General features: G+C 44.8%; 105 protein-coding genes, 6 pseudogenes and 1 riboswitch (2 of these 112 running past the window's edge). Of the genes and pseudogenes, 23 read left to right on the top strand and 88 right to left on the bottom strand.

Annotated elements, in window-relative coordinates:
* Positions 1-1,542, top strand: partial view of a M3 family metallopeptidase gene (locus K0H59_RS07345; RefSeq protein ID WP_220055109.1) — the 3' portion only. Its footprint begins 609 nt before the window's first position; the window shows 1,542 of its 2,151 coding nt (coding positions 610-2,151); its start codon lies beyond the left edge, outside the window; the stop codon is at positions 1,540-1,542.
* Positions 1,543-1,657: 115 nt separating this feature from the next.
* On the opposite strand, the gene K0H59_RS07340 is transcribed toward K0H59_RS07345, so the two are convergent.
* From K0H59_RS07340 to K0H59_RS07330, 3 genes are all read right to left on the bottom strand, one after another.
* On the bottom strand, positions 1,658-3,226 hold the full coding sequence (locus K0H59_RS07340) for a Na+/H+ antiporter NhaC family protein (RefSeq protein WP_220055108.1): 1,569 nt from the start codon (positions 3,224-3,226) through the stop codon (positions 1,658-1,660).
* Between the two features lie 79 nt (positions 3,227-3,305).
* Positions 3,306-3,502: riboswitch (Lysine riboswitch) on the bottom strand.
* 95 nt (positions 3,503-3,597) lie between these two features.
* Complete coding sequence (locus tag K0H59_RS07335; RefSeq protein WP_086904463.1) at positions 3,598-4,524, bottom strand: electron transfer flavoprotein subunit alpha/FixB family protein; 927 nt, start codon at positions 4,522-4,524, stop codon at positions 3,598-3,600.
* On the bottom strand, positions 4,525-5,274 hold the full coding sequence (locus K0H59_RS07330) for an electron transfer flavoprotein subunit beta/FixA family protein (RefSeq protein ID WP_011716473.1): 750 nt from the start codon (positions 5,272-5,274) through the stop codon (positions 4,525-4,527). It abuts the gene before it with no gap.
* A 310-nt stretch (positions 5,275-5,584) separates the two neighbouring features.
* Here K0H59_RS07330 and K0H59_RS07325 point away from each other — a divergent pair, with 310 nt between their 5' ends.
* From K0H59_RS07325 to K0H59_RS07270, 12 genes are all read left to right on the top strand, one after another.
* Positions 5,585-5,977, top strand: a complete 393-nt coding sequence (locus tag K0H59_RS07325; RefSeq protein ID WP_220055107.1) for an H-NS family nucleoid-associated regulatory protein — start codon at positions 5,585-5,587, stop codon at positions 5,975-5,977.
* Between the two features lie 199 nt (positions 5,978-6,176).
* Entirely contained in the window at positions 6,177-9,251 is a 3,075-nt protein-coding gene (locus K0H59_RS07320) for an amidohydrolase family protein (protein ID WP_220055106.1), read from the top strand.
* The gene (locus K0H59_RS07315) at positions 9,251-10,540 is read left to right on the top strand and encodes an amidohydrolase (RefSeq protein WP_220055105.1); all 1,290 of its coding nucleotides are present in this window, start codon (positions 9,251-9,253) and stop codon (positions 10,538-10,540) included. The genes K0H59_RS07320 and K0H59_RS07315 overlap by 1 nt, the downstream gene beginning before the upstream one ends.
* A gap of 77 nt (positions 10,541-10,617) precedes the next feature.
* Positions 10,618-10,998: an Rcs stress response system protein RcsF gene (gene rcsF, locus K0H59_RS07310; protein ID WP_011622132.1), complete on the top strand. Its 381-nt coding sequence runs from the start codon at positions 10,618-10,620 to the stop codon at positions 10,996-10,998.
* A gap of 94 nt (positions 10,999-11,092) precedes the next feature.
* Positions 11,093-11,827, top strand: a complete 735-nt coding sequence (gene tsaA, locus K0H59_RS07305; protein WP_220055104.1) for a tRNA (N6-threonylcarbamoyladenosine(37)-N6)-methyltransferase TrmO — start codon at positions 11,093-11,095, stop codon at positions 11,825-11,827.
* Positions 11,828-12,457: a DapH/DapD/GlmU-related protein gene (locus tag K0H59_RS07300; protein ID WP_220055103.1), complete on the top strand. Its 630-nt coding sequence runs from the start codon at positions 11,828-11,830 to the stop codon at positions 12,455-12,457.
* A gap of 169 nt (positions 12,458-12,626) precedes the next feature.
* Entirely contained in the window at positions 12,627-14,339 is a 1,713-nt protein-coding gene (locus tag K0H59_RS07295; RefSeq protein ID WP_220055102.1) for a proline--tRNA ligase, read from the top strand.
* Positions 14,340-14,601: 262 nt separating this feature from the next.
* A complete protein-coding gene (locus tag K0H59_RS07290) occupies positions 14,602-15,726 on the top strand; it encodes a patatin-like phospholipase family protein (RefSeq protein WP_220055101.1) in 1,125 nt (374 codons plus the stop codon).
* Between the two features lie 271 nt (positions 15,727-15,997).
* Positions 15,998-16,234, top strand: coding sequence for a hypothetical protein (locus tag K0H59_RS07285; RefSeq protein ID WP_220055100.1), 237 nt, complete (start codon positions 15,998-16,000; stop codon positions 16,232-16,234).
* Positions 16,235-16,381: 147 nt separating this feature from the next.
* On the top strand, positions 16,382-17,092 hold the full coding sequence (locus tag K0H59_RS07280) for a YjbF family lipoprotein (RefSeq protein ID WP_220055099.1): 711 nt from the start codon (positions 16,382-16,384) through the stop codon (positions 17,090-17,092).
* Positions 17,093-17,102: 10 nt separating this feature from the next.
* Complete coding sequence (locus K0H59_RS07275) at positions 17,103-17,888, top strand: capsule biosynthesis GfcC family protein (RefSeq protein ID WP_220055098.1); 786 nt, start codon at positions 17,103-17,105, stop codon at positions 17,886-17,888.
* Entirely contained in the window at positions 17,888-20,260 is a 2,373-nt protein-coding gene (locus tag K0H59_RS07270; protein ID WP_220055097.1) for a YjbH domain-containing protein, read from the top strand. Before K0H59_RS07275 ends, K0H59_RS07270 begins: the two co-directional genes overlap by 1 nt.
* A gap of 25 nt (positions 20,261-20,285) precedes the next feature.
* Here K0H59_RS07270 and rfbC (K0H59_RS07265) read toward each other — a convergent pair.
* The 3 genes and pseudogenes from rfbC (K0H59_RS07265) to K0H59_RS07255 form a co-directional block, all read right to left on the bottom strand.
* Positions 20,286-20,827 (bottom strand): annotated as a pseudogene (rfbC, locus tag K0H59_RS07265) (dTDP-4-dehydrorhamnose 3,5-epimerase).
* A pseudogene (gene rfbA, locus K0H59_RS07260) lies at positions 20,814-21,700 on the bottom strand (glucose-1-phosphate thymidylyltransferase RfbA). Before rfbA (K0H59_RS07260) ends, rfbC (K0H59_RS07265) begins: the two co-directional pseudogenes overlap by 14 nt.
* 120 nt (positions 21,701-21,820) lie before the next feature.
* Complete coding sequence (locus tag K0H59_RS07255; RefSeq protein ID WP_220055096.1) at positions 21,821-23,182, bottom strand: sensor histidine kinase; 1,362 nt, start codon at positions 23,180-23,182, stop codon at positions 21,821-21,823.
* A 310-nt stretch (positions 23,183-23,492) separates the two neighbouring features.
* On the opposite strand from K0H59_RS07255, the gene K0H59_RS07250 reads away from it, so the two are divergent.
* Entirely contained in the window at positions 23,493-23,999 is a 507-nt protein-coding gene (locus tag K0H59_RS07250; RefSeq protein ID WP_258405900.1) for a copper resistance protein NlpE, read from the top strand.
* 429 nt (positions 24,000-24,428) lie between these two features.
* Here the strand turns inward: K0H59_RS07250 and K0H59_RS07245 are convergent, their stop codons facing one another.
* From K0H59_RS07245 to K0H59_RS07220, 6 genes are all read right to left on the bottom strand, one after another.
* Positions 24,429-26,309, bottom strand: coding sequence for an asparagine synthetase B (locus K0H59_RS07245; RefSeq protein ID WP_220055095.1), 1,881 nt, complete (start codon positions 26,307-26,309; stop codon positions 24,429-24,431).
* A 21-nt stretch (positions 26,310-26,330) separates the two neighbouring features.
* Positions 26,331-27,221 (bottom strand): sulfotransferase domain-containing protein, encoded by an 891-nt coding sequence (locus tag K0H59_RS07240; protein ID WP_220055094.1) that lies wholly within the window; start codon positions 27,219-27,221, stop codon positions 26,331-26,333.
* Between the two features lie 2 nt (positions 27,222-27,223).
* Positions 27,224-28,177 carry an AAA family ATPase gene (locus K0H59_RS07235; protein WP_220055093.1) on the bottom strand — a complete coding sequence of 318 codons (954 nt, stop codon included), beginning with the start codon at positions 28,175-28,177 and terminating at the stop codon, positions 27,224-27,226.
* A 38-nt stretch (positions 28,178-28,215) separates the two neighbouring features.
* Entirely contained in the window at positions 28,216-28,488 is a 273-nt protein-coding gene (locus K0H59_RS07230; RefSeq protein WP_220055092.1) for a PqqD family peptide modification chaperone, read from the bottom strand.
* A 20-nt stretch (positions 28,489-28,508) separates the two neighbouring features.
* Positions 28,509-28,661 carry a hypothetical protein gene (locus tag K0H59_RS07225; protein WP_220055091.1) on the bottom strand — a complete coding sequence of 51 codons (153 nt, stop codon included), beginning with the start codon at positions 28,659-28,661 and terminating at the stop codon, positions 28,509-28,511.
* A gap of 277 nt (positions 28,662-28,938) precedes the next feature.
* Positions 28,939-30,609: an ABC transporter ATP-binding protein gene (locus K0H59_RS07220; protein WP_220055090.1), complete on the bottom strand. Its 1,671-nt coding sequence runs from the start codon at positions 30,607-30,609 to the stop codon at positions 28,939-28,941.
* Positions 30,610-30,736: 127 nt separating this feature from the next.
* Between K0H59_RS07220 and K0H59_RS07215 the strand changes: the two genes are divergently transcribed.
* On the top strand, positions 30,737-31,654 hold the full coding sequence (locus tag K0H59_RS07215) for a hypothetical protein (RefSeq protein WP_220055089.1): 918 nt from the start codon (positions 30,737-30,739) through the stop codon (positions 31,652-31,654).
* A 15-nt stretch (positions 31,655-31,669) separates the two neighbouring features.
* Here the strand turns inward: K0H59_RS07215 and K0H59_RS07210 are convergent, their stop codons facing one another.
* From K0H59_RS07210 to K0H59_RS07200, 3 genes are read right to left on the bottom strand one after another with little or no spacing between them, the layout of a single operon-like run.
* The gene (locus K0H59_RS07210) at positions 31,670-32,872 is read right to left on the bottom strand and encodes a sugar-transfer associated ATP-grasp domain-containing protein (RefSeq protein WP_220055088.1); all 1,203 of its coding nucleotides are present in this window, start codon (positions 32,870-32,872) and stop codon (positions 31,670-31,672) included.
* Between the two features lie 27 nt (positions 32,873-32,899).
* Positions 32,900-33,313 carry a lasso peptide biosynthesis B2 protein gene (locus tag K0H59_RS07205; RefSeq protein WP_258405917.1) on the bottom strand — a complete coding sequence of 138 codons (414 nt, stop codon included), beginning with the start codon at positions 33,311-33,313 and terminating at the stop codon, positions 32,900-32,902.
* A 56-nt stretch (positions 33,314-33,369) separates the two neighbouring features.
* Complete coding sequence (locus K0H59_RS07200) at positions 33,370-34,527, bottom strand: nucleotidyltransferase family protein (protein ID WP_220055086.1); 1,158 nt, start codon at positions 34,525-34,527, stop codon at positions 33,370-33,372.
* A 206-nt stretch (positions 34,528-34,733) separates the two neighbouring features.
* On the opposite strand from K0H59_RS07200, the pseudogene K0H59_RS07195 reads away from it, so the two are divergent.
* Positions 34,734-35,874 (top strand): annotated as a pseudogene (locus tag K0H59_RS07195) (IS3 family transposase).
* A gap of 42 nt (positions 35,875-35,916) precedes the next feature.
* Here the strand turns inward: K0H59_RS07195 and glmM are convergent.
* Positions 35,917-36,377 (bottom strand): annotated as a pseudogene (gene glmM / locus K0H59_RS21335) (phosphoglucosamine mutase); the annotation flags it as partial.
* Between the two features lie 64 nt (positions 36,378-36,441).
* Here glmM and K0H59_RS07185 point away from each other — a divergent pair.
* Positions 36,442-37,664: pseudogene (locus K0H59_RS07185) on the top strand (ISL3 family transposase).
* Between the two features lie 13 nt (positions 37,665-37,677).
* Here K0H59_RS07185 and K0H59_RS07180 read toward each other — a convergent pair.
* The 18 genes and pseudogenes from K0H59_RS07180 to rfaH form a co-directional block, all read right to left on the bottom strand.
* A pseudogene (locus K0H59_RS07180) lies at positions 37,678-37,788 on the bottom strand (hypothetical protein); the annotation flags it as partial.
* A 101-nt stretch (positions 37,789-37,889) separates the two neighbouring features.
* Complete coding sequence (locus K0H59_RS07175) at positions 37,890-39,830, bottom strand: nucleoside-diphosphate sugar epimerase/dehydratase (protein WP_220055085.1); 1,941 nt, start codon at positions 39,828-39,830, stop codon at positions 37,890-37,892.
* A 506-nt stretch (positions 39,831-40,336) separates the two neighbouring features.
* Positions 40,337-41,503 carry a nucleotide sugar dehydrogenase gene (locus K0H59_RS07170; protein ID WP_220055084.1) on the bottom strand — a complete coding sequence of 389 codons (1,167 nt, stop codon included), beginning with the start codon at positions 41,501-41,503 and terminating at the stop codon, positions 40,337-40,339.
* Positions 41,504-41,535: 32 nt separating this feature from the next.
* Entirely contained in the window at positions 41,536-42,090 is a 555-nt protein-coding gene (locus tag K0H59_RS07165) for a sugar transferase (protein WP_220055083.1), read from the bottom strand.
* 2 nt (positions 42,091-42,092) lie between these two features.
* Positions 42,093-43,004: an NAD(P)-dependent oxidoreductase gene (locus K0H59_RS07160; protein WP_220055082.1), complete on the bottom strand. Its 912-nt coding sequence runs from the start codon at positions 43,002-43,004 to the stop codon at positions 42,093-42,095.
* Positions 43,005-43,010: 6 nt separating this feature from the next.
* On the bottom strand, positions 43,011-44,051 hold the full coding sequence (locus tag K0H59_RS07155; protein WP_220055081.1) for an acyltransferase: 1,041 nt from the start codon (positions 44,049-44,051) through the stop codon (positions 43,011-43,013).
* Entirely contained in the window at positions 44,038-45,174 is a 1,137-nt protein-coding gene (locus tag K0H59_RS07150) for a glycosyltransferase family 4 protein (protein ID WP_220055080.1), read from the bottom strand. Before K0H59_RS07150 ends, K0H59_RS07155 begins: the two co-directional genes overlap by 14 nt.
* The gene (locus K0H59_RS07145) at positions 45,171-46,520 is read right to left on the bottom strand and encodes a hypothetical protein (RefSeq protein WP_220055079.1); all 1,350 of its coding nucleotides are present in this window, start codon (positions 46,518-46,520) and stop codon (positions 45,171-45,173) included. The genes K0H59_RS07150 and K0H59_RS07145 overlap by 4 nt, the downstream gene beginning before the upstream one ends.
* On the bottom strand, positions 46,510-47,094 hold the full coding sequence (locus K0H59_RS07140) for an acyltransferase (protein ID WP_220055078.1): 585 nt from the start codon (positions 47,092-47,094) through the stop codon (positions 46,510-46,512). Before K0H59_RS07140 ends, K0H59_RS07145 begins: the two co-directional genes overlap by 11 nt.
* Entirely contained in the window at positions 47,069-48,358 is a 1,290-nt protein-coding gene (locus tag K0H59_RS07135; protein WP_220055077.1) for an oligosaccharide flippase family protein, read from the bottom strand. The genes K0H59_RS07140 and K0H59_RS07135 overlap by 26 nt, the downstream gene beginning before the upstream one ends.
* Positions 48,348-49,331: a hypothetical protein gene (locus K0H59_RS07130; protein WP_220055076.1), complete on the bottom strand. Its 984-nt coding sequence runs from the start codon at positions 49,329-49,331 to the stop codon at positions 48,348-48,350. The genes K0H59_RS07135 and K0H59_RS07130 overlap by 11 nt, the downstream gene beginning before the upstream one ends.
* A gap of 64 nt (positions 49,332-49,395) precedes the next feature.
* Positions 49,396-50,226, bottom strand: coding sequence for an NAD(P)-dependent oxidoreductase (locus K0H59_RS07125; protein WP_220055075.1), 831 nt, complete (start codon positions 50,224-50,226; stop codon positions 49,396-49,398).
* Positions 50,227-50,232: 6 nt separating this feature from the next.
* Positions 50,233-50,784 (bottom strand): dTDP-4-dehydrorhamnose 3,5-epimerase, encoded by a 552-nt coding sequence (gene rfbC, locus K0H59_RS07120; protein ID WP_220055074.1) that lies wholly within the window; start codon positions 50,782-50,784, stop codon positions 50,233-50,235.
* Between the two features lie 9 nt (positions 50,785-50,793).
* Positions 50,794-51,657 carry a glucose-1-phosphate thymidylyltransferase RfbA gene (gene rfbA, locus K0H59_RS07115; protein WP_220055073.1) on the bottom strand — a complete coding sequence of 288 codons (864 nt, stop codon included), beginning with the start codon at positions 51,655-51,657 and terminating at the stop codon, positions 50,794-50,796.
* An 81-nt stretch (positions 51,658-51,738) separates the two neighbouring features.
* Positions 51,739-52,809, bottom strand: a complete 1,071-nt coding sequence (gene rfbB / locus K0H59_RS07110) for a dTDP-glucose 4,6-dehydratase (protein ID WP_220055072.1) — start codon at positions 52,807-52,809, stop codon at positions 51,739-51,741.
* Between the two features lie 131 nt (positions 52,810-52,940).
* Entirely contained in the window at positions 52,941-53,912 is a 972-nt protein-coding gene (locus K0H59_RS07105; RefSeq protein ID WP_220055071.1) for a Wzz/FepE/Etk N-terminal domain-containing protein, read from the bottom strand.
* A gap of 152 nt (positions 53,913-54,064) precedes the next feature.
* Complete coding sequence (locus K0H59_RS07100; RefSeq protein WP_220055070.1) at positions 54,065-56,554, bottom strand: SLBB domain-containing protein; 2,490 nt, start codon at positions 56,552-56,554, stop codon at positions 54,065-54,067.
* Positions 56,555-57,024: 470 nt separating this feature from the next.
* Entirely contained in the window at positions 57,025-57,525 is a 501-nt protein-coding gene (rfaH, locus tag K0H59_RS07095; RefSeq protein ID WP_220055069.1) for a transcription/translation regulatory transformer protein RfaH, read from the bottom strand.
* A gap of 473 nt (positions 57,526-57,998) precedes the next feature.
* Between rfaH and K0H59_RS07090 the strand changes: the two genes are divergently transcribed.
* The gene (locus K0H59_RS07090; RefSeq protein ID WP_220055068.1) at positions 57,999-59,468 is read left to right on the top strand and encodes a peptide MFS transporter; all 1,470 of its coding nucleotides are present in this window, start codon (positions 57,999-58,001) and stop codon (positions 59,466-59,468) included.
* A gap of 198 nt (positions 59,469-59,666) precedes the next feature.
* On the opposite strand, the gene K0H59_RS07085 is transcribed toward K0H59_RS07090, so the two are convergent.
* Both K0H59_RS07085 and K0H59_RS07080 read right to left on the bottom strand, forming a co-directional pair.
* The gene (locus tag K0H59_RS07085) at positions 59,667-60,770 is read right to left on the bottom strand and encodes a response regulator (RefSeq protein WP_220055067.1); all 1,104 of its coding nucleotides are present in this window, start codon (positions 60,768-60,770) and stop codon (positions 59,667-59,669) included.
* Between the two features lie 121 nt (positions 60,771-60,891).
* Positions 60,892-61,677 (bottom strand): VacJ family lipoprotein, encoded by a 786-nt coding sequence (locus tag K0H59_RS07080; protein WP_220055066.1) that lies wholly within the window; start codon positions 61,675-61,677, stop codon positions 60,892-60,894.
* A 221-nt stretch (positions 61,678-61,898) separates the two neighbouring features.
* Here K0H59_RS07080 and K0H59_RS07075 point away from each other — a divergent pair, with 221 nt between their 5' ends.
* Positions 61,899-63,908, top strand: a complete 2,010-nt coding sequence (locus K0H59_RS07075; protein WP_220055065.1) for a flagellar hook-length control protein FliK — start codon at positions 61,899-61,901, stop codon at positions 63,906-63,908.
* A 12-nt stretch (positions 63,909-63,920) separates the two neighbouring features.
* Positions 63,921-64,232 carry an EscU/YscU/HrcU family type III secretion system export apparatus switch protein gene (locus tag K0H59_RS07070; RefSeq protein WP_374918424.1) on the top strand — a complete coding sequence of 104 codons (312 nt, stop codon included), beginning with the start codon at positions 63,921-63,923 and terminating at the stop codon, positions 64,230-64,232.
* 26 nt (positions 64,233-64,258) lie between these two features.
* On the opposite strand, the gene K0H59_RS07065 is transcribed toward K0H59_RS07070, so the two are convergent.
* From K0H59_RS07065 to K0H59_RS06820, 50 genes are all read right to left on the bottom strand, one after another.
* Positions 64,259-64,657: a DUF2802 domain-containing protein gene (locus K0H59_RS07065; RefSeq protein WP_011622093.1), complete on the bottom strand. Its 399-nt coding sequence runs from the start codon at positions 64,655-64,657 to the stop codon at positions 64,259-64,261.
* Between the two features lie 155 nt (positions 64,658-64,812).
* On the bottom strand, positions 64,813-65,307 hold the full coding sequence (locus tag K0H59_RS07060; protein ID WP_011073088.1) for a chemotaxis protein CheW: 495 nt from the start codon (positions 65,305-65,307) through the stop codon (positions 64,813-64,815).
* Positions 65,308-65,314: 7 nt separating this feature from the next.
* The gene (locus tag K0H59_RS07055; RefSeq protein ID WP_220055064.1) at positions 65,315-66,322 is read right to left on the bottom strand and encodes a chemotaxis protein CheW; all 1,008 of its coding nucleotides are present in this window, start codon (positions 66,320-66,322) and stop codon (positions 65,315-65,317) included.
* A complete protein-coding gene (locus K0H59_RS07050; RefSeq protein ID WP_220055063.1) occupies positions 66,306-67,097 on the bottom strand; it encodes a ParA family protein in 792 nt (263 codons plus the stop codon). The genes K0H59_RS07055 and K0H59_RS07050 overlap by 17 nt, the downstream gene beginning before the upstream one ends.
* Before the next feature lie 64 nt (positions 67,098-67,161).
* Positions 67,162-67,677: a membrane anchored protein in chemotaxis locus gene (locus K0H59_RS07045; RefSeq protein ID WP_220055571.1), complete on the bottom strand. Its 516-nt coding sequence runs from the start codon at positions 67,675-67,677 to the stop codon at positions 67,162-67,164.
* 13 nt (positions 67,678-67,690) lie between these two features.
* Positions 67,691-68,815 (bottom strand): chemotaxis response regulator protein-glutamate methylesterase, encoded by a 1,125-nt coding sequence (locus K0H59_RS07040; protein WP_220055062.1) that lies wholly within the window; start codon positions 68,813-68,815, stop codon positions 67,691-67,693.
* An 18-nt stretch (positions 68,816-68,833) separates the two neighbouring features.
* A complete protein-coding gene (locus K0H59_RS07035; protein WP_220055061.1) occupies positions 68,834-71,104 on the bottom strand; it encodes a chemotaxis protein CheA in 2,271 nt (756 codons plus the stop codon).
* A gap of 15 nt (positions 71,105-71,119) precedes the next feature.
* Positions 71,120-71,857 (bottom strand): protein phosphatase CheZ, encoded by a 738-nt coding sequence (locus K0H59_RS07030; protein WP_220055060.1) that lies wholly within the window; start codon positions 71,855-71,857, stop codon positions 71,120-71,122.
* A 13-nt stretch (positions 71,858-71,870) separates the two neighbouring features.
* The gene (gene cheY / locus K0H59_RS07025) at positions 71,871-72,254 is read right to left on the bottom strand and encodes a chemotaxis response regulator CheY (protein WP_007649667.1); all 384 of its coding nucleotides are present in this window, start codon (positions 72,252-72,254) and stop codon (positions 71,871-71,873) included.
* A 47-nt stretch (positions 72,255-72,301) separates the two neighbouring features.
* Complete coding sequence (locus tag K0H59_RS07020; protein WP_011622086.1) at positions 72,302-73,015, bottom strand: RNA polymerase sigma factor FliA; 714 nt, start codon at positions 73,013-73,015, stop codon at positions 72,302-72,304.
* Positions 73,008-73,889, bottom strand: a complete 882-nt coding sequence (locus K0H59_RS07015) for a MinD/ParA family protein (protein ID WP_011622085.1) — start codon at positions 73,887-73,889, stop codon at positions 73,008-73,010. Before K0H59_RS07015 ends, K0H59_RS07020 begins: the two co-directional genes overlap by 8 nt.
* A gap of 4 nt (positions 73,890-73,893) precedes the next feature.
* Positions 73,894-75,270, bottom strand: a complete 1,377-nt coding sequence (gene flhF, locus K0H59_RS07010; RefSeq protein ID WP_220055059.1) for a flagellar biosynthesis protein FlhF — start codon at positions 75,268-75,270, stop codon at positions 73,894-73,896.
* An 11-nt stretch (positions 75,271-75,281) separates the two neighbouring features.
* Positions 75,282-77,381, bottom strand: a complete 2,100-nt coding sequence (flhA, locus tag K0H59_RS07005; RefSeq protein ID WP_011716429.1) for a flagellar biosynthesis protein FlhA — start codon at positions 77,379-77,381, stop codon at positions 75,282-75,284.
* 107 nt (positions 77,382-77,488) lie between these two features.
* A complete protein-coding gene (flhB, locus tag K0H59_RS07000; RefSeq protein WP_011716428.1) occupies positions 77,489-78,619 on the bottom strand; it encodes a flagellar biosynthesis protein FlhB in 1,131 nt (376 codons plus the stop codon).
* A 17-nt stretch (positions 78,620-78,636) separates the two neighbouring features.
* On the bottom strand, positions 78,637-79,434 hold the full coding sequence (gene fliR, locus K0H59_RS06995; protein WP_220055058.1) for a flagellar biosynthetic protein FliR: 798 nt from the start codon (positions 79,432-79,434) through the stop codon (positions 78,637-78,639).
* A gap of 4 nt (positions 79,435-79,438) precedes the next feature.
* On the bottom strand, positions 79,439-79,708 hold the full coding sequence (gene fliQ / locus K0H59_RS06990; protein WP_011622080.1) for a flagellar biosynthesis protein FliQ: 270 nt from the start codon (positions 79,706-79,708) through the stop codon (positions 79,439-79,441).
* Positions 79,709-79,725: 17 nt separating this feature from the next.
* Positions 79,726-80,472, bottom strand: a complete 747-nt coding sequence (gene fliP / locus K0H59_RS06985) for a flagellar type III secretion system pore protein FliP (RefSeq protein ID WP_011622079.1) — start codon at positions 80,470-80,472, stop codon at positions 79,726-79,728.
* Positions 80,469-80,876: a flagellar biosynthetic protein FliO gene (fliO, locus tag K0H59_RS06980; protein WP_088211987.1), complete on the bottom strand. Its 408-nt coding sequence runs from the start codon at positions 80,874-80,876 to the stop codon at positions 80,469-80,471. Before fliO ends, fliP begins: the two co-directional genes overlap by 4 nt.
* A 33-nt stretch (positions 80,877-80,909) precedes the next feature.
* Complete coding sequence (gene fliN, locus K0H59_RS06975; protein ID WP_011716424.1) at positions 80,910-81,284, bottom strand: flagellar motor switch protein FliN; 375 nt, start codon at positions 81,282-81,284, stop codon at positions 80,910-80,912.
* Positions 81,285-81,296: 12 nt separating this feature from the next.
* Positions 81,297-82,328, bottom strand: a complete 1,032-nt coding sequence (gene fliM / locus K0H59_RS06970; RefSeq protein WP_011716423.1) for a flagellar motor switch protein FliM — start codon at positions 82,326-82,328, stop codon at positions 81,297-81,299.
* 40 nt (positions 82,329-82,368) lie between these two features.
* Positions 82,369-82,893: a flagellar basal body-associated protein FliL gene (gene fliL, locus K0H59_RS06965; protein ID WP_220055057.1), complete on the bottom strand. Its 525-nt coding sequence runs from the start codon at positions 82,891-82,893 to the stop codon at positions 82,369-82,371.
* 82 nt (positions 82,894-82,975) lie between these two features.
* A complete protein-coding gene (locus K0H59_RS06960) occupies positions 82,976-84,823 on the bottom strand; it encodes a flagellar hook-length control protein FliK (protein ID WP_220055056.1) in 1,848 nt (615 codons plus the stop codon).
* A gap of 159 nt (positions 84,824-84,982) precedes the next feature.
* Positions 84,983-85,429, bottom strand: a complete 447-nt coding sequence (fliJ, locus tag K0H59_RS06955; RefSeq protein ID WP_088211990.1) for a flagellar export protein FliJ — start codon at positions 85,427-85,429, stop codon at positions 84,983-84,985.
* 11 nt (positions 85,430-85,440) lie between these two features.
* Entirely contained in the window at positions 85,441-86,778 is a 1,338-nt protein-coding gene (gene fliI / locus K0H59_RS06950; RefSeq protein WP_088211991.1) for a flagellar protein export ATPase FliI, read from the bottom strand.
* Positions 86,747-87,694, bottom strand: a complete 948-nt coding sequence (gene fliH / locus K0H59_RS06945) for a flagellar assembly protein FliH (protein ID WP_220055055.1) — start codon at positions 87,692-87,694, stop codon at positions 86,747-86,749. Before fliH ends, fliI begins: the two co-directional genes overlap by 32 nt.
* Entirely contained in the window at positions 87,681-88,727 is a 1,047-nt protein-coding gene (gene fliG / locus K0H59_RS06940; RefSeq protein WP_088211992.1) for a flagellar motor switch protein FliG, read from the bottom strand. The genes fliH and fliG overlap by 14 nt, the downstream gene beginning before the upstream one ends.
* Positions 88,720-90,405: a flagellar basal-body MS-ring/collar protein FliF gene (gene fliF, locus K0H59_RS06935; RefSeq protein ID WP_220055570.1), complete on the bottom strand. Its 1,686-nt coding sequence runs from the start codon at positions 90,403-90,405 to the stop codon at positions 88,720-88,722. Before fliF ends, fliG begins: the two co-directional genes overlap by 8 nt.
* A 45-nt stretch (positions 90,406-90,450) precedes the next feature.
* Positions 90,451-90,789 carry a flagellar hook-basal body complex protein FliE gene (fliE, locus tag K0H59_RS06930; protein ID WP_011625692.1) on the bottom strand — a complete coding sequence of 113 codons (339 nt, stop codon included), beginning with the start codon at positions 90,787-90,789 and terminating at the stop codon, positions 90,451-90,453.
* A gap of 177 nt (positions 90,790-90,966) precedes the next feature.
* Positions 90,967-92,307: a sigma-54 dependent transcriptional regulator gene (locus K0H59_RS06925; RefSeq protein WP_220055054.1), complete on the bottom strand. Its 1,341-nt coding sequence runs from the start codon at positions 92,305-92,307 to the stop codon at positions 90,967-90,969.
* On the bottom strand, positions 92,300-93,382 hold the full coding sequence (locus tag K0H59_RS06920) for a PAS domain-containing sensor histidine kinase (RefSeq protein WP_220055053.1): 1,083 nt from the start codon (positions 93,380-93,382) through the stop codon (positions 92,300-92,302). Before K0H59_RS06920 ends, K0H59_RS06925 begins: the two co-directional genes overlap by 8 nt.
* A 108-nt stretch (positions 93,383-93,490) precedes the next feature.
* Positions 93,491-94,924, bottom strand: a complete 1,434-nt coding sequence (locus tag K0H59_RS06915) for a sigma-54-dependent Fis family transcriptional regulator (protein ID WP_088211996.1) — start codon at positions 94,922-94,924, stop codon at positions 93,491-93,493.
* 288 nt (positions 94,925-95,212) lie between these two features.
* Positions 95,213-95,623 carry a flagellar export chaperone FliS gene (gene fliS, locus K0H59_RS06910; protein WP_088211997.1) on the bottom strand — a complete coding sequence of 137 codons (411 nt, stop codon included), beginning with the start codon at positions 95,621-95,623 and terminating at the stop codon, positions 95,213-95,215.
* 6 nt (positions 95,624-95,629) lie between these two features.
* Positions 95,630-95,950, bottom strand: coding sequence for a flagella biosynthesis chaperone for FliD, FliT (locus K0H59_RS06905; RefSeq protein ID WP_088211998.1), 321 nt, complete (start codon positions 95,948-95,950; stop codon positions 95,630-95,632).
* Between the two features lie 29 nt (positions 95,951-95,979).
* Positions 95,980-97,350, bottom strand: a complete 1,371-nt coding sequence (fliD, locus tag K0H59_RS06900) for a flagellar filament capping protein FliD (protein WP_220055052.1) — start codon at positions 97,348-97,350, stop codon at positions 95,980-95,982.
* 42 nt (positions 97,351-97,392) lie between these two features.
* Positions 97,393-97,779, bottom strand: coding sequence for a flagellar protein FlaG (locus K0H59_RS06895; RefSeq protein WP_088212000.1), 387 nt, complete (start codon positions 97,777-97,779; stop codon positions 97,393-97,395).
* Positions 97,780-97,910: 131 nt separating this feature from the next.
* Positions 97,911-98,729, bottom strand: a complete 819-nt coding sequence (locus tag K0H59_RS06890) for a flagellin (RefSeq protein ID WP_088212001.1) — start codon at positions 98,727-98,729, stop codon at positions 97,911-97,913.
* Positions 98,730-98,989: 260 nt separating this feature from the next.
* Complete coding sequence (locus K0H59_RS06885) at positions 98,990-99,811, bottom strand: flagellin (RefSeq protein ID WP_088212002.1); 822 nt, start codon at positions 99,809-99,811, stop codon at positions 98,990-98,992.
* Positions 99,812-99,905: 94 nt separating this feature from the next.
* Complete coding sequence (gene flgL, locus K0H59_RS06880; protein ID WP_220055051.1) at positions 99,906-101,117, bottom strand: flagellar hook-associated protein FlgL; 1,212 nt, start codon at positions 101,115-101,117, stop codon at positions 99,906-99,908.
* Between the two features lie 11 nt (positions 101,118-101,128).
* Positions 101,129-103,054, bottom strand: coding sequence for a flagellar hook-associated protein FlgK (gene flgK / locus K0H59_RS06875; protein WP_220055050.1), 1,926 nt, complete (start codon positions 103,052-103,054; stop codon positions 101,129-101,131).
* A 40-nt stretch (positions 103,055-103,094) separates the two neighbouring features.
* A complete protein-coding gene (gene flgJ / locus K0H59_RS06870; protein WP_220055049.1) occupies positions 103,095-104,249 on the bottom strand; it encodes a flagellar assembly peptidoglycan hydrolase FlgJ in 1,155 nt (384 codons plus the stop codon).
* Positions 104,250-104,266: 17 nt separating this feature from the next.
* Positions 104,267-105,358, bottom strand: coding sequence for a flagellar basal body P-ring protein FlgI (locus K0H59_RS06865; protein ID WP_220055048.1), 1,092 nt, complete (start codon positions 105,356-105,358; stop codon positions 104,267-104,269).
* A gap of 11 nt (positions 105,359-105,369) precedes the next feature.
* Positions 105,370-106,044, bottom strand: a complete 675-nt coding sequence (gene flgH, locus K0H59_RS06860) for a flagellar basal body L-ring protein FlgH (RefSeq protein ID WP_088212007.1) — start codon at positions 106,042-106,044, stop codon at positions 105,370-105,372.
* A gap of 12 nt (positions 106,045-106,056) precedes the next feature.
* A complete protein-coding gene (gene flgG, locus K0H59_RS06855; RefSeq protein ID WP_011625678.1) occupies positions 106,057-106,845 on the bottom strand; it encodes a flagellar basal-body rod protein FlgG in 789 nt (262 codons plus the stop codon).
* Between the two features lie 10 nt (positions 106,846-106,855).
* Positions 106,856-107,599, bottom strand: a complete 744-nt coding sequence (gene flgF / locus K0H59_RS06850) for a flagellar basal-body rod protein FlgF (protein ID WP_088212008.1) — start codon at positions 107,597-107,599, stop codon at positions 106,856-106,858.
* Positions 107,600-107,771: 172 nt separating this feature from the next.
* On the bottom strand, positions 107,772-109,133 hold the full coding sequence (flgE, locus tag K0H59_RS06845) for a flagellar hook protein FlgE (protein WP_088212009.1): 1,362 nt from the start codon (positions 109,131-109,133) through the stop codon (positions 107,772-107,774).
* 62 nt (positions 109,134-109,195) lie between these two features.
* The gene (flgD, locus tag K0H59_RS06840; protein WP_088212010.1) at positions 109,196-109,975 is read right to left on the bottom strand and encodes a flagellar hook assembly protein FlgD; all 780 of its coding nucleotides are present in this window, start codon (positions 109,973-109,975) and stop codon (positions 109,196-109,198) included.
* A 24-nt stretch (positions 109,976-109,999) separates the two neighbouring features.
* A complete protein-coding gene (flgC, locus tag K0H59_RS06835) occupies positions 110,000-110,416 on the bottom strand; it encodes a flagellar basal body rod protein FlgC (protein ID WP_011622048.1) in 417 nt (138 codons plus the stop codon).
* Between the two features lie 2 nt (positions 110,417-110,418).
* Positions 110,419-110,823 carry a flagellar basal body rod protein FlgB gene (flgB, locus tag K0H59_RS06830; protein WP_220055047.1) on the bottom strand — a complete coding sequence of 135 codons (405 nt, stop codon included), beginning with the start codon at positions 110,821-110,823 and terminating at the stop codon, positions 110,419-110,421.
* A 144-nt stretch (positions 110,824-110,967) separates the two neighbouring features.
* Positions 110,968-111,807, bottom strand: a complete 840-nt coding sequence (locus K0H59_RS06825) for a protein-glutamate O-methyltransferase CheR (RefSeq protein WP_176399945.1) — start codon at positions 111,805-111,807, stop codon at positions 110,968-110,970.
* A gap of 101 nt (positions 111,808-111,908) precedes the next feature.
* Positions 111,909-112,829 (bottom strand): chemotaxis protein CheV, encoded by a 921-nt coding sequence (locus K0H59_RS06820; protein WP_088212012.1) that lies wholly within the window; start codon positions 112,827-112,829, stop codon positions 111,909-111,911.
* A 204-nt stretch (positions 112,830-113,033) separates the two neighbouring features.
* On the opposite strand from K0H59_RS06820, the gene flgA reads away from it, so the two are divergent.
* The 3 genes from flgA (at position 113,034) to K0H59_RS06805 (ending at position 114,572) form a co-directional block, all read left to right on the top strand.
* Entirely contained in the window at positions 113,034-113,741 is a 708-nt protein-coding gene (gene flgA, locus K0H59_RS06815) for a flagellar basal body P-ring formation chaperone FlgA (RefSeq protein ID WP_220055046.1), read from the top strand.
* A 76-nt stretch (positions 113,742-113,817) separates the two neighbouring features.
* Positions 113,818-114,144, top strand: coding sequence for a flagellar biosynthesis anti-sigma factor FlgM (flgM, locus tag K0H59_RS06810; RefSeq protein WP_220055045.1), 327 nt, complete (start codon positions 113,818-113,820; stop codon positions 114,142-114,144).
* A 2-nt stretch (positions 114,145-114,146) separates the two neighbouring features.
* Positions 114,147-114,572 carry a flagella synthesis protein FlgN gene (locus tag K0H59_RS06805; RefSeq protein WP_088212015.1) on the top strand — a complete coding sequence of 142 codons (426 nt, stop codon included), beginning with the start codon at positions 114,147-114,149 and terminating at the stop codon, positions 114,570-114,572.
* A 122-nt stretch (positions 114,573-114,694) separates the two neighbouring features.
* On the opposite strand, the gene K0H59_RS06800 is transcribed toward K0H59_RS06805, so the two are convergent.
* Positions 114,695-115,144: an LPP20 family lipoprotein gene (locus tag K0H59_RS06800; protein WP_220055044.1), complete on the bottom strand. Its 450-nt coding sequence runs from the start codon at positions 115,142-115,144 to the stop codon at positions 114,695-114,697.
* Positions 115,141-115,343 carry the 3' end of a FlgO family outer membrane protein gene (locus tag K0H59_RS06795; RefSeq protein ID WP_088212103.1) on the bottom strand. 430 nt of this gene lie beyond the right edge of the window, so only the last 203 of its 633 coding nucleotides appear in the window; the start codon falls outside the window, past its right edge; it ends in the stop codon at positions 115,141-115,143. The genes K0H59_RS06800 and K0H59_RS06795 overlap by 4 nt, the downstream gene beginning before the upstream one ends.

The raw sequence follows: 115,343 nt of genomic DNA, 5'->3' as shown, positions 1-115,343 counted from the left end.
AACGAGTTCTCACAACGTTTACTGCGCTTAACCAAAGAAATCGCCATCGTTGTTGATAACAAAGAGCAACTGGCCGGCCTGACTGACAGCGAAGTCACCTCGGCAGCCAACGACGCCAAGGCCGCTGGCCACGAAGGTAAGTACTTAATCAACATCACCAACACCACTCGCCAGCCTGTGCTCGCCTCTCTAGAGAACCGTGAACTGCGCCAACGCATTTGGGAAGCCTCGGCAAACCGTGGCTTAACGGGTGAAAACGAAACCGCATCTTTAGTGTCTCGCTTAGCCCAATTACGAGCCGAGCGTGCCGCCCTCTTAGGTTATGAAAACTGGGCCAGCTACCGCCTCGCGCCACAAATGGCAAAAACGCCTGAAGCGGTATACAGCATGTTTGGTTCTATGGTGCCAGCCGTCGTAGCCAATACCGAGAAAGAAGCGGCCGATATCCAAGCGATGATCGACAAGACTGGCGGCAAGTTTGAACTCGCGCCATGGGACTGGGAATTCTACGCAGAGAAAGTTCGCCAAGAGAAATATGCCCTCGATGCGAGTAGCATTCGTCCTTACTTCGAGTTTAACCGCGTACTCGAAGACGGCGTGTTCTACACCCTCAAAGAACTCTATGGCGTCACCTTAAAGCCACGCCCAGATTTACCCGTGTACCACCCAGATGTGAAAGCCTATGAAATGTTTGATGCCGATGGTTCGAGCATGGCGATTTTCTATGCCGACTACTTTGCCCGAGAAGGCAAACGTGGCGGCGCATGGATGAGCTCGTTCGTGGGTCAATCCTTCCTCGAAGGCACTAAGCCTGTCGTGGTTAACGTGATGAACATTAAGAAGGCGCCAGAGGGACAACCGACCTTCGTCAGCTACAACGAAGTCACCACTATGTTCCACGAAATGGGCCACGGTACCCACGGTATGTTCTCTAAGGTGACTTACCCAAGCTTAGCGGGCACCTCTGTCTCTCGTGACTTTGTGGAATTCCCATCAACCTTCGAAGAAGACTGGGCTGCCCACCCTAAAGTGTTAGCCAACTACGCCAAACACTATGAAACTGGTAAGCCAATTCCCGATGATTTGCTGCAAAAACTGCTCAAATCCGGTAGCTTTAACCAAGGCTTCGATACCTTAGAGTATATGGCTGCGGCGCTCGTCGACATGGAATGGCACTCATTAAGCCCAGATGCTCCACTGCAAGATGTGGCGACATTCGAAGCCAATGCGCTGAAAAAACACGGCTTAAATATCACTGCCGTGCCACCACGTTATAAGTCAACTTACTTTGCCCACGCCTTCCCAGGTGGTTACTCAGCGAGTTACTACGCTTATATGTGGAGTGAGATTTTAGCGGCCGATGCCTACGCTTACGTGCAAACGCAAGGTGGCCTGAACCGTGAAATCGGCATGAAATACCGCAAGACAATTCGCGAAGTGGGCAACAGCATTGCGCCAATGGAAGCCTACAAGAACTTCCGTGGTCAAGAGCCTACCACCGAAGGGTTATTGAACCGCCGTGGACTCAACACCGCCCTGTAATTGGGGATGAGTGATAGATAAAAAATCAGCCAGCGTAATTGCTGGCTGATTTATTTTTAGCGCTCGGTAAATACACAGAGAAGACTCGCGAATAAACCGCTCGCTGAAGTCAGGCTTATTTCGCGTTGCTTTGGGATTTAAACCGTAACCACACAATGCTTAAGACAAACAGCACGCTACAGGTGAGTAGTCCCGCATTCACCGATTCTGTAAAGCCAAGCACCACATAACCTACCATGCTGATCAGCGCCACAATCACAGCGTAAGGCAGCTGAGTCACAACATGGTCGATATGGTGACAGCTCGCGCCAGTTGACGACAAAATCGTGGTATCCGAAATAGGTGAGCAGTGATCACCAAATACTGCGCCCGCCAACACCGAAGCCAGCATTGGTAACATCATGGCTGTGTGGCTGCCCATCGCCATATCGGCGGCAATCGGCAGCATAATACCGAACGTGCCCCAACTGGTGCCGGTAGAAAACGCCGTCAGACCCGCTAACACAAACATCAACGCAGGTAAGAAGGCAAAGGGAATGTTCCCTGTGGCGAGGCTCGCCATAAACTTACCGGTTTCAAGCTGGCCAATCACGCCAGCGATGGTCCATGCAAATAACAGGATATAAATCGCAGGCAGCATAGAGCGAGCACCCTGCACCACGCCTTTAATGACCATCGACTTTTCAACGCCTTGCACTAGGTTAAGCACCAGCGCAACCGCTAAACCAATAAGCGCACCAAAGAATAGTGATGAACTCACATCGGTTTTTTCAAAAGCAGAAATAATATTAAATTCAATGCCTTCTTTCGCTAATACCTGGGCACCACTGTCGATCATAAAATACAGGGTCGCAAATACCAGCACAGTAATAGGTAAGAATAAACCGAGGATTTTACCCGTTTCGGCTTCGGGTAAATCGGCATTCGCTCCAGGCGGTAATCCTTTATTCTCATCATATAAATTACCGCGCTGCGCATTTAATTCATGCTCACGCATAGGGCCAATATCTAAGCCCATAAATACAACACAAAGTAATAATAATAAAGAGAAAATAGCGTAGAAATTCATAGGAATCATTTGAATAAACACACTCAAATGACCAGAATCGGCAAAACCGTGGGCGGTTAATATGCCGCCGATCAGCGCGATAATATAAGCGCCCCAACTGGATACCGGCGAAATAACGCAAACCGGCGCCGCCGTTGAATCTAATAAATAGGCTAACTTAGCGCGGGAAATATAATAACGGTCGGTAACGGGTCTGGCGACGGAACCTACGACTAAGCTATTGAAATAATCGTCAATAAAGACAACACAGCCTAAAAACATGGTCAGCAATTTGGCATCGCGTTTATTGCGAATATGCAGGCGCGCCCAATCGGCAAATGCCCTAGCACTACCACTAACGGTAATTAATGCCGTGATCATCCCTAATACAATTAAAAAGCCGAGAATGTATAAATTCCAAGAATTTACGCCATCTTCTGACCAAAAAAGTCCTTTTACACTGTTAAATAAAAACTCACCGCTGGCCACAGGTGAAAATTGATTGAGTAATAACACCCCAATCACAATACCTAAACCGAGGGAAAGGAGAACGCGGCGAGTGAAAATCGCCAACACAATTGCGACCACAGGCGGCAGCAGAGAAAGTGCCGAATCGGCGTAACTTACTACAGTCATTGATTATTTCTTCGTCAAAATACGAATGGAGGGCGACTGAACTGGTGGGAAAAGGCAATAGATACCCAAGATCACCTGTCCTATCAGTAGCGCTCCATAGTAACTATTCCTAATATCCGTATCAGAAAATACTATGGCAGTGTTGTACCTATTCGGCACAACCCCAGCAGTTGATCGTGATAAATCAAACCACTTCGGCACCAAATCCTTTCGTGAACGATAAACGGAATCACCCTACTGATCACTACTGATATTTGGTGCGCCTCTACTTCTAAGAACGCCCATGCACGGGCGTGAGGCACATAAAAACATAAGCGGCTAAGCAGTTGCCACCGCAAAGCCGCTTACTTTGACTTAGATCACGGATAAAATCAACCTAGAGTTGAAATCAACTCTGGAACGGCGTCGAACAGGTCGGCTTCGAGACCATAATCGGCCACTTGGAAGATTGGCGCTTCAGGATCTTTGTTGATAGCCACAATCACCTTAGCGTCTTTCATCCCTGCTAAATGCTGAATCGCGCCCGAAATCCCCACGGCGATGTAGAGATTTGGCGCCACAATCTTACCGGTTTGACCCACTTGCAGATCGTTAGGCACGAAGCCTGCGTCAACCGCGGCGCGTGAAGCCCCAACCGCGGCACCGAGTTTGTCCGCCAGTTGCTCTAACATACCGAAGTTTTCACCGCTACCCATACCACGGCCACCAGAAACGATAATGCCCGCATTACCTAACTCTGGACGCGCAGAAACAGTCAATGATTGAGACACAAACTGGGTCTTGGCTTCAAACACTTTATCTAAAGTCGTCACGGCAGCACTGTTGCCCTGCGCCGCTGCATCGAAGGCACTGGCACGGACTGTCATTACTTTAATCGCGTCATGACTTTGTACTGTCGCTAAAGCGTTACCTGCGTAAATAGGGCGAACAAAAGTATCACTGCTCACCACGCCAATCACTTCAGAAATTTGCGCAACGTCTAACAAGGCCGCCACACGCGGTAGCGTATCTTTGCCAGCGCTCGATGCTGCAGCCAGGATATGGCTGTAGTTTGGTGCTAAGTCCACCAGCAATTTAGCCACGTTTTCGGCTAAATGCGCTTCATAGGCACTGTTATCGGCAACTAATACTTGAGCGACACCTTGTAGGGCTTGCGCAGCTTGTGCCACGGCGCCACATTGGTGACCCACCACCAATACATGCACATCGTCACCAATGGCACGCGCTGCGGTGACAACCTTTGCGGTATCCAGTTTCAGTGCCGCATTATCGTGTTCTGCTAATACTAAAATGGCCATTTAGATCACCTTCGCTTCATTCTTTAACTTTTCAACCAGCTCAGCTACCGACGCAACCATGATGCCCGCTTTACGTTCGGCAGGTGGCGTCACCTTCACCACAGTTTGATGGGCTTTTAGCGTCACACCTAAATCCGCAACAGTGAGCACATCTAATGGCTTACGTTTAGCTTTCATGATGTTAGGTAATGAGGCGTAACGAGGTTCGTTCAAACGTAAATCGGCTGTCACCACAGCAGGCAGCGGCAGACTTAAGGTTTGCATCCCGCCATCTATCTCGCGAGCCACTTGCACTGAATGACCTTCGACTTTGATTTCAGAAGCAAAAGTGGCTTGTGGCATATCCGTTAATGCCGCAAACATTTGGCCAGTTTGGTTATTATCGCCATCGATAGATTGCTTACCAAACAGCACTAATTGCGCTTGTTCTTTTTCTTGTACGGCTTTGAGTAATTTGGCAATCGATACTGGGGTTAACTCTTCTTCAGTATCAATGTGAATTGCACGGTCAGCACCCAGTGCTAACGCGGTACGCAATTGTTCTTGAACGGCTTTATTGCCGATACTGACGACCACTACTTCAGTAGCACTGCCCGCTTCTTTTAAACGAACCGCTTCTTCTACTGCAATTTCACAAAAAGGGTTCAACGCCATTTTGAGGTTTGCGGTATCAACGCTGGTGTTGTCAGCTTTTACCCTGACCTTCACATTGGCATCAACTACGCGCTTAACAGGCACCAATACTTTCATAGGGTTTCCTTCCTACACTTTCATGTACATGGACAAAACATTGGTCATCACCAATGCAGGATAGAGCCACTTTACGTCCTGTTAACGTTAACGTCAACTAAACTCAAACGCCTGTTTGCATTTTTTAAGACTGTGGTATTGGCCACATTTTTGAACACTTATCTGCCATATTTAAAAAGTTCAAAAATTAAATAATATTTAATTTCTGTTTATTGCATAATTTTATTTGATTCGAGCTATATTACTTTCTATCATTTAGCTGTTGTTCACCATTATCCTGTAATAAAAATAGAGTGGGACGAAAATAGATATGAGCGAATTTTTAGAGATATTAACTCACGGTCGTCGTTTTAAAGCTGCAGTAAAAGATCTCAGCGTTGAAGAACTGCGTGATTTAGCGGCTAAGCTAGATAAAATTTTAGTTGAGCGTGAGTCAATGGCAGCAGAAGAGCAGCAAGCTATTGCTGCACGTAATGCTAAAATCGAAGAAATCCGCCAACAAATGGAAGCAGTTGGTTTATCAATCGACGACTTAGGTGGCGTTGCAGTTAAAACTGCAGGTAAAAAACGCGCTCCACGTCCAGCAAAATACCAAATCGAAGTAAACGGCGAAGTGATCCAGTGGACTGGTCAAGGTCGTATGCCAACGGTATTTAAGAACGAAGTCAATAAAGGCCGTTCTATGGATGATTTCTTAATCTAATCCAATACCGTGCTGGTAATAGCCGCTTGCTATTACCACTGAGTAACATAAAAAAGCTCGCGCCCTGCGAGCTTTTTTATGCCTGAATGCCCCCCCCATTGCATTCAAGTAAATGCTTAAATTGCGTTACAATTCAGCTTTAGTATTTACATCTGCTTTAGGTTACTCTTTATTCCCCCTCCGTCTAAGTGAATAAAAAATGCAGATAAACAATAAGATAATAATAAGCTGCGGCATTATAAGTAGTTTTGTATCCCACAACATTTTTGCCGAGGCCAATCCCATCTCCCCCGTCAATAAGTTAACGGCCTTCACCAATGCTGAATTAATCATAGCGCCAGGGAAGCGACTCACAAATGCCACATTATTAGTTGAAAACAATCGGATCAAAGCCATTATTGAAAAAGGGGATATCCCAGAAGCAGCATTAAAAGTTGATCTCGGTGGTTATACTATCTATCCCGGTTTTATCGATCCCTTTACCGATTATGGTATCGAGTTTGAATATCCCAAATTGGGGCTGACTCGTCCGGTATATGATATTAAGCGTATCGGCGGTAATGCGGAAAATGGCGCAATTCACGCTGAAAAAGAATGGTTTAATTACGTTTACCCAAATAAAGAACGCGCACGTGATTGGATCAATAACGGCTTTACCAGCGTACAAAGCAGTAAACTCGACGGTATTTTCCGCGGTACGGGGGTTAGCCTTTCATTAGCCGATAAAACCGCCAACGAGGTGATTTATCGTGCCCGCAGCCAACCTTTTATGGCCTTCGATAAAGGCACGTCTGAACAAGACTACCCCAATTCTCTGATGGGCAGTATTGCACTTATCAGACAAACCTTTGCCGATGCTAACTGGTATAACCAAAATAAGCACAAATCGGTTAATAGTTCAGTAAATGCTCAAATTGAATTTAATATCGCCTTCGAACGCTTAGATAACTTAGCCGAGAAACAAATCGTCTTTGAAACAAAAAACCTCAACGATTTACTTCGTGCCGCTAACTTGCTCAAAGAACACCAGCAACCAGCCAACTTACTCGCAAGTGGTCAGGAATATGCGCGCATAAATGAATTAAAGGCCCTGCATTATCCCCTGATCCTGCCGCTCAACTATCCGCAGGCACCGGATGTGGGTACCGATGATGCCGACCGTGAAGTTTCCCTTGCAGAACTCAGACAATGGGAACGCGCGCCCACAAACCCAGCTGCAGTGGCTAATGCGGGCATCCCTTTTGCCTTTACTCAATTTGGCATTAAAACCGAGGCGTTTTGGCCTCGCCTACGTCAAGCTATCGCCCAGGGATTGAGTGAGGACAATGCCCTCGCAGCCCTGACGACTCAAGCCGCCGAGATGGCGGGTACGGCTGACTTCGCCGGTAAACTTGCCCCCGGCTATATGGCCGACTTTGTGATTACTAAGGGCAATATTTTTAAGGATGGCCAGATTTATAGCGTCTGGCTGCAGGGCGAAGAACAGTCCATTCGCTCACTCCCACAGGCTAAACTCTTGGGTGACTATCAGCTCGCGCTGAATAATCTCACCTTAGATCTAAATCTTGAAGAAACGGGCAAAGCAGGCAAAAACACCTTCCAAGGTCAGCTGAGCAGTGGCGAGAAGAGTATCCCGCTCTCCAATCTTAAGCTTGAAGACGACGGCCGTGTGAGCTTTAACGCCGATTTAAGCGATGCCGGCATTCATGGCATCAGCCGTTTTACCCTCTGGCTCGCTAAAGATGGTATTCAAGGCCGTATGGTGGACGCCCAAAGTCGCAGCATTAATGTGGCTGGTATTGCTATCGCATCGAGTTTAAATACAAAGCCTGCCGATACGCCCAAAACCGATGCTGCACCGACTTTAGTGAGTCAACTCACCTACCCTAACGTAGCCTATGGTTTGAGCGAGGCGCCCAAAGCCGAGAAACTCCATATTAAAAATGCCACCCTGTGGACCTCAGATAAACAGGGCATTTTAGAACATGCGGATCTGTTAATGGCCAATGGCCGAATTGAAAAAATCGGTCAGCAACTCAGCACGCCTTCGGGTTATCAAGTTCTCGATGCCACGGGTAAGCACTTGACTGCGGGTATCGTCGATGAGCATTCCCATATTGCTATCAATGGTGGCACTAATGAAGGTACAGATGCGGTCACCTCTGAGGTACGGATTGGCGATGTGATCAATCCAGAAGATATCTCCATCTACCGCGCACTCGCGGGCGGCGTCACCAGCGCACAATTACTCCATGGCAGCGCTAACCCGATTGGTGGTCAATCCCAGTTAATAAAAATGAAATGGGGTGAAAGTGCCGAGCAGCTTAAATTTGCCAATGCCCCTGCCAGTATCAAATTCGCCCTTGGCGAAAACGTCAAACAGAGTAACTGGGGTGAAAAGTTTGTTCAGCGCTTCCCACAAACGCGCATGGGCGTAAAAGCTTTATTTGAAGAAACCTTCGATGCTGCAATCGCCTATGAGAAAGCCCTGAAGGACTATGATGACTTACGCAGCAGCGAGAAGAAGAAAACCATTGCACCACGTCCAAGCTATCGCCTACAGGCGGTGGCCGAAGTGTTAAAACAGCAGCGCGATGTGCATATCCACTCCTATGTGCAATCAGAAATCTTAATGTTCCTGCGATTAGCCGAAGCCTATCACTTTAAGGTGCAAACCTTTACCCACGTACTCGAAGGTTACAAGGTTGCCAGTGAACTGGCCGCCCATGGCGCAGGCGCCTCGACCTTTGCCGATTGGTGGGCCTATAAGTTCGAAGTCTATGATGCGATTCCACAAAACGCCTGCCTGATGCAGAAACAGGGCGTGCTCACCAGCATCAACTCTGACGACTACGAAATGCAGCGCAGACTCAACCAAGAAGCGGCGAAGTCAATGATGTATTGCGATATGTCGAAAGAAGATGCCTGGAATATGGTGACCATCAACCCGGCGAAACAACTCAGGGTCGATGAGTATGTTGGCTCACTCACCCCAGGAAAAATGGCCGATATCGTGCTTTGGAACGCCGAGCCGCTGTCGATTTACGCCAAAGTGACCCAGGCTTGGGTCGAAGGCAAACGCTATTTCGATCGCGACCAAGACCAGCTTGCCCAGCAGCAGGTCGTCGCAGAGCGTGCCGCTCTTATCCAAAAAATTCTCAGTAGTGATGATAACGCCAAGGCGGGTGAGAAAGTCACACCGCTTAACGAGCCACAATGGCACTGCGATACCCATTATCAAGCTTGGGGCCAACATCATCAGGGAGCAAAATAATGAAGCACTTACCCACTAGCTTGCTGCTGTCGACACTGGCTATCACGCTGTCAGCGCAGGCACATAATCTCGTCCCTGCGGCCAAACAAACCCAGAGCGTGTTGATTAAAAATGCTACTGTACATACCGTCAGCCAAGGAACATTAACCAATACCGATGTGTTGATTGAGCAAGGTAAAATTAGCGCCATCGGGCCACAGCTAAGCGTCAATGGCGCTGATAGCCAAGCGCAGGTCATCGATGCCACGGGTAAACACTTATACCCCGGCCTTATCGCACTCGATACCAGCCTTGGTTTAGTGGAAATCGAGATGGTGCGCCCAACCGTCGATAATGCAGAAGTCGGTGATTTTAATCCGCAAATTAGCGCGGCAACGGCTTACAACCCGGATTCAGAGTTGCTGCCGACAATTCGCTACAATGGTATCACCCACGCACAAATCGTCCCCAGTGGCGATGGACTCGCGGGCCAATCTGTGGTCGTCGACCTCGATGCTTGGACGATTGAGGACGCCCTGCAACCAAGCGAAGGCCAATTCCATGTTTACTGGCCGCAAATCAAGCGCATGCCAGAAGATGAAAAGGAAAAAGCCAAGGCCATAGAGAAAAATCAGCAGGCCATAGATAAACTGACCACAGCCTTTGAGGATGGCTATCGCTACTTTTTAAGTCATCAGGCAAAGGATTCGGCCAATACAGCCAATTTACGTTGGCAGGCCATGTTGCCCCTGTACCAAGGTAAGGCCACGCTATTTGCCCATGCGGACAGCGTCAGCCAAATTGAGCAAGTCATTGCCCTGACGAAAAAATATCAATTTAAATTGGTGATTGTCGGGGGCTATGATGCCTGGCGATTAGCGTCAAGTCTAAGGGAAGTGAACGCCAGTGTGATTTACCCGCATACCCTGAGTCTGCCCAAACGCAAAGATGAACCTGTGGATTTGCCCTTTAAAATCCCTTCGTTGCTGGCAAGTGCAGGCATTCCCTATGCCCTTGGATTTTCATCGGATTGGAACAGTCGTAACCTCCCCTATGCCGCAGGCTACAGTGCCGCTTACGGCGTCACGCCCGAACAAGCATTAAAATCGGTGACCTTAGATGCCGCAAAACTGCTGGGGCTCACCGATTTAGGGGCCATCGCCGTCGGTTATCAGGGCAGTGTTGTGCTGAGTGACGGGGATATCCTCGACCCTATGAGCAACAAAATTAATGCGATCTGGATTGAAGGACGGCAAATAGATCTGAATAATCGCCACCTGCAGCTTTATCAAAAGTATCTTAAGCGCTAGAATTTGCTCAGATAAATAGCTCGATAACGCGCAGTCCGTTGGACTGCGCCTATTTACCCTTACTCTCAGGTCAAACCATGAAAATCATCCTCTCAAGTGCATTAGTGCTACTGCTTAGCGCCTGTGCCAGCGATTACAGTTTTAACAGCAATTTGGACGGCGAGGCGATTAATGACTACTTCAAGGCAGGAGATGTCACGCTGTTTGAGGGCGATAGTTTGCCTAAAGGCCATTACGAACTAAAAGGTTTGGTACAGGGCGAATCATGCCAAGCCGATGTGAATGCAGTGCCCGCTTCCTTAAGTGAAGCAAGAACCGAGGCCCGCCGCGCGGCGGCCGATAAAGGCGCCAATGGCATCATCATCAAACAATGCGTAATGATGGAAGAAGCGGCCCAAGGCTGCGTCAGCCGCGCACTCTGCGTTGGCCAAGCCATCAAAATGGCCTCTGCCGACTAGTTCAAAGCGTGTATACTGCACGCCAATATTGATGTACTTAGCAACCTAGACCATCGGCGTTTGGGTTGTTGCCCTTGCTTTAGGTATTTTTTGCATGACATTTACCAACCAGATTACCGCTGTCGCCACTTGCCGCACTCCCTATAAACAAAAATTTGGCATTCCACGGCAGCCCGGGTTGGTGGAGGCGCGCGGTTATGTTGAGCTCGAGCCCCATGTCAATCATCTCGATGCCGTGCGCGGTATCGAACAATATTCCCATCTTTGGTTGTTGTTTTGTTTCCATGAGAATCTCGCCCAAGGCTGGAAAACGACCGTACGCCCGCCCCGTTTAGGCGGCAATGAAAAACTCGGCGTATTCGCGACTCGCTCGACCTTTCGTCCGAATGGCATAGGCCAATCCGTGGTCAAACTCCATGGGGTGGTGCAACGTAAAGGCAAAGTGTGTCTTGAGATTTCGGGCATGGATCTTGTCGATGGCACGCCCATTATCGATATTAAGCCCTATATTCCGTTCTCGGATTCAATTGAAGGTGCCGTCGGCGGTATCGCGCAAGAAGCGCCAAAACTTATCCACGTCGTGTTTTCAGAACTCGCAGTAAGCCAGATTGACGCCTACAGTAAACAGGACGCCTATACTGATCTAGCCATACTCATCCACGGCGTGCTGGGACAAGACCCCCGCCCTGCCTATAAAAAAGCCAAGGATGACCCCAAGTTATATCAAGTGGCTTTGTATGATTTAGATATCTTTTGGCGGATGGCGGTCGATAAGGATGAGCGGGAATACATTCAGGTTTTAGAACTCAAACCGGGGAAATGTGGCTAAATGCAGACGCCAATCACAACGGCCTTGCCTGATTATCAAAGCCAACATAAAAAGCGTCTGTCTTGGATGCCTTGGCTGTATTTCTCACTCAAAGAAAAACACTTAGTCTGGGCCAAACCCTGGCAGGATGAAGTGCAAGCCAACCTTTGCGCCCTCGAAACCGTGACCATAGGCGAACACTGTTTTATTGCGCCCGAGGCGCAGTTATTTGCCGAGCCGAATCGCGATATCACAATCGGTAATCGCTGCATGATTGCCGCTGAATGCTTTTTGCATGGTCCTATCACGCTCGGTAACGAAGTTGCCATCAATCACGGTTGCTCCTTCGATGGCGGCCGAGTGGGCATTCAAATAGGTTCCCAAACCCGCATTGCTAACCACGTCACTATCTATGCTTTTAATCATGGCATGGCGCCCGATACGCCCATTTATCAACAAGCCTCCCATTCTAAAGGAGTCGTGATAGGTAAAGATGTGTGGATTGGCGCACAGGCCGGGATAGTCGATGGTGTCACCATTGGCGACCATGCTGTAATTGGCATGGGCTGTATTGTCACTAAAGATGTTCCCGCATGGGCCATCGTCGCGGGCAATCCCGCTCGGGTGATTGGTGACCGGCGGAATAAATAATTCACTTAGCTTTATCTGTATGCATCGCCCTCTGTGGCGACGCGGCACACTTTGTAAATGAAAACGGCCATTTGTCTGCAGCTGATTGAATTTAACCTCAATCCATAGGTGACATCATCGAAGCAGGTGATAAAATGGCGCCCATTCAACTCAAATTTGGACATCGGTAATGCGCGTTAGCAAATACCTACTTTCTACTCAAAAAGAAACACCTGCGAATGCAGAAGTCATCAGCCATCAATTAATGCTACGTGCGGGTATGATCCGCCGTAACGCTTCAGGTCTATACAGCTACTTGCCCACAGGCCTGCGTGTATTGCGTAAAGTCGAAGCCATTGTTCGTGAAGAAATGAACAAAGCGGGCGCGATTGAAATCCTAATGCCTATGGTACAACCGGCTGATTTATGGGTAGAAACGGGTCGCTGGGACAAATTTGGTCCTGAGCTGCTTCGTTTTAAAGACCGCCATAACCGTGACTTCGTACTGGGGCCAACCCACGAAGAAGTGATCACCGACTTAATCCGTAAAGAAGTCAGCTCTTACAAGCAATTACCGCTGAACCTTTACCAAATCCAAACCAAATTCCGTGACGAAGTCCGCCCACGCTTTGGCGTGATGCGTTCGCGCGAATTCCTGATGAAAGATGCTTATTCTTTCCATCTGGACGTGGACACCATGAATGAAACCTATGAGGCCATGTATCAAGCCTATAGCAACATTCTGTCGCGCATGGGCTTAGCCTTCCGCCCTGTTTTAGCAGACACAGGTTCTATCGGTGGCAGCATGTCACACGAGTTCCATGTATTGGCGCAAAGCGGTGAAGACTTAATCGCCTACTCTACAGGCAGCGACTATGCCGCAAACATTGAGAAAGCCGAATCGCCAATGCCAACCGAAGCGCGTGGCGCGGCGACTGAAGAATTACGTTTAGTCGATACCCCAAATGCGAAAACCATTGCCGAGTTAGTTGAGCAATTCGGTTTAGATATCACTAAGACAGTGAAAACCTTGATTGTGAAAGGTGCGACGGAAGAAGCCCCACTGGTTGCGCTGATTGTACGCGGCGACCACGAGCTGAACGAAATCAAGGCAGACAAGCTAGATTTAGTGGCATCACCATTAGAATTTGCCCCAGAAGCCCTGATCCGTGACGCCATTGGCGCAGGTCCTGGCTCATTAGGCCCTGTCGGCCTGAATATGCCTATCATCATCGACCACAGCGTTAGCGTAATGAGCGACTTCGCCGCTGGCGCAAACCTTGATGACAAACACTACTTTGGCATCAACTGGGAGCGCGATCTGCCACTGGCACAAGCAGCCGATATCCGTAACGTGGTTGAAGGCGAGCCAACACCTGATGGTTTAGGCACTTACGCTATGGCGCGTGGTATTGAAGTGGGTCATATCTTCCAACTCGGTACTAACTATTCTAAATCGATGAATGCGACTGTTCTCGATGAGAACGGTAAATCACAAGTGCTGCTGATGGGTTGTTACGGTGTGGGCGTGAGCCGTATCGTGGCGGCTGCCATTGAGCAAAACTTCGATGATCGCGGCATTGTATGGCCAGAAGCGATTGCGCCATTCAGTGTGGGCATTCTGCCAATGAATATGCACAAGTCACACCGCGTGACCGATATCGCCGAGCAGTTATACAAAGACTTAAGTACTGCGGGTATCGATGTGCTGCTGGATGACCGTAAAGAGCGTCCAGGCGTAATGTTCGCCGATATGGAACTGATTGGTATTCCACACACTGTGGTGATAGGCGATCGCAATATCGACGCCGGCGTTTTTGAATACAAAAACCGCCGCACCGGTGAGAAGCAAGACGTTCCATTCGACCAAATCGTCGATTTCTTAAAGAATCTGCAAGCTTAAGCACTGTCTCTTGCACTGCATGCACATTCAGTCAGAGTGAGTTAATGGTTAGCCATTAGCCTCACAATACAGAAACGCACTTAGGTTAAACTTAAGTGCGTTTTTTATTTCCCATCGTTCGATGGCAAACTGAATCACAAACGCTCCCAACTCTTCTCATCAAAAACTAAAGATATGTCATTAAGATAACTGCTCAGACTTGCTTTTTTAGAGTAGGCATTGCTTTAATAAAATCATAATAACAAGTCGTTGAGTCATAAGATTGCCAACATCAACAGCATTAGTTCTCGGAGGCGGTGGTGCTCGGGCCGCCTATCAAGTGGGAGTGCTAAAAGCACTGGTCCAGTTGTATCCCCGCAACCATGGCGTGCCCTTTAAAATCATTTGTGGCACCTCTGCGGGCGCCATTAACGGCACCTCCATCGCCACCCACGCGTCCTGCTTTCACTTAGGCGTTAAAAAACTCGAATGGGTTTGGCGCCATTTTGAAACCAGAAAGGTATATCGCGCCTCGATTCCTAGCGTGTTAAGTCATTTAGCCAAGATGGCACTCAAGGGCCTGCAGGATGATAAGGTGAATACCGACGCGGGCAGCCTGCTTGATAACGAGCCTTTACGGCATTTACTTAATGAACTTATCGATTTTAAGAGAATCGATCGCAATATCCGCAACGGCGCATTGACGGCGCTCAGTGTCGATACCTCTTGCTATAACAACTCGCGTTCGGTGACGTTTTTTCAAGCGGCCAGAGATATTGAGAACTGGACTCGCGCTAGGCGCAGCGGTGAGCGGCGGATGTTAAATACCGAACATCTTTTGGCGAGTTCGGCGATTCCCATGGTATTTCCGTCAATTAAGCTCAATCAAGCTTATTATGGTGATGGCTCAGTCCACCAGCTGGCGCCGCTCTCAAGCCCAATTCATTTAGGCGCCAATAAGCTATTAGTAATCAACCTAGATAGTCCCCATAAGCATTTCCCGATGGAGCTAGAATATCATCCGAAGACAGCGACCATTGCGGGTCATCTGCTGGATACTATCTTTTCCGATACTTTAAATAGCGATCTTGAGCGCTTGGAGCGGATTAATCACACGCTGTCGCTTATTCCCGAAGAGAGTCGTACTCAACTGTCATTACATCCCATACAGACCTTAGTGATAAAACCCAGTGAAGACTTAAGTAAAATCGCCGCCCGTTTCTATGATGATATGCCTTGGGCAATTAAGACCTTACTGGGCTTTATCGGTATCGACAGGCAGTCAGACTCGAGTATTGTGTCCTATCTTTTGTTCGAAAAGTCCTACACCAGCGCCTTGATCGAATTAGGCTATAAAGACGGTATGGCTCAAATGGACGAAATAAAAGCGTTTTTTAATCTGACATGAGGATGGCTTAAGACTTGTTACAAACGGCCAAATAAATCGATTTGAAGCACCATCTTCTGCGTGGTATAAAATAGGAGTCGCCTAAGAGTTATCCCGTGAATGTGGCAAACCCATTCTAAATTAAGGATTATTTGATGGCGAATCGGCAGCAAATCAGTCTAAAGTTTGAATAGCGAAACAGATTTAACATTGATCATTTAAGTTGAATCGCCTATCATGCTGTACTAGATTAGCTAAAAATTAGGTTAATTTTTTCTAAAAGGGAATCACGATGAAAAAAACTTCATTAGCACTTATTGCTGCTATTTCAATGTTAGGTTCAGTTGCTCACGCTGATGATGCAGGCAAAGCTTCTGGCGGTAATGCTGGTGGCGCTGCTGGTGGTATCACTGCAGGCGCTATTGGTGCTGGTGCAGTTGTTACCGGTGTATTAGTTGCATCTAACAGTTCAGATGGTAACCCAGTCACTAGCACTGGTACTAACACTACAACTGGTACTGGTAACTAAGTCATTAACCGGATATTTAAACAACCGCCTGATGGCGGTTGTTTTTTTTCAAGTATTTAAAGGCAATTGCCAACTATTAATGACTTGAAATCACCTCTACATGTCTTTACATTGACAACCAATTATTATTTAAAGTAAGCAATCCGGATGCGTATATACACAAAATTATTTCAGCTAGCGGCGCTCTCAGCTTTTCTTATTGGTGTTTCAGGCTGCAGTCAACGAATTAGTGCACTAAACGATACTATTAAGCTCGCCTTTATCGGTGATGATGATGTCACTCTCAATGCTGAGCAAATAAAAGCCAACCCCTATGCTAGTGTCTATGTAAAAATAGAAGATACCACCCAAGCATTCGTAGTATTAGCTTTTGCTGAGCCCAAAGTGACGCTATCCACGACCAAGCAAAACACCGAAGCTTTAGAACTGAAATGGTTATCTGCGGATAAAGGCATGTTAGTCACAGTTAATGGTCGATTAGTTAAAACTCACAATCTTCTTACTGGTAACTTAGCTGCTGTTGAGAGCATCAAACCTGACCCTCTGTTACTAGGACTGCATTTAGATTCGACGCCAAAAACTTGGACTCGAACGATAGACTGGCAACCCGGTTATCATTATGGCTATGAAGTGACATCCACATTTAATCTAGTCGCTGAAGAAAGTATTCTAATCAACGGAACCCCTACTCAAGCTTTACACTTTAATGAAAGAGTATCTGTAGAAGCACTCGATATTGAATACCAAAATGAGTTTTGGCTAAACCCGCAAAATGGCAACGTGATTAAGAGTCACCAAAAAATCGCACCTAATCTGCCATTTATTGATATCACCTTATTAAAGCCTTTTGCTGCGTAGTGGAGCCATTATGAGATCCTATATAACCCCCTTGGCTCTACTGATCAGTACCTTTTCTTTGTCTACTGTCCAAGCTAACACCCAACTTTATGTCAGCACATCAGCTGCTAATGTACCGCAGCTACAAATAACCTATCCTGCAGCAATCCGCGTCGGACAAGCAGTGCAAGATGGGTTGACCCAGATCCCTTTGTATAACCAAACTACAAGAAACGAAGCGATACCAATTTACTGGTTAGGGACTGCTTTACTCGATATACAAAATACCGCGGCATTAGAAACCACTCGTCAGCAAATATTGCAACAGTTGGCCAATATGGGCCAGCAAGCGGACAATAGTCAGTATATTGCTAAGCTTTCCAAATTTGCGCAGTTTCTCAGAAATATTAAACTTGGACAAAGAGTTAATCAGCCATTAGATCTCGATTTAATTCGCATTACCGATGCCTATAACCCCATTATCGACGGTCAATTCTTATTGGTACTCCCCCCTCGTCCAACAACCATTACAGTGGTTGGAGCCGTGGCACAAACAGGAGAGCAAAAATGGGTATCTCGCACAAGTAGTAAAGATTACCTGAAACAAGCAGGCTTATTGGAGAATGCTAAAAATAGCTTTGTATGGATAATTCAGCCAGACGGTAAGGCCATTCGTCAACCTATTGCCTATTGGAATCATCAGTCTATGGACATCGCACCTGGTGCCATACTCTTCGTTGAGTTTTCAGGCCTTTTTGATGACTATTCCACATTAAACAATAACATCATTGAATTACTCAAAAATCGGGCTCTGTAATGAAAAACTCAACTCCCACTTTTCCCTCTTTCGGGCGTTTATCAGCGCTATCTTTAGCACTGCTACCATTATTACACGTTAGCGCCGATGAATTTTCTTACCCAACATTGTTGCCTTCACAATCTGACTTTGGTGGTGTAGGCCTAATGCAGATGCCGACTGGTCGCATGGCACCTGAAGGTGAGTTTAACTTTGCCACAAGTTATAACGACGAATACCAACACTTCACTGCATCAGTACAATTATTCCCTTGGTTTGAAACAACAATCCGCTATACCCAAGTACAGGATTTACTCTATAGCGATGATCCGAGCTTTAGCGGAAGCACTAAATACACAGATAAAGGCATTGATTTTAAGATTCGTCTACTTGAGGAGAGTAACTGGCTGCCCGAAACGTCCATTGGAGTACGGGACTTTGGTGGCACAGGTTTATTTGATGGTGAGTTTATTGCCGCAACCAAACGCGTCGGTCCACTCGATTTTACCTTAGGCATAGGTTGGGGCTATATCGGCAATAGCGGTAATCTCACCTCCGATAAAAAGGATCTTAATTACAACTGCGATAGAGATACCTCTGTTGGAGGTTCAGGAGGAACGGTTGATTATCAGCGTTGGTTTAAAGGCTGCGCGGCACTCTTTGGTGGCGTTGAATATCAAACCCCTTGGGAACCGTTACGTTTGAAAGTCGAATACGATGGTAACGACTATCAATCAGACTTTCCCGTGGTTAGGGGGGGTATAAATATGCCTCAGGACAGCAAGTTTAACTATGGAATGCTCTATCGTTTTGGTGACTGGGGAGACCTGCATTTAAGTTATGAGCGCGGTAATACTTGGACACTAGGCTTTAGCCTGCAAACCAACTTTAATACCTTGTCACAGATTAAACGTGATCCAGAGGCTGAAAAATATAAGCCGCTTCCTGCCGCGCCATTAACCCTTACACAAACAGAATCCTCTACACAGGTAAACACACCAAGAGCAGAACAAGCGACTGTGAGTACTGCAACTTCAACGCATAAATCAGAAGTGCAAAATGCTGAAATAGCAAATCAAGCGCCAGCAAACACATCAAGTCAGACTGTTGCGAATCTCCAAGTGGATTGGAATAAAGTTGCTCAGGATTTACAAACTATTGCTGGTTACGCTAATGCCAAAATTTACCTTGATAATGAAAGCATTACTGTTGTAGGTGAACAAAACAAATTCCGCGATAGAAATGAAGCGCATCAAAGAGCGGCAACCATACTTGTTAATAACACTAATGCAGCCAATATAAAAGAATATCGCCTGATAGAAACCCATTATCAGCAACCAATCACGGAAACCCGTATTGATAGCCAAAAATTTGCTCAAGTAGCGAGTTATGGTTATATCAATGCAAAAATGGCCGATACCAGTGAAGTAAGAGTTCCAAGCTCACCACAGGGTAAATTAGTCACAGAAACAGACAAGGATTGGTTAGATAACTTCGGTTTTGATATTTCCCCAACCATGGTGCAATCCTTCGGCGGCTCTGAAGGTTTCTATATGTTCAATATTGGTGTGACGGGCAGTGCAAGTTATCGCTTTAGTGATAATTTCGAATTTTCTAGCTCTATATATCTGAACCTATACGATAACTACGATAAGTTTTTATACGATGTTCCACCCGACGGAACAGATTTAAAACGCGTACGCACGCTAATCCGTCAATATGTACATGATAATCCTGTAAGGGTGAATAACCTGCAATTGACTTGGATGGACAATCTAAGCGACAACATTTCTTATCAAGCTTATGGTGGCTATTTAGAGATGATGTATGGCGGTGTTGGGACAGAATTCCTCTATCGACCACTCAATAGCCAATGGGCTTTTGGCTTTGATGTAAACTACGTCAAGCAACGCGATCCCGATAGTATGTTTGGCTTCTTTGAAGATGAACATCAATTCGATCCGCTAACCAATAGAGCTTACAGAGTACAAACAGGTACAGTGACTGGACATGCAACCGCCTATTATCAACCTAATTGGTTCCCTAATACCTTATTAAGAGTCAGTGCAGGCCAATATCTCACTGAGGATAAAGGGATAACGGTTGATTTCTCAAAACAATTCGATAGCGGCGTAATTGTAGGGGCCTTTGCAACTAAAACGAATCTTTCATCGGAGGAATACGGCGAGGGAAGCTTTACTAAAGGCTTCTATATTTCAGTTCCATTCGATCTGATGACAATCAAATCAACCCACAGCCGCGCATTCCTCTCTTGGATGCCTCTAACACGTGACGGTGGTCAAATGCTGGGTCGTAAATACAACCTTTTCGATGTCACGGACGCACGTGCACCTTGGTACACTCGCCCGAGTATCGAACATAACGACAAATAAAACCACATGCCGTGAGTGCCTAAAACTAGGCACTCACGGCTGCTTTTGCATCCCTCTCAGAAAGTATTGGTAGTTTGTTGCGTAACGGCCAGTCAATCGCAAACTCTGCACTATCCCATGCCAGCACATATTCATCATCTGGCGCGTAATAATCAGTGCAGCGATAAATCACATCGGCATATTCACTCAATACATAGAAGCCATGGGCGAAGCCAGGCGGGATCCACATTTGCAAATGGTTATCAGCAGAGAGCACACGCCCTACCCATTTACCATAGGTTTTAGATTGCGGGCGAATATCCACCGCGACATCAAAAATACTGCCAGCACTCACCCGGACAAGCTTTCCCTGTGGATGCTCACGTTGGTAATGCAAACCACGTAATACGTTCTGTTGTGAGCGACTAAAGTTATCTTGGACTAACTCCAGCGCCTTTACCCCCCTACTTTTCAAACACTCGGAAAAAAACGATTGTCTAAAAGTTTCCATAAAAAACCGCGTTCATCACCAAAAACTTGAGGTTTGAACACCAGTACTTCTGCAAGCTCGGTTTCAATGCACTTCATTAAACACCTGCTTATTTAATAATCCCAAAAGATACTCACCATAACCGCTTTTAAGCAAAGGTTGTGCTAAAGCGATAAGCTGCGCAGCATCTATCCAACCAGAATGAAAAGCAACCTCTTCAGGGCAGTTCACTTTCAACCCTTGGCGTTTCTCTATGGCAGCAATAAATTGTGTTGCTTCAGCCATCGCATCCGGCGTTCCCGTATCGAGCCAAGCCGTGCCCCATTATTTCTACCTGCAATTCCCCCCAACAGAAGATATTGATTGATTAGATCAACGATTTCCAACTCGCCCCGCGCCGAAGGCATCACTTTTTTAGCCCTCTCACTGGCCCGATTATCAAAGAAATACAATCCAGGAATAGCATAGGAAGAACGCGCTACTCGGGGTTTCTCTTCGATAGAAATCGCTCTTCCGCTCGTATCAAACTCGACGACTCCGTAGGCATTCGGATTAGCCACATGGTAGCCAAAAACGGTCGCCCCCACTTCGAGTAGAGAAGCTTTATGTAAGTTTGTGCTCAGTTGCTGCCCATAAAATAAGTTATCGCCCAGAATTAACGCACAAGCCTCTCCCGCCAAAAAAGCTTCGCCAATAATCAGCGCTTCGGCTAATCCCTTTGGAGAAGGCTGTACCGCATATTCAAGCTGAATGCCCCAACGGCGACCATCACCAAGTAATGCCTGAAAAAGTGGCAAATCAGCGCGAGTGCAGATAATCAGAATATCTTTTATGCCAGCCTGCATTAAGGTAACAAGTGGATAATAAATCATTGGCTTATCGTAAATAGGTAATAACTGCTTACAGACAACCAGTGTCATCGGATAAAGGCGAGAACCGGTCCCGCCCGCTAAGAAAATGCCTTTTCTCATTGATATATCAAGGATTAGTGAGTAAAAGTGAAGGGAGGATTGTAGCATATAAATGCCGATAAAGCTGAGTGGCACGAGGTCTGCGACAAGCCCGCGTTGCCCCCTAAACAAAATCTAAGCTTATTTCTCAGGGATCTGTATTTCGACCTTCACGCCTTGGTGGAAAGATGAGGTTAGCAAAATGGTGCCATGTAGTTTTTGCGTCACCAAATTATAAATAATTGACATGCCTAAACCAGTACCGCCGTCTTTACGTGCGGTAGTGAAAAAAGGCTCGAAGGCTTTCAGTTTAACCTCATCGGTCATCCCCACCCCATTATCTTGATACTGCATACAAATATTCGAGTCTTGTTTTTCAACTCGAATGATGATGCTTTTATCCCCCGTATAACTCTCTGGAAATCCATGGCGAAAGCTATTAGCCACTAAATTAGTGAAAATCTGTGCGATGGCACCAGGGTAAGATTCGATAAAAATGTCGTCATCCAGCTCCACATTTAAGGCAATACTCTTCTTACGCATTAACGGCCTTAATGAGCTGAAGATTTGAAAAATGTAGGTCTTTAAGTTAAACCGCTCACGTTCTAGCACCGATTGGTCTGCGGCGGTGCGCTTAAAGTTATGGACTAACTCCGCTGCTCGCGAAAGATTGCGCTCAATCAACCCGAGACCATCCTGCATGGTATTGATAAAGGATAAAAATTTATCCTCGTCGAGATCATTTTGCTCGAAAGCCGTTTTCAGCAATGCCACTTCATCTAAACAATGGGTTACAGATGTCACGGCAATCCCTAGAGGCGTATTGACCTCATGCGCAACCCCTGCGACCAAACTCCCTAATGCAGCCATTTTCTCATTTTCAACTAAATGGTGTTGTATTGAGCGTAAATCCGACAATGCGGTTTCAAGTTCTTGCGTTCGCTGCTCAACCTGTACTTCCAAATCCGCATTAATAGCTTTTAATTGATGCTGATAATCCAAAATTTCCTTTGCGCTCATGGCTCGGCCAAATAAATCTGCCAAAGCGGAAGCAAAGGCTCTTTCATCTCGCGTCCATTCTCGAGACACACCTTGATGCTCGGAGCAGATAATACCGACCATTTTTCCGCGATGACGTATGGGACTGTCTAACAGGGAACCAATACGATTAGGGACTAAGTAGGTACTAACAAACTCATGGGTCGCCCCATCTGTTTGCGCATGATTCGCGACAATAGCGCGCTCATTATCTAATAGACTGAAATAATGTGGATAATCCTGCCGAGTTAATATCAACGCCTCTTGCCTGTGCATATTATCGAGCAGGTAAAAGCAATGCATACTTCGGTGATCTTCACTCCATAACCAAATGCCTGCACGGGTGATTTTTAACCCTTGGCACACAGATGACACGATAAGTTGTGAGGCTTCAACAAGATCGCCACCATCAATAATGGATGAACGGCTTACATCGAATAAAATCCTGTCTAGCATACGTGTCATAATGCAGATTTACCCCGCGAAATACCGCCAGACTTAACAATCAGGCAATTAACTTGGTTACCCAAGTTTAAGTGATTCTCTTTAGTATAGATTCAATCTGCAAACACACTCATTGAGATGCACCCACAAGCTACAACTGGTTTTGCAGAACAATGTCTACTGCAGCTTTGCCTAAACACACCGATAAAAAATCATCCAACACTAAGCACATTGTTTGTTGAACTCGTAATGAAGTTCAAACACATAAAGTCCGCCTATAGCATTAAGACACTGAAAGAAACACCAGACATAAATAAGGTTGGAACCCGTAATGATGGCGGTTATCATCACACGACAGTCAATTCATCAAACGGTTAAGATGAATATGAAACTTTCACAGATATCACTCGCCCTTCTCGCTTTAATGATTACCGCATGCAGTGAACCGGCTCAGACAGTGGCTAATGAGCCTGTCGCTGCGCCACATCAAGATACGCAAACAAACCTACCACTTGACGATACCAGCCAAAATGCGCTCGATTGGCCCGGTGTATATGAAGGCGTTGTCCCCTGTGCAAGTTGCGAAGGGATCCAAACCACACTCACGCTCCAAGCGGATAATAGCTTTGAATTGAAAAGTATTTACTTGGGTAAAGATGAATCCATCTTTAAAGTGGCAGGAAAATTTGACTGGGATAGCAACGGCTCAAAAATCACCTTATCCGATGGCACTAAATACTTAGTAGGTGAAAACCAACTGTTTATGTTAGACACAGATCACAATAAAATTAACGGCGAACTGGCTGAGCATTATATCTTGAAAAAGAAAGGAATATAAAAAAGCATCCCAATGTGACGGGGAGAAAAAGAGCGATGTACCCATAGTAAAACGTTGATTTTTGCCGGTACGCTCAGCTTACTGATAACGGTAAAATCAAAATGATTCGCTTACCGTCAGAGTGAAGCCCGCTCTGAAAACCGTGAGTCACCTAGTAGTACCGTAGCCGCTAAGCGAAGTTGTAGAAGCTAGAGCGCTTCGCGGCTAAAGTCTAGAGCCACTTAGTGGCGTCCTTGCAAACGACTACATCGTAAATTTTTTCCATACAAATATGACATTACCCTCTCCATGGAAGTCGGATGCAGGATGTAGAACTCTTTACTTAGAAAGTAATGCAGGAACAGTTATCGATGAGGGATAGCTTAAAATTGATTCAAATTAATATCAAACTTAGTCAATGAGAATACAGCATTACAGTACTAAGATTACCTAAAAGTGAATAGAACCTTCTTGTAGTTGTTCTTGCAATGATTCAATCTGCAGCAAATATCGTTGTGCAATATGGGGATAATCTCGAACCACTTTCGCGAGAGCCACTTTATCAAAAACTTCATCTAACTCTGGTGACCAATTATTAATCACTCTTCGTAGCGACTCGGCGGCATTCTCCTGAACTTTATCAATATCCTGAGTAGTTAGTACGTCTGCCTTACGCCTCATGCGAATTCGCTCAGTGGTGTGCCCTTTTAAAATTTCTCTAAACATATAACGCTCAATGCCATGTTTACACTTTAAATGGCTAGGTAAACGATAGGCAAACTCCACTAATTCTTTGTCTAATAGAGGATAGCGAAACTCACAACGATGATGGCGAGCGGCGATTTCAGTGAGCGCCATTCGACGTTGAACGCCGACCTCAATCAACTCACGATGATCGCGGGCTTGAACTGAGGTTCTATCTATAATGATGTAATAAGGTTTGATGGTTTCTGATACCTTACTCGTGATCTTGTTTATCAATATTGTATGGTCGAACAAGTCAACCGACTGCTTAGCCAGTCCATTGCGACGTCGAAATAACTTTTTATATACCTTAGGAAATTGATGTTGGATGAACAATCGCAGCAGGGCTTTTATCGGGGTCCCATCACGTCCACGTTGCTGACGAAGCATCAACTGCCGATACAACCGAAGATATTGATGATCCAAAAATAACTCATGGATATGTTCATCACCATAGCCACTGACACAATGATCTCCACCCCAGCCGGACAGCACAGTCCGGCATCCCTGAGACTGTGCGAGAGCAACACGATGCGCATACCAAGATGAAATTGCTGAAGGTCCACCAAATGTGTCTACGTAAGCACCAGCACTTAAGATATTCGCATCTCCATCATGCCAAAGTGGCTGTACATTTGGCCATTGTTCGATTGCATCGAACAATTCCTGATAAACAGGTCCCCAAATCGTAGAATTCTGTTCATTCAGCAATTCACCATTAAATGACATGGTATATAAAGGCTTATCACCTAACAATCGGCTGGCATAGCCCACCACCCCATTTGAATCTAAACCTTCACTCAATTCGGCTGCAATAGGGAATTTAGACACTAATCGCCGCGCCACGGCTTGTTCAAATAACTCAGCCAACTTAGCAATATATTCATCATCACTTAGTTTAGGTAGCACTTGAGGTGTTAATGACCAATAAGGTTCACAATGGTGTCCTTGCTGAGTGACCACAAGCTGATGCGCCGCAGGCAGTGTATGGATCTTATTAAATGGAGAAAGAAATTCATTCCCTGTTGTCGGCATAAATACGTCAGCTAACCAATCATTCGATAACTGACGTGAAACCGTTAAACTAGGGGCTAATAATGACTTATGCTCATTTGAGACGATGACGCGTCCCGATTGAAAACTATAAAACAGCGACTTAACACCGAAATGATCGCGCACACAGTACAACTGCTGTTTTAGGTTATCCCACAGGATAAAAACAAAATCGCCGAGTAAATGAGAGGCGGTGTTTTCTTGCCAGCGCTGATAGGCCTCGATGATCAACTCACCATCACACAATCTATCAATATCTTGGATATGAAGTTGAAGAGCCAGTTCATCACGATTATCGAGGTGAGCATTAGCAACAATCGCATATTGGCCGCATTCACTCAACAATATTACATCTTGCTCCGAGCGCGGCCGATTATATAGGCATGCTTTTGCTAACCGCACATCAGGTTGATAACTTACCTGCTGAAAATGAGCGGCATCAGGTTGCCAATAATCACTGCACGCTAGCATCTCTTGCATAACGGTTACGGGCAGATATGTCTGCCAATCGATAGCGCAATGGATCGTACTCACGCATCTTCCTTTAAATAACGGCTAAATTTTAGTTGAATAACAGAGCGACGTAATTTGGATCTTATCATCAAGATATCCGAGCCTCTGCATCACAGAGCCATGGTCGCTGATCAGCCTATCGATTTGAGATTGAGATAAGGTATCTTGCCAATCACCGACTATCCCCTTCCTAAAAAACACTTTTGATTTCGCCGGCCGTTCTTTAAAGCCATGCTTATCTTCTTGCTTTTTAAGCTTATCAAAATGGCACATGGCAATGGCATTTTTGACCGAAGTTTCATCATCAGGCAAATGCAAAAATTGACTAATCTGGGTAAAACTATCAAGTGGATTGCTCTGCATATCCTCATAACGCACTAACAAGATTGGCAAGTCACTGTTGACCCAAGAGTTAACATGGTCACTCCAGGTTCCCATTCGTTGCCGCACCTGTTGCCGATATATTTTCTCATTTGCCAGCAAAGCAAAATCGCTGGTGCCCATCATGTCTATACTCTTATCGAGTGATACACCCATATGATTAGCAAATGAAATGGCCACATCGAACGGGTTACGCACCACATAAAGCGCCCCAGCACAGGCATAGGGCGGACATAAGAGTTGACCCGATGCACACATATGATTGGCATCATGGATTTTATGGTAAGCAGGTTCCGTTAATTGGCTATGGATAAAACGATAAGCATCACTGCGGTATGACTCAATTTGTTCAACAGAATGGGCTCCTAACTCCACCCCCAAACCATTCGCTAACCAACTGCGGCTGCTGGCAATCGCCCCAGTATGCAATTGATTAATATCAATGGCGGTGAGATCTGTTTTAACTTGGTTTTGCATGGCACAAATAAAACTTCTCAGCCACGTATTACCCGATTTGGGATAAGAGGCGAGCCAGAAAATACCTTTAGACATAACTAAACCAAGGCCTCAAATGAATCAGTAATAAGCTGGCTCATAGCGTGAAGATTAACTAATGACAATTTTGCTTTACCGCGGCTAAGCCCATACACAGGAGTATTAGCTAAAAAGGCACTACACTGCTGCATAAATAAGACGTCTTGCCCCATCGCAGTCGTAAATTGTGTTCGGTAGCGATTGGCTTTTAACGGTGCAAATTTACGCATCCCCTTAAACTCGCTCAGAACGCCAGCGAAAACACCTTCATCCAGCGCACCACTTTGGTCATCATCTTGCTCTTCGCTCAAACAATAGATTGCCGCTAATGGGAATGCGCCTAACCTTGCATTAGCCCCCTCATTACCCATTGACGGCACTTGCGGCAGATACTGTAACTTTGCCATTGTTGCAGTTAAGGGCTCAGCCTCAGACAATTGCAAAACCTCTGCGACATCGGGCCAAATGTTAAGCCCATGGCTGCCTTGCAGCACTTGCCCATGAGTATCAAAAACGCATACGTCATCGGATACCAATTGCCAACCTTGGGTCAATAAGGTTGCCGCCAACGTAGATTTGCCACTGCCGGAATGACCGCAAACAGCAATAGCACAGCCATTTTTGTGTAGAACAGTACCATGCAAGACGAGTTGACCCCGTTGTTGCATCACCACAGCCAGCATATAACCTTGGATGTAAGTGATAACTAGCGCTATATCGACATCTTCGGCAAGGGCAACCTCAATTGACTGCCCATCGCGCACATAAAAGTCAGCCAATTGAGGAATAGATAACAGAAAGTTTGATGAATTTAGCCAACAGTAAGCACTAGCTTGACTTAGGAGAGCAACATCAACATCCAGTTTATTAAGATGTTTTATCACAATATTTGCAGGATGACTTTCTTTGAAGCAGGGCAAATTTTTAAGGGGGAAGTCGCTATTGATAGTCAAATTATACAGAGAATAGTACACAGGGTTTGGTCAACCTTACATAAAAAAACAGCTGCGAGTTAAGCAGCCGTTGTCACATTTACCAATTTTTTATCAACTAGTTGCTGCAAAAAATGAGCTGTATCGGCTCGACATACCTCTTCGGTCACATCAAATGAAGACATCAATTCAACAACTAGTTCATCAACAGACTTTGGTGTTACTAATAACGACCAAATCTGACTTGCAAGCGAATTTAGCCCAAAATACTGACCTTGAGACAAATCCATCATCACCAGTTCATCGCCCATAGGCGCCAAATTGAGCGAGCTTTTCTGGCTATAAAGTTCCATGACTAAATAGCCCCGCCTAATTAAGACGGCCCTGTTAAACTTGATTCACCGCCATTCGTAACCTTAGCAGCCGTAGTACCAACATCAATCACTTCAATTTCAGGCTTTGACCAAGCCGCTTTTACCATTTTTTCTGCCGCTAGGCCACTTTTGTTAATATTATCTTGTTGCATCTCGATGACTCCATACTTAACCATGTATTAACAATCTAAAAAACCGTTTCGGCGAGCGACCTATTAACAGCAAACAATCAACATCAAAGCTATCGTCAAAGGCATTGTAATTCAAAAAGATTACAAACCGAACAGGCTAATCTTCACAAAGTATAGTGAGGTTTGCAAGTCAGAAAGTGAATCAGTAGTTAACTATCAGTAAAATTCATGTGCTAAAAATCAACCGGCTGACGACCAATTCAGCTATTGATGCAAATATAAACAGCTAAAATGCTACTTATAACAATATAGACTTATCCGCAAAAGCCTCTGCTTGTTCGCTATGGCTCACCAGCACAATAGTCATTATCTGCCGCTGTTGTTGCAGTGTTAAAAAAAGCTGTTTTTCTGTTTCACTATCGAGCGCATTCGTCGCTTCATCGAGGATCAGTAACGGCCGCTTGCGGATTAACGCTCTGGCTAATACCAAGCGCTGACGCTGGCCACCCGATAACAGCACACCGCGCTCTCCCGTAATGGTGTCCAGCTTTAATGGTAAATCCGCCACAAAATCGGCACGACACAGCTGCAAGGTTTGCCAGATCTCATCGTCAGAATAACATTCACCCCACAAAATATTGTCTCGAATACTGCCATCGAACAAAAAAGGCTCTTGCGACAGATAACTTATTTGCCGACGCCATGAATGCTGCGCACTAACACTAAGAGGCACACCATCTAGTATCACAGCCCCCTCATTTGGTGTTAACAAGCTAGCCAGAATATCGATGACCGTTGTTTTACCTTGGCCAGATGGGCCTTTCAGTAAGGTTATCTTATTAAGGGGGAATTCAATTGCTATATTGTTCAACACAGGCTCACGCCCTGGGTAAGCAAAACTAACGTTATCAAGTGCTATGCTATATTGTGGAAACGCAACCAGGCTCGATTGATTGGCTTCGTAACCTTGGCGATTACTGGCAATGGCATGCTCAATATCACTAAATGCCGGTAACATATGCAATAAACGTTGTGCGTTGCCTTGCAGATCAGACAGCATTGGCATCATACGACTAAACATAACGATCAACACAACCAGCTCAGCAACTCCAAGTTGCCAAACCTCAAATCCTAGATACACCAACAGACACAAAAGCGATGCGCTTACCCCTTGAAAAGCGAGCTGCTGTAAGGCGGTTTTATGCTGATAGGCTTGCTGATTTTCCCGTAATTCTTGCTGGCTTGCCACAAAGGCATCGAGCTGTTGTGGCTCATACGCACAGGCTTTAACGGTTTTCATCCCGTTTAAAAAAAACATCACACGCAGGTATAACTGTTTATTGCTGTTAGTCAGTCCCATGCCAAATGCCGCCGCCTGTTTGAAGATACGACGAAACATGAGCAATACCATAGCCCCGACCATACAGGCGATAAGAAGCGCCAAGGGTGCAACCAAGAGAGATACAACGGCATAAACGACGAGCAAAATAACTGTCGTGACCATTTTTAACATATAAAAGGTAGCCATACCGACACGGTTCACACCATTGGTCAGCTGCTCAAGCTCTTGATGTTGCAGAGAATTAATTCTTTTCGACCACGTTGAATACAACATAGATTCAAATAATGTTTTTCTCAGTTCATCGGTGGTGTGGAGCCGTATCCGCGTCATGACCATCTCACGCCAATAGACCAATGCCGAGCGAGTTAGCAACAAGATTAAAAAAAATGGCAAAATCACTTTGAGGGAAAGGAGTTCCCGATCAACAGCCGGCAAACTTGCAAGCCAAGGGGGTATAGGCTGACTCGGGTCGGACATCAAATTGACCACAGGGACCAACATCAAAATACCTATGCCTTCGGTAAAACTACCCAAGAGTAATAAACCCAAAGCCAACAATAACAACTTAGGAACGGTTTGCCATAAACTGGCTAAATAACCTTTAACTGATACTAAAGACGCTGACATTAGCATTCGCCATCCTTTCGTCCCAGCTCAGCACACCGAAGCAAACACATTGTTTTTTCTATTACATCCATATTCCGTTATTATATCCTGCGTTATTAGCACTCTATTTTACCCATTGGAGAGCACTGTGCCCCAAGAGCTTGTTTATTGCATATACGGTATAAATGTCGCGACATCACTCCCCTTACCCGCATTGAAAAGCCCTCTCCCAGCAGAAGTCTCCATTCTGCGTGGTTCCGCCCCCGATATACTGTCGGCAGCATTTTCTGCCAATCAAAAGCTACAGTTTGATGGCCATCGAGTGCTATTGAATCAACCTCTGTTCGGTAAACTGCTGATAGAGAAACCAGGTAACATCACTCTGGATTTTAATCCGTCACTGAGTCAGGCGCATACCATTACCGCCTTACAAGGCTCAGGGCTCGGGACTCTGTTACATCTGCGCAAACAAATTCCCCTTCATGGTATGGCCATTGCAACCGATAAAGGCGCCATTGTGGTACTCGCCGATAGCGGCTCGGGTAAAAGCACCTTGGCGACCGCCATGCTGCTCGCAAACCTATCAGTGTTTACCGACGACATTGTTGCCTTGCAATCAGACAAGAATGGCGTTTTACAGATCCAACCAGCCCATCGACGCTTAAAGCTATCACAATCACAACTTCATACACTCGGCATTGACACTTCAATGCTATCCAATACCGCGCCCGGTATCGAAAAAATTGGCTGGGATATACCAGAGGCTCAATTTGCAGCCGTCCCCATGCCAATCATCAAATGCCTATTTTTAGAGCCAGTAAAAACTAATAGTGCAAACGCTCACATTACAGCTATCGGAAAACTTGAAGCCTTTCAACGCTTGCTTCAAAGCGTTTATCGCCCTCGCCTAATACGCGTATTTGACCATGAACAATCATTCTTTACGTTAAACCAACAGCTTCAACATCAATGCCAAAGCTACACAATGCAGTTACCTGATCTCGGGCATTTTCCATCCTTATCAGATTATGGCAAGGCCATAGCTAACCAGTTGCTGTCGTTATGATAATCAGCTAACGACCTACTCGATTGATTTCAAAAACACGCTACTAGACTGACACAATAAGGGCAACAAAGGAGCTTCTCGCACGCTTTGTAACACATTCAGCCCCCAGTTGAGGTTTCCCTCTAATAACACAACATCATTATGCGTGATCACGGCATCCCACCCCACAGTATGCACATCCGCACACAATCGATGCGCCAGCTCAATCTCGGCTAAAACCGCTGGCCAATGGGGCAGGCTCACTTTAGTTTCATGGCTCTCCCACCCCAATGCCGCACAATGCTCCGCATCCATCACAGCAGTTCCATTAACTAAATCAACGGCAAACACCTTAAAACGCCTATGGGAATCGTCATTAAGTTCTAAATTTGCGGCGACAAGAGTAAACGCCTCCTGAACCATACTACTTACTATTCTTAAGGTGATAGTTTTATCACTCAGTTGCCATTGAGCCATTACAGGGTGATGTTCAAGTAAGGGCTGAACAAGATAATCACCCATGGGTAAGCGAGATTTTAGCAGTTTGAGCCCTTGGGTACCGTCATAAATAGCTTCAGCGTATTCAAGTCGCCATTGCTCAGGTTTTGATATTGTCACGCAGCCCTGACTGCGTGAGGCAGCCTCTGGCTTAATAAGTATTTTAGAGGCCATAACTAACCAATCATCTATTGGCCAGGGCTCTTGCAGGTTCACATTCGCAATGGTTGTAACCGGATGCCCGCCTGCGACCGATAAACGAGCTGCAAAGTTGCTTTTACTGGTCAAAAACGATCGAGATGCTTGGCTAATAGGATGGGTTTGAAAGGCTTGATGAAAATAGGGTAATTGAAAATCGAATACGTATCGCCACCAATACTGTGGTGACACCCGATAGAGTTTACAACGGTAATAATCGAATCCCGAAATGCCCTGACCTAAACCCGCCGCCAGCAAGCCTGTCACCTGCTGCCAAATAGGCACGCCGGCATCAACCGCTTGCTGCCGAAGTTGGCACATTGCGCGGTACATTACCACCCAATGCCAATATAAATACCATGTTGCTAACGACCAGATAAACACACCAAGTAACCAAGGTTGCTGCGATAAACTTTTCATCATCACCTGACGATGCATCGCAATATACCCATCACAAGGCAATAAATATCGCCAGCTATAGCGAAAAAGTGGGCGCCTTCGTAACAACAAGGATCGGATACGAATAAGGAGTTTACCTATCACTTAACTATTCGCCTCTATGCAAGCAACCTATTTTGAACCGTAACAACCGACCACTGTGTGATCTTTAAAACCATTGCCACCGCTAACGAAAATAGCACTACAACACACCCAAGCGTGCGCCTTAAGGCTCGTGCTATCTCGGCGTAAACCAAAATATAAACGATAGGGTAAACCATACCAACCGAGCCAAATTCGCGCGACAATAGCCTGCGCAAAACAGTTAGCCTTCCACGGGCAATACCTTGCAGTGTTAACCACTAAACGAGAGATTTGCTTTGCTCTATGAATGTCGGAGGCAGTTAAAACAACGCCATGGAGTGGTAAATCTTGAGTATTTTCATTCACTACCGACACACCTAAATAAGGAGCAAGCCGAGCAAACGGAAGCAACAACACTGTGAGCCTTGCAAGCCCAAGTAATAACCACGTAGGCACAAACATGACTTGATAAAAGGGTTCCCTAGAGGCAAAAGCTTTGCACTTTTTGATCACGGTTTTCATCTATTGTAACTAGGCCCTAATAATTTTCTCTTGATATATAGAAAAAGTTTTCTGAAGGGGAGTAAGAGGCTTAGAAGGCGGCCATCACCGGATGCATAGCGATTGATAAATGCCACATCAGCATCGTTTGGGCAAAACAACAAGAAATAAATTGCTTTCAGCCTATGCTCGAATTGGTCATTCATTAACATGGGTAACACCATTCTCTTTAATGAAAACAGTGAAATGTACTCATCCAACCAAGTACTCCTCACCCAATCGCAATAATTTTTTAATCCGATAAAGCTTTTAGGTTCAACTGCAATACCAAGGTATTGCGCCATTAAATATTCACAGGCAATCACTTGACGTACCACACCAAACTTTTTAGCATCTTGCCACTTTTGTTCATGCCAATTTGGCATCTGCTGATTAAGTCTCTCGTAATAACATGCTAAATCAATTAACCATTTAATACGATGACAATGAGACTTCATGGCATGAACACAGAGATAAAGATACTCAAGCACATTGAGATGCTGCCCCCCCGCCAACAAGGCTTCAGTCACAGCCTTAGAAAAGGCAGTATTTTCACTATTAACGCGGATATGCAGCTCAATCACAGACAAGCCTGACGCTTGATAACTTTTGTCCTTATGGAATGAGCCTCGAATAACGTGACCTGGCGCAGTATCAGTAAATGCATCATTTAACGGTGTATAACCATAGTCAATTAAGATGCGCTCAGCAGATACCGCATTATGTTCAGAAACTAATAAATCAATATCTCTCGAATAACGACCATTTAAATCGCCATAAAGGCGTAAACTTAGATCAATTCCTTTAAAAAATCGATGCTTAACCCCAACTTCATTCAACTCTTTACTAAGCTCTGATTGCACTTTGAATTGTAAAAGTGTCTGTTGCTGCCGACGAGCACTAGCGCCTTGCAACCATAATCTAAAATCTGTAGAAAAAAATTGCGTGTCGAGTTTTGAAATTGCCACAGCAACCAAATTCCACACTCTATGGCGATTAATCAACCACTTTAGTCGCTCTTCATTGATACCATCAGCCAGCTTGGCTGCTAGTGTTTCAGCGGGGGGTTGGGGATAACACAGCAATAAAAAGGTTTGCAACAACTGTTCATCTGACAATTTCATCATAATCTTCATTCAGGGCTCCCTGTTAACATAGGGTACACAATTGATGCCAGTAATCACATCCTAAAATGCTGCGTAAACACAGGATTTGACATTTCATATTTCCAAAATGGCTAAATATTCTTTATGGATTTAAATAAAACTGTAGTGCTATAGTAAATTTGGCCATCTAAATAGACGAAGTGATAGACTCACTTTTCGCAAATGGCTAGGCAGATATAAAGAACACAAGACCGCCATTCAGCGCAGAGTTTAAGCTAGAGACTGTTCAGCTAGTAACAAAGCAAGGCTACAACTAGAAGGAAGCTGCAACCGCAATGGAAGTCAGCAATTCAGCCATGCGAAACTGGGTAAAACAGCTCCAACAGGAAATGCAAGGCGGTTCTCCTAAAGGCTCACCACTTACGCCTGAGCAACAGCGGATCCGTGTGTTAGAAAAGAAACTTCGCCTCATCGAAGAAGAGAACATTATTTTGAAAACGGCTACGGCTCTCTTGATGCCTGACTCACTGAGCAGTTCTCGCTAGTAGAGAAACTCAGGCCAAGACATAGTGTAAAACTTATTTGTTCAGTATTTGGTATTCATCGCAGCAGCTATAAGTATTGGCGAGGTAGCCCCCGCATTATTAGCCCTGAGCAGGTGAAACTGCATAGCTTGGTGCGAGGGACCCATCAAGCAAACAACGGCTCAACAGGCGCAAGAACCATCGCCAATATGCGACAACCGCAGGTATACCATTGACGCGTTATCGCACGACAGGGGTGATGAGAAAACTTGGATTAGTGAGCTGCCAGATACCTCAACACCGCTACAAAAAGGCGGATAAAGAACATGTCGCAATCCCTAATCATCTTGCTCGTCAGTTTGCCGTGACGGCTCCAAATCAAGTATGGTGCGGCGATGTCACGTATGTATGGACTTGCAAAGGCTGGGCTTATCTTGCGGTCGTTGCTAGACCTGTTTCCTGTAAATCGGTAGGTTGGGCCATATCCCATTCGCCTGATAGTACTCTAACAAGTAAAGCCTTAGTAATAGCTTTCGAGGTTCGAGGCAAAACGAAATATCTTATGTTCCATAGCGATCAAGGTAGTCATTATACGAGTCACCACTTCCGAGAGCACCTCTGGCGTTATCAGATAACGCAAAGCATGAGCAGACGAGGAAACTACAGGGACAATAACCCAATGGAACGCTACATCAGAAGCTTGAAAACAGAATGGATACCGATGACCGGCTATCGAAGTATCAGCAAGGCTCAGGTTGATATATCACGATACGAGACAGGATATTACAGTCAGCTTAGACCTCATCAATATAATGGTGGGCTGACACTGAACGAGTTAGAGCTAAGGTATTGACTTGAATACAAAACCGTGGCCAATTTAACTTGACCACCATAGGTAGATAGCACCATGGGGACTACCGACAACAATCTTTAATTCCACCAAACTTGAATAATTCAGGAAGGTTCCGTTACAAAATTAAATATAAAGACGAGTAGCCTCAATGCGGTGCACTTTGCATAGTTTTGCAGAGGTTACACATTGCAACGCAATATGCTCAAGAGCTTGTTATAATAGCACTTCAATTTCAAGCTCATGTGCATCATTTAGCTTGATGCCTCTGTTTGAAAAAAACTTAACACCATTATCATAAAAAGGACTATGGGAAGCACTGCTCATCACGCCAGAACTCTAAAGGTTGAAGCTAAATAGGCCACCGCAGGTGTTGGTATTGGGCCGATTAAAGCCACATTTGCACGCGCAACTGAAAAATCAGCTTTCCATTACGGGCTCCAGCATATAACAACTAATGCGAAATATTTACCAATCAGCACTTCTTTCGTACCAGTGGATGCAAGTGGCACTTCTCTGAACATGGTAGAATAGGTATAGTTCTAGCCAAATTCCTCTTAAATTTCAGTGATGAGTGAAGCTGCTTTATATCAACTAATCTTGGGACTAAAGACACCTTAAGTCGTATCCAGTGTTCAACTCGATGAACCACGTCAGAGCATAATTGTTACCATCGCCTACGCTTCTCAAGCAGGCTTTAAATGCCCTATATGCCACAATGCGAGTCGCCATTACGATTCCCGTTTGCGAAAATGGCGTCACTTGGATACCTGCCAGTATCAAACGCTCATTCAAGCTAACGTGCCACGAGTACACTGTACCTCACACGGTTATCAAACCCTTCAAGTCCCATGGGCCAGTGGTAGTTGTCGTTACACAGAATTGTTTGAGATGCGCGTATTGAGTTTGCTTGCGATGAGTTCTCTTAATGCTGTCAGTCGGTTCTTTAAGCTGAGCTGGGGAGCCATAGACAGGATTATGGCGCGCGCTGTTTATCGCGGACTGGCAAAACGTAAACTGATTAATATCGATTATTTATTGGTCGATGAAACCGCTCTTAAAAAGGGGCATGAATATGTCACGCAGCTCTCTAATCATGAAGGACAAGTTTTAGCGGTTTCAGAGGGGCGTTCAGCTGCAAGTTTTGATGCCTGCCTAACATAACTGCCTGCAGATGCATTACGTCAAACTCAGTCTATCTGTATGGATATGAGCCCTGCTTACATTAAAGCAGCAAAAAAATCGCTGCCAAATGCAGAGAGGAAAATCGCATTTGATCACTTCCATGTAGCCAAGATGCTAACGGAGGCGGTTAACCGGATCCGCAAAGACGAGTTATTCAGGTTGGCGCCGTCAATGCGGCAAGAGGCACACCGAACACGTTTCTACTGGTTAAAACGACGAGATAATCTCAGCGAAGCCGACCGAGAGAGGGTTAACAGACTCATCCCGGCGATGATGAATACGGCTCTTGCATGGTATTTCAAAGAGCTGGCTCGGAATATCTGGCATGGCAATAGTGTTCGAGGAACAAAGCAGCGATGGAAAAGTTGGATAGCTTTAGCTAAAGCCAGCGGTCTCAAACCCTTAATGGCGGTGGCAGATAAAATCGAGAGCAAACACTGGGGCATACTTAGTGCCATGCGCTTTGGTCTATCAAACTGTTTGGCAGAAGCAATCGATAGTCAAGTTAGGCTGCTGAGAGTAAAGGCTATGGGTATCGAAATTCAGAGCGATTTCAACGTGCCATCCCCTTTCATTTTGAAAAGCTGGTTATGGGGTTCCACCAATAACAACGAAGAGCCATGCAAGTACAGTCCCAGTCGCGCAACCTAACTTCATCGCAAAATCAGTGGTAATGGGAAATGTCCCTACCTTGCCGCGCACACCATCGGTACCAAAATACTTCCTAGACATACAAAATCCTTATAAACACAGATAAACAAAAAAGCCAAATCATAAGGATTTGGCTTTTAAAAAACTTAATAAGTAAACATCAGAACTACATCAAAAAGAAATTAAGACACTAATGTCACAACTTTCGGTTTTGTATCAGTAAGTTTAAATGATTTCCTTTGCTGCCAAACTAAATCGCAAATGCCATCGGTTGGAGCAAATCCGGTAGGCGCCGAAAGTAAAATCTCACGAATCGCCTCATGATTAAACTCATGACATGCTCTATCTAAACGGTTAAGAATTAACTCTAATTCAGCCCATGGTAGATAAATTTCATTTGCTGTCATAATACGCTCATGGTCTGTACCAGTAACATCATCACCAATCAGTAACTCTTCATACAATTTCTCGCCAGGACGTAAACCCGAAAACTCTATCGCAATGTCACCGTTAGAATTAGCTTCATCCTTTACTTCAAAACCACTTAAACGAATCATTTTGGCCGCAAGGTCAACGATTTTGACAGATTTACCCATATCAAGGACAAATACATCCCCCCCCTTGCCCATTGCACCAGCTTGAATAACCAGCTGAGACGCTTCCGGAATTGTCATAAAGAAGCGCGTAATTTCAGGGTGAGTCACAGTTACTGGGCCACCATTAGCAATCTGTTTACGGAATAACGGCACGACGGAACCAGAAGAGCCTAGCACATTACCAAAACGCACCATACAAAAACGGGTCTGATGGTTCTCTTTTGATAAGGCTTGTAATGCAAGTTCAGCCATACGTTTAGTGGTACCCATCACGTTTGTGGGACGTACCGCTTTATCGGTAGATACCAAAACAAAGGTTTCTACTTTTGCAGCAATTGCTGCTCTCGCAGTATATAAAGTGCCAAATACGTTATTGCGCACACCTTCAACCACATTATGTTCAACCAAAGGAACATGCTTATATGCTGCAGCATGATAAACCGTTTGCACTTTAAAGGCCTGCATCACCGCTTGCACTCGATTTTCACGTTGAACAGAACCCATAATAGGTAAAATTTCCACATGTAAATTCAGTTCTTGAGCCGTTGCAATCAGCTCGCGCTCAATGGAGTAAAGTGCAAACTCAGATAACTCAAACAAAACCAGCTTTTTAGGTTCTTGCTTAAGGATCTGCCGACACAACTCAGAGCCAATAGATCCGCCAGCACCAGTCACCATAACCACTTTGTCTTTTATATTTGAAGCTAATAACTGCTGACGCGGGGCAACAGAGTCACGGCCTAATAAATCTTCAATCTCCACTTCTTTAACGTCACTAAATAACTTATCACCACTGACTAAATCAGCCATAGCGGGCAATGTCATCACCTTAACTGTTAGAGGTTCAAGTTGATTTATAATCTCCTGCCTGCGAGAACGAGAAGCACTCGGCATAGCTAACAACACTCGTGCAGTAGCTTTTTGCTTGATTAACTTACGTAATTCCTGAGGCGCATTCACATGAAGGCCTTGTATTATGGTGCCTTGCAACGATTCATCATCATCAACAAAAGCAATTGGATGATATTCATGGCTTTGCGCTAACGCAATTGCCGTTTGACGACCGCTAACACCTGCCCCATAAATTATCACAGGCTCACCACGCCGATTCATCCCCGCTCCAACCAAAGACCGCATAAGGGAGCGAGCCCCACCAACAAAAACGAGGGCAAAGGCAGCATAAATAAAGGGAACTGTACGAGGTAAATCTACGCCACCATAATAGGCAAGTAAAACAAGAGCAATAGTAGAAATACCGACCCCCGCAACAATTGCAGTAAAAGCTTGCGAGCCAATATAACGAAGTACTGCGCGATAAAGGCCCAGCCGAACAAAGCCAGCGATACTAATAGGGATTGTTAATGCTATTAGCCCCCAATATTGAGCTCTCAGTAAAACTTCGACAGAGTCTAAACGCACTAATAACGCAAACCAAAAGGCAAACAGCAGAAAAACAGAGTCAATTGATACACTGACCATACGCTTTTGTGACCGTTTTAACGAGAATAAAAACTGCAAAAATTCCATCTTTTGCTCCAAGGACATTTTTTTCATAATTTAACCAACTATAATGTCGTTAATACGACATTATCCGATAAATCAGCAACCAACTCTATAGAAACCGATAAGGATTAAAAATGCAACACTACGTGCTGTGTAGAAAGAATTTTACATTTCGTAGCTAAAAGGTTATCACGCAAAAATCGTAGGTTATGTCATTCCTTACCCGCAGAGTACAAACGATGCTACAACATCGTTCGCAAGATAACCAACTAGTCAACGGAAAAATTAAACTCGATTGCTGTACGTAACGTTTAAAGTCATATATTTTAAAGTAAATACACAATTATACATTACTAAATTATCGACACAAAAAGTATCTGCGGTTAATTTACTAACTTCTTTGCATGAAAAAACATGAAATTAGCATCTTGAACCATCCGTCAAATCTCAGACATTAACCAGAGTGCGAAACGTTTCATATACTTGTCTAAAACTAACACATCCGCTAGATAAACTAAAGGTGGCCACCACTAATCAGAACCAAATAGATCACGTGTATATACCTTATCGACTACATCTGATAATTCCTTAGACATACGGTTCGACACAATAACGTCTGCAATTTTTTTGAAAGAATTTAAATCGCTTACAACGAGGGAATTAAAGAAGTATTTATCTTTAAGTACTGGCTCATACACAATAACCTCAATACCTTTAGCTTTGAGACGTTTCATAATACCTTGAATACTTGATGCTCTAAAGTTATCAGAACCAGACTTCATGATAAGGCGATAAATCCCGACAACTTTAGGATTACGGCTTAAAATAGAGTCCGAAATAAAGTCTTTACGAGTAGTATTCGACTCAACAATCGCGCTAATAATACTATTAGGCACATCTGCATAATTAGCACGTAGTTGTTTAGTATCCTTAGGCAAACAATAACCTCCATAGCCAAAAGAAGGATTGTTATAGTGGTTACCAATACGCGGATCCAAACATACGCCTTCAATAATTTGACGAGAATCTAAACCATGAGACTCAGCATAAGTATCAAGCTCGTTAAAATAGGCAACACGCATAGCCAAATAAGTATTAGAGAATAATTTAACAGCTTCAGCTTCAGTCGAGTCAATAAATAATATATCAACTTCTTTTTTAGATGCTCCTTGCACCAATAAATTTGCAAATACTTTGGCACGCTCGCTACGTTCACCAACAATAATACGTGAAGGATATAAGTTATCGTACAGTGCCTTACCCTCTCGTAAAAACTCAGGCGAAAACATGATATTATCGCAATTAAATTTCTGTTTTGCTTTTGTAGTAAAACCTACAGGTACAGTTGACTTAATTACCATCACGGCATTTGGATTAATCGCCAAAACATCTTGGATAACAGATTCGACAGAGGCTGTGTTAAAGTAATTAGTATTAGGATCATAATCAGTAGGAGTAGCAATAATTACAAAATCCGCATTTTCATAAGCAATTTTCTTATCCAAGGTCGCGATTAAATTAAGCTCTTTATCGGCAAAAAACGATTCTATCTCATTATCAACAATCGGTGACTGACGTGCGTTTATCATCGAAACTTTATAAGAGATAACATCAACAGCAAATACTTGGTTGTACTGGGCCAGCAAAACTGCATTGGAAAGACCAACATATCCAGTACCAGCTATAGCAATTTTCATAAAACTACATCCATAAATTTTTAAAACCAATGTTAATTACGTTTAACAGCATCACCACTGCCACTACCTGTAGCAGTCATAAAAATATACTTAAAATAATTTCGAATACATAACGATTCAATCATTTTTCTGTCTGTTTCAGCAAGCAACTTAGGCATAGACATATCAATATTTTTTACTTGAGCTAAACCTGTAACTCCTGGCAATACATTGTAAACACCTAATGCCTCTCGCTCTACTATCAACTCTTCTTGGCTAAATAAATTTGGTCGGGGTCCAACCAAACTCATATCTCCCTTCAAAACATTTATTAGCTGAGGTAATTCATCCATTTTAGACCTACGCAAAAGACTACCAAACTTAGTAATTGATTGATGGTTAGCTAAATGGCTTGCCACTGATAAAGTATCTTTAGACATAGTTCTAAGCTTTATTAATTTAAACGGTCTCTTCCTTAGGCCAACTCTCTCCTGAATAAATATCGGTGACCCCGTATCAAAAAAACCTATTAAAATACAAATTAAAAGAAAAGGCCACGCAACCAAAAGCAACGCTAAAGACACAAAAACATCAAAGAATCTTAACATAATCAAAACCTCAGCAACCCAGATTTTTTTGCTTTGGAAACATCCAAAACAAAAGAACTATTTAAAAAATGATAAAGTGGATATTTACCAAAGATCTTAAAAAAAATCAAAAAAAATAATTTTGGAAAATATAAATGATAAACCTTAGGTTTCATATTTTCAGTTATAGTCCGAACAAACTGACTGGTACTAATAGCATATTCATCCGCAATATTGTAGATACCAGTACAAATATCATTCTGATCAACAGCAGCATTTAAAATGACATCATTTAGCAACGCTTGAGAGAGATAACTTTTTAAGTTAACTGAAAAAGCTGAAAATGGCAAAAAACGAACACGAGAAGCAAGTAATCTTAGTGATAAAATATTCCCAACTGCTTTATTACCATGTCCATAAACCAAAGGGATACGCAACACAATACCAACCGTTGACTCGGTTCTAAGTTCATTAATCAGATAATTCTCGATTTTAACTTTAGTACGCATATTATTATTTTGGGGATGTACAGGTGAATTTTCACTGATGCAAAAATAGTTAAGATGACTTCCATATCCATAAACGTTTGCGCTACTAATATAGATAATTTTTTTTACACTTGCCAGTTCAGCATTAAAAAATATTTTTCTATTTATCGAATAATTAGAATCCAAACAATGCTCAAAGTCATCATTTTTACTATGAGCCAAACCTAAAAAACTGATTAAGACATCAATTGCATGCGTCTTAAGCCAATCCATAGCTCTTCCTTTATCCAGTAGAACAGATAATGGCACTATATTATTAGAATTTTTACACTCTAAAAAATCACAATCTCTTACGGAAAAAAAACAATTGATATCACTCATGTCATTACAATAGTTAATAAAATCACTTCCTAGAAAACCGGTCGAACCTAATACTAATATATTCATATAAAATCACGTCAGTTTAGAAAACTTATATTTTAAAGATAAGGATGGCTTTTCAACAAACCACCAAGATAAATATGAAATAAAATAAACAGTAAAATAAACAGCTACTACAAATAAATAGGGACCGATGTAATCATTAAGGTTGAAGTATACAAAAAGCTGAATAATAGGAAAATGAAATATATAAACACCATATGAAATATCACCAATACGGCTATAATCGAATAGTTTTTTCGTAAAAATAAAAAGGAAACAGATAACTGTCATTTGCGCCAGAGGTTCTAAGAAGCTAACATTTAGGCCAAAACAAATTAAAGTTAAAATAAATAAAGCGCAATAATATTTCCGCACCTTGTCAATAAATTTATAAGCAGCAATTCCGGATACAAAATAGGCCAATTGCCCAGGTAATTGATGAGACAAAACTATTAATGATTGTTTATCAAATTTATCTGATAAAAAAATCAATAATTCAGTATAGGCAAATGAAGCCACATATAAGAAAATAAAAAAAACTGAAATCCATCGGTTGCTTTTACCCTTAATAAAATAATATAAAACAGGTAAAAATAGATAAAATAAAACTTCAATTTTTAATGTCCATAATGAACCATTCACTATAGGAATAATATTATTACTAAAGACACCTGGCAGTGTAGGCTGAACGAAGTTCAAAAAGAATAAATTATAAAAAATATATCGAATAAAATCAGATCTGAAATAATCATTAAAAGAAACTTCGGACACAAAAAAGAGTAGACAAGCACAAAAAACAATTAGGAATAAATATGCAGGATACAATCTTAAAATCCTGTTAATAAAATAACTCTTTAAATTTTTAGAACGCTCGAAGCTTAATGCAATAAGAAACCCACTAACAATAAAAAAACTAGTTACAGCACGAGATGAAAGCCAATCAACAGCGTTTGCAATTTCTATTATTTCAGGCAAAGCAGTCAAATGCGACATATGTAAGATTACTACAGAACTAGCAAGTACTAGTCTAAGAAGATCCAAATTATTGGATTGATAGCTATCGTTGCTCATGAAAATTTCCGTCTAGTAATGAATAATAACAATCAAACCAAGTCTTAGGATTTGGATATAAAGAAGAATGCGCAAGAGACATTGCAGAATAAGATAAATACAAATCACGATTGTTCTGTATTTTTAATATTGATTGAATGCATGAATCAATATCATTTGACTCATAATAAACACCACAATCACCAAGAATAGATTCAGTATATAATTTTCTAGGAACAACAGCAGGCAAACCAAAAAAAAGCGCCTCAACCAATGGATTACCAAATGTTTCTGATTCTGAAGGAAAAATCACTGCATTATGTTCAGAATAATGTCTAACCAATTCAGCTTGTGGCAATTCAAATATATTGATGATTGGCAAATTTTCTTTCTCTACAGTGTTTAAAAAATCTTTTACTCCTAAGATATTCAAATCAAGCGTCACCGATATTGTAACATTCGCCTTCCTATTACTTAATTCTCGCGCAACATCGATTAAAAATGAATGATTTTTGTGTGGGTAAAATCGACTAACATAAATCAACTTGAATGTATCATTCTTCCTATAATTTGCTTCCCTCCCACTAAAAGCCCCAATGAATGCGCTACTAATTGGATTATGAATAATTTCAACTTTACAAGCCTCATGAGGATAATGTTTGACAAAGGCATTCTTCATGTAAGTACTCTGGACAACTATCTTTGAAACATTCTTAACCGTATAACGAAAAGCTAAACGCTTTATTGTTTCTGACAACTTTTTCAATTTAGACACACTATTAAATAGCTCATCGTCAACAATATAAGGATGATGCAGAAGGACAACTTTAGTTCCACTAAACTTTGGCAGCAGGAAGTTCCCAAATGCTAGAATTGTTCTAAATTCATATTCTTTCAAAAGTTTCGGAATCAGAAATAGGTTGACAAAAATTGCAACACCAGCTCCACCGAAATAATTAGCAATCCTATTAACTCTCAAAAATTTAATACTATGAGTATCATTATACATAGAGAAATCATCTATATCAGGAATTATAAAAAAAAATCTCTCATTAGCTTTATGTATTAGGCATTGCTCGATAAAGTTTTTTGATATATTTTTTGGTCCTGCAGCAATCTGATTGGAGAAGTTAATTAGCATCATTTATTCACACCAGAAATAATAAAAGTTAAGAACATCATTGAAAATATAATAAAAAGATATATCAAATTATTAAAAACAAAAGCATTAGTTAACCCGAATCCAGTAACAATAAGCGTACAATAAAAGAATCCGGCGTAAGGGCTACAATTTGAAAAACGATATATATTACTTACTAAACGCAATATCACTCCTACTATAAAAGCACTAACAGCAACACCTATTACTCCAAAATGAACATAGCCAGCAGTAACCCTACTTAGGGGCCACCCAACAGGTGCCATAGAGTGAAACGGGACTGGAGGTGTCACATTATTAAAATGTGCAAGAGCATATATATATACTCCCTCATCTAATGGCGGTTTATCAGGATAAAAGCTGCTAGGAATGAAACCTGTGAGAAAATCAATAAAGGTTGCACCAAACCAAAATTGATCAACACCTTGGAAATAGCTAAATATAAATAATGATATATCTATTTCACTAAACCTTTTAAAAACTTCTCCGATATAAGGTAATGCATCCATTAATAATTCAATGGGATTTGATAAATAATATTCGGTTGCATTATGTTTCCTGAGTACAGGAGCTAATGCGGCAAAAAATAGTAGTCCAGAAAATAACAAAATATTCTTCAACGTCAAAAGTTTAACTTTTGAAACACTGAAGTTCCATGAAACTATTGAATAGATAAGTAAAAGAATTGGATTTTTTCGCTCTCCAAAAGAAGCTAGCATTATAAAAAAAATTATCAACAAAAAAAATAGTATAAATTTATCATACTTTATACACTTTCCTAAACTAAGCTTAATTGAACAATAATGAATAAAAAAGCCTACTGATAAAAATGACGTAACAAAAAATCCATTTCTAAACATTGCGGTACCTTGAACAACAAGAGTTTTATTACTCAAGTTCAATAACAAGTAAAGCAAACCTCCAACCTTATACAAAAAAACGGCATAAATTCCAGCCGTTAAAAACACTAGTATCACAGAAAAAAAACGTATGTCCCTATAACTATATTGCTCAATACTGCATGCTTTTTCAATCTTAGGTAATCTAATTGAAATCAGTGTCATTGCAAATAAAGCAACAGCAATAAATATTACCTTGAGGATAATATGTTGACTGAAAACAAGTTCATAATCTACAAGATGTTTCTTAACATAATTATGAATTATGGATTGATTATTGTTTAAATAAAATAAATATGGGATTTCAGCCAAGCAAAAAAGAAGGAAAAAATTATTAAGATCGAAAATAGATCTTGACTTATTGATATTAACAATAATAAACATCAATATAATAAATAAAAAAAAGCAAAAAATATATAAATTAATCAGCATATTTTTTTACTTCTTTTGCAGGCACTCCCGCACAAATAACGTTCTTGTCAAGAATACTTTTAACAACAACTGAATGTGCTGCAATTATGTTTTTCTCAGAAATTATTGTGGCGGATTCGAGAATGGTAGCTCGAGCACCAATCCATACTGATTTTGAAATGTACTTATCGATAGGTAATGGCTTACTTCTCGGCAAATATCCGTGTGAATGACTATAGATAAACACGGACTCTGACAATAGCGCTTTTTCACCTATTGTCACGTTACCTGAATGATCTATATGGCAGTCATTTCCGATATGCACTGAATCCTCTAGAACAAGTTCCCCAGTACTGGTTTCACTTTGAATAATTGTTCCTCTACCAATAAACACATTATTACCTATTGATACATTTCGTGGTTGTTCAATTTTCACTCCATACTGGATAATCACACCAGCCCCAAATTGTTTGCAGATCCTTGAATACATGTAGGTTGTTATCAGATCTAGAATTTGCAAAGAAAACCTGTAGTAGATTTTAAAAAAAGATAAAAAAAAACCATTGTTTTTATATATTTCTAAGAGCCTTTTCATTATCACCTCTATAATAGTAATAAATAGCAAAAAAAATGAACACTAAACATGAAACCAGATAATACGCAATAAAACTATCGAATATTGCTAGTTGGTTTAACTCCCGATTTTTTGTATAATAAAAAATCATGCCAATCCCAGAAATAAGCGAAACAATAAGAAGAATCCAGTTTTTCCCTAAAGAAACGCACATACGATTAAATATTAAAGCAAAACCATAAAATATGAGAACAAATGAAAGCAAGTCCAAATGCTCAGCATCATAACCAGTACCAAAAAGTTGCATTAAATAAGTTGAGAACATATGTATAATGATTATTGAAACAATAGAAATTGCAAATGAAAAGCTAAATGCTATAAACAGATAGTTGCCACTGGGATATTTATTATTCTTATTGACACTGGATAAGCTGGACATTTTAGAAAGAATAATTGTTGACAAACTATTCAAAAACAACATACTAATTAGAATATACTGAAAAGAAACATCAAAATAAGCAACAATCTCAAAACCACCTTCCGTTACAGACTCTAATTTCCTAATAAACCAAAAAACCCATGCATTAACAAATGATGCTAAAATCATTGGTATAGAAGCCAGTACAAAACGCGCAACAAAAGAGATATCAAACCAAATACAAAATGATTTAAACACCATTAGTGCTTTCATTCTAAATAAATATAAAAATTTAGAGATAGAATCGATAAAGGCAAAAAATAACAAGATTGACAAACCTATTGTTATTGAAACATCCCCACCAATTGTCCAAATGAGAAATATTAAAATACAAGTCAAAGAGGCAGAAATTAATGATATTCTTGTGATAATTTTTAGCTTTTCATACGAAACTAGTATAGAAGTTAAGTATCCATTTAGGATAGTAAAAAACAATAAAAATATTGAAACAATTATTATATCAGGATTTACTTCACCTATCAAATAAAGAGATATTTTAGATGCATTCAAATATAGAAAAAAACAAACTATCAAAAAAAATATCAAAATAATAAAAAACACATTTGATACAACCTTTTGTTTTTCCTCTTGACTACTACTAGAAACCTCTTTTATTACAAGTGGATACATCGACGAGCTTATACTATTATCAAGCATATTTATTGTACTTCTAACTAACGCATATTGACCATAGTTTTGGACAGATAAGTATCTAGCAAGAAATACATTAAGCAAAAAAAACACAAGCTTGGGTAGCAATGTAGCGAAGAGTAATGAGAGTGATTGTTGTAATATTTTAATTTTCATTTTTCAACATAAACTCTAGCCAGCTAATAACATTGTATTTATCATAAATTTCCTTAGGTAATTCATTATAACTACTTAAGTTAAAATCAATTTCAGACTCAATATCTTTATAAATAATTATATTGTTTGCATCATAAAAGTCATAATTCTCAATACTAGAAGCTGTTGTTATTAATTTCCTTTTTAATCCTAGTGCTTCAAAAACCCTCATCGTTAATCCTGATTGATCGGTATTAGGAATATCTATTATATAGTTAGAAGATGCCATGATAGTTTTGACATCCTTATAACTTAGGGGCTCAAACTTTACACTCTTAAATGTCACATCTTTAAATTTACCTAGAAAATATTTATTGACAAGAAAAAAAAATCTGCTTGGATAATAAAAATAAATAAAATTATTGTTTGTTTTTGTCTTTATCCCAACTTGTTTTGCGATTTCGTTTACAAGTTTATATCGTTCAGAATGTAGCGTTCCAATAAAACTACAAGCAAAAATATTTTCTTTGTAATCACACTCCAGCACATCTGTTGTATCAAACGTATAGAATAATGGATGAAATGTAAGTAATGGTTCTGAAATGGAATCATTAAAGTCAAAAGTAAAACATTTGTCAAAAATGCTTAACTTTTTCAAAGCGAACTTACTATTATCAAGTGAATCCCAATTATAAAAAATATATTTCGCTTTAGGCATTCTATTTCTTATATACTTTAATAAATTAGCTGAAATCCCCTCTCCTTTTATGACAAAAACAACATCATAATCGTCATCGAAGTTAATTTTGTTTTTGTAATAAGATTCAAAAAAAAATTCAGTAACTTTAGTGAGTTTTCGGCTAAATGCTTTTACTATCGGGCTATTGTTAGGTATATGATTTATCCAATGAACTTCATACCCTAGAAATTCAAATGCTTGGATCAAAGAATTTTTATATGAAAAAAAGTCTGGAGATATAAATAAAGCTTTCATAGGAAACAAATCGCTGGCCCATAATGTGATATCATAAATTTTTGATTATTTTTAAAATTTCAAATTAACTACTGACTGCTAATTCGGATTTAAAGTCAGCAACCATTTTCTTTAGATCATTAAGAATATTTCTTGGACTATAATTTGGGTTTACACTTTTAAATAAGGAAATATCTATCTTCGTAAAAACTTCTGAGGGCCCTTTTTGTGCATGCCAATACACGGTACAATTAGTTTCCTCTATTAATACATTAGCGATCGAATCTGCATTTATATTCAATCCTGTAGCAAGATTGAATATTTGCCCGCAAAAATCAACATTTTGACAAATATAAACGCAGGATTCAGCTACATCATAAACAGAGACATAATCTTTGGCATAATCCTTTGCTATATACATATCAATATGCCCGGTATTAATCGCATTACGCGTTATTGCAGGCAAGAAAAGTGGGCTATTTAATGCAACTCCGTACACATTACTAGGCCTAACAATACAAACCTTATGCGCGCTTTTAAGACAAAGTTCTTCCGCAACTAATTTAGTTAAATTAAATAGGCGGCGATTATCGTCCACACAAACCGTCAAGTCGGCCGATTCAAAAGATGCCTCTTGGTTCATGTATACACGCGTTGATGACATATACAGCAGACGCTCAAAACGAGCCTTTTGCAGTAGTGAAGATAATAACATTACATTCGCCTCCAATACTGCAAACGGCGTATTTTTGCAATCACCATGACCAGCACAATAAATAATTGTGCCAAGATCTTTGTGATAAATGCTTTCATCACCACGTTCAGGTACAAAAACATTGTGGCCTAATTGATTGAGTTGTTTTACTATTTCTGAGCCGATAAATCCGCGACCACCAAATACAGTATATAGGGACATAAAATCCTACCATCCATTAATCAGATTATTTCTGATTGCTGCTAACTCGGGTTGTAGTTTGTCTTTTTCTGATAACAGTGGGTTCTCAATTGGCCACTGGATATTAAGTGATGCATCATTCCAAAGAAGACCACTTTCATCACTTGGGTCATAATAATCTGTACATTTATACTGAAAATCTGCCGTATCACTTAACACACAAAAACCATGGGCAAAACCAGGAGGTACATAAAATTGCAATTTGTTCTTACCGGTTAGGATAATGGTTTCATACTGGCCAAATGTAGGCGAATTAGGCCTAAAATCCACTGCAACATCGAAGACTTCGCCGTCAGTAACTGTCACCAGCTTGCCTTGGGGTTTAGTCTTTTGAAAGTGTAATCCCCTGAGCACACCTTTAGATGAGCGTGAACGATTATCTTGGACGAACTCCGCATCAATTCCTGCTTCTCTGTAGCGCTGCTTTTGGAAGGTTTCATAAAAAAAACCTCTGTCATCCCCGAAAACTTTGGGTTCGATAATCAGCAGATCTTGTATTTTGGTTTTAATGACATTCATAACACTGACCTACTTAGTGATATTGAGCAAATATTGACCATAACCCGTTTTCGAGAGTGTCATCGCTGTCTCTCTAACTTGTTGCTTGGTCAACCATCCCTGAAGTTGGGCAATTTCTTCAAGACAAGCAATTTTAAAACCTTGTCTTTTTTCAACTGTTTGCACAAATTGTGATGCTTCTAGCAGTGAGTCATGGGTTCCTGTATCTAACCATGCAAAACCACGACCTAACTGCTCGACCTTAAGCGAACCTTGCTCTAAATAGGCTTGATTGACCGAGGTAATTTCTAACTCTCCACGCTCTGATGGCTTCACCTTTTTAGCAATATTAATAACGGAATTGTTATAAAAATAAAGTCCAGTTACCGCCCAATTCGATTTGGGATTAGCTGGTTTTTCTTCTATTGAAAGCGCCTTAAAATCTGCGTCAAACTCAACAACACCAAAACGTTCGGGGTCCATCACTTGGTAACCAAATACAGTTGCACCAGTTAGGTTTTGAACAGCATGCTTGAGTTGTTTACCAAATGCTTGGCCAAAAAAGATGTTATCACCCAAGGCTAAACAAACGTCGTCCTTGCCGATAAACTCTTCTCCAATAATAAAGGCTTGAGCTAAACCATCTGGTGACGGCTGAACCGCGTAGGATAAACGAATGCCAAATTGGCTACCATCGCCAAGTAAACGGATGAAACCATCTTGTTCTTCGGGTGTAGTGATGATCAATATCTCATTAATCCCCGCTAACATAAGAACAGATAATGGATAATAGATCATCGGTTTATCGTATATGGGGAGTAGCTGCTTAGAAACACCTTTAGTGATGGGATGTAAACGTGTTCCTGAGCCGCCTGCGAGAATGATGCCTTTCATTTAAAATTCCGTGATGTTAATTTTTAAAACCTTCCAGAGTGATACAAACTCCGGTAATCATGGCCTACCAATTCAATCCTGTTAGATTCCAAGGCGCTCACGCTGGTAAGATCCATCTTGTACGTGCTGACACCATTCCTGATTTGCTAGATACCATTCAACCGTTTTACGAAGTCCTGTATTAAAAGTCTCTTGCGGTTGCCAATTCAACTCACGACTCATCTTAGAGGCATCAATTGCATATCTTCTATCATGGCCTGGTCTGTCAGTCACATAGGTGATTTGCTCAGCATATGAACTTGCTTTGGGGACGAGAGCATCAAGAATAGTGCAAATGGTCTGAACAACTTCTAAATTTTGCTTCTCGTTATGCCCACCGATATTGTAGGTTTCACCAATTTGACCTTCTGTAACCACTTTATATAGTGCGCGAGCATGGTCTTCGACATATAGCCAATCGCGGATCTGGTCACCTTTGCCGTAAATTGGCAAAGCTTTTCCCTCAAGTGCATTTAAGATCACCAGTGGGATTAATTTCTCAGGAAAATGATAAGGTCCATAGTTATTGGAACAATTCGTGACTATGGTCGGTAAACCATAGGTGCGTAACCAAGCACGTACAAGATGGTCGCTTGAAGCTTTAGAGGCTGAATATGGGCTGCTAGGTGCATAAGGAGTCGTTTCGGTAAATAATGGCAGTTCAGAGCCTGCCGCCACTTCATCTGGATGTGGCAAATCGCCATATACTTCATCGGTTGAGATATGGTGAAACCGGAATGCAGCTTTACGCTCAGCATCAAGCTCGTTCCAATATTGACGGGCGGCTTCGAGTAAAGTGTAAGTCCCCACTATATTGGTTTGGATAAAATCAACTGGGCCAGTAATTGAACGGTCAACATGGGACTCTGCCGCCAAATGCATAACTGCATCAGGCTGATATTGAGCAAATACACGGTTAAGTTCAGCGCGATTGCATATATCTGCGTGCTCGAAAGCGTAACGTTCGCTTGTCACAACGCTTTCAAGTGATTCGAGATTACCTGCATAGGTCAGTTTGTCTAAGTTAATCACGCTGTTATTGGTGTTTTCAATGATATATCTTACCACTGCTGAACCAATAAAACCTGCACCACCAGTTACAAGGATTTTCACAACAAAAGACCCCGAAAAAATAAAAATGAATTGTTAAAAAGTGAATGGCATTTGCAAACAACTCTTTGAGCAACTGCAAAATATAGTTCCTTAATTCCCTTCATGCACTATAATTAAGGTTATAGAATAAATTATAATCTTTTTTTAATAAAATGCCTTACTAGAACCAATATCATACCAAGCACCCCCCCCAACATTGCACCCAAAACGCAAATTAATGCTCGTTTTGGTTTAGCTTTTTCTTCAGGTACAAATGCTGGATCAATCGTTTTAAATACGTACTCATCACGTACTTCAGCAAACATAATTGTCTTTGCTTGTTCTTCAATCAATTTATAAAGCACGGTTTTAATATCTGCTACATTCGTTAAAGCGATTTGCTGATTTAAAAACTCTGTGCTGCGGTGTGCCTCAGCTACATCACGGTCTCTCATTACTTTGTTAATATCTTGGACTAACCAAGTGACCCATTGTTGGGCAATATTTGGAGATAAATGTGATATAGATATAGTTACCATCGCTGTTTCTTTATCCGAATTTACAGACAGAATTTTACTAAATTCTTTATAAGCCTCCTGCATTGAAGGTTCTGGTTTAATTGGTGGTTTAACATCACGCACCCAAGTATTGGATTCTTCAATATAATCATCTTCATCATATATAAGTTTATCATTATTTAAATCCCATTTTTTTGCAGCCATTAACTCAGCAAGGATATTATGTCTTTGAATAAATTCACTGGTAAATTGGCGAGACTTTAAAACTTCAATCGCAAGCTGGGTTTTATCCGTACCACCTTTAGCATTAAGATTCAGACCTGCAAGGCTGGCTAAACCACCAAATTGTGAGGCTAAGGCACTTAAGCCACCACCTTGCTCCTCTGATGCAGGTGCAAGAAGGGCTTCAGATTTATAGATATTCGGTAAATAGAGCGCTAGACCGATAGAGGCAATGGCAAAAGTCGTAGTTATGGCAATAATGAGCCTTTTCCCTTTCCAGATAACAGAAAACAACTCTCGAAGGTCGACTTCGTCTTCTTGTACTTGGGGAAATCTAGCGTTGGATTGGTATATATTTGGATTTTGAGTAATTTGTGTGTTCATTGGTTCTTCAGATTCTAGTATGTGACGAAAGCGCTATACGCCTCTATAAAAGCAAAAGCTAAAAGTAGGAGCTTGCGACCCACTCCTAATCCTAAAGCGCTACTCATCTATAACAAGCAACGCGCCCTAGAGGTTAAAAGCCGCCAAGGCCTCTATATACCCGATATTGCGGATACTGCTACAGCTGTGTTGTAGAGAATACTCGTTACTTGGGTCCACAACGTTAGATTATCTTTGTACTCGGTATCTAATGGCACGACGATGGTATCACCAGGTTCCATAGTGCTGCCTCCAGTAAACCACATTGACGATCCCGGCATCTGTACCGAACCATCTGCTTTTAATATGTATGTACGAGATTCATCTGCACGCTTACGAGCTCCACCAGACAGTGCTAGATACTGCTCGAAAGTTAGTCCTGTTTTAAATCGATGAGTACTTGGATGTTGTACTTGCCCCATTACTGATACAGTTTGGTTTGTAGCAGGAACGTACAAGGCATCAGAATCTTCCAACATTAAATCAGCGCTTTCGATGCCCAATTCAATAGCATTAATATCGACAACTAAGCGCCCAACAGTCTTAACGTTTTCCAACTGATTTAACATCATTTGTGCATCGTTATAACCAATAGTAGGCGTGTCTTTTGTCAGCGCTTTAGCAGCAATCTCGCGGCGTAATTCGTCAGCAAGCTTTGAAAGCTCCTGCTGTTCTTTTTCTTGAATAGATTTACGTAAAAAGACGGCACTGCGCGGTGATGCATCACTCGTCATGCCACCAGCACGAGCAAGCACTTGTTTTAATGTTTCGCCGCGCTGGATACTGTAAGTACCAGGAAATTTAACTTCACCTTTGATGGTAACCCAGCGAGTTTCTTGCCAATCTGGCAGTGTACGTACCGTTAAAATGTCACGACTTTGCAGTTTGATATTGGCTGCCGGATCATTTTGCATAACACGGTCTAAGCTAAGTTGCACATGTTCTACATTGACACCATTTTGTTCAGACACCTGTTGGCGAGTCAGCTCTGCAGATAGGGTATATGCACCTTCTTCTAGCCCGCCGGCAGCGATCAGTAGCTCTTTAACATCCGCATTAACTGTTATCGGATACTGACCAGGAAAGCGCACATTGCCATTGATGTTTACTAGTTTTGCAGCATCACCAAAACGGCTTTGTTCTCTTAACTTTTTTATAATGGGCTTAAGTAACTCTTCACGGTCAGCATAGTCAAATACAATGACTGAATCACGAGGATTGAGTTTAAGGTTATAATGCGATTTTGGCTCGCCGATAGCTCGACCAAGGTTAATACGCTCAACCTCAATATCACCACGTTGGTTGATTTCTCGAATGAGTAGACTGTAATCCAAATCTGCTGAAATGGTTAGATCACCCCAAATAGAAGGCAGTAAATCGGCTACAGTTAAACCATTTGTCCATTGATACTTACCAGGACGTATCACTGCACCAGAGACAGTAATCGCATTATCAATTCGGCTTGATGCGGAACGCACATTAAGTAAATCGCCGTTTTTAGCTAGCGTGTTGAGGCCCGAATTTTCAGTTAAGTCTACGGTGACAACGGTTTTGACTGCATCACGACTATAACGCTCAATAGTGCTCGCTTTAGGATAAGCACCAGGGTTTAACCCGCTAGCCATATTAATTACATCGGCCATGGTTTCGTTATTTTTAAGCTCGTAAATCGCAGGACGACGCACTTCACCAATTACGCTGACGGTACCACCTGTAGATGGAACAAATACCACATCACCGGATTGCAAACGCATATCCCCTGAAGCGTCACCACGAAGCAATAAATCATACAAGTCTAAACGACCAATGGTTTTTCCAGAGCGTTTTAATTGGATATCACGCAAACTGCCAATTTCGTTCACCCCGCCAGAGATAAATAGAGCTTGGGTAATAGTCGATAAACTTGACACTGTGTAGGAACCTGGCTTGTAAGCATCGCCAGCGACAAAAATCCGAATCGAGCGTAATTCACCCATGGTGATATTGGATTCGATACCAATCATGCTTTGGCTGATTTTTTGCTGTAATAGTTCGCGAGTTTCTGCAAAGGTTAGCCCGACTAAAGAAATAGGGCCCAAATTAGGAAATTGCACTGCACCGTCACGGCCTACAGTCAATGTGAATTGATTATTTTCTTTACCGAAAAATTGCACATTTAAGGTATCACCAGGGCCCATCATATATTCAGCAGGAACTGGTACATCTGAAACAGGTGCAAACGTACTTGGTGAACCAGCAAAGAGGTCATAGCCAAAACGCTTTAGTTGGTCTTCTTTTTTGCTTTCAATCGCCTCAACCTTTGCTTCAGATTTAGTTGCTTGGTTAAGTTTATCATCTTCTGATTGATCGATGACTTTATTACCATTTTCTGTTCGTGGCGTAACCACTGTAGGGTTATCAACAACAGTAGCAGTTGCTGAGGCGCCCGTAATCATTGACGGATCAATGCCATACTGGCGAGCTAAACGTTCTTGTTCCGACTTAGGGAGTTGTTTGAATTGTTCTATCATTTGCGGAGAAGGAGTAAGCGCTTGCGCTTGAGTGCACATTAACATCGTGGCACTGACACCTAGTATGATGAATTTTTTGACTTGTTGTAACACCAGATATCTCCGTTGGTAAAAGACAGACTACAACTGCGCTCTAAGATATGAACAAGCATTAGAAACGCAAAGTTAATATTAATTAGTTGATAAGAAAGCGTTATAGCCACACACAATTTCGATAGATTATAGGGATAACTTACCTGTAACTATCGTCACGAACTAAAACGCAATACAAAATCAAACAATGAGGCTCAGTTTAGGACAACCGGAAGCGTTTAGGCACGCTACCGCCCATGGATTGCGGTCTCCAAAGTCCCCATTCGCGGCGCGAACACTCAAATTTTTCTAAAAATAATAAACAAGCTCAAATAGTTACCTTGTTTATTTTTCTATTCAGCAACACAATACTGGTGTGTTTAGAACAAATTTTAAGACAAAGTTGTTTGTAACTAGGCCCTATTGTCAAAATAGAAGCAAATTAACCACAGCTTTATAACCCATCATCAATAAGGAGAAGGCTTTAGCTACTATAGCCTAACAACAGAATCCACTGGAACAGCAACAACTTTGCTCTGTCCCATAATATTAAACAACACATGACAGCGCTTGTTTGGACATTTCTCTTGAAAAATGCCTTCTAAATCAACAAAAGGGCCGTCTTTAAAGCGAATTTTTTCCCCAGTTTTTAGTTCTACTTCAGTGTCTAAAACTGTTTGGGAAGGCGTTATTTCTTTCATGCGAATGGCGTGGATAATACGATCGTCGATAGGTGTCATTTTTTCCTGACAGTTGACGATACGGCTCACGCCACGGGTAGAGTTGACCTGCTTAACACTGGTTTGGCTTGGGTCGAAATTGATGAACAGATAATTCGGGAATAAAGGTACGCGACAGATCCGTTTCTGCCCGCGTTGAGATTTTTCTTCAGAAACCATGGGTAAGTATGTCTCTAAATTTTGAAGCGCTAAGTTCTGTTGAGCCCTCGCTTCACTACGAGGTTTACAGTACAAAAGGTACCATGCCTTCATTTACTAATCTCACTACCCTATGTTAAGTGACATCCATTCACGGCTGGCAATCATAGCAAAGTTGTGAATAGGGATGGAAGCAGTTTTTTGGCACAAAAGGATTGCCGCTCGGTATCTGAACAGTGGCTGCATATATTAGTAAAATCAGCATTAATCGATGTTTGCGTTAAGTTGCAGATAATCTCACCAGTTAGCAAGCCAAAATTGACTTTAGTGACTTTTAAAGGGTATATAAGGTGGGATTTTAGCGAAATTATTCAATTTCGCGCGTAAAATATAACTTTTATTATAAGAACGTAACAATAACTCATACGTAAGCCGCGGTAATTCAACAAGTTACTCTAGTCCTTTGGCTTGAGTCATCCAATGAATTCATAGCGGATAAATGAGAAGAGCGATAACCATTTTTCTGTGGTGACATCATCCTGTTTCAGGGGCGCCACAGGCAATCACGAGCTTAAGGTGGAAACTTCATGAGCGTAGCAAAACCACAAGGGACGATGCTTGGTCATCCCAAGGGCCTATTCCTACTATTTACAACAGAACTTTGGGAACGTTTTAGTTATTACGCAATGCGCGCCATTTTGGTGCTGTATTTAGTTGATAAAGTTCAGAGCGAAGGGGGACACGGTTTAGGTTGGACTCAAGCCGATGCCATTTCACTCTACGGAACATTCACGGGTCTTGTTTATTTAACCCCACTACTCGGTGGTTGGTTAGCAGATACCTTCTTAGGCCAACGCCGCGCCATTATGATTGGCGGTACCTTAATGGCCGCAGGTCAATTTATTCTAGGTACGCCGCACGCTTGGGTTCCAGGTATGGAAACCGAAGTATTCTATGTTGGCTTAGGCACCTTAATTTTAGGTAATGGCCTGTTCAAGCCTAATATTTCTACCATGGTGGGCGATCTGTACGAAGAAGGTGATCATCGCCGCGACGGTGCGTTCACCATTTTCTACATGGGCATCAACGTCGGTGCTTTCCTATCGGGTATTATCGTAGGGTCTGTGGTGGCTGCTTATGATGGCAACTTCCAAGCCGGCTTTATCTGTGCTGGTATTGGTATGATCCTGTCATTAATCATCCAACTTCTGTTTGCCCAAAAATTACTCGGTGATATTGGTAGAACCCCTGCGGCTAAGCTTGAGAAGCAAAAAGCAGCTGAGAAAGGCGAAGTTCGTAAAGAGCCTCTCACCAAAGTTGAACGTGACCGCATTAAAGTCATCATGGTGATGGGTTTATTTACCATCATTTTCTGGGCTGGTTTCGAGCAAGCTGGCGGCCTAATGAACCTGTTCACTAACGACTTTACCGACCGTATGATCGGCACATGGGAAGTTCCAACCACTTGGTTCCAATCCTTAAACGCGATGTTTATCGTGATTTTTGCACCCGTTGTTGCCTCGATTTGGGTACGTTTAGGTAAGAATGAACCTAACTCGCCTGTTAAGTTTGCTTTAGGCTTAGTACTGTTAGCGGTTGGCTTCTTATTCATGATCGGCGCCGTTGTTGAGATGGGTGGTGATGCCTCCGCAAAATCGAGCATGTGGTGGTTAGTGGGTGCTTATTTCTTCCATACCATGGGTGAACTCTGCTTATCACCTATTGGCTTGTCGATGGTAACTAAGTTAGCCCCACTACGCATCGCCTCGCTAATGATGGGTGCTTGGTTCCTGTTCGTTGCAGCAGCGAACAAAATTGGTGGTGTTGTGGGTTCATTTATCGGCCACGGCGGCGAGAAAGAAGAGCAGCTCGCCAATGCAATGGCGATTTTCTCGGGTATTGCGATTACCGCAGCCCTTTCTGGCGTGATCTTATACTTTATGGCTGACAAGTTAGTCGACTGGATGCATGGCGCAGAAAGCAAGCATCATAACGAAGCCGAAGCGTTAGAAGATGAAATTGCCGTAACTGGTGAGCATGAAGCGATTAAACGTTAATTTGCTTTAAATTGAGTCAATAAAAAACGCTGCCATGGCAGCGTTTTTTATTTGTCGCTTAGATGATTAACTTATGCCTCGAGCTAATTACTGATTACATTTCAGATTAACACTTGATTATAAATCATCATAAACAGTCACATTCGTTATCATAGATACGCACAAAGTCACTGTAGTGGCGTAGTGAATTGACCACCTTTATAGGCTCAATTGCATAAAGCCCCCCGCTGGCAACTGCGGATCATAAACAAGGCCTTTGAACTGGTTTTCTAATAGCTGCTGCTTATGCTCAGGCTCGCTGGTCGCAATACAGAGTTGCTCCTGCGGCAGTATGGTCCGAAACTGAATGCTCGGCTTACCCCAATCTAACATGCCCAACTGTAAACTCTCTGAAAGCGCTAATGGGCTCAAGCCTTCATCATTACGCAAATAGCATCTCAGCCCCTTACCAGCTTGGGCAATCGCAGCGCGATAACGCGTTAATTCGATAGCAACATAAATAATATCGACCGTGATATCGAGACCTGATTTAACTAATCGCTCATTCAAATAACTCAACATATTAAATGGCTCGATTATGGTTTTACTCTGACCACTACGGTAATTCTTAAGCTTTTGATTAACGAAGCTGCGTAGCAACACACACGCGAAAGCTGCTCGATTATCTTCCGGATATAGATGAGCCATATACATGATCAAATGATCGCTACCCACCATGGTAGAATCGATAAAGTAGCTGCTGATATCACTACTCTTAAACAGACTGTAATCTACTTTGGCCGTGGGATAGCTAATGTTAGATGCAGGGAATAGTTGTTGCTGAACTTGCTTTGCCGCCTCAACACTCTGTTCTAACAGAACCAAGTTATCCTTGAGCTCTTGATTAGATAAAGCATCAAACTCGGCTTGAGTCACATCATCGGATTGGTGTCTTTGCAATCCCTGCTTGATCGCTTGCTCAATAATAAATAAATCGGGGACGGGTTTAACAAGATAATCACAAGCACCAACGCGCAGGGCTTCAACCACATCCGCCATCACGTTATTGCCGGAGACCACAATCGAAGGCACCAGTGGCTCTAATTTACTCATCTCCTTAAGCATATCGAGGCCACCGAGTTTAGGCATGCTAAGATCGGCAAGTACAATATCGAAGCGCTGTTGCTTAAAAATAGACAGTCCCTGCTCACCATCACAGGCTTGCACGACTTCGGCACCGCGGCCACTTAAAAATGTGGCGACGATCTGCCTAAAGACTGGGTCATCTTCGACCCATAGAATGGATACATCACTTAACGCCATAAAGATTCCCGAATAACATTCATTGCGATAGCAATAACTCAATCATGACATCGGAAGAATCATTCAATACGGCAAGGGCTTGGCTGCAAAAACGATTTACAGCCAAGTACAGCGCATAAGCTTACTCAAGTTCCTGCATGTACTGATCGAGCAACTCATCATCTTCTTGTTTTTGAGGAACATTGCCATCATAGACTTTATAGTCCATGTGTTGTAAATACGCATCTTTCACAAAGGTATAAGGATCGAGCGCATTATCAACAAGCCTTTCTTGGTCAATCGCTGACGCTCTCGCATGGAGACTCTTAAGTCCCCATTTAACAATGGATTGCCACACTGTTAGCTCAGATAGTGGAAAGTATAGACCATCAACCCAATCCGATGCGAGTTCTCGCACGACATAAGGGCCGGCAAAGGGAGCCATAAAATACGGTCCGTTTGGCACGCCGTAGTAACCTAACACTTCGTTAAATTCATCTTGCTTACGTGGCATTCCCATCATATCGGCCACATCAAATACCCCGAGCAAACCGATTGTGGTGTTAACCGTAAAACGGCCGCCAGCATTTGCCGCCCAACCCCATTTTCCCTGTAAGGCGTTGTTGACTAGGCTACTCGGTTCTTCCAAATTCTGAATGAAGTTGTTTATCCCTGTTTTGGCAGGCAATGGCAGATAATCGTTGTATCCATGTGCGACGGGGCGATAAATATACCGGTCTAAATACAGATAGTTGAAATCCCACATTGCACGGTTAAATCCCTCAAAAGGATCCCTTGGATCATCGTAAGTAATCTTAACCGCTGAAGCCGTATCCTTTGGAGTAGTCTCAGGTACAGTCGCCTCTGCCCCATACACTTTAGGCAGTAATGCAAATCCTAAAAGTACCCCTAGCCATTTCAACTTCATATTGCTCTCTTAAATAAATGTACTGCTTAGATATCGAGTTTTGCTAAAGTGACCAAGGACAAGTGACGATAAAAGATCATCCACCTGAGTGGCATACTCTAGTATGACAGAGAAACTGTCGTTGTTTTTACAAAGCGCATAAGCATACTTGGCAAAACATTTTGGTCAATTGTTAATTTTTCAAAATAGTGTGCCGTTAGATACACCAACAAGGGCCTCACATGGAGTCGATTCCACTTATTAACACCGCCAGTGCGCAATTAATCACTTCAGGGACATCAAACGATGCCACCAGCGCGACTCCGCGGCCAATTCCTGCTGAGGTACAGGTTTCTCCCGAAGGCGATAGTATTATTCTAAACGGTACAGAATATAATTTAAAGCTTGTTAATGCACAGCAAAGACAAGCCTTGATTGTGGCAAGTAGCTTTTTAGTGAATCCAATCCCCACAGAGTCTAGCCAAACTGCCACCCCATCCAATGCACAACTAGTCACATTAGGGGCGGTACTGACACTGAAATTACCCGATGCCATTGCCCAACTTGCGCAGCAAAATGGCATTTCCTTGGATAAGCTCTATACCCTAGCGGCACGGCCACAGGGATATCCGCTGCCCAATGTCACTGTTACAACAAAAGAATTTCAATTTGCGAACGGAACTGTGGTACCACAGGATCCAGGCACTCGACTCAGCACTGGAGAATATCAAGCCAAGATTAGTCTTGCTCAAGGAAGGCCTATTTTAGTCCTGACCCCCATACTGAGCAAACTCGAAATCCAAATTGGCGCGCCAATAAATGAAACTCAACTTCCCATAATTGATAAACAAGCCGCCAATGTGGTGGTTGCTAAAACTGAGCCTGCTCAGATAATTGCGACATTTTTACGCAAATTAGAGACTCTCACGCCACAAACCGACACATTAGGCGCAACTAAACCTGCGGTTTCGGGACAAGCCACTTCAGAGCCCAAAGTGGCTCCTGCGCCTCCACAAGCTGTCGTCAGCGATATTGCAGCCAACAAGACAACTACGCCGGTTTCGACTTCTGCCATTAGTCTACAAGCCAATACTGAACCTAAGCTGACTGTTGTAAATCAAAAGTTAAATCCCGAAATTCAATCCCAAGGTACGGCTCAAACTCAACAAAAATCAGCAACTTTTGAGGTAAAACTTGCTGAGGCAAAAAATACTGCCTCCAATCCCCTGCCAAATAATTTTGAGAGTATCCGTAACGCGTCACCAACAGCGTCATCGATAAATCCAATGAAGTTGGAATCGGCTGCGGCCACTTTGACCACATCAACCTTGACCGAGAATGAACAGCCCTTAAATCTCAAACCACAGGCGGTAGAGGCACTGTTAGCTGAAAAGAGCAATAAAACCAGCGAGACAACACTCAGCGTCAATGAAGTGCTACAAAAGGCCTTTACTAAGGCTGGCGCGCTACCGTTAGAGCAAATGTTAACGAGAGGGGGAGCCAATCTTGCGGCTGAGCTATTAAAGCATTTACCGCATTTGGGCCCACCAACATTGGGTCAGTTAAGCGATCCGGGGGAGTTAAAAGACACTATGTTTGGGCTTTCAGCCTTAAATCTTGCAACGCCACAACTAAATCAAGCCGCGGTGTTTATGAACGCCAGTGCGATCACCTCATTATTTCAATTGCTTCTGGGGTTTAGGGCTAATAACGCCAACACTACCGTCAGCCAGAAACTGGCGGATTATTTAGAGCAATTACAGGCGAAAACGGGGTTATCGACCAATCAGCTTGGACAATTGAGTAAAGCCGGAGGGCTTGAAAGCATGGGCCAACTGGCCTCGAGCTTACACCTTTATCAGCAGGCAAGCGGCGAAAACAACGGCAATCTGGTATGGTTTTTTGCCCTGCCCTATGGGATCAATCAACGGCATGAACAGCTCGAAGGAAAATTTGAACGAGATGCCAATGATGACGAACAACAAAAGCACAAAGGTTGGCATCTGCAATTGAAGTTTAATCTTGCACAGGGGCCGCTGCTGATTTCGGCACGCTTCCATCAGCAAGTGTTAGATATTCAATTTAAAGGTAATAGCCAACAACTGCTTAATCGTGTCGATAATTTTCTAGCACCTCTAGGTCAAAAATTATCCCAGCTAGGCTTTACGCCAGGTGAGCTTTCAACGCAAATAGCCCAAGTGCCGGCGACACTGCTCCCGGGCGATCATTTTTTAGTGAAAACACGTGCTTAAAATCGAGAACGAATGATGAATGAAGAACCCAAAACCCAGCAAGCCGTCGCCTTAAGTTACGATGGGAAACATGCCCCTAAAGTCGTGGCATCAGGGGAAGGATTAGTTGCAGATGAAATTATTGCGCTCGCAAAAGCATCAGGCGTTTATATTCATCAAGATCCCCACCTGAGTAATTTTTTGAGATTGCTCGAATTAGGTGAGGAAATTCCGAAAGAACTGTATCTGCTGATCGCAGAACTGATTGCCTTTGTGTACATGTTGGATGGCAAATTTCCTGAGCAGTGGAATAACATGCACAAGAAAATTGTAGAGAAAGCCTAAGAATAAGAATGATGCGACTTTGCAGCCTATTTTCGATGAAGACGAATTAGTAACTCAGCCTCGGCTTTAGGTAACTCACACTCTTTAATCAGTTCGTCCACCCCCGCGCCTAACGCGACCATTTTCATCGCTCGGGTATAGAGTTTGGCTTGAGGATCCTGCTGCGTCGACTCTTCGATACGCTCGGATTGTTGATGTAAGCGCTTCTCAAGCTCGATAACACGTCGCCCCATACCGATAGTGCCACTGCGAAGCTCCTGTAACTCCCGTTTAAAGGATTCACGTTGGCGATCGCCTTCTTTGACCAGTACGGTTAACGCTTCAACTTTACTGCGCAACTTACTCAATTGTTTTTGGAGATAAAGGACTAACCCTAAACACGCAATCACATAAACTAAGGCTGCGATTAAAAATTCATCGCCCATTAATCATCCTTACGCATCACAATAAACTGAAATCAACACTACAACAGGCTCATCAAACGGCAATAAAAATGATTAAAACAATGGCGAAATGAACCGTTTGTATAGTGAAAAGCAAGGACGACAGATTAACTCATCTGTCGTCTCATCATGGAAGCTTAGAGCTGATTCAACTCAGCCCATTCTTCATCGGATAATAACTTGTCTAAGTCGACGAGGATCAGTAACTCGTTATCGCGATTACTCACCCCTTGGATAAACTTGGCGCTTTCTTCTGTACCGACATTCGGCGCATTATCAATTTCAGAGCGGCGCAGATAAACCACTTCGGCCACACTATCCACCAAAATACCGATAACTTGTTTTTCAGCTTCGATAATCACGATACGAGTCGAATCATCAACTTCCGCCGATTGCAGGCCAAAACGTGAGCGAGTATCGATAACGGTCACCACATTGCCACGGAGGTTAATGATCCCTAATACGTAATGGGGTGCGCCAGGCACAGGGGCAATTTCGGTGTAACGCAACACCTCTTGCACCTGCATCACATTGATACCATAAGTTTCGTTGTCTAACTTAAAGGTAACCCATTGCAATACTGCATCATCTTTACTTGCAGCCACGGCCGCGACATTTCTTGTATCTTTCATGTTTACCTCAACCAATGGAGTCCTGACAGCCTAAACCCGCATCAAGCATTTCAACTAAGGCTTGTACGTGCAAAATGCCACACATTTGTTCTTTCACTACACCAGCTAACCAAGGACGTTTCCCCGCTTTGCTGCGCCAGTTTACTTGCGATTTATTAATTTTTACTGCATTAACGAGGGACTCACAAGCTAATCCCCAATTACTGCCTTCTAATAGTACAAGATATTGATAATTTACCGATTGCGCCAGTTTATCCGTGTATTTTTCTGGCATCACCCAGGCACAGGTATCAACCAGATTCAACTGCTCTTCCCTATGGGTTTGTACCCCTAAAAACCAAGAAGGGCGACCGATAATATGATTAATCCGCTCAACCTTAACGATCCCACCAAGACTCACTAAAGGCACGGCTAAGGTTAACCCCGCCACCTTAAAGAATAGTACTTGAAACTCATCATCGAGTACTTCTTGCAGGTCTTTTGTGATACTTGGAGGGGCAAACCCCACCTGAGTCTCGGGAGTTGTCTCAATGCTTATCTCATCATCCACGACTGTAGATGGCTGCTCAAGTGTTACGCTAGTATCGCTTGCGAGTGCTGAAGAGATACTCTCTTCGCTCTCCTCCGCTACCATATCCATATCAGGCACAGCTTCGCTCAACACTTCCGCGGGCTTCTCCTCAATCACCACCGTTTTTAATACCGGCGCGAGGAGTTTCTCCAAAGCCTGCTTATTAACTAACGGCGTTGGCTCATCAAGATGAGGCATATTGCTGACAGGCTTTGCCTTCTGCGGCTGCACTTCGGCGGCAATAGTCACGCTCGCGTGCACTTTAGCCTGGCTGTGCTCGGCTAAAATAGCGTCATCGAGTAATTGTGCTTCATTTTTTTTGCCAACCAGCGGCGTCGCAACCTCATGTTGAGGCGCATTCGGGGAAGCCACTGCTTTGCGGTCTTCTTCATGCAGCAATAATTCAAAAAAATCAAAAACAGTTTCATCAACCGATTTTGACATGGCCAAACTCCCCAGCTAAAAGAAAATCTAATAATCGCTCGTAAGCTTTCACGCCACGACTGCCGCTTGCATAATGAGAAGCGGGTAAATGTGCCAAACTGGCGTCTCTAAACTTAGTATCTACGGGGATCACATCTCGCCAAAGGCTGTCGCCATATTGTTCACTAAGCACCTGCAAGGCTGCAGGTGATGCCTTAGTACGTTTATCGTACATAGTGGGTACGACGGTATAGCTATAACGGGTTTTCTTCGACCGCCCCATGATTTCCATGGTTTTTACCATACGTTCGAGCCCTTTGATGGCTAGAAACTCGGTTTGCACTGGGATCACTATGTGTTGACTTGCCGCCAGCGCGTTCACCATCAACACCCCTAACACAGGGGGGCAATCCACGATCGCCACATCGTAATCATCGGCAACCAGTGCCAATGAATTACGCAGCACCAGCCCCATGCCCTCTTGATGTCCTAGCGCTCGGTCGAGCGTGGCTAACGCCATCGTAGCGGGCAATAAATCTAAACCATCAACTAAGGTGGGCACTATGTGAGATTTCACTAAATCAGTCGTCAGACTCTTATGCGCCACAAACACATCAAACAGCGAACCGGGAACCTCTTCAGAGTCAATGCCAAGGTAATAACCAAGCGATGCGTGGGGATCGGTGTCAATCATCAGTACACGCTTATCCCGTTTAGCGAGCGCGCCCGCCAAACTGGCTACTGAAGTGGTTTTTCCAACCCCACCTTTTTGATTCGCAATGGTCCAGACTTTCAAAGAACTGACCTCTTTAATGTTGATTCTCGGCTATTCATCACGCCCGTTTGAGCAATGACAAGCACTACTCGCCTTCCCTTGTGGTCACTCTTATGCCGCCGTTAGGCAAACTAATGACTTTCACCCCATCGGCGTTTTCCGAAATCACCACCGGGACATTACTCGACTGAGATTGCGCTTGCGTTGATGAAACCGATGAGGCTTCTGTACGCAATGACTCAGGTACGGGATCGACAGCGGTTTGCTTCTGCGACGGTTTATCTTCAATCGGCTTCTCAAGCGTCGACGGAATTTTTGTATCGGATGCCGAGAACGCCTCTGGACCTAGGGTCACCGCCTTTTGCTCTCCCGGTGAAGCCAACTTTAACATCGCTTTGGTTTGATCCGGATGGGAAGCGAGCCAAGATGCAATCGCCTGCGCCTGTTCATCCGGCACCATGAGCAAAATCTGTGTCGACTCCAATCGTTTCACATCATCGCGTAATACGATGATTTTTCGATGATAGTCGAGACTTAACGCGGCTAAGCACAATATGGCGATTGCCATTAACACTATGATAAGCAAAATATTTGTGCTTATCTGTGCTTTCGACTTAGCCACGCGCAGACTCTTTTAAAATCGACTCCGCCATGTTATCCAGAGAAATGGACTGTGTAGCGATACCCGCACTGGCCACCGCCTGCGGCATACCATAGACCACGCAGCTCGCCTCATCCTGTGCCCAAATGGTCGCGCCCGCCGATTTCAACATACGTGCGCCTTCGCGGCCATCGGCTCCCATTCCCGTTAGCACGACCGCCAGCACATCACCGCCATAGGCTTTAGATGCTGAGGCAAAGGTAATGTCGACGCAGGGTTTGTAGTTCATCTCCGCGCTGCCAGCCAAAACTTTGACACGGCCAGTAACACCAGCGCGCTCAACCATCATTTGCATTCCACCTGGTGCAAGATAGGCGCAACCGGGACGCAATACGTCACCATTAGCCGCTTCTTTCACTTCAATCTTACACAAACCGTTTAAACGGTTCGCAAAGGCGGGCGTAAAGGCCGCAGGCATATGCTGAATAAGCAAAATAGGATGCGGATAATTTGCTGGGAACTGAGTCAGAATCTTCTGCAAGGCGACAGGCCCGCCCGTCGATGTGCCAATCAGCAATAATTTATATTGCTTACCACTTGGACGAATCGAGGTCGCTGGTGAAGAACGCACAGGCGCTGGCGCAGGTTGCGCATGGGTCGATGTACCACCTAATACTGAACTCGCGCTCTGGCGAGGTGGTGGCGTAGGCGTCGTTGGACGCACTACAGGGCGGAAAATACGGCGGCGACCTAGTGCTTTAACTCTTTGCTGCAATAATAGAATCGCGTCATCTTTATTGGTCGCAATATCTTCAAAGCGCTTAGGTAAGAAATCGAGCGCCCCCGCATCGAGGGCATCTAGCGTGGCTTTGGCGCCATCATGGGTCAATGAAGAAAACATCAAAATCGGTGTAGGACATTTCGCCATGATCTCACGAACGGCAGTAATTCCGTCCATGACAGGCATTTCAATATCCATTGTAATGACTTGAGGATTAAGCTCGGCAGCCATCTTCACCGCTTCGGCCCCGTTAGAGGCCGTCGCGATCACTTCCAGTTCAGGATCTTGATTGACTATTTCACTAACACGTCGTCTAAAAAAACTTGAGTCATCAACGACTAATACTTTAATGGCCATTCCATTCCTTATTGGAAACTAACTTTTATTCTTCGCATAATGCTTTAATAATCCAGGGACATCCAAGATTAAGGCGATGCCACCGTCGGATGTGATTGTCGCCCCCGCCATACCCGGCGTGCCATGCAACAATGCTCCCAAGGGTTTAATCACCACTTCTTCTTGTCCAATTAAAGCATCGACAACAAAACCAATTTGCATCATGCCTAGCTGTACAATGACCACATGGCCGTGTTTCTTGTCACCATGTTTAAAGCTGGTTCGATTGCGGTGTAACCACTGCTCTAGATAGAAAAGCGGTACGGCCTTGTTGCGGACAATTACAGTCAGTTGTCCATCGACAATGTTGGTCTTGGTGAGATCGAGATGGAAAATCTCATTTACGCTAGATAAAGGCAACGCAAACACCTGCTTGGCAACGTCCACCATTAAGGTCGGCATAATCGCTAAGGTCAGCGGCACTTTAATCTCAAGTATGGTGCCCTTGCCTTTCATCGAGTCGATATGTACGGTTCCGTTAAGCTGGGTAATACGGGTTTTCACCACGTCCATCCCCACACCACGGCCGGAAATATCTGAAATCTCCACTTTGGTCGAGAAGCCTGGCGCAAAAATCAGGTTATAAGCTTCACTGTCAGTCATCCGCGCCGCGGTATCCTCATCGAGTACCCCACGCTTGATGGCAATTTGCTTTAACTTTTCAGGATCCATACCTGCGCCATCGTCTTCGATTTTCAGCAGGATATGGTCACCCTCTTGACTTGCCGACAGCGTGATGGTGCCTGTTCTTGGCTTGCCGCAGGCCTCACGGTCATTAGGCATTTCAATGCCATGGTCTACCGAGTTACGCACTAAGTGCACTAACGGGTCAGCAAGCGCCTCAACTAAGTTTTTATCGAGGTCGGTCTCTTCGCCCACAAGGACTAAATCGATTTCTTTATTCAGAGTACGGGCTAAGTCGCGTACAACCCGAGGGAAGCGACCAAAGACTTTCTTGATGGGTTGCATGCGGGTTTTCATCACCGCGCCCTGCAAATCCGCTGTCACCAAATCTAAATTCGCCAGCGCCTTAGACATTTCCTCGTCATCACGACTAATGCCTAAGCTCAATAAGCGGTTACGCACTAACACTAACTCGCCGACCATGTTCATGATTTGGTCGAGTCTGGCGGTATCGACGCGAACGGTTGTCTCACCCTGAGGTACGTTGGCAGACGCTGCTGCGGCCGCTTTAGCAGGGGCTTTTTCAGCAACCGCAACATCAGTTTTGGCTTTTACCGCGGGAGGTGTTGCTGGTGCAGCAACACTGGCCTTGGGAGCGGCAGGCGGTGAAGGCACAGCGGCACTTGGAGGTGCTTTCGCTGGCTCGGCTTTCGCAGTCACTTTTGCCGGTGCACCGCCTTTACCGTGTAACTCATCGAGGAGACGCTCGAACTCATCTTCGGTGATTTCGTCCGAATCAACAGCGGGAGCGGCAGGCGTTGGTGCAGCGACAACCGTTTCTACTTTTGGCTTGGCAGCTTCTTCCACTTTACCTTTAAACTTACCAGAGCCGTGCAGCTCATCGAGCAGTGCTTCAAACTCATCATCGGTAATATCATCGCTAGCGCTTGCGGATGTCGCTTGAGGCTTACTGACATTTTGCACAGCAGGGGCAGCATCGGCTTGAGGCGCAGAGACGCCAGGGCCTTTTCCGGCACCGTGCAACGCATCGAGTAAGGCTTCAAACTCCGCTTCATCGATTTCATCGATACTGGAATCTGAAAGCTCTAATTTATCGACTGGCATTTCAACGGCGGCGACTTCAACCACAGTTTCTATGACAGGTTCGGGTTCTGATTCTGGTTCTGGCAATGGTTCAACTTCGGCACTACTTTGACCCGATTCGGAAGGAAGCGGTTCACCGGAGCTGAGCATTTTCAATTTAGCCAATAATGCAGGATCTGCTGGGTCTTGTTGCTCGCCTTGTTGGGTTTGAGCAAACATAGTGTTAATCGCATCGACAGCCTGAAGAATGATGTCCATTAACTCGGCAGAGACACTGCGCTTGCCTGTGCGTAATAAATCGAAGGTGTTTTCTGCTTCGTGACAGACATCCACCATGGGAGTGAGACTAAGGAAACCCGCACCGCCCTTTACAGTATGAAACCCCCTGAAAATGGCATTTAGCAAGTTAGTATCATCAGGATTGTTTTCAAGCGCGACCAGCTGCTCTTGCAGCAACTCGAGAATTTCGCCCGCTTCAATTAAAAAGTCCTGGAGTATCTCTTCATCTACATCAAAGGCCATCAAATTGACTCCCAGTTAGAAACCCAGACTCGACAGCAGATCATCGACTTCATCTTGACCGGTAACGACGTCTTGACGAAGCTCGGCATTCATTATCGGTCCTTCAGCTTCAATATTATTTTTCTGAGTAATCTGACTCTCAATCACGGGTTGCTCACCAAATACTGTCAGCATAGACACCAGATTACTTTCAACTTCCATCACTAGATCGATCACCCGACGGATCATTTGTCCAGTCAGGTCCTGAAAATCCTGCGCCATCAAAATCTGGTTAAGCAATTCGCGTAAGCGATTGGAATCCAATTCGCTACGTGACATCAAATGCTGCACATTGTGGCAAAGCGCTTTAAAATCGCTCAAGGCGATTTCACGACGCATTAATTTGTCCCAAGATGGCATCACCTGCTGGATATTCGCGGTTAATGCATTGGCTAATGGCAAGCACTCCTCCACCGCATCCATGGTTTTATTCGCTGCCTGCTCAGTCATGTCAATGACATAACTTAACCTTTCCTTAGCGTCGGGGATTTCTGTATTAGCTAGTTCAACCAGACGATTATCGACTTGGAAATCCATCAATGCGCTGTGAAGCTGTCTGGTTAGTTTACCAACTTCATCAAAGAGCTCCCGTTGGAGTGGAGCCGCGAGTTCCCTAAATAAATCATCTGCTTGAGTTTGATCATTCGCGCTTAATAGTTCAACTAAACGCTGAGCCTTCTCGAGCGTAATGAGCCCTGATGTTTGTGACTTCATAGCTCATCCTTGCTTAAGCGAGTCGTTCGAATATTTTATCTAACTTCTCTTTAAGTGTTGCTGCGGTAAAAGGTTTAACCACATAACCATTCACGCCAGCTTGTGCGGCAGCGATGATTTGTTCACGTTTTGCTTCTGCGGTAACCATTAATACGGGTAAATGCTTTAGAGAATCATCAGCGCGGATGGCCTTCAGCAAGTCAATCCCTTGCATACCAGGCATGTTCCAATCTGTAACGACAAAATCAAAGTCGCCCTTTTGCAGCATGGGCAGCGCGGTTGAGCCGTCGTCTGCTTCTTGGGTATTGTTAAAGCCCAAGTCTCGCAACAAGTTCTTGATGATACGTCTCATTGTCGAAAAGTCATCAACGATGAGAATCTTCATATTCTTGTCCAAGGTTTCCTCCGGTGAGCCGACATTCTGTGCTCAATCAATAATTATACTTATGTCCAATGCTTGAGTTTGCCTTTGAGTCGCAACATTGCCTGACTTAATATCTGGCTAACTCGCGATTCGCTTACCTCAAGAATGGCGCCAATTTCTTTTAAATTCAATGCTTCATCGTAGTATAACGATAGCACTAGCGCATCTCTTTCGGGCAATAATTTTATCGCCTCGACGAGTGCTGAATGAAACTGGGTTTCTGCTAATGCTTCAAATGTTCCATCGCTCACATTATCGCTCGGAGTGAGTATATCCTGCGATACGCCTAAGTCCTCTATCCCTATGATTTTACCAACAGAAACATCGTTAAGAATATGATGGTACTCATCGAGCGTCATATCAAGTTTTTCTGCAATTTCTGTGTCGCGCGCATCACGACCCAGCACTTGCTCTAACTCATCAATGGCTTGAGCAACTCGACGATTATTACGATGAACAGAACGGGGAACCCAGTCGCCACGACGGATCTCATCCAACATGGCGCCACGGATCCGTATGCCGGCGAAGGTTTCAAACTTTGCACCTTTGCCACCATCAAACTTGGATGATGCTTCTAATAGTCCCATCATCCCCGCTTGAAGCAAGTCATCGAGCTGCACTGAGGCAGGTAATCTGGCGAGCAAGTGATGTGCAATTCTTTTAACCAACGGTGCATACTGTTCAACGATTGACGTTTTACTGTCTAAACAAGTATACGCTGCGGCTTTATTCACTCGTTTTTTCCTCTTGAAAATCTGGTCGCTGAACTAAGCGCTCAACGAAAAATTCCAAATGCCCACCAGGTTGCTGTGGTACCGGCCAGCTCATGATCTTATTCGCTAGGCCATGGTACGCGATAGCCGCTGGAGACTTAGGATAAGCCTCAACCACTAACTTTTGTTTACGCACTGATTTGCGAAGGTTTTCATCAAACGGAATGGTCGCAACCAGTTCAAGTGCCACGTCCAAGAATCGGTCGGTCACTTTACTGAGTTTAGCAAACAATTCCATACCTTCGCGTAAACTGCGCACCATATTCGCAACAATTTTAAAGCGGAAAACGCCGTGTTCACGGCTGAGAATTTTGATTAACGCATAGGCGTCAGTGATTGAGGTTGGCTCGTCGCAGACAACGACTAGCACATCCTGCGACGCACGGGAGAAACTGAGCACCATATCTGAAATCCCCGCGGCGGTATCCACGATGAGGATATCAAACTGGGTACGCATCTCACTGAATGCACGAATTAAACCCGCATGTTGTGCAGGACTCAATTCGACCATGCCTTGGGTACCAGAGGTCGCAGGGACAATGCCAATGCCTTTAGGACCGCGGACAATAATATCATCCAGCTCAGCATCGCCAGAGAGCACATGGGAAAGGTTACGCTCGGCACGGATCCCTAACATGACATCGACGTTTGCTAAGCCAAGGTCGGCATCAAGCACTAAGACACGCTTGCCCTTTTCGGCTAATGCTACTGCGGTATTGATGGACACGCTGGTTTTACCCACGCCACCTTTACCACCCGTAACCGCGATTACTTTCACTTTTTCGTTATAGGGTTGATTCATCATACGTAAACCACTTGCTTGATCCAGGGTCATAACTCTACTCAAATGCACAGGTCATATTATCTGACCACGCTGTGTCTGGTAACGATTGTTGTTCAGTGTTTTCTAAGGCCGCTAACGCCTGCTCTGCGAGCAATAAAGTATCGGCGACTTTCATATCTTCGGGCACTCGCTGCCCATCCGTAACATAACTTAATGGCAACCCACTTTGGATCAACACACTTAATGCGCCCGCTAACGACACGGATTCATCGAGTTTGGTGAGTACAACACCAGATAAGGGAATGCGTTTAAAGTGATTTACAGCATCTTGTAGCACGCGGCGCTGTCCTGTGGCAGACAGTACCAGATAACTGCGGATAGGTATTCTGCTATTTGCAGTTAAATTATCAAGTTGCTGGTAAAGCCGCATATCTCGTTGGCCCATCCCCGCAGTATCTATCAATACTAGCTTGCGATTTCTGAACTGATACAGAATTTGCTCTAGCTCAGCAAGATCATGGGCTTGCTTAACGGGACAGCCCATAATTTTGCCATAGGTGGCCAATTGCTCATAGGCGCCAATACGATAATGATCTGTAGTAATCAAAGCGACTTGGTCTGCGCCATGATGGGCGGCGAAGCGAGCCGCTAATTTGGCTAAGGAAGTGGTCTTCCCCACACCCGTTGGGCCAACCAATGCCACAACACCACCTTGCTTAACGATATCATCACCTTGATTATCAAGCATATTGGCTAGACTTTGTGGCAAGGCACGAACTAATTCTGCCGGAGTATAGTGTTGGCTAAGCGCCGCTAACTTGTTCGCGACCGAAGGAGAAAACTCAGCCTCCAGCAACTTTGACTCCAGCATAGCACCCACAGGGTCGATGCGTTTTTTGTGTTCAGTCATCAACGCAGACACTTGATGAGTGAGCAAATTGCGTAAAGATGCTAGCTCATCACGCATGGCTTCGAGATCCGCATTTTGCTTCTGTGATACCTGAGGCTTCTTATCGAAGGCATTGCCCATATCACGGCGCTCAGCTTTGGGCGCCGCGGGTGCCTGTAGTGCTTGTGCCCACGCAGGCAATTCCGCGTCTTGCTGTTGATGGGTGAGTTGTTGGTTTAAACGGCTTTGTTGCTTCTCGAGCAAAGCTTGGAGAGAGTCCGCTGGCGCCGAGGGTTTTAGCTTAGTTTCAGCACGAATCGGCGCTTTAGCACCGAGTGACACTAAATCATCACTCACATCCATAAAAGTCGGTGCAGCTGCAGGTGCCTTCGCTTTGGGCTCGTCGTAGTCAACGGCGGCCACAATCTCAATGCCGCCATTCACTTTTTTATTCGACATAATCACGGCATCGGAGCCGAGCGTGTCCTTCACTTGGGCCAGTGCAGCACGCATGTCTTTGGCAAAAAAACGTTTAATCTTCACTTATGCGTCCTCTACTGGCCGACGGCAGACACTATGCGTATTTGCTTTTCATCGGGGATTTCTTGGTAAGAAATCACTCTGAGATTAGGAATAGTATATTTAACAAAGCGAGACAGTGTCGCACGTAACATACCTGACGTTAGCAAAATAGCGGGCTGACCAACCATTTCTTGCTTTTGAGCGGCATCCGCTAAAGATTGCTGCATACGCTCTGCAAGACCGGGTTCGATATTCGGACCATCGCCACCGGTTGCTTGCATTGATTGATGCAACATCTGTTCCAACTCTGGCGCCAAAGTTATGACAGGTATTTCAAGTTCGGGACCCGAGATCTCTTGAACTATCATGCGCTTCAATGCGATACGCACCGCCGCCGTTAACACTTCAGTATCGTTACTCTTAGTGCCGTATTCTAACAAAGTTTGCACTATGGTACGCAAGTCTCTGACAGAAACTCCTTCATTTAATAGGTTTTGCATCACTTTTACGACATTTCCGAGCGGCATCACATCAGGAATAAAGCCATCCACCAGCTTAGGCGAATGCTTGGCAAGCATATCCATCAGTTGTTGCACTTCTTCGTAGCCTAAGAGTTTCGCCGCGTTATTCGTCAATATTTGGCTGATATGGGTTGCCACCACTGTCGCAGCATCCACCACGGTATAACCTAAGGTTTGTGCATGTTCACGCAGCTCTGGGGCAATCCACACGGCTTCGAGACCAAAGGCTGGGTCGCGGGTTTCGATACCATCGAGCTTACCGTAAACTTGGCCTGGGTTGATGGCAAGTTCGCAGTCATGGCGAATATCCGCCTCTCCGACTACCACGCCCATTAACGAAATACGATAGGCATTGGGTGATAAATCGAGGTTGTCGCGAATATGCACCGCAGGCACCAAGAAGCCCAGTTCTTGCGAAAGTTTTTTACGTACCCCTTTGATCCGGCTCAGTAACTCTCCACCTTGGCCCTTATCGACCAACGGGATCAAACGGTATCCCACTTCCAGACCGATAGTGTCAACATGGTGCACATCGTCCCAGCTAAGTTCTTTAGGTTCTCTTTCGGCTCTTTCCGTTGGGCCCGTTTTGACTTGCTCAAGGGCTTTGGCACGTTTGGCTTCATTACGTTTGAAGATAAAGTAAGCGGCACCAGCGGTGATCACGGCAAAGCTTAAAAACGCCATATGTGGCATGCCAGGCACAATACCCATCACAAAGAGTACGCCGGCCGCAATACTGAGCGACTTGTGACTGTCAAACATCTGACTGATCAGCATCTGCCCCATATCGCCAGATTCATTTTGACGGGTTACCATCAACGCAGCGGCGATTGACAGTAATAAACCAGGGATTTGCGCGACGAGACCGTCACCGATGGTTAACAGGGTATAAATTTCAACGGCTTGGGAGAATGTCAAACCATGCTGCACAATCCCGATAATAAACCCACCGAGAATGTTGATAACCAAGATCATAATACCGGCAATTGCATCGCCCTTCACAAACTTAGACGCACCGTCCATTGCGCCATAGAAGTCGGCTTCGCGGGTCACCTCGGCGCGTCTGGTTCTGGCTTGATCCTGATTAATAATACCTGCGTTTAAGTCGGCATCGATGGCCATTTGCTTACCGGGCATCGCATCTAAGGTAAAGCGAGCACTCACCTCGGCAATACGGCCAGCACCTTTAGTCACAACAGCAAAGTTAATAATAATCAAGATGATAAATACAACTAGACCCACTGCATAGTTACCGCCAATCACCACGGAGCCGAAGGCCTCAATCACCTTACCGGCGGCGTCACCACCATTGTGACCTTCGAGTAGCACTACACGGGTCGATGCCACGTTAAGCGCGAGTCGCAGCAATGTCGCAACTAATAAAACAGTTGGAAAAGCAGCAAAGTCTAAGGGTCTGTCGGTATAAATCGCGACAAGAAGAACAATCAAAGCCAAGGCAATGTTAAAGGAGAATAAAACGTCGAGTAGAAACGGCGGGATAGGCAATACAATCATAGCCAATGCCGCAAGCACTAGCATTGGCGTACCTATGCCCTTGAAAGAGCTCAGTTTCAACTGTTTTACTTGGCCTAGGGAAGCTTTAACATCCATTCACAGATACCTAAACTTTGACGTATAACAGCCTGAAAGCAAAAAGCGCGCCAACCGCTAGCGCTTCTTGTTGTGGTTTTATCTCTGTGAACTATCTCTTCACTTAACTAGTGTTTTAGATCGTCAGGAATGGGTTGATTAACAGGAATTGGGATAGGTTTACGACCACGACCTTTTTGGTACTGGCGTAACTGGAACACGTAAGCAAGTACCTGCGCCACCGCAGTAAATAGGCCCTCAGGGATCTGCTGCTCAAGCTTAGTGGTATGATAAATGGCCCGCGCCAGCGGTGGCGCCGAAACAATCGCAATGTTATGTGCCCTTGCCACTTCGCGGATTTTAAACGCGACTTCGTCCACCCCTTTAGCAATAACAAAAGGCGCTGCAGAGCGCTTTACATCGTATTTAATGGCCACGGCATAATGCTCAGGGTTTACCACAATCACATCCGCATTGGGGACTTCGGCCATCATGCGCCGCTGCGCTAACTCACGCTGCATTTGCCGTACTCGCCCTTTGACCTCAGGTTTACCCTCGGTATCTTTATACTCGTCTTTGACTTCCTGCTTAGTCATTTTCAGCTGTTTATTGTGGTTCCAGATCTGAAACGGCACATCGATGACCACTATGACCAAGACGGAGGAGCAAAGCAGAATAAACATCCATACCAATAAATCCAGCGCATGATGGACGTTACCGGGGAGATGATCGGCAGATAGGAGCAGAATATCGTTGAAATAATGACTGAGTAGCAAATAAGCCGCGATAGCCACCACGGAGAACTTAGCAATCCCTTTGGTTAATTCAACCAAGGCCTGCACACCAAACATCCGCTTAAAGCCTGCAATCGGGCTCATCTTACTGGCTTTAGGCATCATGGCTTGGGTGGAGAAATTCATCCCTCCAAGGGATACGTTACCGATAAATGCCACCACCACAATCAGTAACATAATCTTGAGTAACGGCCAGCCAATCTCGCTCCCCACGACGCCCCATACATTAAACATCTGGTTCGTATCGAAAATCGCGGCGCGTTCCATGGTAAATACACGCTCGAATACATTGGATAAGGCTTTCGCAATTCCAGGTCCGAGCATATATAAGCCAGTCGCCGCCGAGAGTAACACGGTCGCAGTACCTAACTCTTTTGAACGGGCTACCTGCCCTTTTTCTCGCGCCTGTTCGAGGCGCCTCCCGGTGGGTTCCTCGCTGCGTTCGCCGCTACTTTCTTCAGCCATTACGCGTTCCTATCCGGTTAGAATATGCCATTGGCTTGGCACTGAAGCCCTAAAATATCACACAGCAAAAGCTGTGCCGACGCCCAGACTTCTTCGAAATGGGCCATTACGGGAGTCAAGGTCAACCATAAAATCAGCAGTCCACCAATCATAGTGATGGGGAAACCTATCGAGAAAATGTTCAGCTGCGGCGCGGCGCGGGTCATGACCCCAAAGGATAAGTTAACGAGTAGTAAGGCAATAATCGCCGAGAGCGACATAGTCAGTGCCGCGCCAAACATATAGGAGCCCCATTCCGCTAGCGAGCGATAACTTGTTAAGGTTAATCCTTGATTCGAAATCGGTAAGGTCTCAAAACTGGCGACGAGCATGCGGATCATCAACAGGTGTCCATCGACGGCGAGAAAAATCAACGTCGCGAGTAACAAAAAGAAGTTACCTATCACTGGTGTTTGTTGACCAGATCCAGGGTCGACCATAGAGGCAAAACCTAAACTGGTTTGCATACCAATGATCTGGCCCGTTAACACAAAGGTTTGCATCACCATTTGGGTCACAAAACCCATGGCGACACCAATAATAATTTGCTGGGCGGTAATAAAAACAGCGCTTAAGGAAAAGAGTTCGGCATCCTTTACGGGCGGCAAAACTGGCGCAATGGCAAGCGTGATGGCAACGGCTAACAGTAAACGTACACGAGTCGGAGTTGTTGTAGCCCCAAACACCACCATGACCATCAACATGCTGGTCACGCGAAACAATGGCCACATGTAAGAGGCGATGGTTTGCATTAAGGTGTCGAGCAGCAGCTCCATGGACTTAACCCACCACTTGGGGAATGCGGTTAACCATTTCGATAAAGAAATCCATCAGGGTTTGCACTAACCAGTGTCCCATGACCATCAAGGCCAGTAAGGTCACTATCAGTCGAGGTAAAAAGCTTAAAGTCTGTTCGTTAATTGAGGTCGCAGCTTGAAACACCGCCACAATTAAGCCAATACCCAGCCCTGGCAGTACGATGGCCGAAACCATCATGACTATCACGGCTAAGGCCTCACGGAAAATATCGATTAGGGCTTCTGGCGTCATCGCGAATCTCCGCTCGTCTAACCAAAGCTATTGGCGAGTGTGCCCATTACTAGGCCCCAGCCGTCGACAAGCACAAACAACATGATCTTAAAGGGTAAAGAGACAATCATCGGCGAGAGCATCATCATACCCATGGCCATCAAGATACTGGCCACCACGAGATCGAGCACTAAGAATGGCACAAACAACATAAACCCAATTTGAAAGGCGGTTTTCAGTTCACTGGTAATAAAAGCTGGCACCAACACGCTCATTGGCGCTTCTTCTGGGGAATTAATGTTTTGATACCCCGAGATATCGATAAAGGTTTTCAGATCTGTGGTACGCACTTGCCCTAACATGAATGCACGTAATGGCTCTTTGCCCTTATCGAAGGCCTGTTGCAGCGTGAGCTGCTCATCAATATAAGGCTTGACCCCTTGGTCATAAATTTTGTCGAACACCGGCGCCATAATGAAAAAGGTCATAAACAGGCTCATACCAATCAAAACTTGGTTAGAGGGTGTCTGTTGTAAACCAATGGCTTGGCGCAAAATCGACAGCACCACTATGATGCGAGTAAAAGAGGTCAACATAATGACCATCGCAGGGATAAAGCTCAGCGAAGTCATTAGTAACAGGATTTGCATGGTCACCGAATATTCGGTCGAACCATCGGCGGCGGTTTTTACGGTTACCGCAGGCAATACACCATCGGCCGCGCCCACCGATGCGGCAAACAACAGGGTACTGACCCCAATTAAGGTGAGTATGTACTTCATCATTGTTTTAATTTCGCCTGCCGTAGCTTGTCCGCAAAGGAAGTGGACTCAATTTCGATAGGCTCAGCTAATTTATCAATTAAATTAACCTGTTGCCCGCTAACGCCCAACAAATACTGCTGTTCACCAACCTGAACGAGTACCAAACGCTCCTTCTGCCCAAGCGATGTTACCGCGAGGGTTTTCAGTACACTGTGATTAGTCGGCACTAAATTAAATCGCCGCAGCAGGTAGGCTAAGGCGAAGATAAGCAATAACACTAAAATAAGACCGCCAAGCATGCTCGCTGCGGCGGCCATTTGCGAGGGTTCTGCCACTTTCGTTGCTGTCGCGGTACTTTCGTTAGCAACGCCAGCAACACTCGCCTGAGTCGCTGCTACTAGACTGAGAATTACCGATGTGCTCATCTCGCTCCTTCAGGCTTCGTGTTTGTCGGTGAATTACTTAAGCTTTTTAATCCGCTCAGTTTGACTGATCACATCCGTTAGGCGGATACCAAACTTATCGTTAACCACAACCACTTCGCCATGGGCGATAAGCGTGCCATTGACCATCACATCTAGCGGCTCACCCGCGACCCTGTCCAACTCTACGACAGAACCTTGGTTCAACTGCAGCAGGTTACGAATGCTGATATAGCTGCGACCGACTTCCATCGAGATCGTCACAGGGATATCTAAAATAGTGTCTAGTTTGGCGGCTTCGGCCTTACTAATTGGCTGCGACTCGTCTACCAGCTCGTCAAGGTCAATGGCATTAGCCTCTTCCAATGCCTGCTCGGCCATGGCTGCTGCCCAATCATCATCTGTACTCATCTCACTTCACCTTTATAATTCGGATATGTCTCTGGCTTTGCCTTTACGTGTCACTAATTGCAGTTCGGATTTGACCGTTTCAGGACGTGGGATTTTTTCGTAAATTTTAAGTGCTAGATTATCGCGTGAACGCCCCATTTTACAGCGATACGTCGGTAAGTCTTCGATTTTCATCATAATGTATTCAGGCAGCTCGATTGGAATAATATCCCCGGCCTTGAAGTTCATGACGTCTTTGAGTGTGAGTTCATGCTCAACCACACTGGCATCAAATCCGACTTTCACATCCATAATTTCGTCATGCAGCGCCTGTGACCAACGCATGTCCGTGTCTTGCTTATCACTCTGCACACCGGCATCGAGTAGTTCACGGATAGGTTCAATCATCGAATACGGCATAGTGATATGGAAGTCACCGCCGCCGCCATCCACCTCGATATGGAAGGAGTTAATCACCACCACTTCAGTGGGGCTGACGATGTTCGCCATCGCGGGGTTGACTTCGGAGTCTAAATAATCAAACTCCACATCCATCACCGGCGCCCACGCATCTTTATAGTCTTCAAAGATAATCTTAAGCAAAAGTTGCACGATGCGACGTTCGGTCGGGGTAAACTCCCGCCCTTCAATCTTGGCATGGAAACGGCCATCGCCGCCAAAAAAGTTGTCCACCAGAATAAACACTAAACGCGCTTCCATGGTGATCAGTGCCGTACCTTTTAAGGGATGAAAGCGCACCATGTTCAAGCTGGTCGGGACGAACAAGGTGTGTACGTACTCACCAAATTTCAGCATTTGCACGCCGTTAATCGACACTTCGGCCGCACGACGCATCATGTTGAACATGCTGATCCGCAGGTGACGGGCAAAACGCTCATTCACAATCTCGAGCGTGGGCATACGGCCACGCACGATACGGTCTTGGGAGGAAAAGTCGTAGGAGCGAGCTTCCAGCCCCGCGGCATCAAGCTCATTATCCTCTTCGACGTCATCGACTCCGTGTAAGAGCGCATCAATTTCGTCTTGGCTTAATAAATCACTCACAGTATTGTCTTCGCCTCTTTAAGGTGCTGAAGATAAAAGGTTATTGCATTACAAAACCGGTAAAGAGTACTTTCTCAACCACTTTACGTCCGGTCACGGATTGCAAGGTATTTTGCACGCTCAGCAGCGCTAATTGCCGCAATTCATCTTTACCCGCCTGAGTACTCAATTTTTGTACATCGGCGCCACTAAAGGTGGTTAACAGCGCATCTTCAATCAACGGAATATGCTTTTGAGTCAACACATCATCGTCTTGGCCTCTAACCATCAATTGCACTTTAATTTCAACGAGACGAGCGCGATCTGGCCCAGGGAGATTAAATAAAAAGGGTCGTGGCATTGGTACATAGGCGGCCATTGCCGCATCGGCGGCTGGAGTGGTCGCCTCAGTAGGCGCAGTCCCTTCGGCCGATGCCGCAGGGGCTTCATCACTGCTACCGAGGAAAAACCACAGCGCACCACCGATTAATAGTACCGCTAAGACTCCCGCACCGATAAAAATAAACTTCTTCTTACTTTTAGGCGCTTCGGTGCTTTCAAGTTCTAGTGATTCTTCCTTGGCCATTTTATGTACTCTTTAATTGGCTAAATGCGGGAATGGATTAGGATGCGGATTATAATCCGCATTATTACTATAGGTTACCTTCTTAAGCGTAATAATCTATACCTGAATTTAAACTAGTTGCTTGATTTAAACCTAAATCTAGCTCTTCTGCCGAGAAATCATCCACATTTCCACCACTCGAACCACCCGCTTCACCAAATCCCCCCTCGCGGCGTTGACCTTGGTCACCTTGAGAAACATGACTATCAGCCAATTGCATGCCTTGCTCCTGTAATAATTCACGCAGGCGGGGAATGGCTTGTTCGACCACATCGCGGGTTTGCGATTGTGTGACATGGAACTGCACTTGTGTCTGGTCGCCATGGACTTGCACTTTCACCAACATATGCCCAAGTTCTGGCGGATCTAAACGGATTTCCGCCTGCTGGATCCCTTGGCTCACCATAGTCACCAATTGCTGCTTCATCACAGGTGAAAAGCGCTGGATCATCTCCTGCATTTGGTTTTGAGTTTCTACACCTTGGCGCAAGGAAAGCTGCACTTGCGGAATATCTTGACGCTGGGTTGCTGGCGTAGCCAAAGAATGCAGTGAAGATACAGCTTTAAACTCCACTGGCTTAAACTCGCTGCCCGCCTCTTCACTGCCAGAACTTAAAGCAGCAACACTGCTATCTTGCTGCGCATCGAGAGTAACCGCTAACTTAGCGTCTTTTAGCAAAAAGCCTGCTGAAATCTCGGCGCGGGATGGGTTGTCGGCAGTAAGACTCGTATCAATTGCTGTGGTACCTGATACATTAGTCGCTGCATTAATGCCTAAGGTATTAAGATCATTAGTATTCGTGGCTGCTGCGGTATTCACTTGCAACGAACCTGCATCACTTGAAGCGCTGGCCGCTTTGATTGATGTTTGATTATCAACGGCTTGGGATACCATTCTTTGTGAGGCAAGAGCTTTATCTGCTGGCTGCGTCGACACATTTATTGCCTTAGCGCCAATGTCTGTTGCACCAAGCTCTGTTGTACTAGGCTCTTTTGCCCCTAACAAAGGTTCACCCTCAATGGGTAAAATATGATTTTCGGGCGGTTTAACGAACTTTTCGCTGCGCAGACCTGAAAGTAGCGCAGCATCCTCAATCAAAAGCGAATCATCAACTAAAGCACTTTGAGTATCCGTTTCCGCCACTGTCGCGGCCGCAACCAAAGCATCAACATCAACAGCTGGGAGCTGTGGTTCTACACTATCAGCATCAGCCGCCGGAATCTTTGGTTCTACAGCCACGGCCGCAACCAAAGCATCGACATCAACAGCTGGGATCTGTGGTTCTACACTCTCAGTATCAGCAACATTAGCCGCGTTCTGTTGTGAGGCTTGCTGCTGTATAAGCTGTGCGGTGACTTGCGCAGTATTTTGTCCTACTGACTTTGAAGCAACTGACTCAGAGTCTGGTGTTTCAGAACTCACATCCACTTTTGTATTGCCAATGCTTGTGTTGGAGGCCTCGACAAACTTAGCCATTTCATCGGAAAAAGTGCCGTCAACAATAGAGCTGTCGGTCTGAGATGGAGCATCGACTAATAATGAAGATGTAGAGTCTGCGTCCTCCGTTGCCGTGATATCGGCCTCAAGCGGCAAAGACTCGCCCGGAGCTGCCGCTTTCTTCATCTCATTTGCCATACCAATCTGGGCGAAAATCAAGCTGATATCGGCTTCATCATCGGTATTGGTATCGTCAGTGCTGGCTTCCGCTTTAGCAGATTTGACAGCCACATCCTGAGATACAGGGGTTTTAGTCGAGGGGGATGATACGGATGTAACTGAAGCCAACGCTGCAGAAAAGTCTTCACTATTAGTATCTTGAGTCAATGCTTTACTCGAGCTAGCGCTGTTTTTCGCGCTTGGCGCTAATAGGATATTGTTCATTTGTTGCATATCAGCTCCTAAACATTCACCCCAAGAAATAAAAACATGCGGGCAAACGTCAATTTATGCGGCTTTGGCCATATCTGACATAAAGCTAGCAAATAAAATGCCAACAAATGGAGGTTACCGATTTAAGAAACAACTTAAACAAGCAATGGCGAGCTTTGGTTAGGGTTTATTGCGGCGAAAAAACTGCTGAGAGGCAAATTCATCTGTCATCTTTTGCTCTTTCTTCAACTCAAGTGCTTGGCGTTTCTTCTCTTTATTCTCTAAGAGTAGTTCTACCGCCTTACGTTTCTTTTGCTTCTCGAGCCAATGCTGCTGACGATAATTTTTTTGCTTCTCCCCATCGGCGACCACACGATTTTGCTGCGCAATGGCCTCATCGATTTGGCGAATAAAACGGTGGAATTGGTGATAATGGCTGGCGCTGATGGCTTGTCCCTGCTGAGACTGCATCTGCTTCATGTAGTCCAAGCGATAATTGTTGAGTGCATCCAACTGATTTTGACGCTTTTGACACTCTAATTGCGCCGACTTTAGCAACAACGCAGCCTGTTCCTCTGCATCGAGGGCTAATTTTAACACCAGTAATAACGGATCGGCATTAGCCATAACAGTCTCGATTATTTACATTGCGCCGCGAGTTGCCCAAGCATGACTTGGCTATCGGCAAAACTAAAGGCATCACGCATGGTTTGCCGTAAGAAGGCGTTCATCGCAGGTTGCAGACGTATGGCGTTATCGATTCGCGGATCGCTGCCTTGGGCATAAGCCCCAATCGAAATCAGGTCCTTATTCTGCTGATAAAGGGAATAGGTCTGTTTAACGCGGCGCATGGCTTCTAAGTGCTCGTTCGAAATAACCATTGGGGCCACACGGCTAATGGAAGCCTCAATATCGATTGCGGGATAGTGCCCGGAATCAGCTAACGCACGAGAAAGCACTATATGGCCGTCGAGGATAGCCCGAGATGCATCGGCAATCGGATCCTGTTGGTCATCGCCCTCGGTCAGTACAGTATAAAATGCGGTGATAGAACCTTGTCCTGGACCACCATTCCCCGCCCGTTCAACCAAACGTGGTAATTTCGCAAATACCGAAGGTGGATAACCTTTCGTCGCCGGTGGCTCACCTACGGCTAGGGCTATCTCCCGCTGCGCCTGAGCGTAACGAGTCAGACTATCCATTAATAACAATACGTTATAGCCTAAATCCCGAAAATACTCGGCGATACGAGTCGAGGTTTCACAGGCGCGAAGGCGCATTAATGGTGAAGTATCGGCGGGCGCCGCCACCACAACGGAGCGTGCTCTGCCCTTTTCACCGAGAATTTCTTCAATAAATTCTTTAACTTCGCGACCACGCTCCCCCACTAATCCCACCACAATAATGTCAGCGGTAGAGCCTCGCGTCATCATGCCTAGTAGCACACTCTTACCGACGCCAGAGCCTGCAAATAGGCCCATACGTTGGCCCTTACCAACGGTGAGCATGGCATTGATGGCGCGTACGCCCACATCGAGTGGTTCGGTGATCGCTCGGCGAGAAAGTGGGTTGATAGCGTTACTGTGCCTCGGCGCCTGTTGCTCTGTCGATAAGGCGCCAAGACCATCTAATGGCACACCATTACCGTCAAGCACGCGCCCTAACAGGGATAAGCCCACATTGAGCCCCGCCTGCTCACCGAGGGGAATAACCCGCGCGCCAGGTAACACACCACGCAATTCCTCAATCGGCATCAGATACAGCAGTTCATCGTCGAAACCAACAACTTCGGCGATCAACTCTCCCGCCATGGTTTCGATAGAGCACAGGCTGCCAACGGGGGCGCGACAACCACTCGCCTCTAAGGTTAAACCAACGACGCGCACCAGTTGGCCACTGGCGACTGCACGGAATGGCGGGACTTTATCGATGCAATGATTCAGCTTATTCAGCAGTTGATGGCGGCGATTTTGCATCTTGCTCTCCATCATGTTGTGGCTGGCTGCTTTGCGCCTCGTCACCTAGCTCGGTAGTCGAGGCAACTTTTGCGGCGTTTTCCTCATCGAGGACCGCTTGACGCTGTTGCTGCTGATGACTCAAATGGGATTGTTGATTACGTAAGGACTCAAATACCGCATCAATGCGCGAGGACAGGGTTAAATCCACCAGCGAGCGTTGGCTGCTAATGATGCAGTCGCCGGCAGAGAGCGTAGGATCCGCCTCTAATTGCCACTGATTGCGGTTCAATTGAGTACTGGAATATAGCTTTTCGACTAAAGTGACATCGTCGGGATGGAGACGAATACTGACGCTTTGCTCCTTAATCGGCAACGATTCAACGCCTAAACGCAGCGCAGATAAGATTTGCTCTGGATGGGTTTTAAGTTCATGACCAATCACAGATTTAGCCAGCGCCATGGTTAGTGTCATTAAGGAATGTTCAATATCGCCATCGAGTAATTGCAATGGCTTTTCAAACTGACTCAGCAGCCCTTCGAAGCGAGTGACTAATACCTTGGCTTCGGCAAGCCCAGCTTCGAGCCCTTGCTCATGCCCTTGGGCTAGGCCCTCGGTATGGCCTTGCTCTAATCCTTCGAGTCTGCCCTGCTCTAGCCCTTCAGCATAACCTTGGGTCTTGCCTTCATTAAAGCCTTCCTCTTCGGCTTGAGCGCGAATGTCTTCAATCTCGGCCAAGGTTGGCGGAGCGACAGTTTCAACGGCCACGGCCTTCGGCGATGGTTGCCCGGCATAACCAAACAGGTTGGAGACCCCCTCTTCCTCGGCTTCGGTGACATCGGGTAATGACCAATGACTGAACTCAATATCGGCGTCACTGACGACTCTGTGGGACAATTTATTGTCGCTATTGTCACTCCGATTAGAGGAACTCATCGCCACCACCGCCGCCTAACATGATTTCACCGCTGTCACTTAAACGACGTGCAATTGACAGAATTTCTTTTTGAGCAATCTCCACTTCGCTGATCCGGATAGGGCCCATGGCCTCTAAATCGTCACGCAGCAATTCGGCGGCCCGTTTTGACATATTGCCCAAAATTTTATCTTTGAGTTGATCGTCGGTACCTTTAAGTGCCTTCATCAACACATCCTGCTGCACTTCACGCAGCAAGGTTTGTATACCGCGGTCGTCTACATCGATCAGGTTTTCGAACACAAACATTAAGTCTTGGATTTGCTGCGCCATTTCCTCGTCGGTTTCGCGCATGGTTTCCATCAACTGACTTTCGATACCTGTATCGAGGTAGTTCATGATGTTGGCCGCCGCTTTTAGGCCGCCCATCTTCGCCGCCTGTGCGCCGCCTTGGCCAGCGAATTGTTTCTCCATGATATCGTTCAATTCCTGCAATGCCGCAGGTTGCACTTCTTCAAGGTTAGCAATACGCATCATTAAGTCTAAGCGGGTGTTCTCAGGGAACTGGCCGAAAATTTCCGCCGCTTGGTCTGGCTCTAAATACGATAAAACAATGGTTTGGATCTGAGGATGTTCGTTTTGGATGATAGTAGCCACTTGGCGCGCATCCATCCATTTAAGGGAATCCAAGCCTTTAGCGCCGCTGCCCATGATAATTTGTTCAATCAAATTACCGGCTTTGTCTTCACCTAAGGCCGCAGTTAACGCCTTACGGACGAACTCTTCACTGTTAAAACCAATCGAAGAATACTTTTGAATATCATCGAGAAACAGCTTATGCACCCCGATGACTTTTTCCTGCCCAAAGTCTTCCATGGCCGCCATCGCCATCCCCACCTTTTGCACTTGTTTAGGTTCTAAGTGCTTTAAAATGGAGGCGGCATCGGCTTCACTCAAACTTAGCAGTAAAATTGCCGTTTTTTCGATACCACTGAGATCCTTTACATTAAAGCCAGAAGTTTCAGCGGCGTCTTTTGATTTATTCTCAGCCATTGTCTTGTAACCAGTTTTTCACGACTTGGGTAGAAAGCTCGGGCTCATTGGCCACAAGCGCACGGATAGCTTTAATCATATCATCATCTTTATGCAGATTAGGGATAAGAATTGAGCCATCGTCGGCATAACTATACTCTGCTTCTTTGGTATTGAGCATCCCTAGGGTATCGGCGGCGTATTGGTCTTCAATCTCGGCCAGCTCATTACCCAGTCTTGAATCTTCTGGCATGTTCACATTGTCAGGATAGATTAAGCGTTTCAACATTGGACGCACTACAGCAAGGATGAGCACTAAGATAACTAACGCACCGACACCTAACTTGACCGCACGCCAGAACCAAGGTTGCTCCCAAAGCTCAGGCGCAGGAACATCTTCAACCAATTGATCCATAAAGGGAACAGTGACCACCTCTAAAACATCACCACGCTGGGCGCTAAAACCTACCGCACCTTCCAGTAAACGGCGGATATTGGTGAGTTCTTGCTCGGTACGGGCAACGCGCGCCACTTGGCCATTTTCACCGGCGGCGCCCGGTTTAAAGTCCACGGCAACCGATACACTGACGCGGCGCACAACGCCAATTTGCTGACGGGTATGGCTGATAGTGGTGTCTAATTCAAAATTACGGGTTGCTTCGCGGTGCGAGTTACCCGCCGTTACGCTCTCAGTCGCCTTTGTCGCTTCCTGTGGAATATTAGACTCCATCGGTGGTTGGTTCGATAACGCACCAGGAATACCGCCAGTAGAGCCGCCAGTCGAATTATTCTCAACCGTCATTTCGCTACGCAGCGACGGTAAATCTGGGTTAAAACGTTTTGCCGTTTGCTCAACCGCGGTGAAATCCATGCTCACATCCACTTGGGAAGTGAAGTTATCGGGACCAAGGATGGGCGTCAGAATGGAGTCAATTTTAGTGCGGTATTCGGCTTCTTTTTGTTGAACTAATTCAAGCTCACGGCGTGCCCTTGCAGACACACCATCTTGACTGCCTGAATTGAGTAAACGGCCGTTAGAATCTGTAACTGTGACGCGAGATGGCTCTAAGCCCTGAACCGCAGAAGCGACGATATCCACAATCGCATCGACTTCACCTTGGCCTAAACCACCACGGCGAGTGTTAATGACAACTGTCGCACTGGGTTGCGAGGTATTGCGGGCAAACACGTTTTCTTTGGGGAGCGCTAAAATCACCTTGGCGCGGCTAACACTTTGTAATTGTTCGATTGCGCGGGCGAGGTTTTCTTCTTGGCTATGCTTGAGACGAGCCTGCTCCATGCGTTGGCTCACGCCAAAACCACTGTCTTGGGTCAAGAAGTCTTTGCTTGAGGCTGCGGCACTATCGATACCCGCACGGCTCAGCATCATTTTAACTTCTTGATATTTGTCTTCAGGCACCTTAACAACGTCGACATCGATTTGATATTTGATCTTGTTTTTATCGAGTACGTCGAGCACTTGCACCATTTCCTGAGTCTCCATTTTACCCAATGGACGGTACTCAGGTTCCTGTGCCCAGATCATGACGAACACGGCTAATGCCAAACAAATGGCAAGGGCTAAAATCATGGTGATTTGACGCATCATATCGACGCCACCGAGACTCCCCAGCACGCCGGATTTATTTTCCTGTTGGACCCCTTGGTCCACTGCGCCGGCGTTTGATCCGACAATCATTTCTGTGCTCACGATTCGTACCTGCTAATTGCGTTATTCACTGGCCTAAACAGGCATGCTCATTATTTCTTTATAAGCTTCAACGAGCTTATTGCGCACTTGGACTGTGGCTTCAAAGGCAACACTGGCCTTTTCGCGGGCGATAACTGTATCAGAAAGGCTCACAGTGGTGTCACCCATTTCGAGTCGGGTCGCAAGATTCGATGAGGTTGATTGCAAACCACTAACATTGCCAATGGCTTGGGAGAGGAGTTGTCCAAAGTCAGCACCGCTGGTGTTATTCACTTGCTGCACAATGTTATTGGGTGAAATCCCAAAAGAAGGTTTGATTTCACCTTGAAGTGACTGCATTTCTTGCAGTAATGAATTCGCGCCAATTTGCATGTCGTGCTCCCCATCGTCGAGTTATTGACGATTAACCTCTCTAGATAAACAGGATATGCAAAAGCACGGCCAAGTTTTCACTTAGCCGTGCTAAAAAGAATTGAGGGAATCGTCAGATATGAAATTGCCACAGGGTAACCCAGTGGCAAAGGTGCAAGTTAGGTTGCAAAAACCGACTTAGTTGGGCAATTGAATCCCCATATCGCGCATTCTGGCCATCTTGTATCTTAAGGTACGCGCACTGATCCCGAGTTTCTCGGCAACCAGCTTACGACTACCTTGGCATTGCGCTAGGGTTTCGAGAATGATCACATGCTCCTGCGCCTTCAACTCTTCACCTAAACCTTCAGGCTCATTAGCGAATTCGGCGTCATCGGATGACAGAGGCACATCTTGGGCATCGATAATAATATCGTTGGCGCTAATCACAGCTCCAGCACGTAAAATTAACGCGCGTTGGACAACGTTATCCAACTCGCGCACGTTCCCCGGCCAGCGGTGACTCAGTAAACGACGACAAGCGGCCTCATCAAACTCAGGCAAATCAAGCACATTGAGCGCCTTCGCGTGCTTGGCTAGCAAATGCCGAGCTAAGGGCAAAATATCCGCAGGGCGTTGATTCAAAGCTGGCCAGGTCAGTGGGAACACGTTGATGCGATAATAGAGATCCTCCCGAAATAGCCCTGCGGCAACGACGGCCTTTAAATCCCGATTCGAGGTGGCAAGCACCCGAACATCTAACTTAATGGTTTTGCGACCGCCTAAACGCTCCACTTCACGCTCTTGCAGCACACGCAGCAGTTTGGCCTGAAGTCCCAAATCCATCTCTGAAATTTCATCGAGTAATAAGGTGCCGCCCTGCGCCTGCTCAAATTTACCAGGACACGCCTGATAAGCACCGGTAAAGGCGCCCTTTTCATAACCAAATAAGGTCGCCTCGAGCATATTCTCCGGGATGGCGGCACAGTTAATGGCCACAAATGCTTGGTCGGCACGACTGCTGTGCTGATGAATATAACGGGCTAATACTTCTTTACCTGAGCCGCTTGGCCCAAGGATCATCACAGAGGCATCGGATGCCGCCACCCGCTGCGCCAGAGACAAGAGCGCGAGACTCTTTTCGTCGGCAACCACTGGCTTATCACTATTTTGTTTGAGCGGTAAATAGCGGGAAACTTGGTTGAGCAACACCTCTGGAGCAAAGGGTTTAGCCAAATAATCGACGGCACCCAATTTAATTGCACTGACCGCACTGCCAATGGTGGCATACGCCGTCATCAATAACACTGGCAGCTTGGGGTGATGTTGCTGTAAGTAATTTAATAAGCCTAAGCCGCCAATGCCCTGCATCTGCACATCGCTGATCACTAAATCAAACTGATGTTGCTTCAATGCGATAATGGCTTCCTCGCCGGAAGCCACATCGATACAGTCGTATTGCGCCAACATCAAGGTATCGAGCAAAGCCTCACGCAGGGACGCATCGTCTTCGACTAAGAGTAATTTGGCTTCAGACATAGGGTTTCTCCAGCGGCAATACAGTCGCCGATTTCGCCTGCGGGAACGTCAGCGACACAGTACAACCTTTATTAGGCATACAACTCAATTGGATTTGTCCGCCATGATTGCGCACCACCGACTGCACAACGGCTAAGCCTAGGCCCGTTCCTTGCGCTTTGGTGGTAAAGAAAGGCTCCAACACTTTTTGTTGCATCTTGGCATCCAGCCCTTTGCCATTGTCGACCACATTGAGGGCTAGCTGCTCGCCGATATCATTAGCGACGATTTGGATCTGCGTTGCTCCGGCTTCAAGGCTATTCATCACCAGATTATTCACGGCAGAACTGAGCGCATTCACATTCGCCAGCATTAAACCGTTGGAGTCATTGGTGACGGTCAATGCTGCGCCGCGCTGAGCCACAATCGGCTCACAGTTCGCCATAACAGTATTAATCACCTCATCAAGGTTAACTAACTCGCCCAATTCATCCTGCCGCCCTTTGGCCATCAACAGCATATCGTTAACTTGGCGTTCAAGCTCATTGAGTCTATCGACTAATTTTTGCTGAAATTTTGCCTTAGCAGATTCAGATAATTTGGGACTGGCCAGATTCGCAGCATAGAGCAGTGCAGCCGACAGTGGCGTACGCACCTGATGCGCCAGCGTCGCGACCATTTTTCCGAGGGCTGATAAGCGCTGCAGATGGGACAGATTTTTTTGCAGTAGACGGGTTTCGGTCAGATCCGTCAGCACAATTAATTGGCCTGGTTCCGGCGTTAATGGGGTAATCGCTAATTTGACTCGGCGGCCATTACGTAATGACACCTCATGGCCGTCATCGTCCTGCGGTGCAAACGCCGTATGGATCACATCAATCCAGCGCACGCCGCATAACGACTGCTCCAGCAATTCCACGGCAACAGGGTTTGCATCGGTGACAATACCGTCACCGTTCAAAATCACCACGCCAGAGGGCATAGCCTGTAAAATATGCTCCATTCGATTGGACATATTGGCGGCCTCACGCAGTTGGTTCCATTGTTTGCTAGTGTGCTTGAATGTTTCAAGTTGCGCTAGTGGATGGGCTGACATAGTCACTCCGTCAAAAAATTGCTTCTGACGGAGTGTTTGCAGATTCTATGCCAAATTAAGAAATGAATTTAGATAGGTAAAACAATAGGATAAACAACTGGAATAAGACTATTCTTTCGTCATTCCGTACTTACGCATTTTCTCAACTAAGGTCGTGCGGCGAATACCGAGCATCTCGGCGGCGCGCGCAACCACGTTATCCTGTTGCTCTAACGCTTGGCGTATCATATCGATTTCAAGCTCAGCCAACAGATCCTTAAGGTTTACCCCTTCCGGCGGTAACTCGCTCGGGAAACGAGTTTCAGGGATTTCAACCGGCTCTTCACTGGTGAAGATGGACGCCAATGCATCACGTTCCTGTTGTTCCTCACTGAGTTCGATACTGTATTCAGGCACATCGATATGGCGATACTTAATAGGCAAGTCATTCACATCGACTAACCCGCCCGGATACAAAATCGTTAAACGCTCTACAAGGTTAGACAATTCACGTACGTTACCCGACCAAGCGTGTTCTTTTAACGATTCAATCGCACGTTGAGTAAAACGAACTTTGCCACGGCCTTCGTTATAGACTCGGCTTACCAGCTCTTGCAACAGTAAGGGAACGTCATCCTTGCGGTCGCTTAATGCGGGCATTTCGATTGGAAAGACGTTGAGACGATAATACAGATCCTCACGGAACTCATTCCCCGTGATCATGCTTTCAAGATCTCTGTGGGTTGCAGCTACAACGCGGACATCGGCATTGATAGTCTTAGTGCCGCCGACACGCTCAAAAACACGCTCCTGTAACACACGCAGTAACTTGACCTGCATCTGCAAAGGCATATCACCGATCTCATCGAGAAACAGTGTGCCACCTTCGGCAAGCTCGAAACGGCCCTTACGTGAGCTAATGGCACCCGTAAAAGAGCCCTTCTCATGACCGAACAATTCGCTTTCGAGTAGTTCTGGCGGAATCGCACCACAGTTAACCGGAATAAAGGGACCATCACGACGTTCAGATAAGTAATGGATATTACGAGCAACCACTTCCTTACCCGTGCCCGACTGCCCGAGCACTAACACCGTCGCATCAGACGTCGCAACCTGACTGATCAAATGACGAACATTCGCAATGCCTTCACTGCGACCCACTAAACTACGGAATAATTTGGTTTGATTCGCACTGGTAGGGACTTGTGGACGTTTAACCTGGCCATACACTTGGCAAAAATGCAGCAGCTCAGTGAGTTGCGGATAGTTTAATGGCTCTTCGATTTGACCTAGGATATTTGCAGCCTGTAACTCGCCCACATTGCCAAAGGACAAGATAGGTTGCCATGGATACTGATTCGCGATCGACTTTAATTCGTCAACGGACACAGTCTCTGTGCTGATCACCAAAGCGCGATAACGGGTATCTTGGAGGCTAGTGCTTAATTTTTCGATGGCGACAATCTCGATTTGCTCGCCCAAAAATTCAAAAATGCAACACAGGCGATTTAATCGCTCTGATGGGGTTCCGACAAGTAAAATTCGTTGATCTGTTTGCATCATTCAGTAGGCCGTAAAGCGCTAATTAGGTATCAATTCGCATTAATTATTTATGATTAGTTGCTGTAAAAGCTTAACAAATTCAATGTAACAATCTGTGCCACCATCACTACTGTGATGAATATTGTATTATCAGCAGTCGAGAAGCAAGCTTCGAATGCGGATTATGCCAAACTGAATTGATTTTAGTTCATTTATCCCATGATTCTAGTCAATTATGTCAACAAATTGACGAAAGCCAAAAAAAAGACGCACTCTGTGCGTCCTTTTTCCTGTTGATCTATAACACAATTAACGAGCTTCTGAATGCGAAGACATATTGTGTTTATCGGCAGGAATGGCATCCCAGCCTTCTTTGATGGTACGTAAAATATCGCACACATCATCAATCGCTTTTACATCATTATTGAGGTTAGCTTCGGAAATCTTACGCAGCATAAAATCATAAAGATCGCTGAGATTTTTAGCAATTTGCCCGCCTGCATCCATATCCAAGCTGTTATTTAATCCAGTAATAATACCAATGGCCTTGTTAATGTAAATGCCTTTACTTGGTAAGTCGTTTTGTTCAATTGCATAGCGACTCTGTGCTAAACGTTGTAACGCACCAGCAAACATTAACTGAATGATTCGATGTGGGGAAGCAACGGTAATTTCACTTTCTAGTGAAACCTTACGATATGATTGCAGTGACCCTCTCATAAACACCTACCTATTTGAATCTATAGTCTCATAAACACTTATCTGGCGCTTATTCTTACTGCTTGCATGTAATAATGCTTGCCTGTCAGCCATGATAATACTCGCCTTTTTTGAAAAGGCCTGAGTATGAGCAAGCTGACTATGAAGATAATTAGCATCCGTCATATTGGTATCGGCGACTAATACATTGAGTAAAAGTTGACGCTCTTCTACCATGCTTAGCAAGTTTGAGACCAAGTCATCGGTTCGAACATCTTCAGCAGGAATTCGTCTTAACTGTTCTAGCACTTGCTCCAGTGCCACATTCAGCTCATCGAGTTGCTTCACAAACGACCCCTTAACTTACATAAATCGATTTAGCTCTTTTTAACCGCGCCAGGTAATGAGTTTAGACGATCAACTAAACCGCTACTCTGTTGATTTAGTTGACCAACTACAAGGTCCATAGCATTAAACTGTTTAGTTAAGCGAGCAGTCAGCTGATCCATTTTAAGCGAAAAAGCTTCACGTTGGTCATCTAAGCGATTCTGTTGATTGGTATAACTTGTTTCCCGATCGGCAATCAAACCGCGAGATTTAACATAGCTATCAGCAAGATCATAAAAACGGTTTGCAAGCCCTTGTCCTGGCGTTGAAAACAATGCTTCGATGTTAGGCATATCTCCAGAAAGCGCTTTAGTCAGCTTAGTATCATCAATAGACATTTTTCCATATCTATCCGTTTTAATACCAATATCATAAAGTGCGATGGAACCACCATCCTCAGTAGGAATTCGCTCACTGGCAATACTTCGAAGTTGAGATTCAATGGAACGGATCATTGAATCACCTTGAAGTGCAGCTGCTGTCTTCTTGTCTTTATCGTAAGAAGACATCTTATCAATTGCTGTCGCTAAACTATTATAAGCTTCAACAAAGGCTTGCACATTGGTTTTAACAGCGTCGTTATCTTGTTCGATTTTTACCGTTGTGGTTTTAGCAACATCGGCATCTGTTAAATTCAATGTCACACCAGTAATCGCATTTTTTACTTCATTGGTTTGCGAAGTAACTTTTTGATTATCAATATAAAGCACGGCATTTTTGGCATCTTGCAGTGTAGTAGTATTACCAGTACCAAGCATATCGGTGAGCCCTGTACCAGACGTATCCGTGGCAGTGAGGTTTATCTGGTTATCTTCACCGGTTTTATTTGAACTAAACACTAAGCGACTGCCTGCATCACTGGTAATCACTGTAGCTGTGACACCAACATTATCCGAAGCTTCATTCACTTTTTTGGCTATAGCAGCTAAGGAATCAGTTGCGGCAATGTCGACCGAAAAAGTTTCGCCATTAATATCAAAAGCTAAACTCCCCTCCCCCACAGGCAGAATGGGATCGGTAACATTGGTCCCCGCAATCTTATGATTGACAGCTAATTGCTCAACTTTAATCCCATAGCTACCCGCTTGGGCCGTTTTATCAGCTGTAGCACTTAGGAAAGAGTCGCTACTAACAGAAATTTTCCGTTGATTTAATGCATCGCCTGTTTGAAGCTTTTTTACGGCATCCTGAAAAGTAGACAGTGCACTTTTTAATGTTCCCATCGCAGAAACTTTAGCTTTAATGCTGTCTTCAGTTTTATTAAACATCGCTTCTTTGGGTGTTTTCTCTGCATCGACTAGCACTTTTACGATATTAGTGATATCTAAACCAGAACCCATACCTGTCGCTGTTAATGCCATACAAACCTCTCACTCATCAACGGGTAAATTACTGTGCGAGCTTTAAGCCTCGGTTTTCATTAGAAGACCTGTCACTTCTGACAGTTTCTCAGCTAATTTAAGCGCTTCCTCACTAGGCATCTGTCTAATGACATCACCTGTATCTCTATCTAGGACTGTTACTACTGCTTGCCCCGAGTTTTCATCCACTTTAAATGCCAAGCCTTTACGCATCATTGACATCATATCAGAAAGCTCAGTCGCGACTTGGGTTAACTTTCCTGGCTCTTGTTCATTTTCTGTAGCACTTTGCTCTGTAGACTGTTCAACCACGGATACGGCAGCATCACTTTTTACTTCAACATCCGCCGTCGGTGCTTTCAGTGGTACTTGAGCTAAATCAACCCTGCTTTGAAGCGGAGCTGATGTACTGGCTATATTGATATCCATAGCTATACCTCACCATCAGGAGCATTTGTCTTATAACAGCTAAACAAACACTATAACTTTAATGACCATTTATGCGGCAAAGGGAGATCCGTCACCGAACCTCCCTTATAACCTTATACTTCAGTGTGTTATTAAAGTAGTGATAAGGCTACTTGAGGTAATTGGTTAGCTTGCGCCAACATTGCTGAGCCTGTTTGTTGCAACACTTGGTTCTTAGTCATTTGAGACGTTTCTTTGGCAAAGTCGACGTCTACAATACGACTCTTAGCATCGGCTACGTTAGCTTGAGTGTTAGCACTGTTGCTAATGTTGTGAGCTAAACGGTTTTGAATAGCACCTAACTTACCACGTTGAGTGTCAATAGATTTTATCGCTGCATCGATCTTAGTTAATGCAGTACTGCGAGCAGCAGAAGTTCCCGCTGATAGCGTCTTAACCGATAATGCTGTTGCGTCAGTTTTAGATACAGAGATACTGATGGTTTCACCATTTTGAGCACCAACTTGAAATTTCTTCCCTGAACCAAAACCACCACTCAATAGCTTGGTATTACCGAACGCAGTAGTTTTACCAATTTCTTCAATCTCATTAGCTAACTGAGTAAGCTCTGCTGTGATTGAAGCTAAATCTGCAGTACTATTCGCACCGTTCGTTCCTTGAATAGTTAGATCACGCATCCGTTGCAACATATTAGTTTGTTCTTGCATCGCGCCTTCAGCGATTTGCGCAATCGATATTGCATCATTCGCATTACGCATGCCAACTTCGAGACCACGAACTTGGCTATTTAGACGGTTAGAAATAGCGAGACCAGCAGCATCATCTTTTGCGCCGTTGATGCGAAGACCACTGGATAAACGTTCCATTGAAGTGGCCAAACCGCTAGCTGAAGTATTTAGGTTTTTCTGTGCTTTTAAAGATGTAACGTTTGTGTTTACTGTAATGGCCATGATCGTTTCCTCTTTATACCTGGCTTGTCTAAACTTGCCTGTCTACATAAGCCAGGCGGGTCTTAGTGGTTACAGTATATTTAACGGCCGCACCTTTTTTATCTTTAGAATTATTTTTCAAAAATTTTTATCTATATAAAAAATCTTTTTTTTCATATAGATAAAAATTTACCATTACAAAACTTTGCCTACTTTTCTAACCTTGGCTAGAACTAGAAAAAGTAGGCAAAAGTACTCGACAAAAATACACTAACTTAAGCTTAGCCCAATAGTGACAACGCCACTTGCGGCAGTTGGTTAGCTTGAGCAAGCATCGCAGATCCGGTCTGTTGTAATACCTGATTCTTAGTCATAACTGACGTTTCTTTCGCAAAATCGACATCCACAATACGGCTCTTTGCATCAGCTACGTTTGCTTGAGTATTAGCGCTATTACTAATATTGTGCGCTAGGCGGTTCTGAATTGCACCTAACTTACCTCGCTGACCATCGATAGTTTTAATTGCAGCATCAATCTTAGTTAACGCTGTACTACGGGCTGCAGATGTACCGGCAGATAATGTAAGAACCGATAACGAAGTTGCGTCTACTTTTCCTACAGAGATTTTAATATTTTCACCATTTTGATGCCCAACTTGAAACGTCTTCCCAGCAGCAAATCCACCACTTAATAGTTTTGTATTACCAAAAGCAGTTGTTTTACCAATTTGTTCAATTTCATTAGCCAATTGTGAAATCTCTGCAGATATCGAAGCTAAATCAGCAGTACTATTGGCACCATTCGTTCCTTGAATAGTTAAGTCCCTCATACGCTGTAACATGTTGGTTTGTTCTTGCATTGCACCTTCTGCAATCTGTGCGATAGAAATTGCATCGTTGGCGTTACGCATACCGACTTCCAGACCACGTACTTGGCTGTTTAAACGGTTAGAAATTGCTAAACCAGCCGCGTCATCTTTAGCACTGTTAATACGCAGACCGCTCGATAGACGTTCCATAGAGGTAGATAAACCACTATTGGAGGTATTTAAATTTTTCTGTGCCTTCATTGAAGTCACGTTTGTATTAACGGTAATAGCCATGTTGAGTTCCTCTTCCTAGTTATACTGCCAAGGCTTGGAGCTTGGCTAAATTTTTAACAATTTATCTTACAGAGGGTTAGGTCTTTGCTTTCTGTTAAATAAAGTCAAACAGGGAAACAGAACCCACCTTACTAAACACGTTAGAGACTGCGTTCAATGCAAGCTGCTGCTTTTCAAATTCCGTAATCGCTGACGCATAATCCAGATCTTCCAGTAGTGAAAGGGCTGAAGTATTCACCACCTTCTCTTCTGTATGAGTATCCTTGTAACGCTCGACGACTTTCAGATTATTACCCGCCACACTTCTGGCAGAACTGATCTGATTGACGCCACTATCGATATTATTCAATATCTGTGCCAACTGCGCTTGCCCTTGAGGTGTATTTGCAGAGTTGGGATCTTCGATCAAAGCGATCGCATTACTGATCGTATCGAAAATACTGATTTCAGCCTGTGGCGCCATGCTGAAACTATCGCCAGCACTGGGTTTACCGTCGATCTTGACTTCAATACCATTAAAACTTACAGGGTTAGTGGCATCGAAGTTAGCGACGTTTACGACAGGATTGTTTGCGGAATCAAGTATCTGCAGATTGACACCGCCAGCACCATTATCAGAGAAATTAAAGGTATAAGTATCAGCCACATAAGTAGACTGATCGGCTATTTTGGCGGTATCAACGTTAAATCCACCTTGCTGGCTGGCCAAATAATTGACGCTATAATCGCCAACCCCATTAGGCGCTTTCATAAACGCGAGATCGCCAGGAACATTGGTGCCGAGGGCTACACCGGACTGAACTAAGCTATCACGCACGCCAGAATCACCGCTGTAAACGATCTTTGGCGGCGTAGAATTATCGAAAGCAAAAGGTTGTTTGTCTGTGCTATATCCTGAAAACAGATAATTGCCTGATTCATCCTTACTATTGGCAATAGAAAGCAACTCTTCGAGGCTATCTTTCATCTCATCGGCAATCATTTGCCGCTCTGAGTCGGATAAGGTGCCGTTCACTGCACGCATCACTTGTTCACGAATAGATGCCGTTAAATCTTCGGCACTGCCTAGTTTGCTTTCGGTCACCGCGAGACGGTTATTGGCATAGTCGATATTCTTCATAAATTGATCGACTAAGGCATTGCGTTGATTGAGGTTATCGATACCTAAAGCCGCAACAGGGTCATCCCCTGAAGTACTCACCTTTTTGCCACTGCTGAGTTGCTCTAAAATTTTGCTCGTGGCCGTTTGTTTTTGCAGCACACTACTAATGCTTTGATTAAAGAGCTGCGCACTTGATAGTCTCATCGTCACTTCTCCTAACGCACTGAGGTCAGTAGGGTGTCAAAAATTTGCTGGGCGGTTGACATGATCCGCGCGGACGCTTGATAGGCCTGTTGGAAACGCATCAAGTTGGCCGCTTCTTCATCTAAGTTCACCCCCGATTCGCTCTCGACTCTTGCATAAGCCTGCTGATAAATGGCCTCTGCGGAATCGACTCGCACGCTCGCCGCCTTGGTTTGGCTACCAATATCTTGCTTGGTCTGTTCAAACACATCGGCAAGCGTCGACTTACCGCCATTCATCACTTTGGTTTCACTGAGTTTGGCCATTGCCAAGGCGTTAGTGTTATCCCCTTCGGCAAAGGATAAATCGAAGGTAAATTTGTCACCCGCAGCGGCCGCACTGCTATCGACTTCAAAGGTAAAGCCAAATGCACTAATGCTCGGTGGCGTATACGCCGCTGGCGCGCCAAGGGATGTGCCATTGGCATCGAAGGCTTCAAAGGTTGGCGGCACGGCGGTGGTATCTAATTGAATCGTCAGTTCGCTACCCGTTGTCGGGAAGTTTGCCGCATTACGGTTGGTAATTTGCGTTACCTTCACTTGAGTATTGCCTGAGTTTGCCGCATCTGGGGTGATTTTGGGCGCTGCCGCGGCAATGCCTTTCGGATCTGTCATCACCACTTCAATACCATTCGCCGCCCCAGCTGTGGGGCGAATAGCAAATCGATCCCCCGATGCCATGGCTCCGGCTTTAATATCAATTGAGAAACCTGCACCGCCTTCGAGCTTAGCGCCGTTTAAAGTCAGTGGCGTGATAGCGCCGGTTTGTGTATCTCTGAGTTCATAGGTGGCTGGCGCCGTAAAAGACAGCTCGTATGAGCCACCCGATAAGGCGCTGGTATCGTCAATATTGACACCTAAGGTTGCATTGCCTGTGTTACCTGATAATCCGCCAACACGACCCAGAGACATCAAAGGATCGTTGATATCCTTAAAGATATTGCCGCCCACTTGGCCGTTAAGGTCGAATCCTTGGGCCTGCAACTTGTTAAAGTTATCGGCAACCCCGAGGGCGAGTTGGTCGAGTTCTAAACTCGCAGGCACTAAAGTTTGCTCCCGATACTCAAATAGTGCACCGAGCTGGCCACCTAACTTACTCGGATCAGCCTTTACACTCTGCGAGCCAATGGTCGACATCAACTGTAATTCGTTGGGAAATGGATCGCCTGTCGCTGTATTCATTGACATAGCAACTTCGCCCGAAACCAACATAATCGAGCCGCCGAGCATAATGCTCTTGGCGCCATTTTCTAAGGGGATCACATTCACCTGCGCATACTGACTTAGCTCCTGCACCAGCGCATCTTGCTTGTCCAGTAACATGGCATCTTGGTTGGGCGACTTCATCAACTCGAGGTTAAGATTGGCAAGTTCAGTGCTGATCTCATTGATACGCTTGGTCATGCCAGTGATTTGATCATTGGTTTGACTGAGTTGTCCGTTCAGCGTCGACTGCATCTGGTTCAAACTGTTTGCCAATTGTTTGGCATCGTTTAAGGTCGAGCTACGAATGCCTAAATCAGCAGGTAAGTCCGCTAGACTGTTAAGGCCAGAAAACAGATCGTTCAAACTCTGCGGCACCACTTTGCCGATTTGCGAGAAGACTTGGTCAAGTTCACTCAACTTGCCATAGCTCGCTTCAGCAGCACTCAAGGTCGTTTGGCCAATACGCAATTCACGCGCAGCGTAGTCGTTATAAATACGTTTAACGTCAGAAACATAAGTGCCTGTACCGTAAAAACTATTGCCAAGACGTTGAGACTCTAAGGTGGTTTGTGTCGCCACTTGTCTGTGATAACCCGCGGTGTTGGCGTTGGCGATGTTATTACTGGTCACCCCCAGTTGCGATTGGGAGGCAAGCACGCCCGTACGGGCGATATTTAATAGATCGATAGCCATCAGCCGATACTCCCCAACACTAACATCCTATGAAGAATGATCATTTGTCTTCTCCTGGCAGTATCGATTTCAGCTCTTCACTGATGGACTGCATGACTTTAATGACTTTTTCAGCATATTTAGGATCGGTGGCATAGCCAGCATCCTGCAATGCGCGAATAAACTGAGTCGGTGACGCTGCCACTTTCTTGGCATCTTGATAACGCTCACCGTCAGCAATAAAGGATACGAAATCGTTAAAACTGTGCTCGAAATCGGCATACACCCTAAAATCGGCTTTTTGTCTAACGGCAATACCCTGCTCAAATTCCAAGGTACTCACGTTAGCCTTATCACCTTGCCAACGACGGTCGGCTTTAATGTTGAATAGGTTATGGCTAGGCGCGCCATTATTGCCGCGGACAATTTTTTGACCCCAACCCGTCTCAAGGGCCGATTGTGCTAATAACACTTCGGGTTTAGTGCCAAGGGCTTTGGCGGCTTTTTCCGCATGGGGGTAGAGCGTCGCCAAAAATTCTTCACGGCTACCAAACTTAAGGGTCTTTTGCGTCTCCCTAAATGCCGCCGTCGGCAAGATTTGGCCGCTGATCACAGGTTCGATTGGCGATAAGGGCTGTTCTGACCAAGTAGGCCTTGGCGTATCTATGGCCAACAAACGCTCGGGTCTATCAATATCTAAAGAAGACGTCACGCCATCGGCGTTATCCATCTCAACACTTGGGCGCGCAATCGAGACTGGCACGCCTTGGGCTGCAACGACTGGTGTTGCGGCACTTTGGGGTTCTGCAGTTGATGAGCTTTGCGCGGGAATGTTGAACGCTTTCGCATCATGTTGCAGCTTCATGCCGCCGTCATTACGCAACACGGATGCGGGCGTAAACTGGCTCGACTCGGGGGATAATTGCTGCACCATCATGTCTGCAAGTCCCAGCACACCTTTATCCGATAAATCGACGGATAACTGCTGATCCCGCATTTGCTCATAAAACTTAGTGTATTGGCTGTTAAGTGGGCTGTCGGATTCAAACACTGCGTTAGCATCACGCATGCTCTTCATCAGCATTTGCACGAACACGCCTTCAAATTGTTGGGCGACTTTTTTCAAGGCGCCCTTCTCATCTTTCTGAGCCTGGGCGCGCAGGGAATCGAGCCCGCCCAGATCAAGAAAATGTGATGAACTTGAAAGCTTTTCCATGATTTTCCCGACAGAAATTAGATGATGATAAGTTCACCATGCAAAGCACCTGCCACTTTTAACGCTTCGAGGATAGCAAGTACATCTGAAGGGGCCGCGCCCACCAAGTTTACGGCTCGCACTAACTCATCTAAGGTCGTGCCAGGATTGAACATAAACATCCGGCGATTGCTTTCGCTCGCATTGATCGTGCTGTTGCTCGTCACCGTTGTTTGACCATTCGCTAAGGCATTAGGTTGTGACACCTGAGTCGCTTCAGCAATAGTCACAGTCAAGCCACCATGCGTTACCGCGGCTGGCAATAACTTGACGTTCTGCCCAACCACAATCGTGCCAGTACGGGAGTTCACGATCACTTTGGCAGACTCTTCAGCAGGCTCCACTTCGATATTCTCGAGCGTGGCTAAAAAAGACACCCGTTGTGACACATCCCTTGGCGCACTAACCTGCACAGAGGTCGCATCCAATGGCCGCGCCATATCGGGACCAAGTAAGTCATTGATGGCATCGGCCATGCGCTGCGCGGTAGAAAAATCCGAGCGACGTAGGTTGAACGTCAAATAATCGCCAGTCGAAAATGGCGTTGCGACGCTACGTTCAACAATCGCGCCGTTAGGAATACGACCCACGGTTGGCGTATTTTGAATGACTTTAGAGCCATCCAAACCATCGGCACTAAAGCCGCTGACCACTAAACTGCCCTGAGCAATCGCGTATACATTACCATCAACCCCTTTAAGGAAGGTTTGCAATAGCGTGCCACCGCGCAGGCTTTTCGCTTCACCTAGGCTAGATACGGTGACATCCAATTCTTGACCAGGTTTGATAAAGGCCGGCATATCCGCATGCACCGCCACCACAGCTACGTTCTTAATTTTGGGTCTGAAATTATCGGGCAAGTTAATCCCAAAGTTTTTCAGCATGGTCATAAAGGTTTGTTCGGTGTAACGGGTCTTTTCGCCCGTACCGGGTAAACCGACGACCAAGCCGTAACCAATCAATTGGTTACTACGTACCCCTTGAACATTGGCAATATCTTTAATGCGCTCGGCTTGGCTTGGCTGTGAAAACACCAGCATGGCAACGGCTAAAATCAGTTTCAATTTCATGATACGACTCCTTAGAAGGGCCACCAATCGCTCATAAAGAACTGGCTTAACCAGCCCACTTTTTGCGCTTCGGCGAAGGTACCAGTACCGCTGTATTGAATACGCGCATTGGCCATACGGGTTGAATCGATAGTGTTATCCGGTTTGATATCCTGCGAACGCACAATCCCCGTCACTCGGATAAACTCATCGCCGTTATTGATAGAGATCCATTTTTCGCCGCGCACCACTAAGTTGCCGTTATTGAGCACTTGCATCACGTTGGCGGAGATACTGCCATCTAAGCTATTGCTTTGATCGGCATCGGATTCCCGCTTAGTGTTCATGCTGTCTTTATAACGTAAGTCGAGGGGAACCCCACCAATGGACACATTGCTGCCACCGGCATAAATGGGGTCGAGCGACATGTCAGAGCCTTTTTTGATCTGATTACCCGCGCTCTTTTTCGCTTGAGTCGCTTCCTTCAACACAATAGTGATAATGTCACCCACTTTATGGGCGCGAATATCCGAATAGAGACTGGCCGCTTGGCTGTCTTGATAAATTGACCCTGTCGCGGCAATTTTGGTTGGCGGCGCTTCGGGATATACCGGTGCATAGAAGGGATCATCTGCAATCGGCTTCTTGGGGGTAGAGCTACATGCCGTAAGCAAGAGCGCAGCGGCCAATATAAAATATCTAGCCATGATAATGTGCCTCTATAGATTCTGATTCACATAAGCCAGCATCTGATCGACCGCCGAAATCACTTTGGAGTTCATTTCGTAGATCCGCTGACTTTCAATAAGATTCACCAGCTCTTCGGTCACGTTTACGTTAGAGGTTTCTAACGCGCCTTGACGAATCGCCCCCATACCATCGAGTGATGCCGTGCCTTGGATAGGCGTGCCACTGGCACCGGTTTCGGTGTACAGGTTTTGTCCCATAGGATCTAAACCCGATGGGTTAATAAAGTCGGACATGCTGAGCTGCCCCACCACTTGGTTTTCTGCGGCGCCCGGCGTCTTAACAGAAACCTCACCTTCAGCAGATACGGTAATACTGGTCGCATCTTCAGGAATCGTAATTGCAGGTTGCAGCACATAACCCGAACCTGGCGTGACAATTTGCCCAGTGTCATCTAAGGTAAATTGACCATTACGGGTATAAGCCGTGGTGCCGTCGGGTAACTGCACTTCAAAAAAGCCAGGGCCTTCGATCATCAGATCGAGTGAGTTATCCGTGGTCAACATATTGCCTTGGGTAAACATCTTTTGGGTGGCTACCACTTTGGTACCCGCACCGATATTTAAACCGTTTGGCAACTTAGTGTTCGAGGCGCTAATGCCCCCCGCTTGGTTAACGGTTTGATAAAGTAAGTCTTCAAAGACGGCGCGGCTCTTTTTGTAGCCGACGGTGCTGGCGTTCGCGACGTTGTTTGAAATCACCGCAATATCGGTTTGCTGTGCGTCTAAGCCAGTTTTACTAATCCATAAGGCTGGATGCATAATTTATCTCCTAACTAATCCGCATTAATGAAGAAGCCGCGCGGTCGTTTTCTTCCGCGGTTTTCATCATCTTCACTTGCAATTCAAATTGTCGCTGTAGGTCGATTAAGGACACCATCTCATCCACAGGATTGACGTTACTGCCCTCTACAGCACCACTCTCAACAAACACGTTTGGATCGGTTGGCGCCGGATTGCCCGATACCAAACGGAACAGCCCATCCTCACCGCGCATCATTTGCGCATTACCGGGATTGACCAGCTTTAATCGCCCCACCTCTTCGATCACTTCCGTTGTCGCGCCCTGAGGACGTACTGAGATAATGCCATCCTGTGAAATGGTGACTTTTTCAATCGGCAGCGGTAACACAATCGGCCCCGCATCGCCCATCACAGGATTACCGCGGTCGTTATGTAATAACCCTGTTGAGTCGAAACTTAAGCTTCCTGAACGGGTATAGGCCTCACTGCCATCCTTTGCCTGCACTGCGAACCAACCATCACCTTTGATGGCAACGTCAAGATCCCGCCCAGTGGTTTTGATGGGGCCTGCTCGAAAATTGGCGGAGGGGGTTTCGACCATGGCAAAAACCCTCGATGGCAATCCTTCACCAAAGGCTTGCATCGATCTGGCTTGCGCCATGTCCGACTTAAATCCATCGGTATTGGCGTTAGCTAAGTTGTTGGCACGCAATGCCAACTCATTCATGTTTTGCTTAGCTCCGCTCATGGATATGTAGAGGAATTTGTCCACAGACTGCTCCGTCAAATTTTCAACCTGACAATAGCAAAGCAAGCATCATGCCAATAAAGTTGATGGCTAATTTACTGATAAATTGGGAGAAGATTATGAGGAAATGGCTACAAGGCCAAAAGAGGCTAAGTGTTGCCGCCAGCGGCAACACTTAGAAAAAGGAGAAATCAGCTTAACGAATTTGCAGTACAGTTTGTTGCAGGGTGTTGTTCACTTCGAGGGTACGGGAGTTGGCCTGGAAGTTACGTTGCGCCGAAATCAAATCCACCAGCTCAGTCGTTAAGTCGATGTTAGATTGCTCTAACGCCGAAGAACTGATGCTACCGAATGTACCACTGTTTGGTTCACCCGCGAGCGCAGGACCCGACTCAAGGCTGGCCTTCCATGAAGTATTACCGACTTGGGTCAAACCTTGCTCGTTGGCAAAGCGAACTAAGGCAACGCGGGATAATGGCACGGTTGAACCGTTTGAGTAACTGGCGGTGATCAAACCATCTTCACCAATTTCAACGTTTGTTAAACGGCCTACTGTCGTACCATCTTGAGTTAATTCGGTTGCCGCAAACGGCGCCGAATACTGAGTCGGTGCATTAAACTTAATGGTCACATCTTGAGTGCCATCGGCACCTGGGCCTAACACGCCAGCACCACCCACGCCTAACGCTTCTGTCGTCACGACCGCAGGATCGCTGCCGGTATACACGCCGACAGAGTTAAACTTCAACACCGAACCTTTCCAGCCGCCAGTGGTTTGGGCTGTCCCAGTACCATCGGCCGTACCGTCACCATTGGTATCAGTCTGATAAGTCCCCGCAGGGCCAGATACATCCACTTGCTTACCATCAATCGCGTAGTAAGCAACCCAGTTGTTTTCACCGTTATAGGAGCCGTTATTTGGCTTCACAAAATAGGTGGTCATGATATGCGGCTCACCGAGTGAGTCGTAAATCGTCATCGAGGTCACGCTGTTATAGGTTTTGGAGTCCAGCGGGTCAAAGGCTGCAGGATCGAGTGAACCTTCTTTCGCGTTCAAGTTCATCTGCATAGTCACGTTTTCAGTCTGAACAGGGCTACCGGCAGTATCAGGAATTTGTACTGGCTTAGCGGTGGTTAAACTGACGGATGTCGAGTTACCGTCTTTATCTACCGGGAAGGTTTGTAAATAATTACCAGCTGAATCAACCATATAATTATTTTTGTCGACTTTAAATGCACCAGCACGGGTAAACTGATGATCTAAGGTACCAATCTCAGATGCGGTCACAAAAAAACCGCCCCCTTTGATCGCTAAATCTAAAGAGTTATTGGTCAGCTGCAAACTACCTTGGTGGAACTGCTGCGCCACTTGGCTCGTTGCCACACCACCACCGACGGCGGTTTTAGAGTTAGAGAAAATTGAATTAGCGTAAACATCCGCAAATTCAGCACGCGATTCTTTAAAGCCAATGGTATTAGCATTCGCGATGTTGTTCGCTGTAGTGTTTAAGTCTTTCTGTGCAGCAGAAATGCCACTCAATGCAATGTTAAACGACATAATTCACCTCTACATTTCACTCAATTCAATTAAGGACTCAGGTCCAACTTAATACTGACAAATTAGGTTTCTGATACCGCGAGTACATCAGAGAGCTTAATACCTGCACCACCGCGAAGATTCAGAATCGCCCCAGTGCTTGCAGTGCCTAACGAAACACTGGTCACATGGGCATAGGTCGAGACGGCAAGCTCTTGAGATTTACCATCGACAAGTCCACTGGCCTTAATGGTGTAATTACCGGCACTGACAGGCTCGCCATTCTTATTCAGACCATCCCATGTCACAGGGATGTTGCCGCCATCACTGCCATCGATGTTAAAGGTACTGACCACTTGGCCTTTATCATCCAGTACACGCACGTTAATCACAGGAATTTTATCTGGCGTACTCACCACACCACTCAAGGTAGGGCTTTCGGTCGAGACATTGCCGGTATCGGTTGGGATCAATACCTTACGTCCAACTAATCCCGATGCTTGCAGCGCCTGACTCGAAGTCATCACACTGTTTAAATTAACGATTTCATCGTTGAGCTTCGAAATACCATCCACGGTCGAAAAGGATGCCATTTGCGCAATCATCTGATCGTTGTCGACGGGCTTAAACGGATCCTGCATTGACAGCTGCTGACTGAGTAACGAGAAAAAATCTTCCTGTGTCAGCTGCTGACTCTTGGCTTCCGGGACAATGGATTCGCTAGGCAAACGGATGCCATCTAAAAAAGGATTACCCGTTGATGTACTCGTTGTGCTCGTAGTATTAGTCGCCACCGTATTCGATTGACTCTTAGTTTGAGTCGTCTGAGCCGAGGTCTGGCTAAGTTGGTTAATGAGGCTCACAGCTTACCTCCTAAATAGCGCATATTATTTACCCATCCCAAGTGTTTGTTGCAGCATAGATTTTGCAGCTTCAGCGACTTGAACATTCATCTGATATGAGCGAGAGGCAGAAATCATATCCGCCATTTCTTCCATGACATTCACATTCGGCTTGTAGATAAAGCCATCCGCATCCGCCATCGGGTGATCCGGCGAATACTCTTTTAATAGGGGTTTATCACTCTCAACTATGCCTTTTACCGCCACACCTTGAGAGGCTTGTTGCTGACTTTGCGCCTTGGCCATTTCCGCTTCAAAAATCGGATGACGAGAGCGGTAAGTTTTATCTATGCTGCTGGAAACGGAGTCGGCGTTGGCAATGTTACTCGCGGTGGTGTTGAGGCGGACAGACTGAGCTGACATGCCAGAACCCGCCACATCAAAAATACTAAATAAACTCATGGTCAATCCCCTCTCAACGCTTTCTTCATGCCACTAAACTTACTGTCCAAAAATCCTAGAGACATTTGATATTCAAGCGCATTTTGCATAAATGCCGACTGTTCCTGTTGAATATCGACAGTATTGCCATCCCCAGTATCTGGCTGATTTGGCACACGGAACTTCAGGTATTGTCCCGTTAATTGTGCAAGGCCAAAATGCTGCTCATCGCCTGTCATCTCAAGGCTATTGCGCTGCTGTTGCTGGGTTTTAGCAACATTTAAGGCCGCAGAAAAATCGACGTCACGGGCTTTATAATGTGGCGTATCGGCGTTTGCGATATTGCTAGAAATCACTTCGGCACGCTCAGCACGGATCCCCAACGTAAATTGGTGTACCCCTAATGCCTTATCAAAACTAATCGCCATAAAATTGCCTCCATCGTGACTCTCACGGGAACAAAGCAATTCATGTGCCAAAAAGTAGTAATTAATCGAAATGTGTAGATATGAGGTTTTGCGAGGTAAAAAATTACCGACTAATGTCGGTAATTTTTATTTAATATCATTTAATTAGGTTTTCTTCTGGTAATAAATACCAGGGTTGCAACGCACCATGTCAAACTCATCTGTCAGGCCCGCAATGGATTCTGACGCGCCGAGAAAAAGTATGCCCTTAGGATTTAATGCGGCAGCAAATTGCCGCAAAATTTTTGCTTTTGCCTCAGGGGCAAAATAGATCAGCACATTTCGGCAGAAAATAATGTCGAACTTGCCTAGCAAAGTGTAACTCTCAAGCAGGTTATGGGCGCGAAAATTGACTAAACGCTTAACGTTGTCCTTTACCCGCATGTTGCCAGAGGGCAAAGCATCAAAAAACTGGCGCTTACGTTCTTCCGATAAGCCACGTGCCAATGCCAAACTGTCGTACTCAGCATTCTTGCAACGTTCCAACATCGAAGGCGAAAGATCGGTCGCTTGAATTGAAGCGCCTCCCGGCAAAGCTCCCGGCTTCTTCTGTTGATATTCTAAAATCGTCATTGCCAATGAGTAAGGCTCTTGACCAGACGAACAGGCAGCCGACCATATCTTTAATGGACGACCCAACTTACTGTACTCAGGTAGCAATACATTGCCTAGTAACTCAAACGGATAACGGTCACGGAACCAAAGCGTTTCATTGGTTGTCATCGCATCAATGACTTCCGCCCTTAACGCGCGCTCCGTTGGCTTCATCGAATGTTTCACCACATCGGATAACGAAGGTAGATTATATTTGCCCATCAAAGGCGCGAGACGGCTACGCACTAGGTACTGTTTGTTTTCCCCCAGTACAATACCGCTGTGTTGTTCTAAGAACAACCTAAATTGATTATATTCGGCTTCTGCGAGTGATTTGTCAGGCACATTCACGTCCTAGATCCTATAGCAAGCACCCAAATAAGTGCCAACAATCATGTAATAAGGGCTAGATTATAGCGTAAAGCACCACTAGGCACTAACCCACACTTTCACTACAAACTTAAATGCTTGTTCACTGCCGCAGCTAATTCGTCTGGGTTGAATTTGGCGATAAAATCATTAGCGCCCACTTTTTGTACCATAGCCTGATTAAACACGCCGCTTAACGAGGTATGTAATACCACCTTGATATGCTTAAGCTTTGGATCGTCGCGGATCTCTGCCGTTAAGGTATAACCATCCATTTCTGGCATTTCAATATCCGAGATAATCAGCGGGATTTCCTCGGCCACATTATTCATTTCACCCGCAATAGCTTTTAACTTATCGAGCGCTTCACGGCCATCTTTTGCCGTATCAATCTGTAAGTTTAACGACTCGAGCGCGCGAATAATTTGTTTACGAGCCACTGCCGAATCATCAATCACCATAATATGGTAATGCTGACTTCTATCGATTGTCAGTTGCTCATTCACTTCTTCACTGATTGCGGTTTTGACTGGTGAAATTTCATCGAGGATCTTTTCAACATCAAGAATTTCAACCAGTTCACCTTCTATTTCAGTGACTGCAGTTAAGTAGGAATAGCGACCAGCCCCTTGTGGTGGTGGCATAATGGCTTCCCAGTTCATATTGATGATACGTTCAACTGAACTGACTAAGAAACCTTGTACGCTGCGGTTATATTCTGAAATGATGATAAAGCAATTTTCAGTGCTGGCTAACGGACGTCCACCAGTTGCAGCACTCAGATCGATTACCGAAATAGTCGTGCCGCGAATATGGGCGACACCTTTGACGTAAGGATTAAGTTTAGGCAAAGTCGTTAACGGTGGACATTGCAAAACTTCTTTTACTTTGAATACGTTAATCCCAAAACGTTGACGACCATTCAACTTAAATAGCAATAGTTCTAGTCGGTTTTGACCTACGAGTTGGGTTCGTTTGTTGACTGAATCAAGAATACTCGACATAACTCTGCCTTGTTGTTCTGTTTATGTACGGCCCTAAACTCGTTTGAGTATAGGCATATTAATTGCTTACGTCTTGTTATCGATAACCATAGTTGAAACTGAGTCAAACTTCTGACACGAAATCTTGGCCGTTATGGCATGGAACAGTTTCAAACTTGATAAAAGTATAGGTGCATTCTGGCGTTACAAGCTAGTCTCTTCATTATGAAAGTAAATTTAGTCTATTTTTTGAGTATCATCGCCCTTTCTATCGCCACTAAGGCCAATGCCGAGCCCGTGGTACCTAGCATATCGGCGATATCCGAATTAGCTAAAGCTCTTATTAATGAAAAGATTTCAGTGCCATCTAACGCTAAAGTTGAAATCCTTCCGCAAACGATAGACAGTCGTTTGCTCCCTTCTCAATGTGCCTCCCCCATTCGAGTCGAGCTCGCCTCCGACCGAGAGATCAGCCGCAATAACACGGTAAAAGTCAGTTGTGATACACCCGATTTAGCCTACCCTTGGCAGATTTTTATGTCGGTGCGGGTCGATATTCTTTTCCCGGTTGTGGTCGCCAGCGAAACACTGGCACCTGGCGAACTGATCAGCCCAACACAAGTTGAAATCCGTTACGTCGACCAAAATAGTTTACGCGGTATGCAATTTAGCGATACTAGCCAACTTTCAGGAGTACGGGTAAAACGACGTGTCGCCAAAAACTTCCCTATTTTTGCCAATAACCTTTGTTTTGTTTGTAAGAATGATTCAGTATCAATTTATGTGCGTTCCAGCAATTTTGTGCTAAAAACCGTAGGCGAAGCGCTACAGGATGGTAATATTGGTGACCAAATTAGGGTCAAAAATAGCAGTTCAAACAAAGAACTAGATGCCATAGTCACGGCCATTGGCGAAGTCGAAGTTAGAATGTAAAATAAACTAAAGCTTTTCGATGAGCTGCCGATACCCCAGTTAAGAAATCCCCGTATACACGACGCTGGAGCCTAAAATGGCAATTGATATTAGCAAATTTAACGCCGGAGCGGCCGCGCAAGTCCGTTCAAACACAACAAAGAAAAGCAGCGAAAGTGAGCAATCGACTCAGGTTGCGGCTAAATCGACTCAACAGAAAGGTGACTCAGTTGTCATTACGGCTCAAGCTCAACAGCTACAAGGAGCTCAAACCAAAATGGCCAGCCTACCTGAAGTAGACCAAAAGAAAGTCGCTGAGATTAAACAAGCGATTGCCGAAGGTCGCTATAAAATTGACCCCGAAAAGTTGGCGGGCAACATTGCCAGCTTCGAAGCTGAATTGAATGACCTCAATAAAGAGTAACTATGACAGAAATAGCTAAACTGGTAGATCAACAACACGCCCATTTGGCTGTTCTTAAACAGATTATTCTTAAGGAAAAAGGCGCTTTGGTTGACCAAAACGCCGATTTGCTTTTATCGCTTGCAGAGCAAAAATCATCATGCCTGCAAGAACTTAAGGCCAACGATGACTTACTGGCCAATCACAGCGATAAATCCTTACTCACCTCGCAAGTAGAACTATCCCATAAAATGGCCGCCGTAAAAGAGGCCCTTGCCGAATGTAAGGATCTAAACGCTCAAAATGCTAGCCTCATCGAGATGAATCTAGCGAGTCTAAACCGTTTTGCCCAAGCCTTACAGGCGAGCCGAAACGCGACTACTCTGACCTATAACGATAAAGGCAGAACCTCGACCCTTTCTAGCTTAGGCAATGATTTAAAAGCGTAAATCATGCATCATAAGTAAACGGGATATAAACAAAAGCCGCGCTAAAACTTAGCGCGGCTTTTGTTTATTGGTACAGCACGACGAGCAGTCATCCAGACCTAGCTCTAAAGCCAACCCTAGCACTAAAAATAGGTAACATCTTTAATTCTTTGTGGGCGGCTCTGCTGTTGGTAAATCTGCCATACCTTGGCAAAATCAAGCTCCAACTCAGTGACATAGTGGTCCCCAGCTGGATAGCTTTTTACCACTCGCGCGCCGCGGATCACCCCAGTCACAGACGCTTTAACATTATCATCTGTCAGCATCCAATCACTGACACTACTGTTGGCGGTGATCTTCTGTCCATACACTTGTTCAGCCAGTTCACGGTAGGCCACGATTTTTGACGCCTGCATCGCCATTAAAACTCGTTGGGACTGCTCTTTGGCCGGTTGAGTCGCTAGCGGGGCGTAACCTATTGCCGTCAGTTTAGGAAAACTACTTGGGGGCACATCTTCCCACTGAACATATCTATCTTTAGTTGCACACCCAGTAAGAAGGAGCGCCGCAACAATTAGTAAGTAGCGTTTCATTTTCCATCTCCTAGTACCCGAACCTCATTCATACCAGGGCTAGACTGGCGATATAAAATCCCATCCTGAGAGATAACTTGCTCGGAGGGCTGCATGTAATTACTCAATTCTTTTTGAGTCACAAAAGTCTGCGATGCCGATACCACACGATTGTTACTTAGAGTGACAATCCGAGTATTGATTGCCATGCCATTGGTTG

Origin of the sequence: Shewanella sp. FJAT-51649 (assembly GCF_019457435.1) — a bacterium.
GTDB classification, from domain to species: Bacteria; Pseudomonadota; Gammaproteobacteria; order Enterobacterales; family Shewanellaceae; genus Shewanella; species Shewanella mangrovisoli.
The sequence above is the reverse complement of the archived record's forward strand: the minus strand, read 5'-3'. Positions and strand labels throughout refer to the sequence as shown.

What these genes read in the sequence shown, in the direction of transcription:
- K0H59_RS07170 (WP_220055084.1), bottom strand. Translation starts at nt 41,503, where the DNA reads ATGAAAATTGCTATAGCTGGTACTGGATATGTTGGTCTTTCCAATGCA.
- K0H59_RS07065 (WP_011622093.1), bottom strand. Translation starts at nt 64,657, where the DNA reads ATGGGCGATGAATTTTTAATCGCAGCCTTAGTTTATGTGATTGCGTGT.
- K0H59_RS07255 (WP_220055096.1), bottom strand. Translation starts at nt 23,182, where the DNA reads ATGACACGTATGCTAGACAGGATTTTATTCGATGTAAGCCGTTCATCC.
- fliQ (WP_011622080.1), bottom strand. Translation starts at nt 79,708, where the DNA reads ATGACGCCAGAAGCCCTAATCGATATTTTCCGTGAGGCCTTAGCCGTG.
- K0H59_RS06820 (WP_088212012.1), bottom strand. Translation starts at nt 112,829, where the DNA reads ATGTCGAGTATTCTTGATTCAGTCAACAAACGAACCCAACTCGTAGGT.
- K0H59_RS07320 (WP_220055106.1), top strand. Translation starts at nt 6,177, where the DNA reads ATGCAGATAAACAATAAGATAATAATAAGCTGCGGCATTATAAGTAGT.
- K0H59_RS07240 (WP_220055094.1), bottom strand. Translation starts at nt 27,221, where the DNA reads ATGTCTAAAGGTATTTTCTGGCTCGCCTCTTATCCCAAATCGGGTAAT.
- flgC (WP_011622048.1), bottom strand. Translation starts at nt 110,416, where the DNA reads ATGAGTTTATTTAGTATTTTTGATGTGGCGGGTTCTGGCATGTCAGCT.
- K0H59_RS06915 (WP_088211996.1), bottom strand. Translation starts at nt 94,924, where the DNA reads ATGATGCAAACAGATCAACGAATTTTACTTGTCGGAACCCCATCAGAG.
- K0H59_RS07040 (WP_220055062.1), bottom strand. Translation starts at nt 68,815, where the DNA reads ATGGCCATTAAAGTATTAGTCGTTGATGACTCAAGTTTTTTTAGACGA.
- K0H59_RS07125 (WP_220055075.1), bottom strand. Translation starts at nt 50,226, where the DNA reads ATGTCCCTATATACTGTATTTGGTGGTCGCGGATTTATCGGCTCAGAA.
- K0H59_RS07270 (WP_220055097.1), top strand. Translation starts at nt 17,888, where the DNA reads ATGAAAAACTCAACTCCCACTTTTCCCTCTTTCGGGCGTTTATCAGCG.
- K0H59_RS07275 (WP_220055098.1), top strand. Translation starts at nt 17,103, where the DNA reads ATGAGATCCTATATAACCCCCTTGGCTCTACTGATCAGTACCTTTTCT.
- K0H59_RS06960 (WP_220055056.1), bottom strand. Translation starts at nt 84,823, where the DNA reads ATGCAACAAATGAACAATATCCTATTAGCGCCAAGCGCGAAAAACAGC.
- fliI (WP_088211991.1), bottom strand. Translation starts at nt 86,778, where the DNA reads ATGCAAAATCGCCGCCATCAACTGCTGAATAAGCTGAATCATTGCATC.
- fliD (WP_220055052.1), bottom strand. Translation starts at nt 97,350, where the DNA reads ATGGCATTAACAGCGACAGGTATGGGTTCTGGTTTAGATATCACTAAT.
- fliL (WP_220055057.1), bottom strand. Translation starts at nt 82,893, where the DNA reads ATGGCCAAGGAAGAATCACTAGAACTTGAAAGCACCGAAGCGCCTAAA.
- K0H59_RS07285 (WP_220055100.1), top strand. Translation starts at nt 15,998, where the DNA reads ATGAAAAAAACTTCATTAGCACTTATTGCTGCTATTTCAATGTTAGGT.
- K0H59_RS07070 (WP_374918424.1), top strand. Translation starts at nt 63,921, where the DNA reads ATGATGAATGAAGAACCCAAAACCCAGCAAGCCGTCGCCTTAAGTTAC.
- rcsF (WP_011622132.1), top strand. Translation starts at nt 10,618, where the DNA reads ATGAAAATCATCCTCTCAAGTGCATTAGTGCTACTGCTTAGCGCCTGT.
- K0H59_RS07030 (WP_220055060.1), bottom strand. Translation starts at nt 71,857, where the DNA reads ATGAAGTCACAAACATCAGGGCTCATTACGCTCGAGAAGGCTCAGCGT.
- tsaA (WP_220055104.1), top strand. Translation starts at nt 11,093, where the DNA reads ATGACATTTACCAACCAGATTACCGCTGTCGCCACTTGCCGCACTCCC.
- K0H59_RS07220 (WP_220055090.1), bottom strand. Translation starts at nt 30,609, where the DNA reads ATGTCAGCGTCTTTAGTATCAGTTAAAGGTTATTTAGCCAGTTTATGG.
- K0H59_RS07075 (WP_220055065.1), top strand. Translation starts at nt 61,899, where the DNA reads ATGGAGTCGATTCCACTTATTAACACCGCCAGTGCGCAATTAATCACT.
- K0H59_RS07160 (WP_220055082.1), bottom strand. Translation starts at nt 43,004, where the DNA reads ATGAATATATTAGTATTAGGTTCGACCGGTTTTCTAGGAAGTGATTTT.
- fliF (WP_220055570.1), bottom strand. Translation starts at nt 90,405, where the DNA reads ATGATTGTCGGATCAAACGCCGGCGCAGTGGACCAAGGGGTCCAACAG.
- K0H59_RS06895 (WP_088212000.1), bottom strand. Translation starts at nt 97,779, where the DNA reads ATGGATATCAATATAGCCAGTACATCAGCTCCGCTTCAAAGCAGGGTT.
- K0H59_RS07140 (WP_220055078.1), bottom strand. Translation starts at nt 47,094, where the DNA reads ATGAAAAGGCTCTTAGAAATATATAAAAACAATGGTTTTTTTTTATCT.
- K0H59_RS07015 (WP_011622085.1), bottom strand. Translation starts at nt 73,889, where the DNA reads ATGACCCTGGATCAAGCAAGTGGTTTACGTATGATGAATCAACCCTAT.
- rfbA (WP_220055073.1), bottom strand. Translation starts at nt 51,657, where the DNA reads ATGAAAGGCATCATTCTCGCAGGCGGCTCAGGAACACGTTTACATCCC.
- K0H59_RS07205 (WP_258405917.1), bottom strand. Translation starts at nt 33,313, where the DNA reads ATGTTTGTGCCTACGTGGTTATTACTTGGGCTTGCAAGGCTCACAGTG.
- K0H59_RS07230 (WP_220055092.1), bottom strand. Translation starts at nt 28,488, where the DNA reads ATGGAACTTTATAGCCAGAAAAGCTCGCTCAATTTGGCGCCTATGGGC.
- flgL (WP_220055051.1), bottom strand. Translation starts at nt 101,117, where the DNA reads ATGAGACTATCAAGTGCGCAGCTCTTTAATCAAAGCATTAGTAGTGTG.
- K0H59_RS06890 (WP_088212001.1), bottom strand. Translation starts at nt 98,729, where the DNA reads ATGGCCATTACAGTAAACACAAACGTTACATCTTTAAAAGCACAGAAA.
- fliO (WP_088211987.1), bottom strand. Translation starts at nt 80,876, where the DNA reads ATGAGCACATCGGTAATTCTCAGTCTAGTAGCAGCGACTCAGGCGAGT.
- rfaH (WP_220055069.1), bottom strand. Translation starts at nt 57,525, where the DNA reads ATGAAGGCATGGTACCTTTTGTACTGTAAACCTCGTAGTGAAGCGAGG.
- flgH (WP_088212007.1), bottom strand. Translation starts at nt 106,044, where the DNA reads ATGGCTAGATATTTTATATTGGCCGCTGCGCTCTTGCTTACGGCATGT.
- flgM (WP_220055045.1), top strand. Translation starts at nt 113,818, where the DNA reads ATGGCAATTGATATTAGCAAATTTAACGCCGGAGCGGCCGCGCAAGTC.
- rfbC (WP_220055074.1), bottom strand. Translation starts at nt 50,784, where the DNA reads ATGAATGTCATTAAAACCAAAATACAAGATCTGCTGATTATCGAACCC.
- K0H59_RS07085 (WP_220055067.1), bottom strand. Translation starts at nt 60,770, where the DNA reads ATGGCGTTAAGTGATGTATCCATTCTATGGGTCGAAGATGACCCAGTC.
- K0H59_RS07145 (WP_220055079.1), bottom strand. Translation starts at nt 46,520, where the DNA reads ATGCTGATTAATTTATATATTTTTTGCTTTTTTTTATTTATTATATTG.
- fliR (WP_220055058.1), bottom strand. Translation starts at nt 79,434, where the DNA reads ATGGAGCTGCTGCTCGACACCTTAATGCAAACCATCGCCTCTTACATG.
- K0H59_RS07060 (WP_011073088.1), bottom strand. Translation starts at nt 65,307, where the DNA reads ATGAAAGATACAAGAAATGTCGCGGCCGTGGCTGCAAGTAAAGATGAT.
- K0H59_RS07175 (WP_220055085.1), bottom strand. Translation starts at nt 39,830, where the DNA reads ATGGAATTTTTGCAGTTTTTATTCTCGTTAAAACGGTCACAAAAGCGT.
- fliP (WP_011622079.1), bottom strand. Translation starts at nt 80,472, where the DNA reads ATGATGAAGTACATACTCACCTTAATTGGGGTCAGTACCCTGTTGTTT.
- fliG (WP_088211992.1), bottom strand. Translation starts at nt 88,727, where the DNA reads ATGGCTGAGAATAAATCAAAAGACGCCGCTGAAACTTCTGGCTTTAAT.
- flhA (WP_011716429.1), bottom strand. Translation starts at nt 77,381, where the DNA reads ATGGATGTTAAAGCTTCCCTAGGCCAAGTAAAACAGTTGAAACTGAGC.
- K0H59_RS07055 (WP_220055064.1), bottom strand. Translation starts at nt 66,322, where the DNA reads ATGTCAAAATCGGTTGATGAAACTGTTTTTGATTTTTTTGAATTATTG.
- K0H59_RS07250 (WP_258405900.1), top strand. Translation starts at nt 23,493, where the DNA reads ATGATGGCGGTTATCATCACACGACAGTCAATTCATCAAACGGTTAAG.
- K0H59_RS07090 (WP_220055068.1), top strand. Translation starts at nt 57,999, where the DNA reads ATGAGCGTAGCAAAACCACAAGGGACGATGCTTGGTCATCCCAAGGGC.
- K0H59_RS07135 (WP_220055077.1), bottom strand. Translation starts at nt 48,358, where the DNA reads ATGAAAATTAAAATATTACAACAATCACTCTCATTACTCTTCGCTACA.
- K0H59_RS07315 (WP_220055105.1), top strand. Translation starts at nt 9,251, where the DNA reads ATGAAGCACTTACCCACTAGCTTGCTGCTGTCGACACTGGCTATCACG.
- fliS (WP_088211997.1), bottom strand. Translation starts at nt 95,623, where the DNA reads ATGAGAGGGTCACTGCAATCATATCGTAAGGTTTCACTAGAAAGTGAA.
- K0H59_RS07335 (WP_086904463.1), bottom strand. Translation starts at nt 4,524, where the DNA reads ATGGCCATTTTAGTATTAGCAGAACACGATAATGCGGCACTGAAACTG.
- K0H59_RS06885 (WP_088212002.1), bottom strand. Translation starts at nt 99,811, where the DNA reads ATGGCTATTACCGTTAATACAAACGTGACTTCAATGAAGGCACAGAAA.
- flgG (WP_011625678.1), bottom strand. Translation starts at nt 106,845, where the DNA reads ATGCATCCAGCCTTATGGATTAGTAAAACTGGCTTAGACGCACAGCAA.
- K0H59_RS07155 (WP_220055081.1), bottom strand. Translation starts at nt 44,051, where the DNA reads ATGAGCAACGATAGCTATCAATCCAATAATTTGGATCTTCTTAGACTA.
- K0H59_RS07130 (WP_220055076.1), bottom strand. Translation starts at nt 49,331, where the DNA reads ATGAAAGCTTTATTTATATCTCCAGACTTTTTTTCATATAAAAATTCT.
- flgE (WP_088212009.1), bottom strand. Translation starts at nt 109,133, where the DNA reads ATGTCGTTTAACATTGCATTGAGTGGCATTTCTGCTGCACAGAAAGAC.
- K0H59_RS07200 (WP_220055086.1), bottom strand. Translation starts at nt 34,527, where the DNA reads ATGAAGATTATGATGAAATTGTCAGATGAACAGTTGTTGCAAACCTTT.
- flgB (WP_220055047.1), bottom strand. Translation starts at nt 110,823, where the DNA reads ATGGCGATTAGTTTTGATAAGGCATTAGGGGTACACCAATTTACGTTG.
- fliE (WP_011625692.1), bottom strand. Translation starts at nt 90,789, where the DNA reads ATGCAAATTGGCGCGAATTCATTACTGCAAGAAATGCAGTCACTTCAA.
- K0H59_RS07325 (WP_220055107.1), top strand. Translation starts at nt 5,585, where the DNA reads ATGAGCGAATTTTTAGAGATATTAACTCACGGTCGTCGTTTTAAAGCT.
- K0H59_RS07295 (WP_220055102.1), top strand. Translation starts at nt 12,627, where the DNA reads ATGCGCGTTAGCAAATACCTACTTTCTACTCAAAAAGAAACACCTGCG.
- K0H59_RS06800 (WP_220055044.1), bottom strand. Translation starts at nt 115,144, where the DNA reads ATGAAACGCTACTTACTAATTGTTGCGGCGCTCCTTCTTACTGGGTGT.
- K0H59_RS07280 (WP_220055099.1), top strand. Translation starts at nt 16,382, where the DNA reads ATGCGTATATACACAAAATTATTTCAGCTAGCGGCGCTCTCAGCTTTT.
- K0H59_RS07105 (WP_220055071.1), bottom strand. Translation starts at nt 53,912, where the DNA reads ATGAACACACAAATTACTCAAAATCCAAATATATACCAATCCAACGCT.
- flgA (WP_220055046.1), top strand. Translation starts at nt 113,034, where the DNA reads ATGAAAGTAAATTTAGTCTATTTTTTGAGTATCATCGCCCTTTCTATC.
- K0H59_RS07330 (WP_011716473.1), bottom strand. Translation starts at nt 5,274, where the DNA reads ATGAAAGTATTGGTGCCTGTTAAGCGCGTAGTTGATGCCAATGTGAAG.
- flgJ (WP_220055049.1), bottom strand. Translation starts at nt 104,249, where the DNA reads ATGGAAAAGCTTTCAAGTTCATCACATTTTCTTGATCTGGGCGGGCTC.
- K0H59_RS07300 (WP_220055103.1), top strand. Translation starts at nt 11,828, where the DNA reads ATGCAGACGCCAATCACAACGGCCTTGCCTGATTATCAAAGCCAACAT.
- K0H59_RS07150 (WP_220055080.1), bottom strand. Translation starts at nt 45,174, where the DNA reads ATGATGCTAATTAACTTCTCCAATCAGATTGCTGCAGGACCAAAAAAT.
- K0H59_RS06925 (WP_220055054.1), bottom strand. Translation starts at nt 92,307, where the DNA reads ATGTCTGAAGCCAAATTACTCTTAGTCGAAGACGATGCGTCCCTGCGT.
- K0H59_RS07165 (WP_220055083.1), bottom strand. Translation starts at nt 42,090, where the DNA reads ATGTTAAGATTCTTTGATGTTTTTGTGTCTTTAGCGTTGCTTTTGGTT.
- flgK (WP_220055050.1), bottom strand. Translation starts at nt 103,054, where the DNA reads ATGGCTATCGATCTATTAAATATCGCCCGTACGGGCGTGCTTGCCTCC.
- fliH (WP_220055055.1), bottom strand. Translation starts at nt 87,694, where the DNA reads ATGAGTTCCTCTAATCGGAGTGACAATAGCGACAATAAATTGTCCCAC.
- K0H59_RS07340 (WP_220055108.1), bottom strand. Translation starts at nt 3,226, where the DNA reads ATGACTGTAGTAAGTTACGCCGATTCGGCACTTTCTCTGCTGCCGCCT.
- K0H59_RS06805 (WP_088212015.1), top strand. Translation starts at nt 114,147, where the DNA reads ATGACAGAAATAGCTAAACTGGTAGATCAACAACACGCCCATTTGGCT.
- K0H59_RS06865 (WP_220055048.1), bottom strand. Translation starts at nt 105,358, where the DNA reads ATGAAATTGAAACTGATTTTAGCCGTTGCCATGCTGGTGTTTTCACAG.
- K0H59_RS06920 (WP_220055053.1), bottom strand. Translation starts at nt 93,382, where the DNA reads ATGTCAGCCCATCCACTAGCGCAACTTGAAACATTCAAGCACACTAGC.
- K0H59_RS07080 (WP_220055066.1), bottom strand. Translation starts at nt 61,677, where the DNA reads ATGAAGTTGAAATGGCTAGGGGTACTTTTAGGATTTGCATTACTGCCT.
- K0H59_RS07225 (WP_220055091.1), bottom strand. Translation starts at nt 28,661, where the DNA reads ATGCAACAAGATAATATTAACAAAAGTGGCCTAGCGGCAGAAAAAATG.
- K0H59_RS07035 (WP_220055061.1), bottom strand. Translation starts at nt 71,104, where the DNA reads ATGGCCTTTGATGTAGATGAAGAGATACTCCAGGACTTTTTAATTGAA.
- fliJ (WP_088211990.1), bottom strand. Translation starts at nt 85,429, where the DNA reads ATGGCTAATGCCGATCCGTTATTACTGGTGTTAAAATTAGCCCTCGAT.
- fliN (WP_011716424.1), bottom strand. Translation starts at nt 81,284, where the DNA reads ATGAGTACAGATGATGATTGGGCAGCAGCCATGGCCGAGCAGGCATTG.
- flhB (WP_011716428.1), bottom strand. Translation starts at nt 78,619, where the DNA reads ATGGCTGAAGAAAGTAGCGGCGAACGCAGCGAGGAACCCACCGGGAGG.